The sequence below is a fragment of the Mesorhizobium sp. WSM4308 genome (assembly GCF_002294905.1).
Classification (GTDB): domain Bacteria; phylum Pseudomonadota; class Alphaproteobacteria; order Rhizobiales; family Rhizobiaceae; genus Mesorhizobium.
In genome coordinates, this window is the sequence record NZ_NSFW01000002.1 from 1 (window position 1) to 112792 (window position 112792).

Genomic DNA, 112792 nt, shown 5'->3' on the forward strand with positions numbered 1-112792 from the left:
AAGGCCATGCTGGTGGTATCCTTAAAGGGCTTCGGATTGTTTGCGGGCGTGGCGCGAGCCAGCGGCCAATCAACTCTCCAAGCGATGGCGGACAAAGACGGCAGGGACCATGATGACGTCGGGTGCTTGCCCGATCCCAGGGACGGTCGCCTGCCGCCGGGACTGCCGGCTGTGATGGGCCGCAGTCCCGGCCGCCAGACTACCTGATCCTTCTCAAACAATCCTAGGGCGAAGCAGGAGCGAAGCTCCGTCGCGGAGACCCTGGGATCCATTCCGTTACCTCTGCCGTGGAGCGCAGCTGAGCAGAATTCTGCACCGTGGCGGCGCTCAGGAGTCCCGGCATGGATCCCTTGGGCTGCGGAGCAGCTCCAGGGGTATGCGCCGCGTCGCTTCGCTCCTTGCTCCGCCCGTGGATGACGAAGTGAGGACCGTTTGCTCAGCTCGCTGCTACTCCGGCGACGACCCCGCAACACTCTGGTCGTAGTCGACCAACGACCCGGTCATGACGCCCGATTGCGGGCTGACCATGTAGCTGATCAGCCGCGCAAGCTGGTCCGGCTTGACCAACTGGCCCATTGGCTGCGCGGCCTCGGCTTTCGCCAGCCAGTCGTCCGGGGCGTCGTGCCATTTCTTCTGCACGATGTCTTCGCCCTCGGTATCCATCCAGCCGGGCAGCACGGCGTTGCAGCGGATGCGGTTGAAGCGATAGGCATTGGCGACGTTCTTGGTCAGCGTCATCAGCGCGCCCTTGCTGGTCGAATAGGGCGTCAGGAAGGACTGGCCGGTATGCGCCGACATCGACAGCACGTTGACGATCGAGCCCGGGGCCTTGCGCTCCAAGAGATGCGCGACCAGCCCCTGCATCAGGAAGAAGGGTCCGCGCACATTGGTTTCGAAGATCTGGTCGAAAAGCTCTTCCGTGGTTTCGACCAGTGAGCCGCGCGCCGAGGTGGCGGCGGCGTTGACCAGCGCGTTCAGCGTGCCGAAATGCGCGAGCGCGGTCGCCACCGCGCGCTTGCAGTCCGCCACCTTCGAAACGTCGGCGCTGATGAAGATCGCGTCGACGCCGGCCTTTTTGAAGTGGGCGACGGCCTTGTCCCCCTTCTCCTGCGACCGGCCGACGAGCGCCAATGCCCGGCAGCCTTCGTCGGCCAGCGCTTCGGCGACGGCGAAGCCGATGCCTTGCGCCCCGCCGGTAACGATGGCGCGTGTCTGTGAATTGCGATCGGCGGATGCGCTCATCGCTTTGCTCCTGTGGCTTGGGTCCGATTTCCGGTTCTTACTTGTCGAGACGAACGGTCTTGCCTGTCGTTGCCGACTTCAGCGCCGCATCCGCCAGCTTCAGCGCCACGAGGCCGTCGGCGCCGCTCGGCGCCGCCTTCTTGCCGGACGTCGCGGCGGCGATGAACGAGGCAATCTCGATGGCATAGGCGTCGAGATAGCGGGTCATGAAGAAGTCGTGCAGCGGCGGGCGCGTATAGCCCTTCTCATTGGCCAGTTCGATCGAAACCGGCCGCTGGTTTTCCGCCGCGATCATGCCTTTCGAACCATGCACCTCGATGCGCTGGTCGTAGCCATAGGTGGCGCGGCGCGAATTGGAGATCACGGCTTGCTTGCCGGAAGCCGTCTCCAGGATGACGCTGACGCTATCGAAATCCCCGGCCTCGCCAATCTTCTTGTCGACCAGCACCGAAGCGTGCGCGGAGACCGCCACCGGCTCCTCGCCGAGCAGGAAGCGCGCCATGTCGAAATCATGGATGGTCATGTCGCGGAAAATGCCGCCCGAGCGCTTGATGTAGTCGATCGGCGGCGCACCCGGATCGCGCGAGGTGATGGTGACCATCTCGACCGTGCCGATGGCGCCGTCGTCGATTGCCTTGCGCACGGCGGCGAAGTGGGGATCGAAGCGGCGGTTGAAGCCGACCATCAGCGTCGCGTTGGCCCTCTCGACCACGGCCAGGCATTTCTCGACGCGCTTGACGTTCAGGTCGATCGGCTTCTCGCAGAAGATCGCCTTGCCGGCCTTGGCGAAACGCTCGATCAGATCGGCATGGGTGTCGGTCGGCGTGCAGATGACGACGGCGTCGATATCCTTGGATTTCTCGATGGCGTCGATGGTGCGCACCTCGGCGCCATAGGCACTCGCCAGCTCTTTTGCCGCCTTCTCGAAGGCATCGGCCACCGCCACCAGTTTTGCATCGGGGTTGGAGCCGACAGCGCGGGCGTGGACCTTGCCGATGCGGCCGGCACCGAGGAGGGCGAAACGAACAGTCATGGATATTTCCTCTGAGGGATGGGTTCGAGAGAGTTGTGTCCGCACCTTCCCGTCAGGGAAAGGTGGCTGGGGTATTTTCCTGGCGCGGCAGATCGTCCCGGAAGCGGGTGACCCCTCCCGCCTAGGCCGCGAGTTCCGCCTCCCCGGTCTTGGCGCCGGTGATGTAGGACACGATGTCCTGGCCGTCCGTGTTTTCCTTGCGCAGATTGGCGACGATGCGGCCGCGCCGGAACACCACGATGCGGTCGCACAGGTCGAACACCTGGCGCATATTGTGGCTGATCAGGATCAGCGGCTCGCCATTGTCCTTCAGCGTGCGGATGATGTTTTCGACCTGCGCCGTCTCCTGCACGCCGAGTGCGGCGGTCGGCTCGTCCATGATGATCAGCTTGGAGGCGAAGGTCGCGGTCCGGGCGATCGCCACGCACTGGCGCTGGCCGCCGGACATGTGGCGGATGGTGTTGGAAAGGTTGGGGATCTTCACCGCGGTGCGCACCAGCGCCGCTTCGGTCGCCTTGCGCATGTATTTGCGGTCGAGGATCGAGAAAGGTCCGAGATTGAACAGGACCTTTTCGCGACCGAGGAAAAGGTTCGACGGCACGTCGAGATCGTCGGCCAGCGCCAGGTTCTGGAACACCGTCTCGATGCCGGCCTCGCGCGCCGCGATCGGGCCGGTGAAATTCACCTCCTTGCCGTCGAACCAGATCTGGCCGCTGGTACGTTGCTCGACAGCGGTGATCTGGCGCACGAAGGTCGATTTGCCGGCGCCGTTGTCACCCATGATGGCGACATGCTCGCCCTTGCGCAGCTCGAAGTTGGCGCCTTCCAGCGCATGCACGCCGCCATAGCGCTTGGTCAGGTTTTCGGTCTTCAGAACGATGTCTGACATGGTCAAGCCCTCAATGCCCGCAGGCGTTGGCGCCACTGGTCGAGAACGACCGCACCGACGATGATCACGCCCTTGACCATCTCTTGGTAGTAGGCGTCGAGGCGCAGGAAGGTGAAGCCGGAGATGATGACGCCGAAGATCAGCGAGCCGATCACCGTGCCGATGATCGAGCCGCGGCCGCCCGACAGCGAGACGCCGCCGATGACCGCCATGGCGATGGCGTCGAGTTCGTACATCACGCCCATGCCGGCCTGGGCGGTGAGGTTCTTGGAGCAGAGCACCACGGCGGCGAGCGAGGCGAGAATGCCGGCGATGACATAGACCAGGATCTTGTGGTTGGCGATCTTGATGCCGGACATGCGTGCGGCATCCTCATTGGAGCCAATTGCGTAACAATGCTTGCCGTAGCGCGTGTAGGTCATGATGAGCTGGAACAGCACGGCCAGCGACAGGAAGATGATGACGGGCATCAGGCCCTTGCCGATCGCCGCGAAACTGTCGGTGGGAAACGAGATCGGCTGGCCCTTCGACCACCATTTGGCGATGCCGCGCGCGGTCACCATCATGCCGAGCGTGGCGATGAACGGTGGTATGCGCGTGTAGGCGATCAAGGCACCGTTGACCAGACCGGCGAGCAGGCCGCAGCCGATCGCCACCAGCAGCGGCACGATGACGGGCAGGTCGGTCCAGCCTTGCGCCAGAAACATCGCCTTGGGGTTGGGATTGCCGTTGACCGTCGCCACCTGGGCGAAACTCATGGCGATCATCGCGGTCGCGCCGACGATCGAACCGGAAGACAGGTCGATGCCGCCGCAAATGATCACCTGCGTCACGCCGATGGCGATGATGCCGACGATCGACACCTGCAGGATGATGATCTGCAGGCGTGCCTCGTTGAAGATCCCCGAGACGTCGCTGCGGGTGTTGAACAGGAAACTGTCGCCGAGAAAGATGCGGCCGATCAGTTCGAAGATGACGACGAGAATGACGAGCGCCAGGAAGACATTGAATTCGGCCGGCCATGTGCGCTTCTTCGCATCGTAGGTGAGCCCTCCGACGCCATGAGATGTCTGTGCCAATCTTCTATCCTCCGTCAGCCACGGTCGCGCCTCGAGCGCCTTCAGGCGCCGAGGGAAGGGGGAGCGGCGCTGCCTGAGCAGCGCCGCTCTCGATATCCGCGGCTCAGTTCTTCTTCAGGAACTTGTCGATGTTCGCCGGGGTCACAAGCTGGAACGGCACATAGACCTTGTGCTCGACCTTCTCGCCCTTGGACAGTTTCAGCGCCGCATCCAGCGCGCCCGCGCCCTGGCCGGCCGCGTCCTGGAACACGGTTGCGTCGAGGTCGCCGGCCTGCATGGCGGCAAGCGCATCCTGCGTGGCGTCGACGCCGCCGACGACAACCGCCTTCATGTCGATGTTGGCGGCCTTCATCGCCTGGATGGCGCCGATGGCGCTTTCGTCATTGTTGGCGATGACGCCGTCGAACTTCTTGCCGGTCGACAGCCAGTTGGTCATCAGGTTCTGCGCTTGGTCGCGATCCCAGTTCGAGGTCTGCTTGTCGATGATCTTGATGAAGCTGCAGTCCGGCGTCGCGATCACCTCTTCAATGTCCTTGGTGCGCTGCACGGCAGCCTGGTTGGAAAGCTCGCCCATGATCACATAGACATTGGCTTCCTTCTTGCCGGCTTCCTTGAACAGACGGCAGACTTCCTTGGTCTCGAGCGTGCCGGAATCGGCTTCGTTCGAGGCGACGAAGGCCTGGTTGTCGGGCAGCGAGTTCACATTGACCGGCTCGCGGTTGACATAGACCAGCGGAATCTTGGCGGCGGCGGCAGCATCCGACATCGCCTGTGTGGCCGAGGTGTCGACCGGGTTGACGATGATCGCGTCGACGCCCGAAGCGGCGAAGTTCTTGATCTGGTCGAGCTGCTTGGCAACGTCGTTCTGTGCGTCTTCGACCTGCAACTCGACGCCGCTCATGCCCTTGGCCTGGGCGATCATCCCATTGCGCAGCACGGTGAGGAAGTTGTCGTCGAACTTGGCCATCGATACGCCGATCTTGGCGGCAAAAGCCGATGAACTCATCAGCGCCGCGAAAGCGACGCCCAAAAGCAGTTTCTTCATTGTATCTCTCCTCCACTTTTGGTGTCCGGTTGCACCGATTTATCCGGAATCCCCGATCTCCCCGGGGAATCTCTCCCTGATATCGCTTCGCTCCGTGGGCATTCTCTGCTTGGGCTGGAACCCAACCCTCTGTCTGAAACAGACGTTCCGGAACGAAAGAACCAAAATGTACAGTGGGTGAAATATTTATTCCATTCCAGCGGAACGTCAAGGGCGATTCCGCGGCCTGCCGCCGGATTTTCGGATCGCTCTGATGGATTCTATCATTCTGGCGGTTGCTCCCGCCCGGGAAAGCTCAGATATTTTCCGGCAGATAGATGTCGAAGGGCAGGAAGGTCTGGCCAGGCGCGTTGGCCGCGCCGGTTTCGATGGCATGCACCATCCGATCGACCAACTCGCGGCACAGAGCGGCCAGCGGCGTCGAGATCACCATGGTGAGGATGTTGTCGGCGAGTGCCGCGCGCGACTCGGCGTTGATCTCGTTGCAGACCACCACCGGCATATTTACGGGCCTTGCTGCCCGCAGCGCCGAGACCGCGCCTTCCATGCCGCCGCCCGCGACGTAGCAGCCGGCAAGATCCGGATAGCGCGCCAGAAGATCGATCATCGCATCATGGGTTACCTGGTTCGCTTCCAGGTTGACCAGCGTTTCCAGCACGCTGAAGTCGGGTGCATGCTCGCGAAAGAAAGAGCGGAAGCCGATCTCGCGCAATTCGTGGCCATGGAAGCGATGGCTGCCGACGAAGAGGGCGACTTTGCCGGGCTGCCGCGCTGCTTTGGCGATCATCCAGGCCGCGGTACGACCGACCTTGCGGTTGTCGAGGCCGACATAGCCCTCGCGGATACCGGCGGCAAAGTCGGACAGCAGCGAGAAGACCGGTTGTCCCCGCGCCTTCAACGCCTCGACGGCCGCCGTCAGGGTCGGGTGGTCCGGGCCGACAACGGCGATGGCCCTCGATTTCGCCGCCAGCTTGCGCATCTGGGCGGCGATCTCGTCGGGGACCAGGGAACTGGCGAAGTCGATGGTTGCGGCGCCGCGGAACCTCTGCGACTGTGACACCGCCAGTTCGAGCTCCGCTGCGAAATCGCCGTAGAAGACATCGTTGCCTCGCAAAAGCAGGAAGCCGAGCCGGTACTCCGGCAGTTCATGGCGCATCCGCTGCTTGATCAGGCCGGCCGCATGGTAGCCGATCTCGGTCGCGGTCTCATAGACGCGCCGCGCGGTCTCCTCGCGCACCGGCAGGCGATTGTTGAGTACGCGGTCCACCGTGGCGACGCTGACGCCGGAGATGCGCGCCAGATCGGATATAGTCGGCCGTTTCGCCATGATCGTCCTCGTTTGACTGCCGAGCATTGATACATCATTCTGATAGGAAATGATAGAAACTATCTTTGTGAGATTGAGTCTATCACGAGCAAACGGTATTTTCAGGCTGGAAGGTATATGGGCAACCGGCATTCGCTTGGACGAGTGCCTTGCCGAGGAGGCAATCATGACCACTGCGCCGTCCCGGCGGGACTACAGCCTGATCGGCCGCGACGCCAAACTCGCCGTGGAAAACGGACTGTCGGCGGCCGAGTGGTATCACACCGACGTGCCCCGCAAGCAGATGAAGGAACTGATGCAGCGCTCCGACGGGCCGGCGATCCGCGACACTGCGATCTGGCTCGCCGCGCTCATCGCCAGCGGCGCCGGCGGCGCCTGGTTCTGGGGCAGTTGGTGGTGCGTGCCGTTCTTCTTCGTCTATGGCGTCCTCTACGGTTCATCGACGGATTCCCGCTGGCACGAATGCGGGCACGGCACGGCGTTCCGGACGCAGTGGATGAATGATGCGATCTATCAGATCGCCTGCTTCATGATCATGCGCAATCCGGTGACCTGGCGCTGGAGCCACACGCGCCACCACACCGACACCATCATCGTCGGCCGCGACCCCGAAATCTCGGTCATGCGGCCGCCGGACCTGGTGCGCGCGCTCCTCGGCTTTGTCGGTGTCCTCGACGCCTGGCATGCGATGTCGGACATGCTGCGCAACGCCGCCGGCAACATCAGCGCCGCCGAAAAGACCTTCATTCCCGAGCAGGAACAGGGCAAGGCGATCCGCATCGCCCGCATCTGGACGGCGATCTATGCCGCAACCATCGGCTTGGCGGTCTATTCCGGCTCGTTCCTGCCTTTGATGCTGGTCGGCCTGCCCAGGCTCTATGGCGCCTGGCATCACGTCATGGTCGGTCTGCTGCAGCATGGCGGCCTGGCCGACAATGTCATCGATCACCGGCTGAACAGCCGTACCGTCTACATGAACCCGATCAGCCGCTTCATCTACTGGAACATGAACTATCATGTGGAGCATCACATGTTCCCGATGGTGCCCTACCATGCGCTGCCGAAGCTGCATGCGCTGATCAAGCACGATCTGCCGGCGCCGACACCGTCGATCCTGGCCGGCTACCGCGAGATGATCCCGGCCTTCCTGCGCCAGTTGCGCAACGAGGACTATTTCCTCAAGCGTGAACTGCCGCCGACCGCCCGGCCGTACCGCGAGGAATTCCACAGCGATGCCGTCGCCGCCGCAGCGGAATGATCACGGCGAATCCATTTTTACGGGGAGGACCGAATGAGCGACTGGGTCGAGGCCTGTGCTGCCGACGACATCGATGAAGAGGATGTGATGCGCTTCGATCATGGCGGGCGCACCTTCGCCATCTATCGCAGCCCAGACGACGAATATTTCGCCACGGACGGGCTTTGCACGCATGAGAAGGTACACCTCGCCGACGGTCTGGTGATGGACGACATCATCGAATGCCCCAAGCACAATGGCCGCTTCAATTACAAGACCGGCGCGGCCAGGGGCGCCCCGGTTTGCGTCAACCTGAAAACCTATCCGGTCAAGGTCGACGCCGGCAAAGTCCTCGTTCAGGTCGGATGATGGAGATGGCGCGGGGAATGGTCATCATCGGCGCCGGCGAATGCGGCGGCCGGGCAGCGCTCACGCTGCGCAATCTCGGTTATGAGGGGCCGGTGACGCTGGTCGGCGACGAACCGCATCTGCCCTACGAGCGCCCGCCTCTGTCCAAGGAGGCGATGGCCAGCGATGCGCCCGAAATCAAGGCGATCGCCAGCGACGCGGTGCTGGCCGAGAAGTCGATCCGGCATACCCATTCCGTCCAGGCCGTGGCGATCGATCGTGTGGCGCATAGGGTGCGCCTGTTCAACGGTTCGGTACTGCCCTACGACAAGCTCCTGCTGGCCACCGGCTCGGCCCCGCGCAAACTGCCGATGCCGGGCCTTGGCGGGCGCTGCGTGTATCTCAGAACCTTCGCCGATGCGCTGGCCATTCGCGCCCATCTCAGCGCCGGCAACCGTATCACCATTGTCGGCGGCGGCTTCATTGGCCTCGAACTCGCCGCGGCGGCCCGCAAGCTCGGCGCTGCGGTCACCGTCATCGAGGCGCAGCCGCGCATCCTGATGCGCGGCGTGCCGGCCGAGATCGCCGAAATCATCCATCAGGCGCACATCGCCGAAGGCGTCGACATACTGTGCGGCGATGGCATCGCCTCCATCGCCGACGACGGCAAGGAGGTGCGCGTGACGCTCGCCGGCGGGCGCGAAATATCAGCCGACCTCGTCATTATCGGCATCGGCGCGGTGCCGGTGACCGGGCTCGCAGCCGAAGCCGGCCTGACCATCGACAACGGCATTGCGGTCGATGCCGAACTGCGCAGCAGTGATCCCGACATCTTCGCTGCCGGCGACTGCTGTTCGTTCCCGCTTGCAGTCTACGGCGGCCGCCGTGTGCGGCTCGAAGCCTGGCGCAATGCGCAGGAGCAAGGTGCGCTGGCGGCAAGGAATATGCTCGGCGCCGGCGAGGCGCATGCGGCTGTGCCGTGGTTCTGGTCGGATCAGTATGGGCTCACCTTGCAGATCGCAGGGCTTTCGGACGAAGGCAGCGGCACGGTGCGACGCGATCTCGGTGAAGGCGCCTTCATCCTGTTCCATCTGGATGAGGACGGCAGGCTCGTGGCGGCCAGCGGCATCGGCCCAGGCAATGCGGTCGCCCGCGACATCCGGCTGGCCGAAATGCTGATCGGCAAGCGCGCCAGCCCGGCACCGGAAGCACTGGGATCACAGGCCGTCAAGCTGAAGTCGCTGCTGGCGGCGTGAAACGATCTAGAACAGCGCCTTCAGTTCCGGCAGCTTGTCGTTGACCAGCCAGCCGTAATAATTCTCCTCAGGCAGTTTTTCCGGCTCGCCTGCGGCGCGACGCCTGCCGTTTTCCGCTTTCAGCGCTTCGGCGCGCTGCTCTGGATTGCCGACATTGTAGAGTGTCGCGGTCAGACCCGGATTGCCCGAAATGTCGAAGCCGGCAATGCTCTTATAGGCATCGATCGATTTCCTGATCGTCGCGGCGACATAAGGCAGCGTCAGGTCCGGATCCATGATGGTCTTGTAGACCGAATTGGGATCGCCGACATCGAGCTTCGGCAGGCCTGACACCTTGTGCACGAGATCGCTCATCTGCAGTGCGGTCAGCGGGTTGAGCTGGCCGAGCCCAAAAGTCTGGCCGGCATAATAGGGCTGGAAGAAGGTGGCGCCGAATCGGTCGTCGGGAAAGTCCTCGCCGCCGACGTTCTTGCCGCGAAACGCATGGTTCCACACCTGCTCGCGGCATTCCCAGAGGTCGTAGCTGTCCGACATCCCTGCGCATTTCTTGAATTCCGGCCGCTGCACGAAATCGGTGATGTCCTCGCCGTCATAGGCGAAGGACAGCTTGCTGGAGAGATAGGAGATCGCCTTGACGTAATAGGTCTGCAGCCGGTCGTAGGCGTCGACATTGTAGGTGTGTTCGCCGACGATGGCGCCGACGATATGCATCGGATCGATGCCATAGGCGGCGGCAGCCTTCTTGATCTTGCCGCGCAGATCGGGGTCGTTCTGCAGCAAGGCATAGACCTTGCGGTATTTGGCCTGGAAGGTGGTGTTGGTCGCCTGCGTGCGTCGGCTCGAGGCGCCGGGAATGTCGGGCTGCTCGGCATTGCGGTTTCCCGGCGGCACGAGTGTCGCTGCTTCAGCCGCCAACAGCGTCGCCGCCAGCATCAAGCCGAGAATGATTGGGATGAATTTTTTCATGCGCCGCCGCCTAGAGGTATTGCCGCGCAAACTAGGGTAGTGCTCTGGGTCGAGTCGAGAGCCCCTTCACCCGGCAAGTCGAAAGGTGGCCAGATGGTACCATCTGGCCACACATGATTGTTCTGCCGGCTGCCTGAACCGGCGCCGGATCAACCGGTGCCGTGCTTTAAAGGATGAATCGCGACAAATCTGTGTTTCGCGACAGGTCGCCGACATGCTTTTCCACATAGGCGGCGTCGATCGTGACCGACGTGCCGTTGCGGTCTGGCGCGTCATACGAAATTTCGTCCAGCACCCGCTCCATCACCGTCTGCAGCCGCCGGGCGCCGATGTTCTCGACGCTGTCATTGAGGTCGACGGCAATGCCGGCCAGCGAATCGATGGCGTCGTCGGTGAAGGTCAGGTCGACACCCTCGGTCTTCATCAGCGCAATATATTGCTTGATCAGGCTCGCTTCCGTCTCGGTCAGGATGCGGACGAAATCTTGCTTCTCCAAGGCCCGCAGTTCTACGCGAATCGGCAGGCGGCCCTGCAATTCCGGCAACAGGTCGGATGGCTTCGAGACGTGGAACGCGCCCGAGGCGATGAACAGGATGTGATCCGTCTTCAACGGCCCGTATTTGGTCGCCACCGTGGTGCCCTCGACCAGCGGCAGCAGGTCGCGCTGCACGCCTTCGCGCGAAGGGCCGCCGGAAATGTCGGACCTGGCGGCGATTTTGTCGATTTCGTCGAGGAAGACGATCCCGTCGTTTTCGGCGGCATCGAGCGCCCGGCGCACCACCTCGTCCTGGTCGAGCAGCTTGTCGGACTCGTCGCTGACCAGGAGATCGTAGGACTCCTTTACCGTCGTCTTGCGCAGCTTGGTCTTCTTGCCGCCCATCGCCTTCGACAGCATGTCGTTGATGTTCAGTACGCCGATATTGGCGCCCGGCATGCCGGGAATCTCGAAGCCGGGCATGCCGCCATTGCCGGTGTCGGCCACTTCGATCTCGATTTCCTTGTCGTCAAGCTCGCCGTCGCGCAGCTTCTTGCGGAAAGAGTCGCGCGTCGCCGGGCTGGCGGTCTTGCCGACCAGCGCTTCCAGAACGCGTTCCTCTGCATTGATGTGGGCGCGCGCCTTGACGTCCTCGCGCATCTTTTCGCGGACGAGCCCGATGGCGATCTCGACGAGGTCACGGATGATCTGCTCGACGTCACGGCCGACATAGCCGACCTCGGTGAACTTGGTCGCCTCGACCTTGACGAAGGGCGCGCCGGCAAGGCGCGCCAGGCGGCGCGAGATCTCGGTCTTGCCGACGCCGGTCGGGCCGATCATCAGGATGTTCTTTGGCATCACCTCTTCGCGCATCTGGCCTTCCAGCTGCTGGCGGCGCCAGCGGTTGCGCAAGGCGATGGCCACGGCGCGTTTGGCGTCCTTCTGGCCGATGATGAAGCGGTCGAGTTCCGAAACGATTTCGCGGGGGGAGAATGTGCTCATATCACTAAATTCCACTTTGCCACTGCTTGATGGCCTCGAACGGATGCAGCAGCATGATCACGTTGAGTGTCAGATTGTCCCGGATAAGATAGCCGGTACCCAGTTCGAAGAGGATGGCGAGGCTGACGATCACCCATATAGGTAGCCTTCGCGCCATCACAAATCCCAGCACCATGGCCAGTGTGTCGGACACCGAATTGATGATGCTGTCGCCATAATAGTCGAGCGAGATGGTGCCGGCGCGGTAGCGGTCGATGATGAACGGGCTGTTCTCCAGCAATTCCCAGCCGCCCTCGATGAGGACGGCGAAGGCCAGCCGCAAGCCGATCGGCGAACGCGGAAAGAGGAACCTCGCCAGGGCATAGAACAGGAAGCCGTGGATGATGTGCGAGAAAGTGTACCAGTCGGAAATGTGCTGGGAATTCTCGGAGCTGTTCACCACGCCGTGCCACAGTTTGACATAGCCGCAGGTGCAGATCGGCGGGTGGCCCATCAAATAGAGCGTCACGGCCTGAACGATGATCAGGCCGGCAACGATCAGCAACCCCATCCGCCAGCTGTTTTCGTAGGCCGAGAGCTCTTTGTCCCCGACGGATGCGATCATGCCCTATTGCCCCTCTTCCGCGTCGCCGTCTCGACCATCACAAAGCCCGTCACGCCTTCAGCGGCGGTAGCCGGCGGATCACGGCCGCCGGCAAAGTGGGTTTGACGACAATCCGCCGAATACGCTGCCAGCCAGCCCCGAAAAGAATAATCAGCGCGCCGACAACGACCAGGATCAAGGCAAAAGGCGGGATACCCGTCGAATCGGAGGCTGAATTCACCAGATAATAGATACCCAGCGAGCCGAAGTAAGCCAATGTAGGAACCAGAAGCGAACGGCGGTCTATGGCGAGCGCGACATAGAGGAAGCCGAGGATCAGGACCGCCAGCATGATGGTTGCATTGGCGTCCGGCGCGATATGTCCGAATACGACGTTCTGCCCGGTTGCCATGATAAAGAGCGGATGCACCAGCATAGGCGCCGAGACGACATGCAGCCAGAAGGCGCAATCGGACCAGATCTTGCGTCGATCCCTGTCGTAAATGTCAAAAGCTACACCCGTCGCGAACACGATCAGGCCGCAGACCAGCGGCATGTAGAGTGCCGCGCGGAGCAATTCGGGAACATCCTCAAGGCGTGGCGGCGCAATCGCGCCCGTTGTCACGCTGTCATACAGGATTATCGCCGTTTGCAGGAAGGCAAGCAGTGTGAAGGCGATGGCGATAGCCCCGGCAATGATGGGGACGCGAAAGCGCCAGAAATAGATCGCCGCCGCAATTATTCCTCCGCCCAGGAACAGATATCCGGCCCGGGACGCCGTCTGGCGCAACGCCAATAGCTGCCAGATCGTCTCCGGCTTGCGTATGCCGAAGCTGGCCTCCACCCGTAGCGCCAGAGTGACCAGAATGGCGGCCATGAAAATCAGGGCAAGCACGGACGACGATAATTTCATCCGGTGCTGACGCGTGACAATTTCGGCGAGCCCCCAGGCGAAAACCGCGAGGATGCCAGCGATCCCGAATGTCTGGCCTGGAAGCAAGGTGGTGAGGACAAAGAAGAAGCCGGCGCTAAGCAGAACGGTTCCCACGGTGACGAACAGATCGTTGCCGCCGCCGACCAGCCGCAGGTTTTCCTCGTCACCCTCGTCATCGGCGCGCCCGGCCTCGGGGGCGAGAGCGCCCGCGCGTTCCATGGCCTCCAACTGATCCCGCAGGGTCTGCGAGATCAAACCTTTCGCGACTGCTTTGTCGAGTGTTTCGGCGCTGATCAATCGGGCTCCTGCGGCGCGTCGCGCGCCATCATCAACGCCGGGCCGAACTCCGATGTTCTGGTGTCAAAGGCAACAAAGCCAGCCTTTTCATAGGCCCGGATGGCCCGAGCATTGCCCGGGTCGGGGTCGATGATGACGCGCGGCACGCCTTCCTCGAACAGCTGCTCGACGAATTGCCGCACGATCGCCGAGCCGTGACCGAGGCCGACCAGTTCCGGCGGGCCGATCGACAGGTCGATGCCGAGCGTGCCGAACGGCTGGTCGGCATAGGGGTGGTCGTCTTCCAGATGCGGGTCGTAGCTCTGCAGATAGGCGATCGGTTTGCCGTCGAGTTCGACGATCAGCGGCTCGACCGAAATCGAGTCGATATGATCGCGAATCTCGGCGATTTCCGTCTCGGGGTCGTTCCACCATTCCGCGACATGCGGTTCGGCAAGCCAGCCGGCGATCATCGGCAGGTCTTTTTCCGTCACCGGCCGAAAATCGTAGAGCACGGCCTGCTCAAGCGGCATCGAGCGTTTCGACGACGAAGTTGTTGTTGGTGTAGACGCAGATGTCGGAGGCGATCTGCATCGCCTTGCGGGCGATCTCTTCGGCATCCTTGTCGGAGTCCATCAGCGCCCGCGCTGCGGCCAGCGCGTAATTGCCGCCCGAACCGATGGCCATGACGCCATGTTCGGGTTCGAGCACGTCGCCGGTGCCGGTCAGCGCCAGCGAGACCGACTTGTCGGCCACCAGCATCATCGCCTCCAGCCGGCGCAGATAGCGGTCGGTGCGCCAGTCCTTGGCGAGCTCGACGCAGGCGCGCGTCAGCTGGTCGGGATATTGTTCGAGCTTGGCTTCCAGCCGTTCCAGCAGCGTGAAGGCATCGGCGGTAGCGCCGGCGAAACCGGCGATCACATTGCCCCCCTTGCCGATGCGGCGGACCTTGCGGGCATTGCCCTTCATGATGGTCTGGCCAAGGCTGACCTGGCCGTCGCCGGCGATCACCACCTTGTTGCCCTTGCGCACCGTCACGATGGTCGTGGCGTGCATGGTCAGATTATCAGACATTTATTGGCTCCGATTCGCGCGATCCCAAAAGGCGATTGGCGCGGTACGAGTGATTTTATCGGCCATATGTATGCATGGGACCAATGATTGCAAATCGCCCCTCCGGCAAGGCCGATACCTCTGTCCGAGGCAACTGGCAATCGCCGGATCATGCTGATAGAAGGCTTTCGTTTTCAAGCCGGTGAATGTTCGAAGCTCGTCCGCGGAGCTTTGAAACCCTGAGACAAGGACAAGGTCATGGCGCCCCGTTCCGCCGAAGCCAGCCGCAAGACCAAGGAAACCGACATCTCGGTGTCGGTCCATGTCGACGGTTCGGGCAAATCCGATATCGCCACGGGCGTCGGCTTCTTCGACCATATGCTCGACCAGCTTTCGCGCCATTCGCTGATCGACATGACGGTGACGGCCAAGGGCGACCTGCACATAGACGACCACCACACGGTCGAGGACACCGGCATCGCGCTCGGCCAGGCCTTGACCAAGGCACTGGGCGAGCGGCGCGGCATCATGCGCTATGCCTCGATCGACCTTGCCATGGACGAGACGCTGACGCGCGCGGCGATCGACGTGTCCGGCCGGCCGTTCCTGGTCTGGAACGTATCTTTCTCGTCGCCCAAGATCGGCACCTTCGACACCGAGCTGGTGCGGGAATTCTTCCAGGCGCTGGCCCAGAATGCCGGCATCACGCTGCATGTCACCAACCATTACGGCGCCAACAACCACCACATCGCCGAGACCTGCTTCAAGGCGGTGGCGCGTGCGCTGCGTGCCGCACTCGAGCCCGACCCGCGCCAGCCGGACGCGGTTCCCTCCACCAAGGGATCGTTGAAGGGATAGGCCATGGCCACCTATGTTGTGATGCAACCGCCGGGCCGCAGCGAGAAGGTCGATGCAACGGCCTTGATCCGCGACGGCTTCACCTGGCTCGGCCTGCTGGTACCGCCGCTATGGCTCGCCTGGCACCGGCTGTGGATCGAGGCCGGACTTGCCTTCGTCGTCATGGGCCTGCTTTCGATGGCAGGGGAAAACCTTGGCCTTGGATTGGCAAGTTCGCTGCTGTCGCTCCTGGTTTCGTTCTATGTCGGCCTGGAAGGGCAGGGGTTGCGCATCGCGGCCCTTCGCCGGCGCGGCTGGCATGAATGGGGCGTGGTTCAGGCCGGCCGGCTCGACGATGCCGACATCCGCTATGCGCTGGAGGTCGAGGGGCACGCGGAGGAAATCACGCCGCCGCCGCGCATCGTCCCCGATGCCGCCCTGGCGCGCCCGGCGCAGCCGGGCATGGCGCTGGGCCTGACCCACATACCGGGACGGCACTGACATGCGGGTAGCAATCATCGACTACGGCTCGGGCAATCTGCGCTCGGCCACCAAGGCCTTCGAGCGTGCCGCGCGCGAAGCCGGCATATCGGCCGAGATCGACCTGACGGCAGATGCCGACCGGGTGCGCAGCGCCGACCGCATCGTCCTGCCCGGCGTCGGCGCCTATGCCGACTGCGCGGCCGGCCTGCGTGCCGTCGACGGCATGTGGGAGGCGGTCGAGGACGTCGCGATCGCCAAGGGCCGGCCCTTCCTCGGCATCTGCGTCGGCATGCAGCTGATGTCTGAGCGCGGCCTGGAAAAGACCGTCACCCATGGCTTCGGCTGGATATCGGGCGACGTCAAGGAGATCACACCCACTGATCCCGCGCTGAAGATCCCGCAGATCGGCTGGAACACGATCGAGCTCAGGCGCCAGCACCCGCTGTTTACCGGCATCCCGACCGGACCAGCCGGGCTGCACGCCTATTTCGTCCATTCCTACCATCTCGACGCGAAAAAGCCGGACGAGGTTGTGGCCGTCGCCGACTATGGTGGTCCGGTGACGGCGGCCGTCGCCCGCGACAATCTCGTTGGCACGCAGTTCCATCCCGAGAAGAGCCAGGCGCTCGGCCTGGCGCTGATCACCAATTTCCTGCGCTGGAGGCCCTAGAGCATGAGCGAGAAGGTGCCTCAATCGTGATCCTGTTTCCTGCCATCGACCTCAAGGACGGCCAATGCGTGCGCCTGAAGCACGGCGATATGGCGACCGCCACCATCTACAACGATGATCCCGCCGCGCAGGCAAAAGCCTTCGAGGACCAGGGTTTCCAATGGCTGCACGTCGTCGACCTCAACGGCGCCTTCCAGGGCCAGAGCGTCAACAGCGCGGCGGTCGGCGCCATCCTCAAGGCGACGAAGAACCCGGTGCAGCTCGGCGGCGGCATCCGCACGCTGGCCCAGATCGAGGACTGGCTCGACCGGGGGCTGGCCCGCGTCATCCTCGGCACGGTGGCGGTGCGCGATCCCGACCTGGTCAGGCAGGCCTGCAAGGCTTTCCCGGGCAAGGTCGCCGTCGGCATCGACGCGAAGGGCGGCAAGGTGGCCGTCGAGGGCTGGGCCGAGGCGTCGAGCCTCGGCGTCGTCGAACTGGCGAGGAAATTCGAGGGCGCCGGTGTGGCCGCCATCATCTACACCGACATCGATCGCGACGGCGTGCTGACCGGCATCAACTGGGACGCCACCATCGACCTCGCCGAGGCCGTGTCGATCCCGGTCATCGCTTCGGGCGGCCTCGCCTCGATCGCCGACATCGTGCGCATGACGATGCCCGATGCACAGAAGCTCGAAGGCGCAATTTCCGGCCGCGCGCTCTATGACGGCCGCATCGATCCGGCCGAGGCGCTGGCGATCCTGCAGGGCCGGCCCGCGGCGGAGGCGAAATCGTGAAAATCACCCTCATCCTGGCCTCCTATGACAGCGGCCACTATCACGGCGGCATGGGCCAGGGCCCGGACGCGCTGATCGCAGGCGGCCTGGTCGACGCCCTGACCATTGCCGGCCACGAGGTCGCGGTCGCGGATATCGGCAGGGTCGGTGACGACCAGGAACGCGAGATCGCCACCGGTTTCGCCGTCTGCAACGCCGTCTCTGGCGAGGTCCGCATTGCCATCGACAGGGGACGGTTCCCCATCGTGCTCGCTGGAAACTGCCTGACATCGGCCGGTGCGGTCGCCGGCGCGGGCGCCGATGCGATCATCTGGGCCGACCAGCATGGCGACCTCAACACGCCCGAGACCTCCGTCTACGGCTTTCTCGACGGCATGGCGCTGGCGACCGTGCTTGGCCTGTGCTGGCGCCCGATGGCATCAGCCATTCCCGGCTTCAAGCCGATCGATCCCTCGCGCTGCGTGCTCCTCAATGCCCGCGATCTCGATCCGGCCGAGGAAGGGCTCCTCAAGACCTTGCCGGTGATCCGCACCGAATGTCCAGGCGTGGGGCCGGCAACCGCGAAACTGAGGGCTGCAGGCGCCAAAAGCGTGCACATGCATCTCGACCTCGACGTGCACGACCCCAAGGAGCTGCAGGCCAACCGCTACGCAATTTCAGGCGGGCCAAGCCCGGAACAATTGCGCGACGCGGCCTGCGCCATGGCCCTTGCCATTCCGGTCGTCGGCATCACTATTTCCGCCTACGATCCGGCCTTCGACGCGCAGGGCGACGTCCCGCCGCTGGTCGGCGAGCTGCTCAACGATCTCATCGCCACAATAGAGGGCCGCTGATGCTGAAAGCCCGTGTCATCCCATGCCTCGACGTCAAGGACGGCCGCGTCGTCAAGGGCGTCAACTTCGTCGACCTCATCGATGCCGGCGACCCGGTCGAGGCGGCCAAGGCCTATGACGCCGCCGGTGCCGACGAGCTCTGCTTTCTCGACATCACCGCCTCGTCCGACAACCGTGAAACCATCTTCGATGTCATCGCCCGCACCGCCGAGCAGTGCTTCATGCCGCTGACTGTCGGCGGCGGCGTGCGCCAGGTCGCCGACATCAGGAAGCTGCTTCTGGCCGGCGCCGACAAGGTGTCGATCAATACGGCGGCGGTGAAGAACCCGGATTTCGTCGCCGAAGCCGCCGACAAGTTCGGCAACCAGTGCATCGTTGTCGCCATCGACGCCAAGAAAGTGTCCGGTATCGGCGAGGCCGACCGCTGGGAGATCTTCACCCATGGCGGGCGCGAGAAGACCGGCATCGACGCGGTCGAATTCGCGCGTCAAATGGTCGATCGAGGCGCTGGCGAGATCCTGTTGACCTCGATGGACCGCGACGGCACCAAGGCCGGCTACGACATCGCGCTGACACGTGCGATCGCTGATGCGGTGCGCGCGCCGGTCATCGCTTCGGGCGGCGTTGGCACGCTGGATCACCTGGTCGAAGGCATTCGCGACGGCCATGCCGGCGCGGTGCTGGCGGCCTCGATCTTCCATTTCGGCACCTACACGATCGCCCAGGCCAAGGCGCATATGGCCGCCGCGGGGCTGCCGATGCGGCTGGACTCCTCGGGCGATCGGCCCTAGAGGCTGTTCCGGCTAAGAAAAGGGCCCCAGGCGCCATGGCTGAATTTTCGTTCTCCGATCTGGAGACAACCATCAGGGACCGCGCCCATTCCGGCGACCCGGATTCCTGGACAGCGAAACTGTTCGCGCGCGGTATCGACAAGGCCGCCCAGAAACTCGGCGAGGAGGCGGTCGAGACGGTGATTGCCGCCGTCAAGGGCGACAGACAGGGGCTCGTTTCCGAAAGTGCCGATCTTATATATCATTGGCTCGTCGTCCTCGGCCTCTCGGGTGTTCCGCTGAGCGACGTGCTCAAGGAGCTCGAAAGCCGCACCGGGCGTTCGGGCATCGCCGAGAAGGCGTCACGGCCCAAGGGCTGACCGCGAGGGAGGGCAGGAATCTCGATGGATCAGCTCGCGCCAACCGAGAAATATTCCCCCTTTCGCTTCTTCTCGGCCGAGCAATGGTCGCAATTCCGCGCCGACACGCCACTGACGCTGAGCGAGGACGAGTTCCGCCGCCTGCGTTCGCTCAACGATCCGGTCGACCTTGAGGAGGTCAAGCGTATCTATCTGTCGTTGTCGCGGCTTCTGTCCGCCCATGTCGAGGCGAGCCAGCTCTTGTTCCGGCAGCGCCAGGCCTTCTTCAACGCCGTCGACATCGTCAAGACGCCGTTCATCATCGGCATCGCGGGCTCCGTCGCCGTCGGCAAATCGACCACCGCACGCGTGCTGAAGGAGCTTCTGGCGCGCTGGCCGTCGAGCCCCAAGGTCGATCTCATCACCACCGACGGTTTCCTGCTGCCCAATGAGGTGCTGCGCCGCGAGAACCTGATGGAACGCAAGGGCTTTCCCGACAGTTACGACGTCGGCGCGCTGCTGCGTTTCCTCTCGGGCATCAAATCGGCGCTGCCGGATGTCCGCGCGCCGGTCTATTCCCACCTCACCTATGACGTCATTCCCGGCGAGTTCGTCACCATCGACCGGCCCGACATTCTGATCTTCGAAGGCATCAATGTCCTGCAGCCGGGCAAGTTGCCTCAGGACGGCAAGATCGTGCCCTTCCTGTCCGACTTTTTCGACTTCGCCATCTATATCGATGCCGACGAGAAGCTGATCCACGAATGGTACATCTCGCGCTTCATGCGGCTGCGCGAGACCGCCTTCCGCAATCCGGACTCCTTCTTCCACCGCTACTCGCAGCTTTCGGAGGAAGCGGCGCGCGCCATCGCCGAAGGCCTGTGGTCCAACATCAATCTGAAGAATTTGCGCGAGAACATCCTGCCGACCCGCGCCCGCGCCGACCTCATCCTGCGCAAGGGCGCCGACCATCTGGTCGAGGAAGTGGCGCTGCGCAAACTTTAAAGCAGTTCCAGGAAATGTGGCGGGCCTGTCACCGACAACCCCGCCACACGGCATTCATTTCATCCGCATCGCGGCTCAGCCATTGGCGAACGGCACCGCGACATAGATCTGGCTGCCGTCGCGTTCGACCAAAAGCAGCACCGACTTGCGGCCCGATTTGCTCGCCTGCGCGATCGCCTGCGTGACCTGCCTGGCACTCTTCACCGGAGCCTGGTTGACGGCGACGATGATATCGCCGGGTTGGACGCCGGCGGCGGCCGCCGCCTTGTCGGGATTGACGCTGGCGACCACCGCGCCGCGCTCGTCGTCGGCGAGGTTCAGCTGCTGGCGAATGTCGGGCGTGATGTCCAGCAGGCCGAGGCCGATCGCGGGTGCGCGCGCGCCCTGCTCGGCGTTCGGCGCGCCGGAGTCACCGGCCGATGCCGTCTTCACATCGTCGCTGTTTTGCCCGACGTTGACGGAAATCTGCATGGCCTTGCCCTTGCGCCAGACATCAAGCGTTTCCTTGGCGCCCGGCGAGACGTCCGCGACGGCCCGCGACAGGTCCTTGGGGTCTTTCACGTCCTGGCCGGCGAAGCCGGTGATGACGTCGCCGGTTTCGATGCCGGCCTTGGCCGCCGGCGAGCCGTCATTGACCTGCGAGACCAGTGCGCCGCCTGCATGATCGAGCCCTACGGCGGCAGCCACGTCCGGGGTCACCGGCTGGATCTCGACGCCGAGATAGCCGTATTCGATGTTGCCGCCCTTCATCAGCTTGGCGACCACCTTCTGGGCCTGGTCGGACGGAATGGCGAAGCCGACGCCGACGCTGCCGCCATTGGGCGAATAGATCGCCGTGTTGATGCCGACGACGTTGCCGTTCACATCCACAAGCGGGCCACCGGAATTGCCATGGTTGATCGGCGCGTCGATCTGGATGAAATCGTCGAACGGCCCGCTGTGCAGGTCACGGCCGCGTGCCGAAACGATGCCGGCGGTCACCGTGGTGCCGATGCCGAACGGGTTGCCGATCGCCAGCACCTGGTCGCCGGTCATCAGCTTGTCGGAATCGCCCCATTTGACGGTCGGCAGCGGCTTGTCGGCCTTGATCTCGAGCACCGCAAGGTCGTTCTTGGCGTCGCGGCCGACAAGCTTGGCGGGAAGTTCGGTGCCGTCGTCGAGCGTCACCTTGATCGAAGAGGCGCCGTCGACGACGTGATTGTTGGTGACGATGGTGCCGTCTGTGCCGACGATGAAGCCGGAACCGAGGGCTTCCTGGCGCGGTGCCTGCTGCGGCGGCGTCTTGGGCATTGGGGCGCCCTGATTGCCGAAGAACTGGCGGAAATAGTCGTCGAAAGGCGAACCGCCGTCGAAAGGCGAGGTTTCGCCCATGGTTTCAGCCTGTGCCTTCATGACCGTTGTGACCGTCACTACGGCCGGCTTGGTGGTGGCCACGACCGGCGCGAACGAGCCGTTCGGCGCCTTGATCCCCACGATTGGGGTCTGGGTCGTCGCAACGGCGTTGCTCAGGCCGGCGTTGTCGCCGCTTTGGGCAAACGAGACGACGACAGGGGAGATGATCAGCGCAGCGCCCAGCAGGGCGGCGACGCGATGTCTGCGAAGAATACCAAGAGGTGACATGGTCGTTCTGTCCGGGCGAGGGTTGATCCGGCGCCGCGGGTGGCTCTTGGGAGAAGCGCCCGTCGGCGTGTCGACGGCCGGGCTTGCCTGTCTCGCCGTACATGGCGGTCGGCCGGATCGACACCGAGGTATCTAGGGTGCCGATCGGCCCGAATTAGGGTTTTTGGCCGACCTTACGAAGATTTAATTCGGGGAGCGCTTACGGATCGTCATGCCGGCGCAGATAGTCGGTCGCAATCTCGCGCATACGCTTGCCGTCGAAGCTCGGCCCGTGGCCGCCATGGCCGATGCGGATCGGCAGGTCGAGCAGGCGCTGCATGGTGCTGGCATAGGCGGCCCGATCGGAATCCGGCAGCGAGTCGATCAGCGTGTCGTCGTAGATGGCATCGCCGCTGAAGAACAGTCCGTCGGCCTCGTCGAAAAGGGCGATCGAATCCGGCGAATGCCCGGGCAGGTGCAGCACGCGGAATTGCCGGTCGCCGAGATCGACCACGTCGCCCTCGTCAAGCGTCCGCGTCAGCGGTGCCGAGGGGATCTTGTAGTCGGCGGCCTTCCAGCCTGGCGCCGGCAATTTCGACACGGCGCCTTCGAGATCATGGAACATGTAGGCATAGGTCGCCGCCTCATCCATGCTCTCGAACTGCGCGGCGCTCATCCTCGGCCCGGCCCGCCACGGAAATTCATGCAGCGAGCCGACATGGTCGAGATGGATGTGGGTGGCGACGACCAGCAGCGGCTTGCCCTGCGGCGTCTCGATCTGCGGCGCCAGCGGGCAGATACCCATGCCGGTGTCGACCAGGAGGTCGGCGTCGCGGCCTCGCAGATGCCAGATGTTGGCGCGCACATAGGCATGCACGAACGGCTCGGTCAGCATCGTCGTCCTGTCGTCGACAATGCTCTTGCTGAACCACTCCATTAAACGAAAGGCTTCCCGACCTTGTACTTTTCCGGCACCAGCCGCTTGAGATAGGCCATGCCGGCCTCGGACAACCGGTTGACGTCGGGCTTCATGAAATCGTCAGGCATGTGACGGGTCTTGCCGGCGACGTTCTTCAGCGGCACCTTCTTCAGAACGGTCTTTGCGCCGTCATATTGCAGCGCCACGGAGCCGCCGCCCTGTTCGGCGACGGACACGGCGAAGGCGCCGGCATCGAACGCCTCTTGTGCGTCGACGGCGCTGATGGCGCCGACGTAGCCGCGCGGCATATAGCCGAGCGCGTCGACGCGGGCCCGCTTGCCCGGCAGGCCTTCGGCCAATGCGCGCTCGAGGGCTGCCGGCAGGTCGCTGCCCGACAATTTGACGTTGCCATGCGCGTCGCGCTCCAGCTTGTCCGGCGGTACCAGGCTTTCGACCAGCGCCTTGCCGTCGGCGGTGCTCACCCCTTCCGACACGGCGACGATGCAGCGCTTGTGGCGGTCGAGCGTGGCACGCACATCATCGATGAAGCCCGCGGCCGAGAATGGCCGCTCCGGCACGTACACCAGATGCGGGCCGCTGTCGGGATCGAGCTGCCAGGCGGCCGCCGCTGCGGTGAGAAAACCGGCATGCCGGCCCATCACGATGCCGACATAGATGCCGGGCAAAGCGCGGAAATCGAGATCGACGGAGAGGAAGGCGCCGGCGACGAACTCGGCCGCCGAGATGAATCCCGGCGTATGGTCGTTCTCCTCCAGATCATTGTCGATGGTCTTCGGCGCATGGACGAAAGCGATCGAGCCGCCGGCGGCGTCGGTCAGGATCTGCTGTGTGCCCGACGTGTCGTTGCCGCCGATATAGATGAAGGCGTCGGCGCCGGCCTTCTTCAAGCCGTTGAGGATGACGTCGCAATAGGCCGCATCCGGTTTGTCGCGCGTCGAGCCGAGTGCCGCGCTTGGCGTTCCGGCGATCAGCCGCAGCCGATCCTCGGGGATGGCCGAAAGGTCGACATAATTGCCGTCGCGAATGCCGCGCACGCCATGGATGGAGCCCAGGACCTTGGCGCCCGGATGCCGCTTGCGGATCTCCAGCGTGGCGCCGACCACCGTCTGGTTGATGACGGCGGTCGGGCCGCCGCCTTGCGCGATGACAAAAGTTCCGGCCATTCCTGACGTCTCCCGAGCGATGGTTTTCAAGGCACCTTGGCCTGTCTTGCCGCATCACGCAACGGGAGAGTCGCGAGCATGATCCCGAAAAGTGGAAACGGGTTTTCGGCAAAAGTTCATGCTCGAACAGGAAGATGGAAGCGGCAGCGTAGGCCGCCCAAACAATCAGATGACGACGACCGGGTTTTTCTTCGAAACGCGGCTGTAGAGGTCGATGATGTCCTGGTTGATCAGGCGCACGCAGCCCGACGACATTGCCTGGCCGATGCTCCACCATTCGGGCGAGCCGTGGATGCGGTAGCCGGTGTCCCTGCCGTCCTGGTAGATGTAGAGCGCGCGCGCGCCGAGCGGATTGGTGAGGCCGCCGGGCTGGCCGCCCTGCCACTTCACCAGTTCGGGCTTGCGCTGGATCATCTCCGGCGGCGGCGTCCACGTCGGCCATTCCCGGCCATACTGGATGTTGGCGCGGCCGGACCAGCGGAAGCCGTCCTTGCCGATGCCGACGCCGTAGCGGATGGCGTCGCCGCCCGGCTGGACGAGATAGAGCATGCGCTCCTTGAGATGGACGACGATGGTTCCGGGCGCCTCGCCGGTCGTGTCGACGACAATCTGGCGGCGGAATTCCGGCTTGACCTTGAGATAAGGCACTTCAGGCACGTTGAAACCATTGTCCGTCAAAGAGGCGTACATCAGGTCGGGGCTGGTGATGTTCCTGTCGACGCTGATCGCCGGCCGCATCGGCGGTACGGAACCGGTGACCGTATTGTCGAGTTCGAGCGCCGGCATGCCACCGCCGGAAGTCGAGCAGCCGGCCGCACCGAGTAGCGCCAGCGCGCCTGCCCCGGACAGGACGGCGCGGCGGGAAAGATGACGATCGGTTTCGATTGCGTCGCCGTTTCGTGGCGGCGTCGGACCTTGCGGCAACTCACGCATATACCCAAACCCTACGCTGTCGGCGGGAAGCACGGTCCGGCCGGATAGCGGGCATTTTCCTCATTCATGGTTGATAAAGCGTGAATGCCTTGCTCTGCCTGCATTTGCGCCTGGCATGGCGGCATCGGGCCGTCCCGAATGAACTGGCAACCGGACGTTGCTACATAAAAAGACCCAGGTCGGGTCATAATCCCGGCGCCGGCCTTTCCTACGCATCAGGCGGTCAGCGAGGGGCCTGCATGTGCAAGACGCTAAAAACCGACATCACGCTTGTTGCCGCTGCCATTGTCGCGGCGGCCTTGGTTCTCGGCGCCGATGTCAGCCTGGCCGATATCGTGAGCACGCTGGGCGGCGCGAACTGACGCCGACCTGCCTTTGGCGCAATTGATAGCACGGCAATTCCAGGGAAAGTGCGTGGCGGTCTTCCGCCCGAATGTTCGTAAAAACAAAAATCAGGCCTCTTTACATTGCCCCTAGGCTGAGGATTTATCCTTCTCCTTAACCCAAGGGAGACAGACATGTCCTTCGAGAACTGGGCCGCTTTCGCCGCCGCGTCGACCATCCTGCTCATCATTCCGGGTCCGACCATCCTGCTGGTCGTGTCCTATGCGCTGGGCCAGGGCTGGCGCACCGCTTTGCCGATGGCGGTTGGTGTGGCGCTCGGCGATTTCACCGCCATGACCTTGTCGATGCTCGGCATCGGCGCGCTGCTCGCCGCTTCGGCAACCGTCTTCACCATGCTGAAGCTGATCGGCGCCGGCTATCTGATCTATCTCGGCGTGAAACTGTTCCGCGCCGGCGGCGCGCTTAAAGCCGAGCCGCGCACCGACGCGGTGTCTTCGGCCAAGATGATGGCGCATGCCTGGCTGGTCACCGCGCTCAACCCGAAAAGCATCACTTTCTTCGTCGCCTTCCTGCCGCAGTTCCTCGACCGGCACGCCGATTTCTGGACGCAGATGCTGATCTTCGAGACGACTTTCCTGGCGCTCGCCTTCGCCAATGCCTTCGGCTATGCGCTGATTGCGGCCCGCGCCCGAAACGTCGTGCGCAATCCCAAGGCGATCCGCATCTTCAACCGCACCGGCGGCACGCTGCTGGTCGGCGCCGGCATCGCCACGGTGGCGATGCGTTCGGGTAATTGATGTCCCGACGGGGACGCAGGTGAGGCCCCGAGGGCCTCACCATTTAACGCTGATACCCACATTGCCCTCGAGGATGCGGCGCTTGTCGCCGCCCAGATTGGTCGTGTAGTCGCCGGTGGCAAAGAGGCTGACCTTGTCGGTCACCTCAGCGACCACGCCGCCGCCGAACTCGAAGGAGGTCGACCGGCCCTCGGTCGAGATGTCGGTGGTGTCGAAATTGACATGGCTGGTGCCGCCGAAATCGTGCCAGATGTTGGCTTTGAGGTAGGGCTGCAGCGCCACGCCGTTGATGGTGGTCTCGCCCTGCAGCCGCGCACCCAGCCGGCCGCTGACGCTGTCGTCGGTATCGAAGGAAACCGACGAGAAGCGGTCGTTGGTGTCGTCGAGCGACAGATGCTGCCAGACCAGTTGCGCCTGCGGCTCAAGCGTCCAGCCCTGTGCCAGCGCGATTGGGTAGCCGCCTTCCAGCGAAGCGGTGACGCCTGTTCCGCCGACATCGATGCCGATGTCGCGCGACGATGTCGCGTCGCCGCCGAAGAAGGTGGCCATGAGGACGCCGTCAAGGTACCAGCCGCTTTGGCCGATCCGGGTCCAGTAACCGCCGATGCTGGTGCCGGTGACGTCGAGGCTGCCGACGGACAGATCGTTCCATCCCAGCGCCTGGCCGCGCAAATCGCCCTTCATGCTGGCATAGGCGACGAACAGGCCGGCGCGATCGATTCCGCCCGAGGCGGTGTCGCGGCCGAACACGTCGAAGCCCGCCTGGAGGCCGTACAGCGTGCCGTCGAAGGAGGGCGACACCGTTCCCGACCAGCCCATCTTGGCGTCCTGGCCATAGATGCGGCCCCAGACCGGCGATAGCTCGGGGTTCGACAGCAGGCTTTGCTCACCCCGCCGTTCGTGGAAGGTGCCGAGCGTCGTCATCGCCAGGTGTTCGGCCACCGGCGGCAAGGCCGAATAGACCGGCACCTCGATGCGGTAGAGCGGGATCACGGCTGCCTGCACCGCCGTCGCTCCGGGTGTCGGCGGCGCCGGCTGGACAGGCGGCGGGCCAGGCAGTGTCGGCACTGGAAGCGCCGGCGCTTCGGTCGGCACCACCGGCGGTGGTGGTGGCGGATCCGCCGGAGGCGCCGGTGGTGGTGGCGGCGGTGGTTCGGGTGGCGGGTCGCTGGCCTGCACGGGCGGTGTCGGGTCGACCGGCGGATTGTTGATGTCGCCCTCGCTCGGCGGCGGGGTCGGCGGCAGTTCGGAGGGCGGCGGCGGTGGCGGCTCGGCCGCCGGCGGCACCGGTTCCACCGGCGGAGGGGGCTCGACCGTCGGTGGCGCCGCGGCCGGCGTCGTCGGTGTTATCAGCGTCGAGCGCAGATACCAGTTCTCCTCGCTGCCGGCGCTGACGCCGCCCTTGAAAAGATAGTATTCGAAGGCGCCGGCGGCGACCGGCCCGTCAAGCGCGAAGGTCGAGGCGCCCGAAGTGGCGCCGTTGACCGCCTGGACGAGCATGATGCCGTCCTGTGTGGTCGCGGCACCCGCACCGCCGGCGTTGACCACGGAAATGCCGGTCGAGCCGGAAGCCGTGCCGCCCGAAAGCACCAGCCTGTCGGACGCGGAAGAATCGTCGCCGAGTTCGGTCTGGACAAGCAGCACGCCGCCGGCGCCGACATAATTGCCCGAAATCGTCAGCCGGTCGGTTGCGCCCGTGGCGCCGTTGGTCAGGTCGATGCGCCCGGCATTGGTCACTTCCGCCAACTGGCCTGCCGTGAAGGCCTGGATCGTCGAGTTGAAGCCGCCGCCATAGAGCGTGCTCGAAGCATCGACGCTGAGCGAGCCCGTGCCGGTGCCACTGTCGCCGAGCTTGAGATTGCCGTCGAGCATCAGCTGTGTGTCGTTGGTGGCGCTGATGCTTTCCCAGTTCTGGACCCGGCTGATCCCCTCCAGCTTGACGTTGTCGAAGGTCAGCGCATCGGTACCGAGGCCGCCATTCAAGGCATCCGTGCCGCCGAGATTGGCGTTGGTGAGGTTGCTGAGCTTGGCGGTATCGTTGTCGGCGCCGAGATCGACGGCGCCATAGATGATGCCGCCGCCATTCCAGACGAAACTGTCGGAGCCAAAGCTCATCAGTACATCGCCGCCGACCGTACCGCCTGATATCGTCACGCTGTCATTGCCGCCGCTGACGCTGATGTTGCCGCCGATCGTGCCGCCCGACAGGATGACGGTGTCCTGGTCAAAGCCGGTGACGAGGTTGCGGTCGATGGTGCCGCCGGACATGTTGAAATAGTTCTTGTCGAGCTTCATGTTGACCCGGCCGATGCGGCCGCCGGTCATCACGGCGTTGTCGCCATCGTCGAAGAAATCGACGATGCGCCCGCCTGTCATGGTGAATGTGTCCAGCCCGTCGCCCTGGTTGAGCGATCCGATCTGGCCGCCGCTCATGTTGAAATCGTCGATGCCGGCGCCCTGCTGGACATTGCCGGCGACGGTGCCGCCGCCGATGGTGAAGAAATCGGTGCCGTCGCCCTGGTCGACCGTGCCGGTGATGGTGCCGGACTGCATGTCGATGCGATCCATACCGGCGCCGAAGATGACGTTGCCGCTCACCTGCCCGGTGCCGCCTGCGGGAAAGGTCAGCGTGTTGTTGCCGCTGGTATCGGTAAGGCTGCCGCCGGAATCGCCGCTGTCGCAGGTGAAGGTGGTGTTTCCGGCCGACGGAACCAGAATGCAGGCCGCCAGGGCCGCGGAATTCGGCAGCAACACAAGTGCTGTAGTTGCAAATAAGCTAATAAACCATGGATGGATTTGCTGCGGCTTTCGCCACGACAAAGAATTCGACTGATCGACGTTTTCCGAACGGCCGTTCGGACGCTGTATTTCAAAATGCTGCATCGCGTCCCCCTCTCAGATCGCGATTACAAGCCCTTCGCCGCGCCGCAATGAAGCCACAATTCGTTCGCTTTTACAAAGCCTAATCTGCATTCGATGGTTGATGAACTGCAAAGGCAGCTGGCATGAACCTTGTGCAGTGCATGGATTGGCACGTCCGTGGCCCATGATTTAAGATCGCCTTGGCCTGAAGGGTCTGGGGCTTGTCCCAGGTCGATCAGAGGATGTTGCATGGCAATCAGGGACGCATTCGGCCTGACATTTTCGGGCGCCACCGAAGCGGGATTCACGCCCTACGGCCAGGCCGTGCGTGAATTGCTGTGCTTCATCGGCGATCCGGTCGCCTCCGTCGACCGTGCCATATCGGAGGATCCCGGTTTCGTCATGGCGCATGTTTTCAAGGGCTATCTCTTCGGCCTCGCCACCGAGCGCGACGCGACGGCGGTGGCCAGGGCTTGCCACGAGGCGGCGCTGCCGCTTGCCGCGACGACGCGCGAAGAGGCGCATGTCTTGGCCCTTGGCCACCTCGCCAACGGGCGCTGGCATGACGCCGCCAGGATCCTCGAGGATATCGCCATCGAGACCCCCCTCGACGCACTGGCGCTGCAGGTCGGGCACCAGATCGACTTCTTCACCGGCAATGCCCGCATGCTGCGTGACCGCATCGCCCGTGCCTTGCCGTCATGGCAGGGCGGCATGCCGGGCTACCACGCTATTCTCGGAATGCAGGCCTTCGGGCTGGAGGAAATGGGCGACTATGCCAGGGCCGAACAGCTCGGTCGCGCGGCGGTCGAGATCGAGCCGCGCGACGGCTGGGCGCAGCATGCGGTCGCGCATGTCATGGAAATGCAAAGCCGGCAAAGGGACGGGATCGCCTGGATGCGCGCCAATCCCGAAGCCTGGACAAAGGAGAGCTTCCTGCAGGTGCACAATTGGTGGCACCTGGCGCTGTTCCATTACGATCTCGGCGAGATCGACCAGGTGCTGGCGCTCTATGACGGACCGATCTATGGCGCGCCATCGGCGATGGCGCTGAACATGGTCGATGCGTCGGCAATCCTGTGGCGGCTGCATCTCGGCGGCATCGATGTCGGTGACCGCTGGACGGCGCTCGCCGCCAATTGGCCCAAGGCCGGCGCCGGCGATTATGCCTTCAACGATGCGCATGCGATGATGGCCTTCGTTGGCGCCGGGCTCGACACCCCGGCGCGGACCTTGCTCGATGCCCAGCGCGAGGCCATGCGCGGCAATGGCGACAACGCCGCTTTCACGCGCGATGTCGGCCATCCGCTGACGCTGGCAATCAAGGCGTTCGGCGAGGGCAACTACACAGAGGCCGTGCACCTGATCCGGCCGATCCGGACGATCGCCAACCGCTTCGGCGGCAGCCACGCACAGCGCGACGTCATCGACCTGACGCTGATCGAAGCGGCCTTGCGGGCCGGTGACCGCGCGCTCGCCGGGGCGCTCACGGCCGAGCGTTCGATGGCGCGGCCGGATAGCCCACTCTCCGTGCTGCTTGCGCGACGCGCGGCCGATTTGTCAGAGAATTGACCGCAAGCCGATCTTGCCTTAAAAACTGGCTCAGCCAGATTTTTTCGAGATCCGAAAAAAATAATTGGCATGGGAGGATGACATGTATCTCGGCCTCGACCTGGGCACGTCGGGCGTCAAGGCGCTGCTGATCGATGCCGGACAGACCGTCGTCGGTTCCGGCCATGGCTCGCTCGACGTCTCGCGGCCGCATCCCGGCTGGTCCGAACAGGATCCGTCCCACTGGATACGCGCCTGCGAAGATGCGATCGCCGAACTCAAGGCCTCCCATCCCAGGCAATTCGCGGCGGTGAAAGGCATCGGCCTGTCCGGTCAGATGCACGGCGCGACCTTGCTCGATTCAGCTGACAAAGTGCTGCGCCCCTGCATCCTGTGGAACGACACGCGCAGCCATGTCGAGGCGGCGGCGCTCGACGCCGATCCGCGCTTCCGCAAGCTCACCGGCAACATCGTTTTCCCCGGCTTCACCGCGCCCAAGCTCGCCTGGGTTAAGAACAACGAACCCGCCGTCTTCGCCAAAGTGGCGCAGGTGCTGCTGCCGAAGGATTTCCTGCGGCTTTGGCTGACCGGCGAGCACATTTCCGAAATGTCCGACTCCGCCGGCACGTCCTGGCTTGATGTCGGGGAGCGCCGCTGGTCGCCCGAATTGCTGGCGGCAACGTCGCTCGACGAGAAGCAGATGCCGTCGCTGGTCGAAGGCACCGAGAAGGCTGGCGGTTTGCGCGCTGAATTGGCATCGAAATGGGGCGTCGAGGCCGGCATCCCGATTGCCGGTGGCGCCGGCGACAATGCAGCCTCGGCCTGCGGCATGGGCACGGTCGGCGCTGGCCATGCCTTTGTCTCTCTCGGTACGTCGGGCGTGCTGTTTGCCGCCAACGCGTCCTATCTACCCAACCCGGCAAGTGCTGTCCACACTTTCTGCCATGCGCTGCCCAACACTTGGCACCAGATGGGCGTGATCCTGTCGGCGACCGATTCGCTCAACTGGCTGTCGGAGATCACTGGAAAGGGCGCGGGTGAACTGACCGCCGAACTCGGCGACGCGCTGAAGGCGCCGACCGGTGTATCCTTCCTGCCCTACCTCTCTGGCGAGCGCACGCCGCATAATGATTCCGCCATCCGCGGTTCCTTCACCGGGCTGGCGCATGAATCGAGCCGCGCAGTGCTGACGCAAGCGGTGCTCGAGGGCGTCGCCTTCGCCTTCCGCGATAGTCTCGAAGCCCTGAAGACGGCCGGCACCACATTGACGCGGGTGACGGCGATCGGCGGCGGCTCACGCTCGCGCTACTGGCTGAAATCGATCGCCACCGCGCTGCAGGTGCCGGTGGACATTCCCGCCGACGGCGATTTCGGCGCCGCCTTCGGTGCCGCCAGGCTCGGTCTGATCGCGGCGACGGGTGTCGCTCCGCTGGCCGTCTGCTCCGCCCCAAGGACGGATGCCACGATCGAACCGGATGCCAAGCTCGGCGGCGCCTATGCGGACGCCTATCATCGCTACCGGGCGCTCTATCCGGCAATCAGGAGTGCCACGGCGTGAACGATTTCTCGCCCACGCCGCGACTTCCGGCCTCACTGCGCCGGCACTTTGTCCAGAAAACCGGTGATGCTCTTCAGGCGGCCGTTTTCGATGACGCCGATGTCGGTGCCTTCGATCACCGAAGGGACGCCTTCAGGCCCGAGGTTCCAGGAGAAGCGGATCTTGTCGGCGAAGCCGTCCGGCGTGCCCTTCAGCGAGAAGCGGAAGCCGGCAAAGCGTTGCTGCACGCCGTCGATGAGCGCCGCGACACCGTCATGGCCGTCGCCCTGCATGACCGGATCGCGATAGCTGACGTCTTCGGTGAAGGTGGCCTTCAGCAATTCGGCGCGGCGGCCGGCATCGCTTTCGTTCCAGGCAGTGATGTAGCCCTCGGCGATCTTGTTGAGGTCGGTCATGGTCTGTCTCCTTTGTTTGATGGCTTTGACATGAGCCTTTTCGACCAGCCTGGGACCGAAACCAATTACGCCTGAGGTAATCAGGGCGAACTATTCGAGAGAGGACAGAAATCATGAGCAGCGGATTTTTCGGCGACATCCAGAAGATCAAATATGAGGGGCCGGATTCGACCAATCCGCTGGCCTACCGCTTCTACAATCCTGACGAGGTGGTGGCCGGCAAGCGGCTGGAAGACCATCTGCGCTTCGCCGTCGCCTACTGGCACTCCTTTGCCTGGCCGGGTGGCGACCCGTTCGGCGGCCAGACCTTCGACCGCCCCTGGTTCCCCAAGGCGGGCGGCATCGACACGATGGAACTGGCGAAGCTCAAGGCCGATGTCGCCTTCGAGATGTTCTCGCTGCTCGGCGCGCCCTATTTCTGCTTCCACGACGCCGATGTCCGGCCCGAGGGCAAGGACTTTTCAGAAAGTGCCGCCCGCCTCGACGAGATCGCTGACTATTTCGCCGGCAAGATGAAGCAGACCGGGGTCAAGCTGCTCTGGGGCACGGCGAACCTTTTTTCGCATCGCCGCTTCATGTCGGGCGCCGCCACCAATCCCGATCCGGATGTCTTTGCCTATGCGGCGGCGACGGTGAAAAGCTGCATCGACGTCACCAAGCGGCTGAAGGGTGAGAACTATGTGCTGTGGGGCGGGCGCGAAGGCTATGAGACGCTGCTCAACACCGACCTTGCCCGCGAGCAGGAACAGGCCGGCCGCTTCCTCAGCCTCGTCGTCGACTACAAGCACAAGATCGGCTTCAAGGGCACCATCCTGATCGAGCCGAAGCCGCAGGAGCCGACAAAGCATCAGTACGACTATGACGTCGCAACCGTTTACGGCTTCCTCAAGCGCTTCGGCCTGGAGAAGGAGGTCAAGCTCAACATCGAGCAGGGCCACGCCATCCTCGCCGGCCACTCCTTCGAGCACGAACTGGCGCTCGCCAATGCCCTCGGCGTCTTCGGTTCGATCGACATGAACCGCAACGACTACCAGTCGGGCTGGGACACCGACCAGTTCCCCAACAACGTGCCGGAAATGGCGCTGGCCTACTACCAGGTCCTGCAGGCTGGTGGCTTCAAGACCGGCGGCACCAATTTCGACGCCAAGCTGCGCCGTCAGTCGCTCGACCCGCAGGACCTGCTGATCGGCCATATCGGCGGCATGGATTCTTGTGCGCGCGGCCTCAAGGCCGCGGCCCGCATGGTCGAGGACAAGGCGCTGTCGGCGCCGCTGGCCGAGCGCTATGCCGGCTGGAACACGGCAGAGGGCAAGGCAATGCTGTCGGGCAAGCGCACGCTGGAGGACATCGCCGAGCGCGTGGTCAAGAAGAAGATCGAACCGCAGCCGCGCTCCGGCCGTCAGGAATTGCTGGAAAACATCGTCAACCGCTACGTGTGAGGTGTCTTGCGGTGCCCGATTCGCGCGCCGCAGAGCTGAAAATTGCATTCCGCGCGGGGTGGAGCCACACGAGCATGATAGAGCTCGGCGAGGCGTTGACCACCTCGCCGGCGATCGGCGCCGGGCGTGGACGCGTGGGGACGAGCCTGTCGCCGGAACACGGCGCTGAGGGTTGCGCCGGCCTTGTAGCACTGCGCCGCGTCGGGGAATTCCGCCAGTGCCGGAATGCGTGTCATCGCGTCTTCTCGAGGCATTGTCCGCCCGCGGGCCTGCGCCGGAATGTCCGAAGTCAATGTAGCGCAATACCAAAAGGTTTGCCCGCGCCGCCCCTCAATGACCTCGCTCTTGCCTTCAAACTGCCGTCACGTATCTCGTATAAAAGGGACCTGTGGCGGGTGAAAAGGAAGGAGGCGAACCGATATGCAGCACGAACGCGAAATCGACGCCCTGCTCTCATCCGGTGAGACCGGATCGATCATCGACGGGCTGATGGCGCTGCCGCGGCCGACCGACGACGTGAAAAACCAATGGGATCGCGCCGTCAGCAACCGCTTTGAAATCCGGCTGGTGCGACAGATGCGCTCGCAGATCGACGCCGGCAGCGATCGCCAGAACGCCGCCTGATTCCCCTGAACTGACTTAGCCCCGGCGCAACCTCACCGGGGCTTCGCCAAACGCTCTTGAAAACGCTCTGGAAAATGCCGCGGCGGACGAGAATCCGGTCCGCCCGGCAATATCCGCCATGGCCACGCGCGTGTCGACCACCAGCCGGCGCGCGGCCCCCAGCCGCAGCCTCAGATAATAGGCGCCCGGCGTCTCGCCGATCGACTTGCGAAAGATGCTTTCCAGGGTCCGTGCCGTCACGCCGGCGCGCTTGGCGATGGCTTCTATGGTCAGCGGCTGGTCGACATGCGCTTCCATCAGCCGGATGGCCTGCGCCAGGCGCGGATCGTAGCCATCAAGCCGGCCGAGCGAGACCAGCGGCTGCGCATCGGTCGCCACGCGCGCCTGGTCGTAGATGAACGCGCTTGCCACATCGAGCGCCACGGCCATGCCGAGCCGAGTGCGGATCAGGTGCAGCATCAGGTCCAGGGTCGGCGACGCGCCGCCCGTGGTGAAGACGGGCCCATCGATGATGTATCGGTCGGGGCGCACGTCGACGCCCGGAAATGCGGAGGAAAAATCCTCCATGTCCTCCCAATGGGTGGTGGCGCTGCGCCCTTCCAGCAAGCCGGCGCGCGCCACCAGCCAAGTGCCCGCTTCGACGCCGCCGCAGGCGCGGGCCGACCGCGCCGCGCGGCGCAACCCGGCGAGCAAGGCCGACGTCGCATAGTTCTGCGTACCGAAGCCCGCGACCACGACCAGGACATCGGTCGGTTCCGTTGCATCGAATCGGCCGCTGACCGCCACGGGCAGGCCGCATGTTGTGACCGGCGCCTCCCCGGTTACCGAAACCAGCTTGAAGTCGAACAGGGTTTCGCCGGCGATGCGGTTGGCGGCCCGCAGCGGATCGACGGCGCACGCCACGCACATGATGGATGCCCCGGAAAACACCAGCAGCGTCACCTTGAGCGGCGACTGCTCGGCGCGAAAGATTGTCGCTTTTTCGTTTTTTGTCATTCAGCCTTCGTAAAGCGCAAAGCAGCCGCCTGCAAGTCGCGCAATGTTATGCGGGTCCCTGTGCATGTCGTTGTCCCAAAGCCGGTTCCCACTTTTGGGCGACATGCATGGCTGTTCGAATTGGGAGGAGAATTCCATGCCGCTCGCGATGAACCGTGAGGTCTTCATTACCTGTGCCGTGACCGGATCCGGCGGCTCGCAGGATCGCTCTCCGCATGTGCCGCGTTCGCCCAAGCAGATCGCCGATTCGGCCATCGACGCCGCCAAGGCCGGCGCGGCCATCGTCCATTGCCATGTCCGCGACCCCGAGACCGGCAAGCCGCGCCGCGATGTGCATCTCTACCGCGAAGTGACCGAGCGTATCCGCGACGCCAACGTCGACGTCGTGCTGAACCTCACCGCCGGCATGGGCGGCGACATGGTGTTCGGGTCGCCGGAAGCGCCGCTGCCGCTCAACGAAAAAGGCACCGACATGGGCGGCGCCACCAACCGCATGGAACATGTGCGCCAGTGCCTGCCGGAAATCTGCACGCTTGACTGCGGCACCATGAACTTCGCCGAAGCCGACTATGTCATGACCAACACGCCCGGCATGCTGCGCGCCATGGGCGGCATGATGACGGCCCTCGGCGTCAAGCCCGAGATCGAGGCTTTCGACACCGGCCACCTCTGGTTCGCCAAGCAGCTGGTCGAGGAAAAGGTGCTCAACCCCGACGCGCTGGTGCAGCTCTGCATGGGCGTTCCGTGGGGCGCGCCCGATGACCTCAACACCTTCATGGCAATGGTCAACAACGTGCCGTCGACCTGGAACTGGTCAGCGTTTTCCATCGGCCGCAACCAGATGGCCTATGCCGCGGCGGCCGTGATCGCCGGCGGCAATGTCCGCGTCGGTCTTGAGGACAATCTCTGGCTCGACAAGGGCGTGCTCGCCACCAATGCGCAGCTCGTCGAGCGTGCCGCCAGCATCGTCACCAATCTCGGCGCCCGGATCCTGGGGCCGGAGGAAGTGCGCAAGAAGCTCAACCTGACCAAGCGGGCGCCGATCGCAGCCGCGGCATAGGTGGGGGCTGGCGATGGCTACTACCGTCAAATTCACCGCGATGAAGGATGGCGACAGGCAAGACTACGAGTTCCTGACCGCCCATGAGACCGACTATGCCGCCAGGACCGGCGAGCGGCTGCTCGACGCGCTGGTCCAGCTCGACGAGGGTCTGTCCGGCTACAAGATCACCCGGCTCGGCCATTCGTTGCAGGCGGCGACGCGCGCCTGGCGCGACGGCGCCGACATCGACTGGATCGCCTGTGCGCTGCTGCATGACATTGGCGACATCTACGCGCCATACAATCACGACGAATACGCCGCTTCGATCCTGAAGCCCTTCGTGCGCGAGCAATGCACCTGGGTCGTCGAGAAACACGGCGACTTCCAGCGGCTCTATTACGCCCATCATCTCGGCGGCAACCGCCATGCGCGCGACCGCTTTGCCGGCCACGCCTATTTCGACGATTGCGACCAGTTCTGCGAGCGCTGGGACCAGTCGAGCTTCGATCCCGATTATGAGACGCTGCCGATCGACTTCTTCCGGCCCTTCGTGCTCGAGGTTTTCGCCCGCAAGGCCTACGACGCATCCGTGATCCGCGCCGGCGAGCGCGTGCCTCTCATTGATCCCGAAACAGCCAGGACAAGAACCGGAGCTTGCGCATGAGCATCATCAACAAGGCGGCCGCCATTGGCGGCGGTGTCATCGGCGCCGGCTGGGTGGCGCGGCTGCTGCTCAACGGCATCGACGTGTCGATCTTCGATCCAGATCCGGAAGCCTCGCGCAAGGTCTCGGAAGTGATGAAGGGCGCGCGCCGCGCCTACAAGCAGATGGTGCCCGGCGGCTTGCCGAAAGAGGGCAAGCTCACCTTCGCCAAGACCATCGCCGAGGCGGTCGCGGACGCCGATTTCATCCAGGAAAGCGTGCCGGAGCGGCTCGACCTCAAACACAAGGTGCTGGCCGAGATCGACGCCCATGCGCCGGCCAACGCCATTGTCGGCTCCTCGACCTCCGGCATCAAGCCGACCGACATGCAGGTGGCGATGAAGAAGCACCCGGAGCGGCTGGTCGTCGGCCATCCGTTCAACCCTGTCTATCTCCTGCCGCTGGTCGAAATCGTCGGCGGCGAGCAGACCTTCCCCGAGGCGATCGAGGTCGCCAAGGAGATCTATGCCTCGATCGGCATGAAGCCTGTCGTCATCCGCAAGGAGATCGAGGCCTTCGTCGGCGACCGCCTGCTCGAAGCCGCCTGGCGCGAGGCGCTGTGGCTGATCAAGGACGGCATCTGCACGGTCGAGGAACTCGACGACATCATGCGCTACGGCTTCGGCCTGCGCTGGGCGCAGATGGGCATGTTCCAGGTCTATCGCGTCGCCGGCGGCGAGGCCGGCATGCGCCACTTCATGGCGCAGTTCGGGCCATGCCTGAAATGGCCGTGGACCAAGCTGATGGACGTGCCGGAATTCAACGACGAACTGGTCGACCTGATCGCCACCCAGTCGGACGACCAGGCGCATGGCCTGTCGATCCGCGAACTGGAAAAGATCCGCGACGACAATCTGGTCGCGATCATGGATGCGTTGTCGAAGCAGAACAAGGGCAAGGGCTGGGGCGCCGGCGCCTTGCACAAGGATTACACCAGGCAGTTGGCCAAGCTGGCGGCAAAGAAGCCGGCTGCTTCCAAGGCCGCCGAAAAAGCCAAGGCCTCCAAGCCGGTGAAGAAGGCGGAAAAGCCGAAGAAAAAGAAGAAGGGCTGAGACGATGGATTTCGGTCTTTCGGAGGAACAAAAACTGATCGTCGAGACGACGCGCGCCTTCGTCGAGAATGAGCTCTACCCGCATGAGCGAGAGGTCGAGCGCACCGGTGTGCTGCGCCGCGAGCTGATCGAGGAACTCAAGGCCAAGGCGATCGCGGCCGGGCTCTATGCCGCCAACATGCCGGCCGATGTCGGCGGCGCGGGGCTCGATACGGTGACCTGGCTGCTCTACGAAAAGGAACTCGGCCGCGCCAATTACGCGCTGCACTGGACCTGCGTGGCGCGGCCTTCCAACATCCTCCTGGCCGGCACGCCCGAGCAGCGCGAAAAATATCTGTTTCCTTGCATCCGCGGCGAGAAATGGGACTGCCTGGCGATGACCGAGCCGGGTGCCGGCTCCGACCTGCGCGGCATGAAGGCGTCAGCCGTGCAGGACGGCGACGACTGGGTGCTCAACGGCACCAAGCATTTCATCAGCCACGCCGATCTCGCTGATTTCGCCATCGTCTTCATGGCGTCCGGCGAAGAGGATTCACCGCGTGGCAAGCGCAAGAAGATCACCGCCTTCTTCGTCGACAAGGGCACCAAGGGTTTCACGGTGCGCGATGGCTACCGCAACGTCTCGCATCGCGGCTACACCAACGCCATCCTCGAATTCGACGATTGCCGGCTGCCGGCCAGCCAGGTTCTCGGCGAAGTGCACAAGGGCTTCGACGTCGCCAATTCCTGGCTTGGCGCCACCCGCCTGCAGGTCGGCGCCACCTGCCTCGGACGCGCCGAGCGGGCGCTTGGCCATGCGGTGGAATATGCCGCCCAGCGCCAGCAATTCGGCCAGCAGATCGGCAAGTTCCAGGGCGTGTCGTTCAAGCTCGCCGACATGGCGACCGAGTTGAAGGCCGCCGACCTCATGGTCTTCGAAGCCGGCTGGAAGTACGATCAGGGCACCGTCACCGACCAGGACATGGCCATGGCCAAGCTGAAGGCCACCGAAATGCTGGCATACGTTGCCGACGAGGCCATCCAGATCCATGGCGGCATGGGGCTGATGGACGACCTGCCGCTGGAACGCATCTGGCGCGACGCCCGCGTCGAACGCATCTGGGAGGGCACGTCCGAGATTCAGCGACATATTATTTCGCGGGCGCTGCTGCGTCCGTTCGGTGCTTAGAGCATGATCGCCCAAAGCCGAGATTCGGTTTTGTCGGGCAAACGAGATCGTTTGTCCTGAGATGCTCAAACGAAAAGATGACCATGCATAAACTCGAACGTCTCCTGCGCCCGAAATCGATCGCCGTCTTCGGTGGCGTGCAGGCCGCCGCCGTCGTCGCGCAATCGATCAAGATGGGTTTTGCCGGCGAAATCTGGCCGGTGCACCCGACCAAGGACGAGGTTGCCGGACGCAAGGCCTATCGGTCGGTCGCCGATCTGCCCGGCGCGCCGGATGCCGCCTTTGTCGGCGTCAACCGGCATCTGACCATCGAGGTCGTCAAGGCGCTGGCCGAACGCGGCGCCGGCGGCGCCGTCTGCTTTGCCGCCGGCTTCCTCGAGACCGAAGCCTATGACGATGACGGCGAGCGGCTGCAGGCCGAATTGGTCGCGGCCGCCGGCGAGATGCCGATCATCGGGCCGAATTGCTACGGCCTGATCAACTATGCCGATGGCGCGCTTTTGTGGCCCGACCAGCATGGCGGCATCCGGCTGGAGGAGGGCGGCAAGGGCGTCGCCATCATCACCCAATCCTCCAACATCGCCATCAACATGACGATGCAGAAGCGCGGCCTGCCTATCGCCTTCCTGATGACCGCCGGCAACCAGGCGCAGACCGGCCTCTCCGAAATGGCGCTCGGCCTGATCGAGGATGAGCGGGTGACATCGCTCGGCCTGCATATCGAGGCCTTCGATTCGGTAGCCGGCTTCGAACGGTTGGCTGCGCGGGCACGCGAACTGAAGAAGCCGATCATCGCCATGAAGGTCGGTCGCTCCGAACAGGCGCGGCAGGCCACTGTCTCGCACACCGCGTCACTGGCCGGCTCGGACGCGGCCTCCGGCGCTTTCCTGAGGCGGCTGGGCATTGCGCGCGTCGATTCCATTCCGGCCTTCATCGAGGCGCTGAAGCTGCTGCACATCACTGGTCCGCTCCCGGGCTATCGCCTGTCGTCTATGAGCTGTTCTGGCGGCGAGGCTTCTGTCATGGCCGACAGCGCCGAAGGTCGCTGGGTCAATTTCCCGGTTTTGACGGAAAAACACCGCGCCCATGTCAAGTCGACGCTCGGGCCGCTGGTCGCGGTCGCCAACCCGCTCGACTACCACACCTTCATCTGGAACAATGAGCCGGCGATGACCGCCACCTTCACCGCCATGGTGTCGGGCGGCTTTGACTTGAACATGCTGGTGCTCGACTTTCCGCGCCCGGACCGTTGCTCGGTCACCGACTGGTGGGCGACGCTGCGCGCCTTCGAATCGGCGCTGAAGACCAACAAGGCGCATGGCGCGATCGTCTCCTCGCTGCCGGAGAACCTGCCGGAGGAATACACCGCGGAGCTGATGGCGCGCGGCATGGTGCCGCTGTTCGGCATTTCCGAGGCCATGGATGCCGCAGGCGCAGCGGCCTTCATCGGCTGGGCATGGGCCGAACCGCAGGCGCAGCCGGTCGACACCTCCGCTGCTGGCGCCGCCGGCGGCGCGCATGTCACGCCCGACGAAGCCGAAGCCAAGGCGCGGCTGATCAAGGCCGGGCTTCCCGTGCCCAAGGGCGAGCGCGCCGGCAATGCGGTCGAGGCGGTGATTTCCTCGATGGCGCTCGGCTTTCCCGTCGCCCTGAAGGCGCTGGGCGTCACCCATAAATCCGAGGTCGGCGCCGTCAGGCTCAACCTCAAGGACGCCGAATCCGTCAGCACGGCGGCGCATGATCTGCTGCCGCTCGGCACCGGCCTCTATGTCGAGCGCATGGTGCGCGACGGCGTCGCCGAACTGATCGTCGGCTTCACCAGGGATCCGATGTTCGGCGCTGTCATGACGCTGGGCACTGGCGGCGTGCTGGTCGAACTGCTGCGCGACAGCGTCACCTTGATGTTGCCGGCGACCCGCGACGACATCGAGGCGGCTTTGCGCGGCCTGAAGCTGTTCCCGCTGCTCGAAGGCTATCGCGGCCGGCCGAAGGCCGACGTCGCGGCCGCCATCGACGCCATCGCGGGCATTGCCGACTTCGTGCAGAAGAATGCCGGCGAGATCGAGGAACTCGACATCAACCCGTTGATCGTCTGCGTCGAAGGCAAGGGCGCCTGGATCGCAGACGCGCTGCTGGTGCTGGGAGAGAACAAGAATGTCTGACGTCATTTCCACCCGCCGCGAAGGCTCGATCCTCGAGGTCACCCTCGACCGGCCCAAGGCCAACGCCATCGACCTGAAAACCTCGCGGCTGATGGGGCAAACCTTCAAGGCGTTCCGCGACGATCCGGAATTGCGCGTCGCCATCGTCAAGACATCCGGCGACAAGTTCTTCTGCGCCGGCTGGGACCTGAAGGCGGCCGCCGGCGGCGACGCGGTCGACGGCGACTATGGCGTCGGCGGCTTCGCCGGCCTGCAGGAATTGCGTGACTTGAACAAGCCGGTCATCGCTTGCGTCAACGGTATGGCGGTGGGTGGCGGCTTCGAACTCGCGCTGTCCTGCGATCTCATCTACGCCTCCGACCACTCCTCCTTCGCGCTGCCCGAAATCCGCGCCGGCACGTTGGCCGACGCGGCGACGATCAAGCTGCCGAAGCGCATTCCCTATCATGTCGCCATGGACCTTCTGTTCACCGGCCGTTGGATGGATGTCGCGGAAGCGCATCGCTGGGGCCTGGTCAACGAAGTGCTGCCCAAGGAAAAGCTCGAGGACCGCGTCTGGGAGATCGCGCGCCTGCTCGCCAGCGGCCCGCCACTGGTGTTTGCGGCGATCAAGGAGACCGCGCGGGTGGCCGAAGCGCTGACCTTCCAGGACGCCATGAACAAGGTGACGCGCCGGCAGTTGGCGACGGTCGACGCGCTCTATGGGTCGGAAGACAATATGGAAGGGTTCCGCGCCTTCGCCGAAAAGCGCGATCCGGTGTGGAAGGGGAAGTGATTTACCCTTCCCTTGATGGAGAGGGTCGGACCGAGGGTCCGGGGTGGGGTGAAGCGCGCCGCCCGCCGCTCCGCGGCGCTCTCCCGCATCAAGGGGGAGGTAAAGGAGCTCCATGACCGACTACACAAAACTCATCGACGCCGAGACCTGGGCCTTCATCGAGCGGACCAATTCGTATTATCCGCCCGATACGATCGACTACACGATCGCGCAGCAGCGCGAGATATATGACCGCATGTGCCGGGAGTTCTTTGCCGGCTATCCCCAGGGTGTGACGGTCGAAACCTCGGCCATTGCTACGCCCGCGCACGACATCCCGATCCGCATCTACCGAAGCGCCCCGCAACCGGCGGCGACTGTGCTCTACATCCACGGCGGCGGCTTCATTCTTGGCGGGCTGGACAGCCATGACGACGTTTGCGCCGAGCTCTGCGCCCGCACCACCTACGAAATTGTCTCCGTCGATTACCGGCTGGCACCGGAGCATCTGCATCCGGCCGCCTTTGACGACGCGATGAGCGCCTTTGCATGGGCCGCTTCCACGCGCGACCGACCCATCCTGCTTTGCGGCGACAGCGCCGGCGGCAATCTCTGCGCCGCCGTCGGCCACGCCACGCGCGGCCATGCGAAACGGCCGGCGGGCCAGTTGCTGATCTATCCCGGCCTTGGCGGCGACCGCTCGAAGGGCTCCTATGTTACGCATGCCGAAGCGCCGATGCTGACCATGCGCGATCTCGAATTCTACAAGCACATCCGCACCGGCGGGCAGGATCGCGGCGGCGATGCGACGCTGGCGCCGCTTGCCGATACCGACTTCGCCAAACTGCCGCCGACCGTGCTGATCACCGCACAGTGTGACCCGCTGTCTTCGGACGGCGAGGCCTATCGTGACCGCATCATCGAGTCGGGCGGGCGAGCCACCTGGTTCGAGGAACCGGGTCTGGTGCACGGCTATCTCAGGGCCCGCCACACGGTCGGTCGCGCCCGCGAAAGTTTCACGCGGATTGTCGACGCGGTGGCCGCTCTTGGACGGGGCGCTTGGCACTGGTGAGCGGTTTCCCGTCTCACGACGGGCCCCGGTGACGTCGTTTCACGCCACCGAGCGTCCCGCCGCCCGGCCGGCGCTGCGGCCGGAGAAGATGCAGCCGCCGAGGAACGTACCTTCCAGCGCGGCATAGCCGTGCACGCCGCCGCCGCCGAAGCCGGCGGCTTCGCCCACCGCATAGAGCCCGGCGACCGGCTGGCCATCCGCATCCAGCACGCGGCTGTCGAGATCGGTCTGCAGGCCGCCCAGCGTCTTGCGGGTCAGGATGTTGAGACGCACCGCGATTAGTGGGCCGTTTGCCGGATCGAGCATCTTGTGCGGCTTGGCCGTGCGGATGAGCTTGTCGCCGAGATAGGCGCGGGCGCCGCGCAGCGCGGTGACCTGCATGTCCTTGGAGAATGGATTGTCGAGTTGGCGATCGCGGGCGCGGATCTCACGTTCCACCTGCGCGAGCTCGAGCAGCGGCTCGCCGCCGGCCAGCGCGTTCATGCGCGCCACCAGCTTCGAAAGGTCGGCCTCGACGATGAAATCCTCGCCCTTCTCCATGAAGGCCTTCACCGGACCCGGAATGCCTGACGTCGCGCGGCCGAGCACCTGGCGCCAGCTCTTGCCGGTGAGGTCCGGGTTCTGTTCGGAACCCGACAGCGCGAACTCCTTCTGGATGATCTTCCTGGTCAGGATGAACCAGGAATAGTCGAAGCCGGTGCTCATGATGTGGCTTAGCGTGCCCAGTGTGTCGAAGCCGGGATAGAGCGGTACCGGCAGGCGCTTGCCCCTGGCATCGAGCCAGAGCGACGACGGGCCGGGCAGGATGCGGATCGCGTGTTCGGTCCAGATCGGCGCCCAGTTCCTGATGCCCTCGACATAGTGCCACATGCGGTCACGGTTGATGATCGAGCCGCCGGCCCGTTCCGTGATCGCCAGCATGCGGCCGTCGACATGGTCGGGCACGCCGGTGATCATGCGCTTGGGCGCCGTGCCCAGGCGCTTGGGCCAGTTTTCCCGCACCAGCTGGTGATTGCCGCCGATTCCGCCGGAGGCGACGATCACCGCTTGCGCATGCAGCTCGAAATCGCCCGATATGTCGCGCGAGCTCTTGTGGCCGCGCTCGACGGTGCTGGGTTCGAGGATATCGCCGCGCACACCGGTCACCACAGCGCCCGTCCGCGTCAGTTCGTTGACCCGGTGGCGGAACTTGAAGCTGACCAATCCACGCTTTTGCGCCTCGCGCACGCGCTGCACGAACGGCTCGAGCACACCGGGGCCGGTGCCCCAGGTGATGTGGAAGCGCGGCACCGAATTGCCATGGCCGATGGCATTGCCGCCGCCGCGCTCGGCCCAGCCGACCACGGGAAAGAATTTCAGGCCGCGCTGCAGCAGCCAGGAGCGTTTCTCGCCGGCGGCGAAACCGACATAGGCTTCCGCCCATCTGCGCGGCCAGAAATCCTCCGGCCGGTCGAAAGCGGCGGTGCCCATCCAGTCCTCGAGCGCCAGATCATGCGAATCGCGGATGCGCATGCGCCGCTGCTCGGGGGAATCGACGAGGAAAAGCCCGCCGAACGACCAGAATGCCTGGCCACCCAGCGACTGCTCGGGCTCCTGGTCGACGATGATGATCCTCTTGCCGGCCTCGGCAAGCTCGGCGGCGGCGACCAGCCCGGCAAGGCCGGCGCCGACAATGATCACGTCCGCGTCGTCAGCCATTTTTCCTCCCAGAATTAGCCGGCTACTTTATTGCAAAGACCTAGACAGCCTCCCAGCCGTCCTTGCCGCCGGCGCGGAAGATGGCGTCGATGACCTTCTGGTTGAGCACGGATTCCTCCAGCGTGAAGACACGCTCCTTGCCGCCCTGTGCCGCGCGCGCGAAAGTCTCGACCTCCAGCCGGTACTGCTGCGTGCCGGGAAAGCGGAACACCTGCGCCTCGGTGTGGTTCTGGTTGTGCAGTTCAACGCGGTGATGATCGTAGAGCCCGGCATTGAAGGGCGAAAAGACCTCGATGAAACCCTTCTCGCCGTGGAACACCATCACCTGACGCGCAGCCATCTGCGTCGACAAATAGAAGGACAGTTCGAAATCGCCGAAATCGGCGCGGATCGAGGAGTAGATGTCGGTGCCGAATTTCTTGTCGCGCTCGATCGTCGCCTGCACGCGGCTGGGCTCCTTGCCGGTCGAGAAGCGCGTCGACACGGTCGGGTAGACGCCGATGTCGGGCAATGCGCCGCCGCCGAGGTCGAGCTGGTTGCGCATGTTGTTGGGGTCGACATTGTAGTAGGAGAACGCGCCCTGCACATGGCGCAGCCGGCCGATGGCGCCGCTGGCGATGAGATCGCGCACCTTGATCCATTGCGGATGGTAGATGACCATGAAGGCTTCGCAGACCAGCACCTTCTTGGCATCGCGCAGCTTGATCAGGGGGAGAATATCCTTGGCGTCAAGCGCGAGCGGCTTCTCGACCAGCACATGTTTTCCCGCCTCGATCGCCTTCGCCGTCCATTCGACATGCTGCGAGGTCGGCAACGGGATGTAGACGCCGTCAATATCCTTGGAGGCCAGCAGTTCCTCGTACGATCCGAACGCATGGCGCGCGCCGAACCGCTCGGCCAGGGCCTTGGCTTTCGACAGGTCTCGGCTGGCGATCGCCGACAGCACGCCGTTCTCCGCCTCGACGATTGCCGGCAACAACTGCTCGCGGCCGATCTTGGCCGTCGACAACACACCCCATCGGAACATCACGCTTCTCCATGTCGGTTACATCAGGCGAGGTTTGCCCGAAATCGACGGAAAAGCCAATGACCGGGGCTGACCCTAGCTCAGCCCCGCTTCCCCATCAGCGTCATGTCGAAGTTGACGACGTTGGAATAGAGCGGTGTGCCGACATCCATGCCGTAGCGCGACCGCAGCACCTTGCCGGTGACATGGAATTTGATTGTGCCGCCCTTCAAGCCGTCGAGTTCGGCGGTGAACTTTTCCGCAAACGTCTTGCCGCGCGCTGTCAGCCTGCCGGTGACAAGCGCTGACGTATCGCCGGTGCGGGTCACGCTGGTCGAGCGGAACTGGATCTCCGGGCTGTTTGCCGCATCGAACACCGCGTCGGAGCGCAGGAAGGCATCGATGCGGCTCTGGCCGGTACCGACGCTTTCGGGATAGATGGTAAGGTCGACCTTCGAGCGCCCGACATCGCCATTGTCGATGCGGATCGTGCCCTTGAAGCGGGCGAAGGCGCCGTCGAAGCCGCCGCCGCCGGCCTTGCCTATGGTGAAACGGATGCTGGAGCCTGCCGGGCTGACCGTGTAGCTGCCAGCGGCGTCGCTCAACGCCACCGCCGCGGCTGCGGGCACGGCAAGGCATGCGGCAAAAGCCGCGAATCCAAGGATGCGCGCATGCATGGGATTGTTCCTTTCCTGGAGGCAACGCGTTTGGCGTCCTCACCTCACAAACGCGGGAGGTCCCCGCTCTATTCCCCTTCTGACGAAGGCGTGATCATGCGCGTGAGCACGCTGTCGTGAAGCAGGAAGTGGTGGCGCAGGGCGGCCGCGATATGCAGCGCGACCAGTGCGATGCCCACATAGGCGAGATACCAGTGTGCGGCCGCCCAGAAGCTTTCGGCGGCATCGGATTCGGCGAGCGGCAGATTGGGCATCACGAACAGGTTGAACGGCATGGTCGGGATTTCCAGCGTCGAGACCGAAACCAGCGCCCAGCCGGACAGGGGCAAGGCGATCTGGAAGGCATAGAGCGCCAGATGCGCCAGCGGTGCCGTTCGCCGCTCCAGCGCGCCGACCGAAGCCGGCAGCGGCGGCGTCGCATGGCCGAGCCGCCAGGCGATGCGCAGGATGATGAGGCCAAGCAGCAAAAAGCCCAGGGATTTGTGCAGCTGAATCAGCTCGAAAGCGGTGCGCTGGCTGGTCAGCCGCACCATGACGAAGCCAAGGGCGAATTGCCCGATGAAGATGATGCCGATCAGCCAGTGGAGGAGAATGGTTGCCCAGCCGTAGCGGGTTGGCGTGTTTGTGATTGAAGTCTGCATGGCGTGTGAACGAATGCCGGGTCGGCTTTCTTCCGGCGCCCTCACCCTCCCCCGTGTGGGGAAGGTCGATCCGCAAAGCGGATCGGGGTCGGGGTCCTCGTAGGGCGCTACCCCCCACCCCGGCGCGCAATCTCCGCTTCGCTGCGACTGCGAGCCGACCCTCCCCACAACCGGGAGGGTGAGGGACGTTGCCTAACCGCTCACCTTGAAGAAATCCACAAATGCCCTGAGCGCCGGGCGCATCTGCCGGCGGCTGGGGTAATAGACGAAGAACCCGTCGAAGGGCGGGCACCAGTCCTCGAGCACGCGGATCAGCCTGCCGTCGGCCAGCGGCGCGCGGACATAGTCTTCGAAGACGAAGGCGAGGCCGGTGCCGTCGATTGCTGCTTGCGCGATCAGATGATCCTCGTCGAGGATCAGCGGCCCTTGCGCGGCGATCTCGATTTCCTCGCCGCCCTTCGCGAATTCCCAGCGATAGAGAACGCCGCTGGAGAAGCGGAAGCGGATGCAGCGATGATCGGCAAGGTCGCGCGGATGATGCGGTCTCGGCATGGCCGCGAAATAGGATGGCGCGCCGACCACAGCGCCGCGAATGTCCGGCCCGATACGCACCGCGATCATGTCGCGCTGCAGGCTCTCGCCAAGCCGCACGCCGGCGTCGAAACCGCCTTCCACCACATCGGTGAAACGATCCTCGATGAGGATCTCCAGCACGATGTCGGGATAGGCCTTGGCAAAGGCGCCGAGCCGTGGCGTCAGCACCAGATGCGCCGCCGTGCGCGGCACGCTGAGCCGGAGATTCCCGGCCGGCCGGTCGCGCGCCTCGAGTGCCGTCTCCAGCGCCAGGTCGATTTCGGAAAGGGCAGGACGTAACCGCTCCAGCAATTGCGCACCCTCTTCCGTCGGCGCGACGCTGCGGGTGCTGCGCGCCAGCAGCCGCACGCCGAGCCGTGCCTCCAGGCTGGACACCGCATGGCTGACCGCCGACGGCGCGATGGCCAATTCCCTGGCCGCGCCGCGAAAACTGCCGCATTGGGCAACGGTTGCCAGCACGGCAAGTTGGGAAAGATGTGCTCGGTTCATTGATCTATTTCTTGGAACAGCCCGTACAAATGAGAGCCGATTATCGAACAGACTGCAAGGCGCTATTTCTGCTGCATCACAACAAGGAGACGCGTGATGCAAGCCCGCAAGCTAGGAACTGAATTGAACGTCTATCCCGTCGGCCTCGGCTGCATGGGCATGAGCTTCGCCTATGGCGGCCAGCCGGAGGCAGAGGCGATCGCCACGCTGCACCGCGCCGTCGAGATCGGCGTCGACTTCTTCGACACGGCGGAAGTCTATGGTCCTTACGAGAACGAGATCCTGCTCGGCAAGGCGCTGAAGTCGGTGCGGAACAAAGTGACGATCGCCACCAAATTCGGCTTCAAGATTCTGGAGGAAGGCACCGGCCTCGACCGCATGGCCGGCGTCGACAGCCGCCCCGAGCACGTCAAGGCGGTGGCCGAGGCCTCGCTGAAGCGGTTGGGCACCGATGTCATCGACCTCTATTACCAGCACCGTGTCGATCCCAACGTGCCGATCGAGGATACGGTCGGCGCCATGGCAGAGCTGGTGCGCGAGGGCAAGGTGCGCGCGCTCGGCCTGTCGGAGGCAAGTGCGGCGACCATCCGCCGGGCGCATGCCGTGCATCCGATCGCTGCCGTGCAGAGCGAATACTCGCTGTGGACCCGCGACCCGGAAGAGGAGGTCTTCGCCGTTTGCCGTGAACTCGGCATCGGCTTCGTTCCCTACAGCCCGCTCGGCCGTGGTCTTTTGACGGGCAAGATCGCCAGGCCCGAAACGCTCGACGATGGCGACTGGCGCCGGACCTTGCCGCGCTTCCAGGCCGAGGCCATGCAAGCCAATGCCAAGGTCATCGCCACGCTGGAAGGGATGGCGGCGGAAAAGGGCGTGACCTCGGCGCAGCTGGCGCTGGCCTGGGTGCTGCACCAGGGCGATTTCATCGTACCGATCCCGGGTGCGCGAAAAATCCGCCACCTGGAGCAGAACACGGCGGCGGCCGGGATTGAACTGAGCGCGGCCGAAGTGGCGGCGATCGGCGATGCGCTGTCGCCGGAAAAGGTGGTCGGCAAACGCTACACCGAGGAGCTGCTGGCTCTGGTGAATGGGTGAATTGCAATTCAGAATTCGGAAAGGGGCGCTTCGGCGCCTCTTTTTGCAGCGTTGAAGGAGGGAGACGTCCGCGCGAGGCGCCCCCCTCTGTCCTGCCGGACATCTCCCCCACGAGGGGGGAGATTGGGTGCCGTCCCGGCTTTCGCTAATCGCTGACGTTGGAGAATGGGCGGGGCGCCGAAGCTGCTGATCTCCCCCAAGTGGGGGAGATGTCCGGCAGGACAGAGGGGGGCGCCTCGCGCCGACATTTCTATGTCTGCACCCTACCAAGGCACCACACTAATCTCAGGCCAGTTTTCCTTTGCCCGCTTGCCCTTCGCCTCATGCGTTCGCTGGTTGTCCGTCACCCGGTTCGGCGTGATGCGAAACGAGAAGACGTCATCAAGCCCGAACGGCGCCACCAGCTCCATCTGCCCGCCGGCATCGTAGCGCACCCCGACCCCATGCGTCTTCGAGGCAAAATAGCTGATGGGTTCGCTGGAACTCGTATAGCGCGGGCAGGGCTGCCCGAATTTCTGCGGATACCACAGATGCACCCGCGCCTGGTTGCGCACCTCGACCGGCAGCGCCAGCCCCTCGAAATGCCGCGCCGCCCGGCGGATGACAGCATCCTCGGCCTCATAGGACAGGTCGCTGTCGTCGAAATAAAACAGGTCGACATCCTTGATGCCGTAACCCGACGGCTTGCCGGTCAGATGGTTCCAGACTGTATTGTAGAGCGCCCCAGAAACCACCAGCCAGTCCGGCAGCTCAAGCGTGCGGGCCCGCGCCAGCGCCTCATGGACGAGCGGGTCCCCCAAGATGATGTCGAGGAACGCCGCGCGCTGTGCTTCGAACGGCAGCCCGGAATAGCGCAGATGGTCCATCGCCCTTTGGAGGACGATTCGCCATCTGCCCGCAAGCCGTGGTTTCTGCGCGATTCCGGACGGAAAACCGCCAAGCACTTTTCCTGGAATTGCTTCAGCCGCGCAGCACGCCACCCGTCTGCTTGCCGACATTCTCGACGATGCGCTTGGCCAGCGCCTCGAAATCCTCGTCGGTCAGCGTCTTCTCGACCGGCTGGATCGACACTTCGATGGCGATCGATTTTTTGTCGGCGCCGAGCGACGCTCCTTCGAAAATGTCGAAGACCGTGACGGCTGTGATCAGCTTCTTGTCGGCGGCAAGTGCTGCGCGCACCAGCGCGCCCGCCTCGATCGCTTTGTCGACGACGAAGGCGAAGTCGCGCTTCACCGCCTGAAAGGCGGAGAGTTCCAGCTTCGGCTTGGTCTTCGTCGGCTTGGCCTTCGGCTCCGGCACGGCGTCGACGAACACTTCGAAGCCGCAGAGCGGGCCGGAAACGTCGAGCCCTTCCATCGTCTTGGGATGGAATTCGCCGAACGTGCCGAGCACGGTCTTCGGCCCGAGCTTGATCGTTCCGGACCGGCCGGGATGGTACCAGGCTGGACCGCCCGCCTCGATCTGCAGCCGCTCGACCGGCGCGCCGCAGGCTTCGAGCGCCGCGATCGCATCGGCCTTGGCGTCGAACACGCCGACGGGGCCGGAATTGCCGGCCCAGCTGCGGCCCGAGCCGTCGAGCTTGGCGGTGCCGCGGCGCACGCCGGCGGCGACGCGCCGCTGCTGGTCGGCGCCGTCGCCCTCATAGGTGCCCGAGACCTCGAACAGCGCGACATCGCCAATGCCCTTGTCGGCATTGCGCTGCGCGGCGGCGATCAGCCCCGGCAGCAGCGACGGCCGCATGTCGGACATGTCGGCGGCGATCGGGTTGGCAAGCTTCAGCGCCTTCTGGCCGCCGCCGAACAGCTCGGCATGCTTGGCCGGGATGAACGACCAGGTGACGGCCTCCATCATGCCGCGCACGGCAAGCGCGCGCTTGGCGGTGCGGGTGCGGACCTGCAGCGTGGTCAGGATCTTCGAATTGACCGCGTCATGCGCGCCGAGCGGCTGCGGCGCGATGTTGTCGACGCCGTGGATGCGCATCACCTCCTCGACCAGGTCGGCCTTGCCGTCGACATCGGGACGCCAGGACGGCACCGCCACATCGACGACATCGCCCGAACCCTGCGGCTTGAAGCCGAGGCGCGACAGGATGTCGAGGCTTTCCGCCTCAGGCACCTCGATGCCGGTCAGCCGCGTCACTTCCGACAGCGGGAAGGAGACGATCTTGGGCTTGTGGCCGGCATAACCGACGACTTCGGTCTCGGCCGGCTCACCGCCGCAGAGATCGAGCACCAGCCTCGTCGCCAGCTCGATGCCGGGGACCATGAATTCAGGGTCGACGCCGCGCTCGAAACGGTAGCGCGCATCGGTGATGATGCCGAGCGTGCGGCCGGTGCGGGCGGTGGTGATCGGATCCCAAAGCGCCGATTCGATCAGCACGTCCGTCGTGTTCTCGTCGCAGCCGGAATGCTCGCCGCCCATCGCGCCGGCGATGGATTCGACGCCATTGTCATCCGTGATGGCGCACATGTCGGGCGTCAGCGTGTATTCGCGACCGTCCAGCGCCATCACCTTCTCGCCGTCCCTGGCGCGGCGCACGACGAGATTGCCGGCGACCTTCCTGGCGTCGAACACATGCAGCGGGCGGCCGCGATCGAAGGTGACGTAGTTGGTAATGTCGACCAGCGCGCTGATCGGCCTGAGACCAATGGCGATCAGCCTTTGCTGCAGCCATTTCGGCGAGGGGCCGTTCTTGACGCCGCGCACCAGCCGCAAGGCGAAGCCCGGGCAAAGCTCCGGCGCCTCGATCACCACTTTGACCGGCGTCTGGCCCTTGCCGGCAATCTTTTCGACCGCAGCGCTTTTCAGCGTGCCGAGCCCGCTTGCCGCCAGATCCCTGGCAATGCCGTAAACGCTGGTGGCATCCGGCCGGTTCGGCGTCAGGTTGATCTCGATGACCGGATCGTCGAGATGGGCGTAGGACGCGAAGCTGGCGCCGACCGGCGCGTTCTCGGGCAGGTCGATGATGCCGTTGTGCTCATCGGACAGTTCCAGCTCGCGCTCGGAACACATCATGCCATGGCTCTCGACGCCGCGGATCTTGCCGACCGTCAGCGTGACGTCGATGCCGGGCACATAGGTGCCGGGCGCGGCGAAAGCACCGATCAGGCCGGCGCGGGCATTCGGCGCGCCGCAGACGACCTGGACGGGGGGCTTGCCGTCGCCGGTATCGACGGTCAGCACCCGCAGGCGGTCGGCATCGGGGTGCTGCACCGCCGTCAGCACCTTGGCGATGACGAAGGGTTTCAGGCTCGACTTGTCGTCGACATGCTCGACTTCGAGGCCGATCGACGTCAGCCGCTCAACGATCACGTTGAGCGTGGCGTCGGTCTCGAGATGATCCTTGAGCCAGGAGAGGGTGAATTTCATGGGGCTGTTCCGTCTGGTCTTTTGACGCTTGATTTCAGATGTCTCGGCAGATCGTCGGACATATGCAGGAAGGGAAGCTGCTCGCTGACATAGGCATGCAGCGTCGGCTTGAAATCGGCCGGCGCGTCCATGGCGCCGAGCATGAAATAGATGTCGTCTGTCAGCCGCTCGTCGACATAGGTGATGGGCGAGCCGCAGACGCCGCAAAACGAGCGCGTCACCGGGCCGTTCTCGTACATCATCAGCGCCTTGCCGGTGAACGCCACTTTATCGGCCAGGAAGCCGACAAAGGCCGAGACCGGCGCGCCGCTGGCCCGCCGGCAATCGCCGCAATGGCAATAGCCGACGTGATGCGGCTCGGCCGAGGCCTCGAACCGCACGGCGCCGCAGCGGCAGCCGCCGATGTGGAGCGCTGTCATGCGCTCAAGCCGCCGAACAGCGTCGGCATGTCGAGTGGCCGGAAACCGTAATGCGACAGCCAGCGCACGTCCGCGTCGAAGAAGGCGCGGAGGTCCGGCATGCCGTATTTGAGCATGGCGATGCGGTCGATGCCCATACCCCAGGCAAAGCCCTGATACTCGTCGGGATCGAGCCCGCCGGCGCGCAGCACATTGGGGTGCACCATGCCGCAGCCGAGGATCTCCATCCAGTCGGAGCCTTCGCCGAAGCGCACTTCGCCGGGCCGCGAGCGGTCGCACTGGATGTCGACCTCGAGGCTTGGCTCGGTGAACGGGAAGAAGGACGGCCGGAAGCGCATCTTGACTGACGGCACCTCGAAGAACGCCTTGCAGAATTCCTCCAGCACCCACTTCATATTGGCGACATTGGCCGTCTTGTCGATCACCAGACCCTCGACCTGATGGAACATCGGCGAGTGCGTGGCGTCGGAATCCTGGCGGTAGGTCTTGCCCGGAATGACGATGCGGATCGGCGGCTTCTGCTTCTCCATGGTGCGGATCTGCACGGGCGAGGTGTGCGTGCGCAACAGCTTGCGCTCACCCTTCTCGTCCGGCTGGAAGAAGAAGGTGTCGTGCATCTCGCGCGCCGGATGTCCTTCCGGGAAATTCAGCGCGGTGAAATTGTAGTAGTCGGTCTCGACATCGGGACCTTCGGCGATGGCGAAGCCGAGATCGCCGAAGATTGCGGCGATCTCGTCGATGACCTGGCTGATCGGATGGATGCGGCCGCGCTCGGCCGGCGACTGCCGCACCGGCAGCGTCACGTCGACCTTCTCGGCGGCGAGACGTGCTGCGATCGCCACATCCCTGAGTTCGGCCTTGCGGGCCGTCAGCGCCTCGGTGACGCGGTTCTTGAGGCCGTTGATGACGGGGCCCTTGAGCTGGCGCTCCTCGGCGGTCATGGCGCCAAGCGTTTTCAGCATCTCGGACACGGTGCCCTTCTTGCCGAAGGCGGCGATACGCACGGCCTCGATGGCCGGCTCATCGGCGGCAGATGCGATATCGGCCAGCAGTGAATCTTCCAGGGCTTCAAGATTTCCAGCGGTGGCGTTCACAGTGAAGCTCTCTCGATAGGGTGACCGACACCATTTTGGTTCGTCGTCACCATTTTGGTTACATCAGGGTCAAAAAAGAACCCGCGCCAGCCGTGCCAGCGCGGGTTCCCCATAATCAGAATTGCGAATGCTTGGGAAGCGCTGGTCTTAGGCGACAGCGCTTTCAAAAGCGTTCGGCGTGGTGTTCTTCAGATATTCGAGCGCGACCTTGGCCTTGGCCACGAGCGCGGCGAAAGCCTGCGGCTCATGGATGGCCATGTCGGACAGGATCTTGCGATCGATCTCGATGCCGGCCTTGTTGAGGCCGTCGATGAAGCGGCCATAGGTCAGGCCATGCTCGTGGGTCGCGGCGTTGATGCGCTGGATCCACAGCGCGCGGAACGAGCGCTTGCGGTTCTTGCGGTCGCGGTAGGCGTACTGCAGCGACTTTTCCACCGCCTGCTTGGCGATGCGGATGGTGTTCTTGCGACGGCCGTAGAAGCCCTTGGCGGCTTTCAGGACCTTCTTGTGCTTGGCGTGCGAGGTGACGCCTCTTTTTACGCGTGCCATGTCATGATCTCCTTAAAAGCAATTCCTGGAAAAGTGTCTTGCGGTTTTCCGTTCGGAATTGCGTAAAACTAATGCGTGTCCAGACCGAATGCTCAGAGGCCGTTCGGCAGAAAATTCTTGATGACCTTCTTGCCATCCGGTTCAGCCAGAACCATCGTGCCGCGGGCATTTCGAATGAACTTGTTGGAACGCTTGATCATGCCGTGACGCTTGCCGGCCGCAGCCGACAGGACTTTACCCGTACCTGTGATCTTGAACCGCTTCTTGGCGGCCGACTTGGTCTTCATCTTGGGCATTTTGCTACTCCGTCTTGTTGGCGCACTATCGCGCTTCTTGTTCGCTCCGGGCCGACCAAAGCCCGAAAAGCAAATGAAACCGCCACGGCATGCCCTGCCGGGCGGTTTTCTTGAACGGCGGTCCTATACGTCAAAGACGGCCTGTACGCAACACCTGAAGCCGTGCGGCGCTCTGTCCCGATCAGGGCAGCGTAAACCACACAGGCAGCACGCCCGACTGCTGCGCGCCGTCGATCAGTTCGAAGGCCGGCAGCGCGATCAGGAACACCAGGCCGTCGAGCAGCGTGGTCAGCAGCAGGCGCGGCTTGAAGCTGCCGGTGTCGCCCTCCTGATAGAGGGAAAGTTTCGGAAAGAAGCGCGGCACCTTCTCCAGATAGGCCTGATAGGGCGCCCCAAGTGCCTCCTTGAGGAATTTCTCTTCGCGCAGGATGACGATGTGGAAAGCCCCCGCGCATAGCAGTGCGAACAGGATAATGCCCGAGAACGAACCAATCTGCGCGCCGACGCCGGCCGCGGCCACGGTCGAGAACACATAAAGCGGGTTGCGGGTGATCGAGTACGGCCCGCCCGTCACCACCTCGGAGGACTTGCGCCCGCCAATATAGAGCGTGGCCCAAAGGCGGCCGACGATGCCGAGGAAAATCAGCAGCACGCCGAACATCTCGACTGTTTCATGCACAGGCGTGTCGGGTGGGAAGGTCGATTGACCGAACAGCAGGGCCAGAAACAGCACCGCCACGAGCACGGCAAGCACCAGCCGACGCATCTGCTGGTAATTGCCCAGCCCGTATTTGAGTTCGTTGTCCAAGGGGATATCCGATCGTCGAGGAGCTATTGCATGTCGCCCAAAAGTGGGTCCGGTTTTGGGAGGACGACATGCATAAAAACAAAGCCGGCGATCGCAGCTTTAGCCGAGAAACAGGCGTCCCGCCGATCGCCGGGACGCTCTGCAAGACAATTCAGGCGGATTTGGAGCGCTGGTTGCGCCTGACTTTATCGTGATCTCAGGTGTTGATATTCAGCACACCTTAGCGCGGCGCCAGCACCATCATCATCTGGCGGCCTTCGAGCTTCGGCTCCGCCTCGACCTTGGCGATGGTCGCCACTTCCTCGCGCACCTTGTTCAGAAGCTGCATGCCGAGTTCCATATGCGCCATCTCGCGGCCACGGAAGCGCAGCGTCAGCTTGACCTTGTCGCCTTCCTCGAAGAAGCGGCGCACCGCCTTCATCTTGGTCTCGTAGTCATGGCTGTCGATGTTCGGGCGCATCTTGATCTCCTTGATCTCGATGACCTTCTGATTCTTGCGCGCCTCGGCCGCCTTCTTCTGGTTGGCGTACTTCAACTTGCCGAGATCGAGGATCTTTACGACGGGCGGCACCGCATTGGGCGATATCTCAACGAGATCGAGCCCGGCCTCTTCGGCGAGCAGCAATGCGTCGTTGATGGAAACATCGCCGCGGTTCTGGCCTTCGGCGTCGATAAGCTGGACCCGGGGAACCCGGATGTCACGGTTGGAGCGCGGCCCATCCTTGGTCGGCGCCGCTGCTTTGAAAGGTCTGCGAATGGTCGTGGTCTCCTTGGCCGTTTCGTTCAGGATTTGTCAGTCTTGATGCGTGGACGCGCCAATGTGGTGAGCGCGCGGGCGGAGTCAATAGCACAGCGTTGACAGAAAATCACCCTGATCACCGCCTGCACCAAACAAAGAAGCAGCGCGAGCACTTTTCGCCACGCCATTGGCTGTGCCACAAGAGCCCGAGCCAGAAGAGGGGCCTGAGGAAAAAGCCATGACCGTCACGCCCCCAACCTTTCTCCCCCCGACCTTTCTCAACGTCGATGGATCGCGCATAGCGGTGCGCCATACGACAGGCGCCGTGCCCGGCATCGTCTGGCTCGGCGGCTACAAGTCGGACATGCTGGGCACGAAAGCGCAGACGCTGTCTGACTGGGCGGCGAAAGAGGGCCGCGCCTTCCTGCGCCATGACTATTCCGGCCACGGCGAATCCGGCGGCGCCTTTGCCGACGGTACGATTTCGAAATGGCTTTCGCAGAGCCTTGTTGTGTTCCGGAAGTTTGCCAAGGGCAATCAGATCCTGGTCGGCTCGTCGATGGGCGCCTGGATCGCGCTGCGCATGGTGCAGGAATTGCGCAAGGTGGGCGACGCAAGCGTCGTCGGTCTGGTGCTGCTGGCGCCGGCGCCGGACTTCACCGCTGAACTGGTCGAGCCGGCGCTGACCAAGGCGCAGAAACGCGCCCTCGCCGAAAGAGGCTTCTTCGAGGAGCCGTCGGACTATTCCGCCGAGCCTTACGTCTACACCCGCGCGCTGATCGAGGACGGCCGCAACAACCTGACAATGACCGGTCCGATTGACACGCATTGCCCGGTCCACATCCTGCAGGGACTGGCCGATCCGGACGTGCCGTCGAGCCACGCGCTAAAGCTGGTCAGCCTGCTGCCGGCCGACGATGTCACCTTGTCGCTCATTCCGGACGGCGATCACCGCCTGTCGCGGCCGCAGGATCTCGACATGCTGGTGCGGGCGGTCGGCGACATGGCCGGGCGGGGCAAGTGACGATGCGCCTTTCCATTCCGGTCTCGGCCTTCGTCGCGGCAATCGTCGGCTTCGGCGGCACGCTGGCCATCGTCATCGCCGCAGCCCACGCGGTCGGCGCGTCGCAAATTCAGACGGCAAGCTGGGTGACGGCCATTTGCCTGGCCATGGCGATCGAGAGCCTGTGGCTGTCGTGGCGCACGAAAATGCCTGTCATCACCGCCTGGTCGACGCCAGGCCTGGCGCTGATGGCGGCGTCGACCGGCTTTTCGATCGGCGAGGCCGTCGCCGCCTTCATCGCCACCGCCATCCTGCTGATCGCCACCGGCCTGTTCCGGCCCCTGACGCAATTGATCTCCAGGATACCGCCCTCGGTCGCTTCCGGCATGCTGGCCGGCATCGTCGTCACCTTCGCCCTCAATGCGGTCAAGACCGTTCCCGTCGACCCCTGGCTGATCCTGCCGCTGATCGCGGCCTTCTTCTTGATCCGCGTGTTCCACCCGGCGCTGTCGGTGCTGTCGGTGCTGGTCGGCGGCGGTCTCGCCGCCTTCCTGACCGGCCGTGTCGGTGGCCTGCCGACACCGGAACTGTCGACGCTGACGCTGATCGCGCCGGATTTCACCGCCAAGTCGATGATCGGCCTGGCGCTGCCGCTCTATCTCGTCACCATGGCCTCGCAGAACCTGTCGGGGCTGGCCGTGCTGCGCGCCGCCGGCTACCACCCGGAGCCCGGCCCGCTGATCGGCGTCACCGGACTGTTTTCCCTGTTGTCGGCGCCATTCGGTGGCTCGACGACCAATCTGGCGGCGATTTCGGCGGCGATCTGCACCGGGCCGGACGTCCATCCCGACCCCGGCGAGCGCTGGAAGACCGGCCCCTTCTATGCGCTCGCCTATCTGATCTTCGCGATTTTCGGCGCCTCGCTGGTGGCGATATTCGCCGTCCTGCCGCAAAGCCTGATCGTGCTGGTGGCGGGTCTGGCGCTGATGGCCTCGCTCGCCAATGCGCTGGCGATCGCACTGAAGCACGAGGGCGATCGCATGGCCGCCACCGTCACCTTCGTCGTCACCGCTTCGGGACTGACCCTGTTCGGCGTCGGCGCCGCATTTTGGGGGCTCATCGCCGGGTTGGTCGTGCTTTTCCTCGACAGGTTCAAAAAGCGATAATCATTTCAGACCCTTGTCCGGTTTTGGCGGATATTGTCTTGAATCGCTGTTTTTGCCTTCCCATTTCGATTCCACGCAGCCGGTCTTGGCTGTCTCCAACCGAAGGAATGGGAGAAAATGAACACATCTGCATTGATCCGCCCGGCCTGGACGCCGGCAACCATCGCGTTGATGGTGATCGGCTTCATGGTGTTCTGGCCGCTCGGCTTCGCCATGCTCGCCTACATCATCTGGGGCGACCGGCTCGACGGCTTCAAGCGTGACGTCAACCGTGCGACCGACGGCATCTTCGCCGGCTGCCGCCGCGGTTCCGACAAGGCCGCGCGCTGGGGCAATGGCTCCGCCCGCACCGGCAACGTCGCTTTCGACGACTGGCGCGAAAAGGAGCTTGAGCGCCTCGCTGAGGAACGCCGCAAGCTCGATGACATGCTGACCGAGTTCGACGACTATGCCCGCGAACTGCGTCGCGCCAAGGATCAGGACGAGTTCGACCGCTTCATGGCGAAGCGCAACAAGTCGACCGCTCCGGCGAAGACCGATCCGAGCACCGGCACGACCCCCACCAAGCGTGGCAAGGGCTCGAACCTGCTTGACGACTGAGGCCGAGCGCATGGCCCCGAAAACCGGAACCGGTTTTCGGAAAAGGTCATGCGCCAACTTGAAGTGCTACAGCGTCCTCTGCGCGTCCCGGAGGACGCGCGGCGCTGTAGGGCAGGCCCGATCGTGAAAAAACGGCGTCGCGCGAGCGGCGCCGTTTCTTTTTTGTTCTAGTCGTTTTTCTCGAATCGCGTATCGTCCCGCCATGACCATCGGATTCTTCCGCAATCTGACGAAGCCCAAGGCCACGCCAGTCGTGGAGCGCGAATATTGCGTCGCCGGTCGCACGCTGCCGCTCAAGATCGTCGAGAGCGCCCGCGCTCGGCGCCTGACGCTGCGCATCGATTCCGGCGGCCAGGGACTGCGCATCACCGTGCCGCCCGGCCTGCGCCGCGGCGAGGTGGACAGGTTCCTCGACCGCCATCAGGACTGGCTGGAGCAGCGGCTGGCCAAGGTGCCGACGCGCCCGCAAGTGCGGCCGGGCATCAAGATCCCGATCCGGGGCGTGCCGCACCGTATCGTCCATGAACCGTCGAAGCGCGGCACCGTGACGGTATCGCGTGACGAGCGCGGCCCGCTGCTGATCGTTCATGGTGACCGTGTGCATCTGCCGCGCCGTATCGCCGACTTCTTGAAGCGTGAGGCCAAGAAGGAGATCGAGAAGCTGGTGATCAAACACACCGAGGCGCTCGGCAAGCGGGCCAAGGCGATCCGCTACAAGGACACGTCCAGCCGCTGGGGCTCGTGCACCTCGGAGGGCAATCTCTCCTTCTCCTGGCGCATCATGATGGCGCCGCAGCCTGTGATAAACTACCTCGTGGCGCACGAGGTGGCGCATCTCAAGGAGATGAACCACGGCCCGAAATTCTGGAAATTGTGCGAAAAACTTTGCCCCGACACCGACCGCTGCAAGGACTGGCTGAAGCGCAATGGCGGCGCGCTGCAGGCGATCATGTTCGAGTAGGCGCGGATGTTGGCAGTGCGAAGAAGGCCGCCGCCGCTGGTGTAGGCGCGGGAGACTGGCCGGGCACTACGCCGCTTCGCCCCAGGATGACGGAAATCAGGGGCGCTCTACTCAATCGTCATTGGCTGCATTCAACTCCTCCGGCCGCAGCCCTTCATCGCCATGATGCGGCCAGGGCAGGAAATTCCGGTCGAATTCATCGCCGCCGAAATAATCGAGCGCCCGATGCGCCTCGGCGCCGTTGAAGGCGGCCTTGTCCATCAGATGGGCGATAACTTCGCGCGCCTGCGCGATCTTCTGCTTCAGTTCGGCAACCGTTCTGTCGGCCATGATCGTTCTCCCGCCCTGCATCCTGCCAATTAATCCCGTCCATCAATAGGTAGCGCCTTTGGGCTTGCCGGCAAACGGTATGCTTTTTCTCGACTCTGCCTCGATTTCATGCCAATTCCCGCACCATGGCGCTCGACATCAAAATCTGCGGCTTGAAGACCGACCAGGCAATGGCCGCGGCGCTCGGCGGCGGTGCCAGCCATGTCGGTTTTATCTTCTTCGCGAAGAGCCCGCGTTATGTCGAGCCGGCGGAAGCCGGGCGGCTGCGCGAAGCGGCGCGCGGCAAGGCCTTGGCGGTTGCTGTCACGGTCGACGCCAGCGACGCCTTCCTGGACGCGATCGTCACGGCGATGCAGCCCGACATGTTGCAGCTGCACGGCTCGGAAACCCCCGAACGGGTGGCGGAACTGAAAGCCCGTTCTGGCTTGCCGGTGATGAAGGCGTTGCCGCTCAGCGAGGCAGCCGATCTCGACCGGATCAAGCCGTTCATCGGCATCGCCGACCGCTTCCTGTTCGATGCCAAGCCGCCGAAAGGCTCCGAACTGCCGGGCGGCAATGGCGTCGCCTTCGACTGGCGCATCCTTGCCGGCCTTGACGCCGGCGTCGATTACATGCTTTCCGGTGGGCTCAACGCCGCCAATATCGGCGATGCCCTTCGGCTTGCGAACCCGCCCGGAATAGACATTTCCTCCGGTGTGGAAAGCGCGCCGGGCGTCAAGGATCCGGCGTTGATCGAACAATTTTTCCGGGCCGTCCGGGCAGCACGCGACAACCGCGCCGCCTGAGCGTGGTTCCAATCAGAGCATGTCCCGGAAAAGTGGAATCCGGTTTTCCGATAAGGACATGCTCAAAACATAAGATTTAGGAGATCGGCGATGGATCAGCCGGCGACACCCAATTCCTTCCGCACCGGACCCGACGAACAGGGCATGTTCGGCATTTTCGGCGGTCGTTTCGTCGCCGAAACGCTGATGCCGCTGATCCTCGACCTCGAGCGGCACTGGAACGAGGTCAAGAACGATCCGGACTTCAGGGCTGAGCTGACCGATCTTTCGACCCATTATGCCGGACGGCCGTCGAAGCTGTATTTCGCCGAGGGTCTCACGAAGCATCTCGGTGGTGCAAAAGTCTATTTCAAGCGCGAGGACCTGAACCATACCGGCTCGCACAAGATCAACAACTGCCTCGGCCAGATCCTGCTGGCCAAGCGCATGGGCAAGAAGCGCATCATCGCCGAGACCGGCGCCGGCCAGCATGGCGTGGCATCCGCCACCGTCGCCGCGCGCTTCGGCTACCCTTGCGTCGTCTATATGGGCGCCACCGACGTTGCCCGGCAGAGCCCGAACGTGTTCCGCATGAAGCTGCTCGGCGCCGAAGTGCGGCCGGTCACCGCCGGCCACGGCACGCTGAAGGACGCTATGAACGAAGCCCTTCGCGATTGGGTCACCAATGTCGAGGACACCTATTACCTGATCGGCACCGCCGCCGGCCCTCACCCCTATCCGGAGCTGGTGCGCGACTTCCAGTCGGTGATCGGCACCGAGGCACGCGCGCAAATCCTCGAACAGGAAGGCCGGCTGCCCGACACCATCATCGCCGCTGTCGGCGGCGGCTCGAACGCCATCGGCCTGTTCCATCCCTTCCTCGACGACAAGGATGTGCGCATCATCGGCATCGAGGCGGGCGGGCGCGGTCTCGACGGCATCGAACACTGCGCCTCGATGAATGCCGGTTCGCCAGGCGTGCTGCACGGCAACCGCACCTATCTCCTGCAGAACGCCGACGGCCAGATCATGGACGGCCATTCGATCTCGGCCGGCCTCGACTATCCCGGCGTCGGCCCGGAGCATTCCTGGCTGCGCGACTCCGGCCGCGTCGAATATGTGCCGATCCTCGACGACGAGGCGCTCGAAGCGTTCAAGCTGACGACGCGCGTCGAAGGCATCATCCCGGCACTGGAATCCGCGCACGCCATCGCCCACGCGGTGAAGATCGTGCCCGCCATGGACAAGGATCAGATCGTCATCGTCAACCTGTCCGGCCGTGGCGACAAGGACGTGCACACGGTGGCCTCGATGCTGGGCATGGAGATCTAGGCCCTTTGGACAGTTTCGATTTGGGAGTTGACTATGAGCAAAATTCGTCCAAAGGGCCAGTCATGACGACCCGCATCGACCGCCGCATGGCAAAACTCAAGACCGAAGGCCGCCCGGCTCTCGTCACCTATTTCATGGGCGGCGACCCCGACTACGACACCTCGCTGTCGATCATGAAGGCGCTTCCCGGCGCCGGCTCCGACATCATCGAACTCGGCATGCCGTTTTCCGATCCGATGGCCGACGGCCCGGCGATCCAGGCGGCGGGCCTGCGGGCGCTGAAAGGCGGCCAGACGCTGGTCAAGACGCTGAAGATGGCGTCCGAGTTCCGCGCCGGCGACAATGAAACGCCGATCGTGCTGATGGGCTACTACAACCCGATCTATATCTACGGCGTCGACCGCTTCCTGAAAGACGCGCTGGCCAGCGGCATCGACGGGCTGATCGTCGTCGACCTGCCGCCGGAAATGGACGAGGAACTCTGCATTCCGGCGCTGAAGGCCGGCATCAACTTCATCCGCCTGGCGACGCCGACCACCGACGACAAGCGCCTGCCCAAGGTGCTGCAGAACACGTCGGGCTTCGTCTACTATGTCTCGATGACCGGCATCACCGGCTCGGCGCTGGCCGACACCGGCAAGGTGGCCGCCGCCGTCAACCGGATCAAGGGCCATACCGATTTGCCGGTCTGCGTCGGCTTCGGCGTCAAGACCGCCGAGCAGGCGCGTGTCATCGGCGCCAATGCCGATGGCGTCGTCGTCGGCACGGCAATCGTCAATGCGGTGGCCAATGTGCTGGGACCGAAGGGCGAAAAGACCGCCGACCCGGCCGAGGCCGTCGCCACGCTGGTCAGCGGCCTGGCGCAAGGCGTGCGTTCGGCCCGCCTTGCTGCCGCCGAATAGTTTTCCTACCTCTGGTCTTGTGCATGTCGTTATCGCCCGGTCCCCTTATGGACGGCATGCACTAACTCTTCTTCGTCAGGACAGGAGCCGAAGCGATGAACTGGATCACCAATTACGTTCGCCCGAAGATCAATTCGATGCTCGGCCGGCGCACCGACATGCCCGAGAATCTCTGGATCAAGGATCCCGAGACCGGCGAAATGGTGTTCCATAAGGATCTGGAATCCAATCAGTTCGTCATCCCGTCTTCCGGCCATCACATGAAGATTTCGGCCAAGGAGCGGCTGAAATACTTCCTCGACGACGGCAGGTACGAGCAGCTCGAAAACCCCAAGGTCGTGCTGGATCCGCTGAAGTTCCGCGACGAGAAGCGCTATACCGACCGGCTGAAGGACGCCAAGGCCAAGACCGGCCTGGAAGACGCCATCGTCAACGCGCTGGGAACCGTCGAAGGCCTGCCGGTGGTGGTGACGGTGCAGGACTTCGCCTTCATGGGCGGCTCGCTAGGCATGGCGGCGGGCGATGCCATCGTGCACGCTTTCGAGGTTGCCCTGCAGCGCAAGCGGCCGCTGATCCTGTTCGCCGCTTCCGGCGGCGCCCGCATGCAGGAAGGTATTTTGTCCCTGATGCAGCTGCCGCGTACCACGGTCGGTGTCGACCGGCTGAAGGAAGCCGGCCTTCCCTATATCGTTGTGCTGACCAACCCGACCACTGGCGGCGTCACCGCCTCCTACGCCATGCTGGGCGACGTGCACATCGCCGAACCCGGCGCGCTGATCGGCTTTGCCGGGCCGCGCGTCATTGAACAGACCATCCGCGAGAAACTGCCGGACGGCTTCCAGCGCTCCGAATACCTGATGGAGCACGGCATGGTCGACATGGTGGTGTCGCGGCTGGAGATGCGCCAAACGATCGCGCGGCTGCTGAAGATGCTGCTCAAGATGCCGGGCGAGCAAAAGCCGCTGGAGCCGGAAATCCTGCCGCCCGCGGTCGTTGCCGCCGAAACCAGGCCGCAAGCCTGACGCACACTGTGCATGTCGCCCAAAAATGACCTCGGTTTTGGGAAAACGACATGCATAACGCGGCGTTGGCCGCCGCGAACAGCGATTGCGCCATGTCCATGGCGCGCTGTAGCCTTTTGATTGCCATGGCCATTCCGGGATTGATTCTGGTGCTCGGGCCATGCGCCGGGATTCTGCGATGACAACGCTTGCCGCCGACCGCGAAATCGAAGCCCTGATGGCGCTTCATCCGAAAGGTTTCGACCTTTCGCTCGACCGCATCACGCGGCTCCTGGAGCGGCTTGGCAATCCGCAGGATCTGCTGCCGCCGGTCATCCACATCGCCGGCACCAACGGCAAGGGTTCCTGCGCCGCCTTTTCGCGTGCGCTGCTCGAAGCCGCTGGCCACCTTGTCCATGTCCACACGTCGCCGCATCTGGTGAACTGGGCCGAGCGCTACCGGCTGGCCGCCGAAGGCGGCGGCAGGCTGGTCGATGACGATGTCTTCGCCGAAGCCATTGCCCGCGTCGCCAAGGCCAATGACGGTCAGAAAATCACCGTCTTCGAGATACTCACCGCTGTCACCTTCATCCTATTTTCCGAACATCCGGCCGAAGCCGCCATCATCGAGGTCGGCCTTGGTGGCCGCTTCGACGCCACCAATATCGTCGCCAGGCCCGCCGTCTCGGTGATCATGCCGGTGTCGATGGACCACGAAGCCTATCTTGGCGACCGTGTCGAACTGATCGCCGCCGAAAAGGCCGGCATCATGAAGCGCGGCTGCCCGGTGGTGATCGGCGCGCAGGAAAGCGAGACAGCGCTGCAGGTGCTGATCGAGACCGCCGAGCGGCTGGAGTGCCCGACCTTCGTCTATGGCCAGGATTTCCTCGCCTTCGAGGAAAACGGCCGCATGGTCTATCAGGACGAGGATGGCCTGATGGATTTGCCGCCGCCGCGTCTGCCCGGGCGCCACCAGTTCGCCAATGCCGCCGCCGCGATCGCCGCGGTCAAGGCAGCCGGCTTCGAGATCAGCCACCGCGCCGCCGAAAAGGCGATGACTCACGTCGCCTGGCCCGGTCGCATGCAGAAACTGATGCAGGGCCGGCTGACGGATCTGGCGCCGAAGGGCGCCGACATCTGGCTCGACGGCGGCCACAATCCGGGCGCCGGCGTGGTCGTCGCCGAGGCGCTGGCCGAGCAGGAGGAAAAGAACCCGCGCCCGCTCTTCCTCATTTCGGGCATGATCAACACCAAGGACCAGAGCGGCTATTTCCGCGCCTTCAAGGGTCTCGTCCGGCATGTCTACACGGTGCCGGTGAGCCTGAGCGATGCGGGCGTGCCGAACGACGAACTGGCCGTCCGCGCAACGGAAGCCGGGCTGACGGCCGAGCCGGTGAGTTCCGTCGCCAACGCGCTGATGCTGCTGCGCGACACCTGGGACGGCCCGCCGCCCCGCATCCTGATCGGCGGGTCGCTTTATCTGGCCGGCGCGGTGCTGGCCGAGAATGGCACGCCGCCGACGTGAGCGCGCGATGACCGGCGCAGGGAGCCTGTGATGATCAAGGTAAAGCAGCTCGCCCATGTCTGCATTCTCGCCCATGACCTGGAAGCGACGCGCAGTTTCTACCGCGACGTGCTCGGGCTGGACACGCGGTTCAATTTCCTGCGCGATGGCGAGATTTTCGGCTTCTACCTCGATTGCGGCAGCCGCAGCCACGTCGAGGTGTTCCAGAAGGATGCCGCCACCTACAGCGAACTCAACCAGATCAACCATTTCTGCCTGGAAGTCGAAGACATCGACGCTGCGATCGCCCATATCAAGTCGAAGGGCATCGACGTGACCGCGAAGAAGCACGCCTGCGACGACACCTTTCAGGCCTGGATCCGCGATCCCAACGGCGTGAAGATCGAGCTGTTCGAATACACCGACAAAAGCGCGCAGTTCATCGGCGGCGACCGCATCGCCGACTGGTGACAGACATGCTCTAGAAATCCCAAGGCGAGACCAGCTCAAGCTTGGCCGGAGCGAAGTCGTTGAGATTGCGCGTTGCCAGCCGGCCTCCATTCACGCGCGCTATCGCCGCGATCATGCCGTCGGGAGCCGACATGCCGCGACCTTGGCGCGTCGCGGCCCCCATGATCTCGCCGTAAGCCAGGGCAGCCTCTTCCGTCAGTCCAAAAATCCGGTCGGCAAATCGATGCCGCCATCGGGAAAGTCCCTGTTCCAGCCGATCCGCACGCTCGTCAGGTCGTATCTTTTGAATACCGAAGGCGATTTCAGCAATCGTCACCGTGGGAAGGGCCAGTTCGGCGTCATTGCGGACAAGCCACGCCAGCACGGCTGGATCCGGCGTCTTCTTCAGAGACTCCGAAATCACGTTGGTATCGACGAAAATCAAAGCTCAATCCCGGAATGAGGCTCGCGACCCCCGCGAATAACTTTCTCCAGATCGATGTCAACGCCACTGCTTGCGGTCAGGCTCGCATAGAAGGTGGAGGCGGGTTCGCGGCCAGCTTCACGAATCTCGTAGGATTCAAGCGCGCGTTCGACCACGTCGGCTATCGAGCGGTTCTCGCGACGAGCAAGCCTATGAGCCAGGTCACGTGCTTTCGCGCTGCGGACTGAGAGCTGTGGTTCGGCCATTTCAAAACTCCCTTTGGAAGAGAAATATAAGCCGACTCGCCTCTGCCATCAAGATGGCACTTGATGGCATGCCATCTCATGCGCGGTGAGCCCTTTCACTTCAGCTCGATCTCGATAAAGGCATATTCGCCGTCGTTGGCGCTGATGACGTCGTGTTCCACACCCTCCTTGCGGAAATAGGGCGCGCCTTTCTTCATCTCGGCGAAGGTCTCGCCGTCCTTGGTCACCAACTTCAGCTTGCCGTCCATCAGCGGCACCACGACATAGTCGTGGCCATGGCGATGCCAGCCGGTGTTGTCGCCGGGCTGGAAGCGGTATTCGGTGACGATGACGCGCTCATTGTCGATGAAGACGGTGGCCTTGGCGGATCCGGTCATGTCGCTCTCCTGTTTCTGCTGCCAGCAGAAGACATGGCGTGCCCCGATGTGAGGGCCAGAGCGGACTAGCCGATGGCGCCAACAAAAAAGCCCGGCGCGATGGCCGGGCTTTTGATATCGGGAAATTCAGTCGGATCAGAGGCTGCCATTGATCCAGTGCGACAGCGCGGTCTTCGGCGCGGCGCCAACCTTCATGTCGGCCACTTCACCGCCCTTGAAGATCATCAGCGTCGGGATCGAGCGCACGCCGAACTGCGCGGCCAACTCGGGATTCTCGTCGATGTTGAGCTTGGCGATCTTGATCTTGCTGCCGAGTTCGAGAGCGATGTCCTCAAGCGACGGCGCGATCTGCTTGCAGGGGCCGCACCATTCCGCCCAGAAATCGACCACCACCGGTACGTTGGCGTTGAGCACGTCAGCCTGAAAATTGTTCTTGTCGACCTTGACGGTTGCACCCATGCGGAAAATCCTTTCGAGAGTTCTTTGTCGCACCAAATGTGGTGGTTATCTAGCCCTTCTTCAAGCAGGTCTTGTGTCACGCTCCTGTGAGTCGGGCAAGGGCGACATCCATGGCCCGGGCCGGCAGTTCGATCAGCCTTGGCGTTTCGGTAAACAGAAGGGCGGCTTTCACCTCGCGCCCGGGATAAAGCGGCTGCAGCAGCGCGCGATAGAGCGCCAACTGCAAAAGATAGGCCGGGGGAACCTCGGCAAGAGAGGCGGGCGCCGGCCGGTTGGTCTTGTAGTCGACGATCGAAATCGTGTCCGCTGTCACCGCCAGCCGGTCGATCTTGCCGGAAATCGAGCGCGTTTTGCCCCTCACCTCCAGGCTGCCCATGATCGCCACCTCGGCGCGCGAGGAGGGCGCGAACAATTGGCCGAGGCTCGGGTCGTCGAGGATGGCGATGACCGATGCCAGGGCCTTTTCCCGCTCCGACGGCGGCCATGCGGCACCCGTTCGCGCGAGATAACGCTCGGCGGCACCTTGGCGTTCACCCTCGGCAATGCCGGGCAGCATCTGCAGCAGCTTGTGCAAAGCCAGCCCACGCAGCACGGCAAAGCTCGGTTCGGCGTCGGCGTCCAGCACCGGTGACGCCTTGTCGATGACCGCTTCCTTGCCTTCATCGATCAGCGCCGAGGCGCCGGATGGCGACAGCGGCCGCGGCAGGTCCTCGAAGGGCGGCAAGGGGCGGAACAGCGACCCCGGCAGCGGACCGAAAGCATCGGCCCGCCGCGCCTGTTCATCGGCGCTCGCCGCGACGGGCGGCAGCCTGGTAACGTGGAAACGGTGCACCGGCTCGCCGCCGGCGGGATGCGCGCGCTGTTCGCTTTCCGGCGCGCCGGTGAGCGCGCGACTGACGATCGAATGCCAGGTGCCGGTGCTTGGTGCCCGCTTGCCGTGATAGCCGCAGACGATCAGCCGGTCCTCGGCGCGGGTCATGCCGACATAGAGCAGCCGGCGGTATTCGTCGTCGGCGAGTTCGCGGGCGCGGGCGGCTGCCGCCTTCGAGAAGCCGTTGGCGACATCGCTGGCCGAACGCCAGAGATAGCCCTTGCCGTCCCAGAAGGTGCCCGAGCCGTCGAACGGCATCAGCCGCGGCAGATGCTGGTCGCTGAACGGGGCGGAGCCGCCATCGACCAGGAACACCACCGGCGCCTCCAGGCCCTTGGCGGCGTGCACGGTCATGACGCGGACCTCGTCGCGGGTCTGGTCCATCTCGCGCTTGATCTCGGGTCCGGCATTTTCCAGCGTCGACAGGAAGGCTTCCAGTCCGGGGAGGCCGGTCCGTTCCTCGGCAAGACAGAAGCTCAGGAATTCATCGAGAATATCGCCGGCTTCGGGCCCAAGCCGGGCGATCATTTTTCGGCGCACGCCGTCGCGCGCCAGCAGGCCGGCATAGAACTCGAACACCGGCTTGAAGGCGGCCTCGCCAGCCCAGACGTCGAGTTGCGCGACAATCTTCGCCAGGCGCTGGTTTTCTTCGGCATGCTGGCGCAGCGACGTGGCCACAGACAGGCCCGGCGGCCTCTGCGCGGCGAGCGTGAACAGCGTCTCCTCCGGCAGGTCGAAGATCGGGCTGCGCAGCACGGCCGCGAGCGACAGATCGTCCTGCGGCTGGAGCAGGAGATGGCCGAGCGCGATCAGGTCCTTGACCGCGATGTGGCCCGGCAGGCTCAGCCGGTCGGCACCGGCGACCGGAATGTCGCGGCGTTTCAAGGCGCGGGTCAGCGCGTGAACAAAACTGTCGCGCTTGCGCACCAGCACCAGCACGTCGCCCGGCCGCAGCCGCTTGCCACGGCCTTCGATGACCTCGCTTTTGCTGATCCAGCCGGCAATGGTCGCCGCGACGTTCTCGGCGACGCGCACCGCCGGCGCATGGGCATGGTCGATGGCCTGCGTCCAGTCGTCGGGTTCGTCGACGACGTCGGCGCCGATCGATGGCCAGACCTCGACATAGCCCGGCGCATCGGTGCGGATCGCCTTGTGGCTCAGCGGATCGGGATCATGGCTGATGCCGCGCCGCACGAGGGGATCGGCAAAGACGCGGTCGACGGCGGCCAGGACGTCGTCGGTCGAGCGGAACGACCAGGTCAGCTTGAGGTCGGCGAAGGACGCTTCGGCGTCGCGCACCCGGCCGGCGAACAGCAGCCGGCTGTCGGCGAAGGAGTCGGGCGCAGCCCCCTGGAAGGAATAGATCGACTGCTTCTCGTCACCGACGGCGAAGACCGTGCGGTGGACCCGGTCGCGCGCGCTGAAGCCGGCGAAAAATTCCTCCGCCAGCCGCTTCACCACCTCCCATTGATCCGGGCTGGTGTCCTGTGCCTCGTCGAGCAGGATGTGGTCGATGCCCTGGTCGAGCTTGTATTGCACCCAGGGGCCGGCATCGGGCCGCGCCAGGAGGTTGACCGTGCGGGTGATCAAATCGTTGAAGTCGAGGAAGCCGCGGCTGCGCTTCAGCACGTCGTAGCGGGCGATCAGCCAGTCGGCGATGGTCAGTGCCGCGCGTGTGCCTTCCAGCATGCGGAACAGCGCCAGCCGGTCGACGGTTTCGATGATAGCGCTTGCCGTTGAGACATAGCGCTCGGCCAGGTCCGGCAGCCGGTCGGTCAGGGCTTTCTTGAAGGCCTTTGCCGGGTCGTAGGGATCGCCATCGGTCTTGAGGAAGGCTCTGGCCAGCAATTGCAGGCGGCGAATGGGATCGCTCTCGGCGAAAGCCTGGCGCGCATAGGGCAGTATGTTGTTCAGCACCGATCTGGCATCGGTGGATTCGGCGGCCTGGGCGAAGCCGGCGAAATAGTCGGGCAGGAAGCCGGGCAGCGGCCAGGCCGATGCTGCAATCCCTTCGGTGGTCTGGCCAGGGCGGAAATGGAATTCATCGAACAAAGGCTGGAAGCCGTCACGCCCGACCGCGTCGAGGAACTGCCGCAATCCGTCGCGCTTGCGCACAATCTCGCCGAGCAAGGCATCGAGACCGGCCTCGCCGCCGCGTTCCAGCACGGTGGCGAAGGCGTCGGCCAGGTCCGGGTTGCCGGCAGCCGTGCCGGAGATCATCTCGCGCCGCGCGGCGGCGAAAAGCGATGCCTCCATCTGGCCGTCGAGCATCTCGAAATGGGCCGGAATATTGGCTTCCAGCGGGAACTGGTGGAGCACCGATTCGCAGAAGGCGTGGATGGTCTGGATCTTCAGTCCGCCCGGCGTCTCCAGCGCCTCGGCGAACAGGCGCCGGGCCCGGCGCATGGTGTCGCGGTCGGGCCGCCGCCCTTCAAGCGCCTCGATCTTCGCGGCCAGCTCGGCATCGCCGAGCACCGTCCAGTCCGACAGCGTGGAAAAGACCCGGTTCGACATGTTGGCGGCGGCGGCGCGCGTATAGGTCAGGCACAGGATCTTCGACGGGTCGGTGCCGTTGAGCAGCAGCCGGATGACGCGCTGGGCCAGCACATGGGTCTTGCCGGAGCCGGCATTCGCCGACACCCAGGCCGAATTCTGCGGATCGGCGGCGCGGGCCTGGCTGTTGGCGGTATCGCTCGGGATGGGATAGGCCTTCTTCATGCCTCCCCTCCCTCGTCGCCGGCATCGCCACCGGCCGACCATTCGAGCACACGGGCGAGATGGTCGTAATCGCCATCTGTCTCGCCCTCGCGAAACGGCAGCGCGCGCGACAGATAGCCGGTCTGCGGGTCGGCATAGTGGATCAGCAGCTTTTCCAGCCGCGCCCAAGCCTCTTCGGCAAGATCTGCGGCGGTCCGTGGCTGGCGGTTGTGCTCGAGAATGGACTCCTCGAACACCTCGCCATTCGGCTTCAGCCTGATGAAGGCCAGCTGCGACGGCTCGCGCGCGCCCAGATCCTTGAACGCGCCGCGCCGCAGCAGCGCGCCTTCCAGCGCCAGCTGCGGCGCCAGCAGCGTGTGCGCCTGCGCCTTGGAGGGCGAGGAGCCCGTCTTGTAGTCCAGAATATCGGCCATGCCGCCGGCCAGCAGATCGACGCGGTCGGCATAGCCGGACAGCGTCACGCCGGACTGGCCGACGAGGGTCTTGCCGGCACGCTCCTCGGCATGGCGCCGGACCACCGCATCGGCACGCGTGCGCTCCCATTCGACGATGTTGGCGGCGAGCTTTTCGAAGCGCGGCCACCACACCGCCTCGACATCGGCCGGAAGGGCGGCTTCGGCAAAGCAGGCGCGGCCGGCGGCAATGAGACCGGCCAGCGCGTCGGGTGCGCGCGGATCGGCAACGCGCGACGAGAACAAATGCAGGATGGCGTGGAACAGCGTACCGCGCTCGGCCGCGCCGGGATCACGGATGAGCGCATCGAGCGGCATCAGGCCGAGGATACGTCTGGCATAGACGGCATAGGGATCCCGGCGCAACGTCTCGATCTCGGTGACCGAGAAATGCGTTGGGCGCACCGCCAATGGCGGCTTCGGTTGCGGCCGCGGCGCGAAATCCTGCTTTGGGCCGGTGTCGAGTGCGCGTGCCCAGGCGAGCAGTTCGTCGCCACGCCGGCGCAGGGTTGCCGCCTGGTCGTTGCCGGTGAAGGTAAGTAACCGCTGCAGCCAGCGCGACGGCACGGCGGGCGCGTCGCCGGAACGCGCCGAGCGGGCCAGAACGACGTGCATCGCGCCCATCGCCATCTGGAAATCATGCGCGGCAAGGCCGATGCGCCGCTCCGGCGGTTCGAGATCGATGCCGGTCTTCATCAGCCGCGACATGAAGCGGTCGCTCTCCGGCTTGCGCGGCCACACGCCTTCGTTGAGCCCGCCAATGACCAGCGTGTCGACATCCTGCAAGCGCGCTTCCAGCGCCCCCCAGATGGCGATGTTCCTGTCGGTGCCTTGCGCCGGCTTGACCGTCTCGGGCGCGATCAGCGCGTTCATCACATCGGGCCACTCGCAGGTAGCGAACGACAGCGATGCCGAAGCGGCGACCAACCCGCGCAGCAGCTCGGCGAGCTTTTCACCGGCATCGCCGGCATAGAGGTCGCCCAGGCCGCCATCGGCGGCGCGCCCGAGGCTTTCCAGGGCCACCACGCTGGCTTTGACCAGCGCGGCAAGATCGGCTTCCGCTTGGTCGCGAAACGCCGAAAGCGGAGCCAGCGCTTCCGTCAGTCGTACGAGGAGGGTTCGAGCATCCTCGATGGAGCGCACGGTGAGACGGGAAAACCAGAAGGGCGGCCGGCTGTCATCGCCGAGGCTCGTCAGTCGGGCCTCGAACAAGTCCGGCAGCGAAACGATGTCGGGGCGACCGGTGCCGCCGCGCAGCGCCACCAGTTCGACCAGTTCCGCCGCGTGGCGCACATCGGCGCGTTCGAGGCCGAGGCCGAGCAGCGGATGCTTGAGCAGCGACAAAAGGCCGACCGGATCGCCCGGCCGGAACACTGCTTCGAGCGCAAGCCGGAGCAGGCTGGCCGCCGGGCTGTTGGCGAGCGGCGTGCCGCCGGAATCGTCGGCGACCACGCCGAAGCGCCTGAGTTCCACCGCGACGCGCCGCGCCAGCGCGCGGTCGCCGGTGACGAGCGCGGCCCGCTGGCCGGGCTGTTCGACGGCCTGCCTCAGCGCGACGGCGATGGCGACGGCTTCGTCGCGCTCGCTGGCAGCTTCCAGCAGCGTCACCTCGGCAAAGGCGCCGGCAATATCGGACGCCGAAAACCCGCTGCGTGTTTCGGCCCACAATTCGGTGGTCTCGGCCGGCCGCAGCGCCTCGCCGACAAGCGCGGCGCGAAGCGCCAGCCGCGGTTCGGCCGTGCCGAGTTCTTCGACATCGGCGCGCAGCACGCCGATCTTGCCGATCAGCCTGGCCAGGCCATATTGCGGGTGGCCAAGCACGGCCGGTCGCGCGCCGGGGGCGACAAGCGCCTGGAAGGACGCTTCGTCCAGCGTCCGGTCGAGCCCGGGCAGCACGATGGCGCCGCCGGGCAGGCGGGCGATCGCTGCAAGCAGCTCCGCCGTCGCCGGGATGGAGCCAGTCGACCCCGCGGCGATGACCGGCCCGGCCGGCGGATTGCGCCGCAGCCGCGCCGCCTCGGAGCGGATCACCGCGCTGCGATGCGCGGCCGGATTGGAGCGGTCGCTTTCCCTGAGGAATTTCGGCCAAGCATCGGTGACTATGCCAAGGAATTCGAGCGTCACCTGCCACCAGCCGGCAAGGTTGCCGGTCACCAGATCTGCGAGCTTGGTCCAGTCTGTGCCTTCGGTCTCGATCTCGTCCATCAACCCTGCGAGATCGCGCGCCAGCCAGATTGCGTCGGCGGTGGAGGCCGGGATGACGATTTCCTCGGCGAAAAGCTTGGCCACATGCTCCGGCAACCGGCGTTTCCAGGCACGCACCAGCGGCGTCAGCAGCAACAGGCGTTCGGTCGCCGAGATCGGCGGCGCGAGATCGATCGCCGCCGCTGGCTCGGCCTCGAACAGGGCTTCGTCCTCGTCGAATTCGCCGAGCGGGCGGATGATCGGCAGGATCGCCGAACCGCCGCCGCCGCGTGCCCTCAAGCTGTCGACGAAGACACCGCGCAAGGCGCGCGCGGCACGACGCGTCGGCACATAGATGGTGACATCGGCCAGAGCGAGCGGATCGCCGTCGAAACGAAATCCCTGGACTAGGCGACCGGCAAGCAGCGCCTCGGCCAGCGTCGGCAGGAACGGCGCTCCGGGGGGAATAGAGAAAACGCGGCTTGAGCCGCTCATTGCATCTCGGCTAGCGCGCCGGCGACGGCTTCTTCCGCTTGCGGGATGGCATCGGGCGTGCCGACGGTAATCCAGTGGCCGTGCATCGGCATGCCGAACAGCCGGCCGGCGGCGATGGCTTTGTCGAAATAGGCGTTGAGCGAATGCGGTTCGGCCGTTGCATCCTTGAACAGGCGTGGATGAACGATCGCGGCACCGGCATAAATCAGGCCGGCCGGATCGCCTTTCGAGCGCCGCAAGGCTCCGTCCGGCGCCACCAGGAAATCGGTGCTGCCACAGTGACCTGTCGCCTGATGGAGATCCGCCAGCATCAGCAGAATATCCATTTTCGCGGCGTCCCACGCAAGGGCAAGCCGGCCGAGATTGAGCGGACCGTGGTCGATCCAGAACGTGTCGGCATTGAGGATGTAGAAGGGTTGTTGGCCGAGTTCCGGTAGCGCCTTGACGATGCCGCCGGCCGAATCGAGCAACCGGTCGCTCTCATCGGAAATGATGATCTGCGGAGCGCTACGCGCCGCGACATGGGCGACGATCTGCTCGGGAAGATAGTGGACGTTGACCACCGCCTTGGCGACGCCGGCGGCGGCGAGGCTGTCGAGCCCCCAGTCGAGCAAGGTCTTGCCGGCGATCCTGACCAGCGGCTTGGGGACCGTATCGGTGATCGGCCGCATGCGCTTGCCGAGCCCGGCGGCAAGGACGATGGCAGTGTTCGGTCTCGTCACAGCGTTCGTTCCTCGAGCAGCCCGTGCGTATTGTAGAATTCCCGCAGGCTGGCAAGTGCCGGGTGGGACAGCGCCCGGCGCAGATAGTCGCGGATGCGCGGCAGGTGCTTCAAATAATAAGGTTTGCCGTCGCGCTTTTCGAGACGCACGAAAATGCCGAGGATCTTGGAATTGCGCTGCGCGGCCATGATTGCATAGGCTTGCAGGAAGCTTACGTCGTCGAAGGCGCCTGTCGCATGGCGCGCCGCGACATAGGCATCGAGCGTTTTCTTCTCGATCTCAGGTGAGATGGTGACACGGGCGTCCATGGCCAGCGAGGCGACGTCATAGGCTGAAGGCCCGATCAGCGCATCCTGGAAGTCGACGACGCCCAGCCGGTCGTGGCCGGCGCGGTCGTCGCGCCAGATGATGTTGGGCGAATGGAAGTCGCGCAGCATCAGCGCGTATTCGCTGCCTTGCAGCCGGTCGAAAAGCGCGTTCCATTCCCTGGCGTAGCCCGAGCGCAGGTCGTCGCTTGGCGGGCCGCCCGATATCGCCGGCACATACCAGTCGACCAGCAGATCGGCTTCGATCATCATCGCGTCGCGGTCGAAGGGCGGCACCTCATGGAAGCTGCCGGGTCCGGCTTGCAGGCGCTGCGGCCAGCTCCTGCCATGCATCATGGCCAACAGCTCGGCCGCCGCCGTATAGCGCTCGGCCACCGGCTCGCCGTCCTTGCCGAGAAACCCCTCGGAACCGAGATGTTCGAGCAGCAAAAAGCCCTGGTCCTGGTCCTCGGCATGGATTTGCGGAACGCTGACGCCACCGGCCTTCAAGGCGCGGTCGATGGCGACGAAGGCGGTGACCGACTGGGCGGTGTGGGCGATCACGGCATAGGGTTTGCCGTCGCGCACGGGCGGGCCGAGCACCAGCCGCGGCGAGTTCATCAGCACGCGCGGCTCCTGCCCGGCGAGCGTCACGATCTCGTAGGAGCGGGCGGAGGCATCGCCGATGAAATGGCGCCGCCGCGCTTCTCCCCAGCCGGCATTTTCGAGAAAACCGCGCATGGCCAGCGACCGCGCCGCGCGGTCGAAGGCAGCGCCTTGCCCCGACAGCCGCGCCAGCCGGCCCTCGCCATGCTGGACGAGTTCAATCAAGAGCGTCGTCTTCGGCAGATAGTCCTCCGCCCGCTCAGGCCATTCGACCAGGGCAGCCCCTTGCGTCAGCGCCTCGTCGAAGCCGAGTTCGTCGAGCTCGGCTGCCGAGGCCAGGCGGTAAAGGTCGAAATGGTGCACCGGAATGCGCGTGTCGTAGCTCTGCACCAGGGTGAAGGTCGGGCTCGGCACGTCGAGGCTGGCATCATCGGCCAGCGCCCTGATCAGTGCCCGCGCCAATGTCGATTTGCCGGCACCGAGATCGCCCTTGAGCGCTAGCACGTCGCCGGCGCGCAGGGACAGCGCCAGATCCTCGCCCAGCCGCGCTGTCTGTGTCTCATCCGCGAGCAAACGCTCCAGCACAGGTCCCGTCATCGAGCGCGCTACTCGGCCGCGGCGCGGATGCCCGGCATGTCGGGGAAGGTGCAGATGACGGTGGTGCCCTTGTCCTTGCCGGTTTCGATGCGAACATTGCCGCCATGCAGTTCGACAAAGCTCTTGACGATCGACAGGCCGAGGCCGGCGCCCCGCCGGCGGCCGCCATTGGTGCGCGGTTCGAAGCGGCGGAACACCGAGTCCAGAACGTCCGGCGGCATGCCGGGTCCATCGTCGTGAACGGAAAATTCCACCCCGTCCGCCAGATGGCGGCAGGCAAGCCGGATGGTGCTGGCTTCCGGCGCGTAGTTGGCGGCGTTGCTGAGCAGATTGTAGAGGATCTGGCGGATGCGGGTCTCGTCGCCGTGGAACGTCTTCGGCGCGGCAGCGGCATCGACCTCGAGCCGGATCGAATGCTCCTGCAGCCGGTCGGCGACCAGTTCCGCGGCCGCCGCGATGGTGCGGTCGACATGCACCTCGGAAATGTCGAGCTGCATGATGCCGGCATCGACGGTCGCAAGGTCGAGTATGTCGTTGACGATGGTCAGCAGCACCGAGGAGGACGAACTGACATGCTCGACATATTCGCGCTGCTTTTGGTTCAGCGGCCCGGTCGTCGGCAGTGAAAGCAGTTCGGTGAAGCCGATGATGTTGGTCAGCGGCGAACGCAGTTCGTAGGACACGTGCTGGACGAAGTCGTTCTTGAGCTGGTCCGACTTCTCCAACGCCTCGTTCTTGTCCTTCAGCGCACGTTCGACATGCACGCTGTCGGTGACGTCGACGAAGGTCATCATCACTTGCCCGTTGGGCAGCGGGATCACGGCGTAGCGCAGCACCGTGCCGTTGTTGAGCTCGCTCTGGCCGTGCCGGTCGCGGCGTTCGTCGTCGAAACCGGTGATGGCGGCGACGAAGCCCGGCCAGGGGCTGTCGAACGCCTGGCGGTCGCAAAGGTCGCGTATGGTAGAGACGTGCACATTGGGCTTGGCGGCTTCGCCGCTCAATCCCCAGAGCGTCGCAAAGGCCGGGTTCGACAGGCGCAGCCGCCCATCGGGGCCGAACACCGCCACGCCTTCGGCGAGATTGTCGAGCGTTTCGCCCTGGACGCGCACCGCGGTGCGGTAGCGGCTTTCCAGGTCCATCTTTTCGGTCAGGTTCTCGAACACCCAGGTGACCCCGCCCTTGGGCTGCGGGTTGGCGACGACGCGGATGGTTTTGCCGTCGGGCAGATGCCACCAATGTTCCTGCGATTCGACCGCGCGATAGGCGCCGAGCAGGCCTTCCTTCCAGCGGCGCCATTCGGGCTGCTCGGCAATCTTGCCTTCGCTGCGCAGCCGGTCGAGCAAAAGCGCATTGTCGGGCGCGCTGTGCAGGAAGCCGCTGTCCAGGCCCCACAGTTTCTGGAACGCCTGGTTGAAGAAGCGCAGCTTCTCGTCAGTGTCGAAGATGGCGACGGCGGTGTTGAGCTGGTCGAGCGTGTCGGCGTGGCTGCGCACCGTCCGCTCATATTCGCCGCGAATGGTCTCGATGGCGCTGGTGTCGGCGGCAAGGCCGGCCGAACCGTCGGCGCCGGCGAAGTCGGTCACCGCGAAGACGCGCCGGTCGCCTTCGATCACGGTGGAGAGCGACTGCTCGAAGACCGGATGCGTCTTGTGCTGGGCGTCGATTGCCTCGCGTGCCTGGCCCCCGAGGAATTCCTTGGCGTCACGGACGGCGGCTTCCGCGCTTTCGGCTTCGACCGCGTCGGCATAGGCCCGGTTGACCCATTTCAGGCGTCCATGCTCGTCGCGCAGCCATGCCGGCATCTTCAGCGCTTCGAGCAGGCCGATCATGGTGTCGTGGTCGGCGGCCAGCCGCTGGTTGTCGATCTTCAGCCGGGCCTGGCTGCGCTGGGTCTCGGAAAGCGACACAAACCGCACCAGTATGTGCGCGGCGCTCTTGCGGCCATGCACTTCGAGCGGGGCGCCGGCCTGCGATTCGATGACCAGGTCGAAGGGCCTGGCCTTTTCGCGCAAGCCCGCGATGGCGTGCTCGAGCGCCGCCGCCGAGCGCGGCATCAGCCAGCGGCCAAAGGCGAGGAAAGCCGCCCGCTCCTCCGGCGCGCCGCTTTCGACCGGCAATGTGCCGATGAGTTCGGGTTTCTTGTTCTCCGAGGCCCAGACCACCACGCGCTGGTCGCGCAGATTGAGCAGCGCTTCCGAACGGCGCAGTGCCGCATTGATGTCGGCGACACGGCTTCTCAGTTCGACATTCTCCGCCGAGGTGCGGGCCCGTTCGCGGATGAGAACGATGGCCGACAGGAATGCCGCGCCGGTCACGCCGACGAACACGGCAAGCTGCATGACTTCGACCGTGTTGATCGACAGGCCGGCGGTGGCCACGGCGGCGCTCTCGGCATGCGCCACCGCGCTGGCCAGGGGGCCGGCCAGCGCGGAACTGGTCAGGAACAGCCCGGCGCGGACACGCCATGAAAGGCGCCCGCCCTGAATGGTCGAGCCTGTGGTCCCCGAATCGTCATGGCCGCCGGAAACGGCCGATCCCGCTCCGTGCGGGTTTTGCCCCGGCATGTCTTGGTCCTCTCCGCCGCCTGAATGCAAGACCGCCCTGATACGCGCTTCTCTTGATCCTCTCGGGCCGGAAGCGTCGCGAATCACCCGACAATAAACCCTCGCCGAATCGGCGTGAAGGCTGATCGCGCGCAAAAATAAAGCCGGGCGAAAAGTCAATCGCCCGGCCTCAATATATGGTAGCAAATTTAGCTTTGGTTAATAGCGGTAGTGTTCCGGCTTGAACGGGCCCTGCGGCGTGACGCCGATATAGGCGGCCTGCTCACCCGACAGTTCGGTCAGGCGTGCGCCGAGCTTGTCGAGGTGCAGGCGCGCGACCTTCTCGTCGAGATGCTTGGGCAGGACATAGACCTGGTTCTGGTACTGTTCGCCCTTGGTGAACAGCTCGATCTGGGCCAGCACCTGGTTGGTGAAAGACGCCGACATGACGAAGCTCGGATGGCCGGTGGCGTTGCCGAGATTGAGCAGGCGGCCTTCCGACAGAAGGATCATCCGCTTGCCGTCCGGGAAGGTGATCATGTCGACCTGCGGCTTGACGTTGGTCCATTTCAGGTTGCGCAGCGAGGCGACCTGGATCTCGTTGTCGAAGTGGCCGATATTGCCGACGATCACCATGTCCTTCATCGACCGCATATGGTCGAGGGTGACGACATCCTTGTTGCCGGTGGTGGTGATGACGATGTCGGCGGTCGGAGCCGCGTCTTCCAGCGTCACCACTTCAAAGCCGTCCATCGCCGCCTGCAGCGCGCAGATCGGATCGACCTCGGTGACCTTGACGCGGGCGCCGGCGCCCTTGAGCGAGGCCGACGAGCCCTTGCCGACGTCGCCATAGCCGCAGACGACCGCGACCTTGCCGGCCATCATCGTGTCGGTGCCGCGACGGATGCCGTCGACCAGCGATTCCTTGCAGCCATACTTGTTGTCGAACTTCGACTTGGTGACGGAATCGTTGACGTTGATGGCGGGGAAGGGCAGCAGGCCCTTCTTCTGCAGCTGGTAGAGCCGGTTGACGCCGGTGGTCGTCTCTTCGGTGACGCCGCGGATCGCAGCCTTCTGCTTGGTGAAGAAGCCGGGCGAAGCCTTCAGGCGCTTTTTGACCTGGGCGTAGAAATATTCCTCTTCCTCGCTCTGCGGGTTGGACAGCACGTCCTCGCCGGCCTCGGCGCGGGCGCCGATCAGGATGTACATGGTGGCGTCGCCGCCATCGTCGAGGATCATGTTGGAGAGGCCGCCGTCGGCCCACTGGAAGATCCGGTCGGTGTAGTCCCAGTACTGTTCGAGGCTCTCTCCCTTGACGGCGAAGACCGGAATGCCGGCCTCGGCGATGGCCGCGGCGGCGTGGTCCTGGGTCGAGAAGATGTTGCAGGAGGCCCAGCGGATGTCGGCACCGAGCGCCTTCAGCGTCTCGATCAGCACCGCGGTCTGGATGGTCATGTGCAGCGAGCCGGTGATGCGCGCGCCCTTCAGCGGCTTCTTGGCGCCGAATTCCTCGCGGCAGGCCATCAGGCCCGGCATTTCGGTTTCGGCGATATCGAGTTCCTTGCGGCCCCAGCCGGCAAGCGAGATGTCGGCGACCACATAATCCTTGCTACCCGTCATGGTAGTACTCCCTGCGAATTGTTGTGCTGCGAATTGGTTGCGGGTGCGCCCGCGCCCGGTCGGCGCGTCGAAGGACGCGAATTGCCGGCCTGACTAGCAGATCAGGCTCAAGTCGACAATGGGATATAAAGAAATCTTTATCCCTGCATGTCCTGCGAGCATGCTTGGGCAGCGTCCGGGATCAGCATTCCTCGCCGAAGCGGGAGGCGACAAGCTGTTCAAGCGCGTCCATGACCTCGAGCGCTTCCGGCCCGCTGGCGGTGACGCGGATCGAGTAGCCTGGGCTGGCGGCCAGCATCATCAGGCCCATGATCGACGTGCCGCCGACCTTGACGCCGTCCTTCTCGACATGGACCGCTGCGTCGAAACCGCTGGCGAGCTGGACGAATTTCGCCGAGGCGCGCGCATGCAGGCCGCGTTGGTTGACGATCGGAAACTCCCGGACGATGTGGTCCTTTTCCGGGGATATCGCGTTCATTTGCTGCTCAGAAGCTGGCTGGCGACATTGATGTATTTGCGCCCGGCGGCCTGCGCCTCGTCGAGCGCGGCGGCCATATTGTCGCCCTTGCGGATCGAGGACAGCTTGATCAGCATCGGCAGGTTCATGCCGGCGATCACCTCGGTGCGGCCGGACTCCATCACCGAAATGGCGAGGTTCGACGGCGTGCCGCCGAACATGTCGGTCAGCACGATAACACCAGCCCCGGTATCGACACGGGCCACGGCGTCGACGATGTCGCGGCGACGCTGTTCCATATCGTCGTCGGCACCGATCGCCACGGTTTCGAAATTGTCTTGTGGCCCGACGACATGTTCGACGGCATGTCGGAACTCGGTGGCCAGTTGACCGTGCGTTACAAGCACGAGTCCGATCATTCTTTGGTGGCTCCCGTCATCGCCGCTTCACAGGCGCATTTTATGTTCGCCAGCCATTCCAGGCGGCGGGAGCGCTATCTTGTCGACGCGCGGCCCGTTGACAAGCCCAAAATTGCGCCGGCCCATGCCATTTTGACGCATTGCAGCAAAAAACCCAGGGCGGATCATAGAAAAGGCATGATGGACAGCCGCGCCATCACGGCGGGCAGGGCCGTGGCGGCGTTACGCTCGGCAAGGTCGATACGCGGTACCGGGCAGCCTGCGACCGGCTCGCTGATTTCCTCCTGGAAACGGGCCATCTCTGCCTTTGGCACCAGCCTCACATGCAGGTCGATCACTCCGCCCGGTTCGAACGGCAGCGGGCGCGGCATGAACCCAGGGACTTCGGCGAGACCGGCGATAGTCGGCGGCACGCGACAGACCAGCCGCCCGGCGCGGGCCGCGGCAAGCAGCCTGTCGTCGCCGATCAGCCGTGAGAACAGGCCTCGCGCGCGGCAATGGTCCAGGAGTGTCAGCGCCAGCGTCGTCTTGCCGGCGCCGGACGGCCCGGTGATAAGGACGCCGCGGTCGCCGATCAGGATCGCGGTTCCGTGAATGTTTTCAGGCTGCGCGGCGGGTTCGGGCATGGTTATGTTCGAGCTAGAGGTCAGCCTTCGGCCGGCAGCGTCACGACGAAGCGCGCGCCCTTGATCTCGCCGGGCTTGGTGCCGGGAATGTTCTCGGCGGTCAGCGTGCCGCCATGGGCTTCGACGATCTGCCTGGAGATCGACAGGCCAAGGCCCGAATTCTGGCCGAACGCCTCGCCCGCCGGCCGGTCGGTGTAGAAGCGTTCGAAGATGCGGTCGATATTGTCGGCGCGGATGCCGGGACCATTGTCGTCGACGGTCAGGATGTTGAACTTGCCGGCGCGCGCCAGCGACAGGCTGATGTGGCCATGGGCCTCGGGAACGAAGGAGCGCGCATTCTCGATCAGATTGGTGACGACCTGGCCGATGCGCAGGTCGTGGCCGGCGACGAAATAGCCTTTCACGCCCTGCGGCAGCTTGGCGACCTTGAGTTCGATCTCGACCGCCTTCTTGTTGCGCGTGGTCTCGCGCGACACGGCGACGAGGTCGGTGATGAATTTCTTCAGGTCGACCGTTCCCGCATCTTCTCGCGCCAGTTCGGCATCGAGACGGGAAGCGTCGGAAATGTCGGTGATCAGTCGGTCCAGCCGGCGCACGTCATGCTGGATGATGTCCATCAGCCGGCTGCGCGAATTGTCGTTCTTGGCCAGGGGCAAGGTTTCCACGGCGCTGCGCAGCGAGGTCAGCGGGTTCTTCAATTCGTGCGACACATCGGCGGCGAAGCTTTCGATCGCCTCGATGCGAGCATAGAGCGCGTTGGTCATGTCGCGCACGGCGACCGAAAGATTGCCGATCTCGTCCTGCCGGTCGGAAAAGTCGGGGATTTCCTCACGGCTCTTGACGCCGCGCCGGACCCGCACCGCCGCGGCAGACAGCCGGCGCAGCGGATTGGCGATGGTCGAGGCCAAAAGCATCGACAGGATGGCGGTGACCAGTGCCGCGATGCCGAAGACGCGCAGGATCGCCTTGCGCTCTGCCGCGACGATCTTGTCGATGTCGCCGCCTTCGGTCGACAGCATCAGCACGCCGAGGACGGCGCGGAAGCGCTGGATTGGTACCGCCACCGAAACGATCTGCTCGCCCTGCTCGGAGACGCGCACGATGGTCGACGGGCTGCCGGTCAGCGCCTTGACCACTTCCGGGAAGGCGGCGCCATTGCCGCCCGGCTGCTCGCGATAGACCGGCAGGTCGGTGTTGCGGAAGAAGTCGAAGATGAACTTCTGGACGCGTTCGACAAGGTCGGGCTCTTCCTCCTCGACCGGCGGCAGATCGTAGCGCAGGATCTGGCCGCGCGAATAGAGGTGGCGCGAATCGAGCAGCAGATTGGCGTCGCGGTCATAGATGCGGGCCCGCGTGCGGGTCGGCGAGATCAGCCGCCGCAGCACTGGCGCGACACGCTCGGGATTGATCGGAAAGTCGAGATTGTCGAGTTGATCCGAGCCCGGCCCCAGGCTTTCGCCGGCCTGCAGCTCAAGCAGCTTTTCCGGGTCGATGCTGATCGAATCGGTTTCGACCGTCGCCGACGCCGCGATCGCGCCGGCGATGATCTCGCCCTGCGTCATCAGGCTTTCGACGCGGGCATCGATCAGCCCGTCGCGGAAGGTGTTGAGGTAGAGGATGCCGGTGACCAGGACAGCCAGGCCGGCAAGGTTGAGAAACAGGATGCGCCGGGTCAGGCTGGAAAAGATGTGGTGGCCGAGGAAGCGGCGCATCGGCACCGTGATCTTCGAGACGAAGGACGGCATGATGCGCGACGGCCGCCTGGCGGCGCCCGTCGGTCTTGTTCGCTGTGCTTCCACTGCCATCGAATAGCAGGCCCTGCCTAATTAGTGAGTAGCGAGTAGGCAGTAGGGAATAGAGAAGTGGCTGAGATCGCGGTAATGTGGCCGCTCGCACCATTCAAAACGGACTACTGACTATTCCCTACTGCCTACTGCCTATTTCACGCTTCGCGGAACCGGTATCCGACTCCGTAAAGGGTTTCGATCATCTCGAAGTCGTCGTCGACAGCCTTGAACTTCTTGCGCAGCCGCTTGATGTGGCTGTCGATCGTACGGTCGTCGACATAGACCTGCTCATCATAGGCCGAATCCATCAGCGCATCACGGCTTTTTACGACACCGGGGCGCTGCGCCAGCGAATGCAGTATCAGGAATTCGGTGACGGTGAGCGTCACCGGTTCGCCCTTCCAGGTGCAGGTGTGGCGCTCCTGGTCCATGACGAGCTGGCCGCGCTCGAGCGAGCGGGCCTGCTGGCTGGGCGCCTTTGCCGCAGCCTCGCGGGCGCTGGCACGGCGCAGCACGGCGCGCACCCGCTCGACCAGCAGGCGCTGCGAGAACGGTTTGCGGATGAAATCGTCGGCGCCCATCTTGAGGCCGAACAATTCATCGATCTCGTCGTCCTTGGAGGTCAGGAAGATCACCGGCAGATCGGACTTCTGGCGCATCCGGCGCAAGAGCTCCATGCCGTCCATGCGCGGCATCTTGATGTCGAGGATGGCAAGATTCGGCGGACGTGCCGCCAGGCCTTCCAGCGCGGACGCACCATCCGTGTAGGTCTCGACGCGATATCCCTCGGATTCGAGGGCGATCGACACCGACGTCAGAATGTTGCGGTCGTCATCGACAAGCGCGATTGTTGCCATTTCAAGCGGCTCCCTCATGAGCTGTCCCTTCTTTCGTAGAGAAGGGGCTTTTGCAGGACAAATTAGGTACAAAATGTGGCATAGGCCTTGTCCGCTGTCACGCGCGGGGTGCCGCAGGCCACAATCCTACCTCGACATGGATTGGACGAACGAACATCGCCAATCCTTTGGGCAACCGTGAAACTTTTCGCATATATAAACGATTTAAACAACTTTCAAAATTTTTAAATCGATTAATGATTTGATATCATTTGGCTTTTCTGGTTTTGACCATCTCAGCCCGCTCGGCGGGCGTGCCGGAAATGCGCCGGCAAAGATGCGGCAAATCGTAGAAGGGACACCAATGTCGGAAGTCGGCAAACGCAATCCTGCTTGCCCGATCGATCGTATCGGCCTGAAAACCACCGGTATGGTGCGCTATAATTTTGGCGCGGCCGCCCTTTACGAGGAGGCGATCCGGCGCGGCGAGGCCCGGCTGACCGCGCATGGCGCGCTGGTCGCCGAGACCGGACAGCACACAGGCCGTTCGCCAAAGGACAAGTTCGTCGTCCGCGACGCCAACACCGAGGCGCATGTCTGGTGGGACAACAACAAGGCGATCTCGCCGGCCCAGTTCGAAACGCTGTTCGCCGATTTCCTTGCTCACGCCGCGGACAAGGATCTCTATGTTCAGGACCTCGTCGGCGGCGCCGATGCCGAGCTGAAACTGCCGACGCGCGTCATCACCGAGTTTGCCTGGCACTCGCTGTTCATCCGCAATCTTCTCATCCGTCCGGACAAGGCCGAGCTCGAACAGTTCGTGTCGGAGATGACGATCATCGACCTGCCGTCCTTCCGCGCCGACCCCCCCCGCCACGGCAGCCGCGCGGAAACGGTGATTGCCGTCGACCTTACCCGCAAGATCGTGCTGATCGGCGGCACCTCCTATGCCGGCGAGATGAAGAAGTCGGTGTTCACCATGCTCAACTATCTGCTGCCGCAGAAGGGCGTGATGCCGATGCATTGTTCGGCCAATGAGGGGCCGGCCGGCGAAGCGGCCGTCTTCTTCGGGCTTTCCGGCACCGGCAAGACGACACTGTCGGCCGATCCGTCGCGCACGCTGATAGGCGACGACGAGCATGGCTGGGGCCCGCACGGCATCTTCAATTTCGAAGGCGGCTGCTACGCCAAGACGATCAAGCTGTCGGCTGAAGCCGAGCCGGAGATATTCGCCACCACGCAGCGCTTCGGCACGGTGCTGGAAAATGTCGTGCTCGACGCCGACGGCGTGCCGGACTTCAACGATGGCCGCCTTACCGAAAACACACGCTGCGCCTATCCGCTCGACTTCATCCCTAACGCCTCGAAGACCGGGCGCGCCAGTCATCCCAAAAACATCATCATGCTGACCGCCGACGCCTTCGGCGTGATGCCGCCGATCGCGCGGCTGACCCCGGCGCAGGCGATGTATCATTTCCTCTCCGGCTATACGGCCAAGGTGGCCGGAACCGAAAAGGGCGTCACCGAACCCGAAGCGACGTTTTCGACCTGTTTCGGCGCTCCGTTCATGCCGCGCCACCCCTCGGAATACGGCAATCTGCTGCGCGAGCTCATCGCCAGCCACGGCGCCGATTGCTGGCTGGTCAACACCGGCTGGACCGGCGGCGCCTACGGCACCGGCAAGCGCATGCCGATCAAGGCGACACGCGCTCTGCTGGCCGCCGCGCTCGACGGCTCGCTGAAGACAGCCGAATTCCGCACCGATGCCAATTTCGGCTTCGAGGTGCCGGTGGCGGTGCCTGGCGTCGATAGCGCCATTCTCGATCCGCGCTCGACCTGGGCCGACAAGCCCGCCTATGACCGCCAGGCGGCAAGACTGGTCGGCATGTTCGCCGTCAACTTCGAGAAATTCGAGCCGCATGTCGATGCAACCGTCATGGGTGCGGCGCCACGCATGCAGGAAGCGGCGGAGTAATCGTCACGTCGCTCAGCACCATTGAAGGCCCGATTTCGATCGGGCCTTTTCTTTTGTCCGCCGCCGCGCCATGACTGCGGCATGCCGATCGACGACGACATCATCATATCGGGCGAAGCCGTGATCCATCCCGGTGACCTGCACGAGGATTTCATCCGCTCGTCGGGGCCGGGTGGCCAGAACGTCAACAAGGTGGCAACCGCCGTGCAACTGCGCTTCGACGCGGCCGGCGCGGCCGGCCTGTCGGAACGCGTGCGTGCCCGCACGATCAAGCTTGCCGGCCAGCGCGCCACCAAGGACGGCGTCATCGTCATCGAGGCCGGGCGCTTCCGCACCCAGGAGCAGAACCGGGCGGACGCCCGGGCGAGGCTCACGGCGCTTGTCGCCAAGGCAGCCGAACCGCCGCCGCCACCCCGCAAGAAGACGCGCCCTTCGAAAGGCGCGGTGGAGCGGCGGCTGAAGAGCAAGGCTGGACGCGGCACGATCAAGAAGCTGCGCGGCCGCGTCGGCGACGACTGATCCGTCTGCCAGAACGTTTTCGGGTCGTTGTCAGCGCCTCCGTGTGGCATTCTTCAAGGTCAAAGCAGCAACCGGATTATCACCGACCTCATGCTCGTTTTGCCCAAAGGCGTCCGTCACATGCCGGCCCATCTCTCCCGCGCTGTTCAGGAGGCGCTGGTCGAAGAGGTGAGAGGCATCGTCCAGCAGGCCCCGCTGTTCGTCCCTGCCATGCCGCGCACCGGCAAGGAGATGAGCGTGCGCATGACCAATTGCGGCCTGCTCGGCTGGGTCACCGACAAGGAGCGCGGCTATCGCTACCAGCCGACGCATCCGCTGACCGGAGAGCCATGGCCGCCGATCCCAGAGGGCCTGCTCGATCTTTGGCGGCAGGTGTCGGGCTATCCGAATCCGCCGGAGGCCTGTCTTATCAATTTCTACACGGCCGACGCGAAGATGGGCCTGCACCAGGACCGCGACGAGGCCGATTTCTCGGCGCCTGTCGTCTCTGTCTCGCTGGGCGACGATTGCCTGTTCAGGGTCGGCCAGACGACGCGCGACGGCGCCACCAAATCGTTCAGGCTGAAGAGCGGCGACGTCGTCGTGCTCGGCGGCGAGGGCCGTCTCGCCTTCCACGGCGTCGACCGCATCTATCCCTCGACCTCGGCGCTGCTCAAGAACGGCGGCAGGATCAATCTGACGCTGCGGCGGGTGACGAAGCCGAACGAGAACGCCTTATAAGCCGATCCTGACGCGCGCCCTACCGAGGTCGCCAGGGTCTTGGAAACAGCCGCAACTGCTTGGCAAGGCTGCCGCGCCGGGGCCGCCCGACGCTGTCACGCCTCGATTTCGAGAGCCGAAAGCGGCTTCGAGCAGCAGGCGAGGATGAAGCCGTCATCTATCTCGTGATCGAGGATGCCGCCATTGTGGCTCATCTCGACGGCGCCGGAGACTTTCTTCACCTTGCAGGTTCCGCACAGGCCGAATTCGCAGGCCGCGGGGATCCGCACACCCGAGGAACGCGCCGTCTGCAGCACGGTCTGGCCGGCGATGCACTCGGCATCGACATCCGAAAGCGCGAAGCGGATCGGGGTTGCCTCGATAGGAACGGCAACGTCTTCCCCAGGCGATGCGAACGGCGCCGGGACTTCCTCAACCGCGGGGGCGGCAAAGCTCTCCTGATGGTATTTCGTCATGTCGAAGCCGGCGGCTTCAAGCATGCCGCGCACGGCGCGCATGAAAGGATCCGGACCGCAGCAGAAGATCTCGCGTTCGCGGAAATCGGGCGCCAGCAGCGGCAGCCGGATCGCGTCGATGCGGCCCATATGGCCATACCAGCCCTCGCGGCTCGACCGCTCCTCGATCATGAAGCCGAGCGACAGGCCCGGCATATGGCCGCCGAGCAGTTCGAGTTCCTTGCGGAAGATGATCTCTTCGGCGCGCCGCGCGCAGTTGACGAAGCCGACATCGGTCCATGGCGCGCAATCGTTCAGCCAACGCAGCATCGACATCATCGGCGTCACGCCGGAACCGGCCGAGATGAACAGATATTTGGCCGCCGGGTGGCTGTGCAGCGAAAAGTCGCCGCTCGGCCCATAGGCCTTGACGTGCGATCCGGGCACAAGGTGTTCGAACATCCAGCGTGTGCCGATGCTGCCGGCCTGCGCCTTCACCGTCACCGCGATCGAGAACGGCCGTGACGGCGACGACGACAGCGTATAGGTGCGCATCAGCGGTCCGTCCGACGTCGGCAGTTCCAGCGTCACGAACTGGCCCGGCTTGTAGCGGAACCAGGTCTGGTTGTCGGAGCGGAAGGTGAAGGTCTTGACGTCAGGCGCCTCGTCGCTGACGCCGATCACTTCCAGCACCTGCAGCCTGTCGTTCCAGGGCGCCATCTGATCGAGATGGCGATAGAGGCCAAGATCCGTCATCGCGTTCATCCCCAAACCTCTCAGGCGACACTGCGCAAAGCCGGCCGGCCGTCTTCGGCAAGCCGTGGGCCGATGAAGGACGCGTACCATTCGACAAACTGGATCACGCCGCCCTCGTGCAGCTCCGAATAGGGGCCGGGCTCATAGGCCGGCGACAGAATGCCGAAGGCGTTTTCCTCGACGATGCGGCGATCCTGGTCGTTGGTCTCGGTCCAGACATGGGTGAGTTCGGCAAGATCGTAGTCGACGCCCTCGACTGCGTCCTTGTGCACCAGCCATTTGGTCGTCACCGCGGTTTCCGTGGCGCTGATCGGCACCACGCGGAAGGTGACGGCATGGTCGCCGAGGATGTGGTTCCACGTCGTCGGATAGTGATAGAGCAGCAAGGAGCCGATGCGGTCGGCCGAGACGCTGTCGGACAGGTTCTTCTTCACCGCCCGCTTGCCCGTCATCGTGTAGCTGACCGCATCGCGCAGCAGCGGCGCGCGGGTGGCGCGGTATTGCCCGGCCGGATCGATGCGGAACTTGCTCGGCAGCCCGGCCGCCTCGCATTTGGCCCAGTGTGCCAGCATTTCCGGATCTCTGTCGGCGCCTTGCACGCCGGTCACCGTCGGGGCTTCCGGGAAGGTCTTGCACAGTTCCGGGTGATTGCCGGCGCAATGATAGCACTCGCGGTTGTTTTCCCAGACGAGCTTCCAGTTGCCCTTCTCGACGATCGTGCTCTCGAAGGCGATCTTTGCTTCGCTGAGCCGGTGCGGCTTGAGATAGGGTTCGATCATCGCCCGCATCGGCGCGAAGTCGGCGGGTTCCTTGGCCAGGCAGATGAAGATATAGCCGGCCACGCTTTCGCAGGCGACCGGCTTCAGGCCGAACTGGCTTTTGTCGAAGCCGTCTGCCATCTGGCGGGCAAACAGCAGCCTTCCGTCCAACTCATAGGTCCATTGGTGATAGGGGCAGACCAGCTTGGCGGCCATGCCCTTGTCGGTGTTGCAGACGCGGCTGCCGCGGTGGCGGCAGGAATTATGGAAGGCGTTGATCTTGCCCTGCTGATCGCGCACCAGCACGACAGGGTAGTCGCCGATCTGTACGGTGATGAAGCTGCCGGGCTTGGGCAGTTCGCAATCATGGCCGACGAACAGCCAGTCGCGATACCAGATCAGCTCCATGTCGAGCTTGAAGAAATCGGGATCGGTATAGAAGGGCTGCTCGAGCGAGAAGCCCTCTCTGCGGCCATTCAACAGCCTCAGCATATCGTTGCGCGCATCCATGTCCTGTCCTCATACTTCAAGGACTGAACTGGTGGTGATTGAGGAAGGATGAGACGCAGCTCGGCGAAAGCCGGGCACGCGCGATCCGCCTCTTGACCGCCCACCGCGATCAGTCGAGTTCAAAAATCTCGGGCTGGTTTCCGGGCTCTGGAGTGTCCTTGCGGACGGTCGCGACACCTTCCCAGGCTTTTGCCCAGTGGTCTCCCGTTGCGACTTGAACTCCACCACCGTTGCGGGGGCAGCGCCGGATTTTGACCGGCTTCCCAATTCTCCGCCCCGTCGTCACGAAGCGGCACCTGAGATGACATGATCTAATCACGACAGCGTTTGCGACATCGGCATGAAAGCGACATCGTATCCATGCGGCGCGACACGCATGCGCAACGATCAGGTCACGGGCAGCGGTCACGAAAATCGCCTCCGCCGATAGCTGTGCCGGCTGTCAAAATCGACCCGGAACTGGGGCAAAAGAGGTTAACGGTTTCGAAAAGTGACTATTAGCAGACTCTAAAATCGAACCGAACGGTTCGTTTCTGTTGACGGTGCGTGCAGGACGGTGTGAACGATGGACCTCCGATACAGTCTGTGACCTTGCGGCTGGCGTTTACTAAGTGGTTGATATCAACAAGAAAAATGCATGGCTCGGAAGCCCTGGCACAATTTCAAGTGGTGGATTCTTGGTCCACACGGAACAACTTCGTGATTGGAAACGGCGAACTGGCTTTCCCACATCGGGCCTGTCCGAACGACGCGATTTCAATCCCAAGACACGCCGCTAGACGGACGGAAAAAATACTGGAGTACCAAAAATGAAAAAGATTGTTCTCACTGCCGCCGCCCTTCTGGCTATTTCCGGCAGCGCCTTTGCTGGTAGCGACCACTATGGTTCGAATGCCGCCGCAGCCACGGCTGTCGACAGCTCGTACACCGCTTCGACCAACAAGTCGGAGCCGGCTGCTCAGACGCCTGCCCAGGGCGCCGATCGCAACCTCTTCGGCAACAACTAACAACAGATCCCGGCCGACAGCGGGCTTTTCGCCCGCCGCTCTGGCCGACCTTGAGAAATTCAGGAGACTAACATGAGCAAGATCATCCTTGCTGCCGCCGCCGTCCTGGCCATTTCCGGCAGCGCCTTCGCTGGCAGCGACAACTACGGTTCCAACGGTGCCAACCAGTCGGCCGCTGCGGCCGACCATTCCTACACGGCTTCGGTCGACAAGTCGGCTCCGGCCACCCAGCTGCCTGCTCAGCAGGGCGCTGACCGCAACCTCTTCGGCAAGTAATGCCGGTTTACGGGAATGGCGGCGATGCCGGCCATTCCCGTGAAATCCAGAAATTCAGGAGACTAACATGAACAAGATCATCCTTGCTGCCGCCGCCGTTCTGGCCATCTCCGGCAGCGCTTTCGCGGGCAGCGACAATTTTGGTTCCAATGGCGCCAACCAGCCCGCCGTGACTTCGCCCGCCGCAACTTCGATTGACAACTCGCGTACGGCTTCGATCCGCGAGAGCGGCTCGCCTGTCTACAAGCTGCTCAATTCGTCGGGCGACGCGCAGAAGTCCGCTCCTCAGGGCAGCGACCGCAACCTCTTCGGCCGTTAACAGCCGTAGCTGATTTCCAAAAAAGAGCGGCGGGCCTGGCCCGCCGCCCTTTTTTGTTGCCTTGACCCAGCAGGACCGGCGGCCTCAAGCCGCTTTTGCTTCCGGCTTTTGCAGCGCGAAGGAATGTCCGTCCGCATCGAAGATATGCAGGTCCTCGGCATTGGCGCTCAGCCGCAATGTCGAACCGCGCTTGACCTCGACATTGCCCGGCAGTTTGGTCACCAGCGGCAGGTCGGCGCGGCCGATATCGACATAGACCAGCTGGACCTCGCCGAGCTGCTCGACATAGTCGACCGTTCCCTCGAACAGATAGTCCGCGCCGCTGGCGATCATCAGGTCTTCCGGCCGCACGCCGAAACTGACCGCCGCGCCCTTGGCCGAGGCCGGCGTGGTGATCGGCACCGCCGCCTTGCGGCCGCCGACATGGCTGACGACGGTCGGGTTGCCGGTCTTGTCGATGGTTGCCGGCAGGATGTTCATGGCCGGTGAGCCGATGAACTGGGCGACGAACAGATTGCCGGGTTTCTTGTAAAGGTCCATCGGCGTGCCGACCTGTTCGACATGGCCGTCCTTCAGCACCACGATGCGGTCGGCCAGCGTCATCGCCTCGACCTGGTCGTGGGTGACATAGATCATCGTCGTGTTGGGCATCGATTCCTTGAGCTTGGCGATCTCGATGCGCGTGGCGACGCGTAGCGCGGCGTCAAGGTTCGACAGCGGCTCGTCGAACAGGAACACTTTCGGATTGCGCACGATGGCGCGGCCGATGGCGACACGCTGGCGCTGGCCGCCCGACATAGCCTTGGGCAGCCGGTCGAGATACTTGGTCAATTGCAGGATTTCCGCCGCCTGGCGCACGCGGCGGTCGATCTCGGCCTTGTTCTCCTTGCCGATCCTCATCGAGAACGCCATGTTGTCATAGACCGTCATATGCGGATAGAGCGCGTAGGACTGGAACACCATGGCGATGCCGCGCTTGGACGGCGGCACGTCGTTGACAACGTCGCCATCGATCTTGAGTTCGCCCGACGTGATTTCCTCGAGCCCGGCGATCGAGCGCAGCAAGGTCGACTTGCCGCAGCCCGATGGACCGACGAAGACGATGAACTCGCCCGATTTGATATCGAGGTCGATGCCGTGGAGAATGTTGAGATTGCCGTAGGACTTCTTCACTTGTCTCAGATTGACATCGGCCATTGGTGTCCTCCCAGTGATTTCCTCAAAGATTTCAGTCTATGCGCCCGAACCAGGCGCCGTAGCCGCCAAGCTCGATCGAACCGGTGCTCGCCTGCCCGGAAAACCCGTGTCCCGGCAAAGGTTGCAGTGATCGGCTGCCAAGGTCAACCTTGGCCGGCTTGGCGCCCAGGTTGAAGACGCAGACAACCTGCTCGTTGCCGGCGCGGCGCGTGAAGGCGACGGTGTCGCCCTCGCTTTCGATGAAGGTGATGTCGCCCTTGGCCAGAGCCGGATGGGCGCGGCGGAAGGTCAGGAAGCGCCGATAGTGCTCGAGCAGCGAAGCCTGGTCGCCTTGCTGGACATTGACCGCCTGCGCCAGATGCTTGGCCGGCACCGGCAGCCAGGGCTTGGCCTGGGAAAAGCCGCCATTCCTGGCGCCGCCATCCCACACCATGGGCGTACGGCAGCCGTCGCGGCCCTTGAACTCGGGCCAGAAGCGGATGCCATAGGGGTCCTGCAGGTCCTCGAAGCGCAGTTCGGCCTCGCCCAGCCCGAGTTCCTCGCCCTGGTAGATGCAGACCGAGCCGCGCAGCGACATCAGCAATGCCGAGATGACCTTGAGATAGGCGACAGGGTCGGCTTCGCCGGCGGCCCAGCGCGAGGCCGGGCGCATCACGTCATGGTTGGAAAACGCCCAGCACGACCAGCCGTCGCTGGCGACCTTGCCAAAGGCTTCCAGCACCGAGCGCACCTTGGCGGCGCTGATCTTTTCCGGCGCCAGGAAGTCGAAGGAATAGCACATGTGCACGCGCTTGCCGCCGGCCGTGTAGGCGGCCACGACTTCCAGCCCGCGCTGCGAATCGCCGACCTCGCCGACGGCGGCGGTTGCCGGATATTCGTCGAGCAAAGCGCGGAAGCGTTCGAGGAAGCCGAGATTTTCCGGGCGGCTCTTGTCGTAGAGATGGTCCTGGTAGTTGTAGGGATTGACCGCCGGCGCGGTCTGGTCGTTGCGTTCTTCCGGCGGCAGCGGCGGATTGTTTTCCAGGCCCTGACTGTGGAAGTAGAAATTGATCGTGTCGAGGCGAAAGCCGTCGACGCCGCGTTCCAGCCAAAAGCGGGTGACGTCGAGCAGCGCATCCTGGACTTCGCGGTTGTGGAAATTGAGGTCGGGCTGCTCGGCCAGGAAATTGTGCAGGTAATATTGCTGGCGGCTGGTGTCCCACTGCCAGGCCGACCCCCCGAAGATCGACAGCCAGTTGTTGGGCGGCGTCCCGTCGGGCCTGGCGTCCGCCCAGACATACCAGTCGGCCTTGGAATTGCTACGGCTCGACCGGCTTTCCTTGAACCAGGGATGGATGTCGGCCGTATGCGACAGCACTTCGTCGATCATCACCTTGAGACCCAGCCGGTGCGCCTCCGCCGTCAGCGCGTCGAAATCGGCCAGCGTGCCGAACATCGGGTCGACGTCGCAATAGTCCGAGACGTCATAGCCGAAATCCTTCATCGGCGATTTGAAGAAGGGCGAGATCCAGATGGCGTCCGCGCCGAGCGCGGCGATGTAGGGCAGCCGTCCGATGATGCCCTTGAGGTCGCCGATGCCGTCGCCGTTCGAATCCTGGTAGCTGCGCGGATAGATCTGGTAGATCACCGCGCCTCGCCACCAGTCGCGATCGATGGCGAGGTCGGGGTTCGAACTGGCTTTCAAAGCGGATTGCATGGTTTCAGCCTCCTTTCACCGAGCCGGCGAGCAGCCCGCGGACGAAATAGCGCTGCAGTGAGAAAAAGACGATTAGCGGCACGATGATGGTGATGAAGGCCGATGTCGTCAGGATCTCCCAGTTGCCGCCGCGAGAGCCGAGCAGCGCGTTGAGCTTGGCCGTCAACACGATCTGGTCGGGTGCCGTACCAAGGAAAACCATCGCCACCAGGAGATCGTTCCATACCCACAGGAATTGGAAGATGGCGAAGGAGGCCAGTACCGGGAAGGACAGCGGCAGCACGATCTTGACGAAGATCTCGAAATCGCTGGCGCCGTCGATGCGGGCCGATTCCATGATCTCGCGCGGCAGGCCGGCGATATAGCTCCTCAGCAGGTAGATTGCGAAGGGCAGGCCGAAGCCGGTATGCGCCAGCCAGATGCCGAGATAGGTCTTCGACGGCACGCCGAAGAAAGTACCGACGCCGTTATAGAGCTTGAGCAGCGGGATCAGCGACATCTGCAGCGGCACTACCAGCAGGCCGATGATGACCGCGATCAGCAGCGCACGGCCGGGAAACCGCATCCAGGCCAGCGCATAGGCGGCAAAGGCGGCGATCAGGATCGGGATGACCGTCGCCGGTATGGTGACGGTCAGCGAATTCATGAACGAGCGGCCGATGCCTTCCGAGAACAGCACCGTCTGGTAGTTGTCGGGGGTGAATTTCGGCGGCGCCGACGAAGCATAGTAGAGACGCTGGCCGCGGTCGCCTTCGAACGCCTTGGGCGAGGTCATGACGAAGCTGCCGTCGGCATTGACCTGCAGGGTGACGCCTTCACCCAGGTCGGCCGATGAGCCGGCCGGATATTGCGTCGGAGCGGCCGCCTTGACGCCGAAGGCGCTGATGTTGCGCTTGGCGCCATCGCCGAAAATGTTGCCCTCGAGAACGTACTTGCCGTCCTTCTGGGTCTGCGCCGTGGCGGGCGGCAGCCGCCCGGCCTCGGTCTGGCTGGAGCTGGCGAATGAATTCCACCAGCCCGAGGCGACTATCTGGTCCTTGTCGCGCAGCGACGAGACCAGGATGCCGAGTGTCGGAATGGTCCAGATGGCAACGAAGACCAGCACCGCTATGTGGACGCCGAAACGGCTGGCGAAGGATTTTCCGGTCGCGACGGCCATCTCAATGTCCTCCCGTCTCTTTGTTCGCCTGGCGGATGTTCCAGACCATGATCGGGATGACCGCTATCATGATGATGATGGCAATCGTTGCGCCGCGGCCGAAATCGCCGCCGCCTCGGAACATCCAGTCGAACATCAGATTGGCCAGCACCTGGCTGTTCCACTGGCCGTTGGTCATGGTCAGCACGATGTCGAAAACTTTGAGCACCAGGATGGTGATGGTGGTCCAGACAACGGCGATGGTGCCCCAGATCTGCGGCACCATGATCTTCCAGAAGATCTGGAACGGGTTGGCGCCGTCGATGACCGCGGCCTCCAGCGTCTCTTCCGGAATGCCGCGCAACGCCGAGGACAGGATGACCATGGCAAAGCCGGTCTGGATCCAGATCAGGATGATCATCAGGAAGAAATTGTTCCAGAACGGCAGCGATATCCACACCTGCGGCTGGCCGCCGAAATGCTGGATGATGGCGTTGAGCAGGCCGATCTGCACCTGGCCCTCGCCGCGATATTCGTAAATGAACTTCCAGATCACGCTGGCGCCGACAAAGGAGATGGCCAGCGGCAGGAAGATCAGGCTCTTGGCGATCGTGCCCCACCAGATCTTGTCGGTGAGCACGGCGATGATCAGGCCGAGGAAGGTGCAGGCCGCCGGCACCACGGCCAGCCACAGCAGGTTGTTCAGGATCGAGCGCCGGAGGTCTGGATCGCGCAAAGCCCACTCATAGTTGGCGAGCCCGACGAAACTGCTGCCGCCGCGGTCGAGGAAGGAGAGCCATAGCGTCGCGATCACCGGGTAGATCAGGTAGATGGTGAGAATGATCAGCGCCGGGCCGACGAACAGCCATGGCCGCACAAGGCCCTGCCGGCGCAGATTGTTGACGGCAGCCGTGCCGGTGACCCCGCGCGAAGGGAAGGTCAGGTCCAGCAGTTTGTTGGCGCCCCAGAAGTAGGCGACACAGCCGCCGACGCCGATGATGATGACGAAAATGGCCGAGAAAATCTGAGCCGCCATGGGTCCCTCTCCCTGCGCATGACCAGCCAGGCAAGCTGGCGGTCGGATGCACCGACTTTGTGAGTCATTCGGAACAATCGAAACGCGAAGGCTTCCGGCGTATGCCGCCGGTCGGACCCGGGCCGTGGCCCGGATCCTGCAGGAGGATCAGTAAGGTTCCAGCTTGCCTGTTGCGATCTACTTGATTGCGTCCCAGCTCTTCTGGATGTCGGCGGCCACGTCCTGGGCGGACTTGCCGCCGACCAGATCGATCATGCCGGTCCAGAATGAGCCGGCACCGATCTTGCCGGGCATCAGGTCGGAGCCGTCGAAACGGACTGTCGTCGCTCCGACCAGGATCTCGCCCTGCTTCTTCAGCGCATCGCTGCCATAGGCATCCTTGTTGGCGCTCTTGAAGGGGGTGACGAAGCTCTTCTGTGCCATCCACAATTCATGCGCGAGCGGCATTTCGAGGAACTTGATGAACTCGCGCGATGCCTTGGAATCCTTGGTGATCATCACCAGCGTTCCGGCGACCTCCAGCGGCGTTCCGAGTTCCGGCTTGGAGGCGTAGGGCGGGTAGGGGAAGAAGTCTGCGTCCTGGCCGAGCTTCACGCCCTCCGGGAAGAAGGACGGGATGAACGATGCCTGATGGTGCATGTAGCACTTCGGCGGCACGGTGAAGAGCCCCTTCGGGCTGTCGCGGAAATCGGTCGCCGCCACTGCCTTGGCGCCGCCATCCACCATCTTGTCGTCCGTGGCGATCTTGCCGAAAATGTCGATGGCGCTGACCACCGCCGGGTCGGTGAACGGGATCTCGTTCTTGACCCACTTGTCGTAGACTTCCGGCGGCTGCGTCCTGAGCATGATGTCCTCGACCCAGTCGGTCGCCGGCCATCCTGTCGCACCGCCGGAACCAAGCCCGATGCACCAGGGCTTGCCGCCATCGGCGATGATCTTCTTTTCGAGCTCGGCCAGTTCCTCTTGCGTCTTCGGCACCTTGTAGCCGGCTTCCTCGAAATTGTCGGGCGAGTACCAGACCAGCCCTTTCACGTCGATCTTGTAGGGAAAGGCATAGAAGGCCGACTTGCCGTCCTTGCCGGTATAGGTGCCGAGTTTGGCCCAGGAGTCGCCGGCGGCGTAGTTTTCCTTGATCCAGGCGGCGACGTCGTCGCCCAGCGGAGTCAGCACGCCCTTGGAAGCGAGGTCCTGGATCAGGCCCGGCTGCGGCAGGACGGCTATGTTCGGCGGGCTGCCGGCCTGGGTATCGATGACGATCTGCTGCTCGTAGTTTTCGGACGAGGAGTATTTCACCTCCGCGCCGGTCGCCTCGGAGAAATAGTCGAGCACCGAACGGACAAGCGTCTCATCCTCGCCGCGCCACGGCCCGAAGATGGTCAGCGTCTCGCCCTTGAGGTCGACCTTCTTGAGGTCTTCAAAGTTTGCCCAGTTGAAGCGCTTGTCCTCGCCTGGCTTGAACTTCAGTTCGGCATGCGCGGGCGTATTCAGGGCGAGCGCACCAAACGCAACACCCAGCAAAAGCATTTTCTTCATCGGTATTCCTCCCAGTGGGTCACACACACCGGACGGAACCTCCATTCCGCCCGCCGACGCCGCAGGACTGTGACTCAGTCGCAAGGGAACCGCAACCTTTCGAAGAGCCTTCCAAAGCGCTTTGGCTTTTTGGATCACGCCATTGAATCATCTGAAAGTCAAGAGGCTCGGTAGCTAATCGATTTAATTTTGCAGATTATGCCGCCGAAAAGTGCACCGCAGCATGCTTTTTTGGCAGCGCAACAGCAATTTTCGTTTCAAACTGACTCCAACCCCGACTATGGTCATCTCGATACCGTCGCGCCTTTGTGGCGATTGGGTCGATTCAATTTAAAAGCGCTTTGAGGGAATGGAGGCCGTTGTGAACCTCAAGCAGCTCGCGCATATGCTGGCGCTTTCGCAGACCACGGTAAGCCGGGCACTGAATGGCTATCCGGAGGTCAACGAGGAGACGCGCAGGCGCGTCATGGACGCCGCCAAGCGCCATGGTTATCGCCCCAATCCGAGCGCGCGGCGGCTGGCGACCGGCAAATCCGGCATGATCGGCTATGTCCTGCCGACGGGTGCGGCCGTCGACATCGATCCGCATTTTGTCGAGTTTCTGTCCGGCCTCGGCGACTATGCCCGCTCGCACGAGCTCGACCTCGTGCTGTCCCCGGCCGACGCCGACGACCAGGAGACGACCTATCGGCGCATCGTCGCCAACCGGCAGGTCGATGCCGTCTATATCTCTTCGCCGCGGCCGCAGGACAGTCGGGTGGCGCTGGTCAGCACGCTCGGCATTCCCTTCCTCGTCCATGGCCGCAGCGAGGGCTTCGATTTCGACTATCCCTATCTCGACATCGATAATGAGGGCGCCTTCCACGAAGCGGCGCGGCTGCTGGTCCAGCTCGGCCACCGGCGGCTTGCGCTGATCAATGGCGACGACCGCGAGACCTTCGCCATCCATCGCGAGCGCGGCGTGCGCCGGGCGCTCGCGGCAAGCGGGCTAAGCCTGGGCGAACGCCATGTCTGCTCCGTGGTCATGACCGAAGAGAACGGCTATCGCGCCACCAGGCGCCTGCTCGAGGAGGGCGACGCGCCGACGGCGATCGCCTGCTCCAGCCTGATCATGGCGCTGGGCGTCGTGCGCGCGGTGCGCGACCTCGGCCTCACCATTCCCGGCGATGTCTCGCTGATCGCCCATGACGACGTCTTCCCCTGGTTAAAGCCGGAGAATTTTTCGGTGCCGCTGTCGACGACGCGCTCATCCATCCGCCTTGCCGGCGCCCGCGTCGCCGAACGGCTGGCGGCGCGGATTTCGGGGCTGGAAGAAGGCGCCCGCGGTGAAGTCTGGCCGGTCGACCTTGTGGTCAGGGGATCGGTTGCGGGAGCGCCGGGTTAGGGGTCGAAACTCATTCACTCCGAGCGACGGGGTTCGACCCCGGTAATCGTGCGGAACGGTAGGCCGCCTCCCACGTTAGCGCATGACGGGCGACATGACGGGCTGAGAGGAGGCAAATATGGTTTCGTGGAAAGGCACTTGGCGCAATCAATACGGCTCGGTTGTGATTATCGAAGATGATAGTGGTGGCATGATCCGGGGTGTCTTCAGGACAGCGTTGCCGGACAGCAGCTTCTCCGGGATGGTGGTGCCATTCTATGGCGCCGCTCATGGAGATGTGATTGGCTTCACGTCTGCGGCGTCGGGAAAGGCGGGGCCCGCGGCTGTCAGCTACACCGGCATTGTTCGAGACGGCAAGATCGAGATGTTGTGGCACACGGTGGCCGGACAGGTGCTCTCAGCCGAGGCGGAAGGTGAGCCCGCAAAGCTGACCACGGTTGGAGCATGGCGCGCCTTCGGGACGAGCCTAGACACCTTTGAGCGCATTGACTGAGCGATCTCACTGGTTCGCAGCCACGTTAAACTCCAAGCTAACCTTAGTCGCTTGCCGCCCCGGCGGCCTTGATGTCCAACAAGCCGTAGCCGAAATCATTGTCTCTGCCCTTGGGGCCGAGATCCTTGGCGGTGGCTGCCAGCGCTTTCTCGATGTCGTCGGCCGAGCGGTCGGGCGAAGCATGGAGGAGATTGGCGATGGCGCCGCTGACGATCGCCGCGGCGAAAGAGGTGCCGGTGACGACGTCCGAGCCGGCGCCGCTCGGCGCCACCATCTCGACGCCGGGCGCCGAGATGAAGATATAGGCGCCGCGATTGGCCTGCGGCATCAGTCCGTCCTCGGCGTCGGTCGCGGTCACCGCGATGACGCCGTCGAAGGCGGCCGGATAGCCATAGGGCGCCTTCGGCCCGTTGTTGCCGGCGGCGGCGACCAGCACCATGCCGAGCGCGCGGGCATTGCGGCAGGCGGCGCCGAGCAGGTCGTTCTTCGGCCCGACGAAGCTCATATTGATGATACTGACATTCTGCTCGGCCGCCCAGTCGAGCGCCGACAGGATGACGTCCATGGTCGACTTGCCGCCTTCGAAGGCGCGGGCGTGGTAAATCCTGGCGCCCGGCGCCATGCCTTCCAGCGCGCCGACGCCGGCGATCAGCCCGTCGATCGAGGTGCCATGGTCGCGCTTTTCGACCGGTACGTCGGGCATGGCGTCGAACTGCGCGGCGATGACACCGGCCAGTGCCGGATTGGTGTCGTCGATGCCGGTATCGATGACGGCGACGCGGACGTTTTGACCGCTCGCCTGTTTGGCATCGAGCGCGATACGGTCAAAGGCATAGTTGACGATGCCGGCGGCCTGCTGCAGCGAGTAGATGTGGTTGGGCTCGCGCCGCTGCGTCCGGCCGTCGGCGGCAAGCTGCGCCAGCACGACGCCGACGGGGCGACCATCGGGAATGCCGAAGCGTACCAAAGTGGTGCCAAGCAGCCTCGACTGGCGCTGCGAGCGCACCTGGAGGCCGAAGGAGGCGGCGATCTGCTGCACGGCGCCGGCATCGCCGTCGACCGTCACCAGCACCTCGTCGGGCACAAATTCGCCGGCCACGGCGCGCGGAGGCTGGACGGCGACGAGATCGGTCGGCGAGACGATCGGCCCGCCGGCCGGAGGGCCGGCCTGATTGTTGCCGGGCGGCGTGACCGGTTCCGGCGGCGGCGTCGGCACCGGTGCCGGAGGCGCGACCGGATTGGGAAACAGGTCGACGATCAAGGCGGGAAGAAAGACGGCCGCCGCCTGGGCAGGGCCCGCACCGCCGGCATTGCCGCTGGCGCTGCCGTCCTTGGCGCAATCTGCGCCGGCCGCGTTGGTGCCGTTTCGGCAGTCGATTTTCGTCTGGTCGCTCTTGGCGGCATTGGTCTGTGCCGACGCAGGCACGGCGGTGATTGTCATCGCCGCCGCCACGATTGCCGCAAATCGAAGGGCCGCCTCAGCCGCCATCAACCGGTTTCCTTCCCTCGATCACAGTGTCGGCGAATGGCTGGGCTGCAATAAGGCCAAGCTGCTTGGCATAGTCGGCTGCGTTGGCGGCGGGAATGCCGATCCGGAACACGCTGTCTGCGGTCGGTCCACCGATGACCTTCAGCCCGTTGCTGCCGAGGAATGCCGAAATGTCCGACATCTTCGCATCCGGTTTGAACTTGACCAGGGCGAACGGCATTTCTGCCAGATCGTCTTGCGCGCCGGCAATCTCGAAATCCTTGCCCTTGCCGCCGGGCTGCACCAGGGACTGCATCGCGATCAGCGCCAGCAGGACCGCGGCCGTCGCCCAGGCGACGCCGACCGGCACAGCCATGAAGCGGCTCCAGGCCTGCGCCAGCCAGGACGAGCCAGCCGGCTTGCGTGCAGGGCCGGCCTCGGCATCGAGCGCCTTGGCGAAGCGGCTGAGCGCATCGGCTGGCGGGCGGATTGCTTCATTGGCGGCCGATGTGCCGGAGAATTCGGCCTCGGCCTCGCCAAGGGCTGCCATCGCCGCCGGATCGGTCGCCAGCCACTCCTCTACGGCTTCGAGGTCGGAGCCTTCCAGCGAGCCGTTCAGATAGAACGGCAGCAGCGTTTCCATTTCGTCGCGACGCGACATTTTTTCAGCGGCGCTCATGGCCACCCCCTGTCGTAACCGGCGGCCTTGAGGGCCTCGCCGAGTTTCTTGCGGGCGTAGAACATCCGGGTCTTGACCGTCGCGACCGGGATGGCGAGCACCTCGCCGATCTCTGTCACCGACTGCCCGTGATAATAGGCAAGATCGATCACCGTGCGGTGTTCTTCGGGCAAGGCGTCGATGAAGCGGCGTAAGGCGGCGGCCTTGTCCTCTTTCATGGTGACGACCTCCGGCGTGTCGGCGCTGTCCGGCACCGCGGCGGCCGCCTCGTCGTCGATCCAGTCTTCCTTCTTCTTGCGCAGCAGCGACAGCGCCTTGAACCGGGCGATGCCCAGCAGCCAGGTCGAGACTTCGGAGCGCCCTTCGAAGCCCGGCGCCTGGCGCCACAGCTCGAGGAACACCTCGTTCGCGATATCGTCAGCCATCATTTCCGATCCCGTCTGGCGCGCCACGAAGCGGTAGACGCGCGCGTGGTGACGCATGAACAGGAGCCGCACGGCGGCACGGTCGCTCTTCGCGACCCGGTCGACAAGCGCGCGATCGGTCTCCGTCGCCGCCGTCATGGCCGGTCGAGCCGCCTGGCTCCTGCCTGCTCTGTCGCCGATCGGTCCAAAAAGGTTCATCCTCCGCCAAGGAATTTGCGGAGGCTAACCGAAGAGCGGGGCGGTTGCCAGTAGGGACGCCTTCCTTCCCCCCTTGTGGGGGAAGGTGGATCGGCGCGCAGCGCCGAGACGGATGAGGGGTGGTCCAGCGGAGTGAGACGTTGGCGTTCCCTGGAACACCCCTCATCCGTCGCCTCATCCGTCGCCTTCGGCGACACCTTCTCCCACAAGGGGAGAAGGGAAAGCCGCCCTCACCCCAAGAAAGGCTTCGCCTTCATCGCCGCGGGCACCGGCACGCCGAGCCGGCTCAGCACCGTCGGCGCCAGCTGCAATTGGTCGAGCAGCGTATCGGCCTCAGGCCCTTGGCCTTGTCCGAAATAGTACAGCGCGAAATCCTGCATCTCGTCATCATGGCCGCCATGGTGGCCGCGGTCGGTCTGGCCGTGATCGGCGGTGACCATGACCTCGTAGCCGGCCGCGATCCAGCCCGGCAGGAAGGCGGCCAGCATGCCATCCATCGCATAGACCGCATGGTCCATCTCGTGGCAGTCATGGCCGAAGCGATGGCCCATCGAGTCCAGTGTGCAGGTGTGCAGGATGCCGTAGTCGATCCCGTGGCGTTTGGTCAGCATGGTCAGCGTCGCGAACAGATCGACATCGCTCGGCGTCATCTGGTTGCGGGCGTTGTAGCCGGTCATGGTGTGGAAGCGGCCATGCGTGATCGGCCCGCCCGGCTCGTCATATTCCATGTCCTCGACCAGGTCGAACGGGTAGGAGCGGAAGAATTCCGACCAGTAGGAATGGGTGACCGCCCCGGTCTTGCCTCCGGCCTTGCTGACTTCCGAGAAGATGTCGGGCTGCGCGACGCGGAACCGGTTCTCGTTGGAAAGAATGCCATGCACCTGCGGCGACACGCCGGTGTGGATGGAGGCATAGCAGCAGGCCGAGGTCGACGGCAGCACCGAGCGCATCTTCCAGACCCGCGCCTCGCCCGATTGCACCCAGCCTTCGAGATTGCCCATCAGCCGGCGCCAGTTGCGATAGGGAACGCCGTCGAGGATGATCAGCAGAAGCTTGGATTTGAGCGCCATGGGCTGCTCCATGCAGTCTTGTCATAGAGGGCAGGGATGGGGTCCCGGGCCCGACCAGCAGGTCGTTAGTTCCCCGCGCTGGCCATGCGCCGCCCCTTGATCGCCTTTTCCAGCCAGCCGATCTCCATCTCAGGGACCGACGACAGGAGAAGGTCGGTATAGGCGTCGAAGGGCGGCGTCAGAACCTTGCTCTTCGAACCGTAGCGGACCACTTCGCCGCGATACATCACCGCGATCGAATCGGCGATCGACTTCACTGTCGCCAGATCGTGGGTGATGAAGAGATAGGCGACCTTCTCGTGCTGCTGCAGGTCGAGCAGCAGCTTGAGGATGCCGTTGGCCACCAGCGGATCGAGCGCCGAGGTCACCTCGTCGCAGATGATCAGCTTCGGTTTGGCGGCGAGCGAGCGGGCGATGCAGACGCGCTGCTTCTGGCCGCCTGAAAGTTCCGCCGGATAGCGGTCGACAAAGCCCTTACCCATTTCGATCTCGTCGAGCAGTTCGGCGACGCGCTTGTCGCGTTCCCTGCCGCGCATGCCGAAATAGAATTCGAGCGGCCGGCCGATGATGGTGCCGACGGTCTGGCGCGGGTTCATCGCGACGTCGGCCATCTGGTAGATCATCTGCAGCTGGCGCAGATCTTCCTTCGGCCGGTCGGCGAGCCGGTTGGCGAGCGGCCGCCCATCGAAGGTGACAGTGCCTTGCTCGGGCGGCAAAAGGCCGGTGATGGCGCGCGCCAGCGTCGACTTGCCGGAGCCGGATTCGCCCACCACTGCCAGCGTCTGGCCGGGGTAGATGTCGACCGACACGTTCTTCAGCACCTTGACGTGGCCGCCGCCATAAGCGGCGGTGACGTTCTTCACCGACAGGAACGGCGTGGCGCCGGGGTTCTGCTCCTGGTGCTCGATCTCATGCACCGAGACCAGCGCGTTGGTGTATTCCTGGCGCGGCTCCTTGATGATCTGGCGGGTACCGCCCCATTCGACCAGCCTGCCATGGCGCAGCACCATGATCTCGTCGGAGACCTGGGCGACGACGGCAAGGTCGTGGGTGATGTAGAGCGCCGCCACATGGGTGTCGCGGATGGCGTCCTTGATCGCCGCCAGCACGTCGATCTGCGTCGTCACGTCGAGCGCCGTTGTCGGCTCGTCGAAGACGATCAGGTCGGGTTCCGAGCACAGCGCCATTGCCGTCATCACGCGCTGCAACTGGCCGCCCGAGACCTGGTGCGGAAAGCGTTCACCGATGGTTTCCGGGTTCGGCAGGCTGAGCTTCCTGAACAGCGCGACGGCGCGCTTTTCGGCCTCGGCGCGTGTCGCCGTGCCATGCAGCAGCGTGGCTTCCACCACCTGGTCCATCAGCCGGTGCGCCGGGTTGAAGGCGGCCGCCGCCGACTGCGCGACATAGCAGACCTCGCGGCCGCGCAGTTTGCGGAAACCTTCCTTGCCGCCCTTCAGGATATCGCGGCCGTTGAGGATCACTTCGCCGCCGGTGATGCGCACGCCGCCACGGCCATAGCCCATCGACGACAGGCCGATGGTCGACTTGCCGGCGCCGGATTCGCCGATCAGGCCCAGCACCTTGCCCTTTTCCAGTGTCAGCGAGACATCGTGCACCAGCACGATGTTCTTTGGCGCTTCGCCGGGCGGATAGACCGTGGCCTCGATGCGCAGATTCCTGATATCGAGCAGCACGCCTGGCTTGGGTTGTCCGGGCTTCGCGTTGCTATCAGCCATCACCCGCGTCCTCCCTTCAGGCTTGTCGTGCGGTTGAGGATCCAGTCGGCGACAAGGTTGACCGAGATGGCGAGCGCGGCGATCGCCCCCGCCGGAATGAGTGCCGCGGCAATGCCGAAGACGATGCCGTCCTTGTTCTCCTTGACCATGCCGCCCCAGTCGGCGTCCGGCGGTTGCACGCCAAGGCCGAGGAAGGACAGCGTCGACAGGAACAGCACCGCATAGATGAAGCGCAGGCCGAGTTCGGAGACCAGCGGCGACAGCGCGTTGGGCAGGATCTCGCGGAAGATGATCCAGGCGCTGCCTTCGCCGCGCAGCTTGGCCGCTTCGACATAGTCCATGACGTTGATGTCGACGGCGACCGCGCGCGAAAGGCGGTAGACGCGGGTCGAGTCGAGAATGCCCATGACCAGGATCAGCGTCACCAGGTTCGTCGGCAGCACGGAGAGCACGACCAGGCCCATGATCAGGGTCGGGATCGACATCAAGAGGTCGACGAGGCGTGACAGGATCGTGTCGAACCAGCCGCCAAACACCGCTGCCGAGAAACCGAGTATGGCGCCGAGCGAGAAGGACAGAGCGGTGGCCAGCACGGCGATGAACAGGGTGATGCGGGCGCCGTAGATCATGCGCGACAACAGATCGCGGCCGAGATTGTCGGTGCCCAGCCAATGCGCGGCCGACATTGGTTCCCAGACGTCGCCGACGATCTCGGCATTGTCTTGCGGCGAGATCCACGGCGCGAAGATCGCCGCCAGCACGAACAGGGCGGTCAGCACCAGGCCGATCAGGGCAGGGATGGGGATGCGTCTTATATCGAGCATGCCCGCCCCCTCACTTTGGATGTCTGAGACGCGGATTGGCGACGATTGCCGCAATGTCCGCGATGATGTTGAGGCTGATATAGACGGCGGCAAAGATCAGGCCGACCGCCTGCACCACCGGCACATCGCGCTTGGTGACGTGGTCGACGAGATACTGCCCCATGCCGGGATAGACGAAGATCACCTCGACGACGACAACGCCGACGATGAGATAGGCGAGGTTGAGCATGACGACGTTGATGATCGGCGCGATGGCGTTCGGGAAGGCATGCTTGCGGATGACGGCGAAGGCCGAGAGCCCCTTGAGCTCCGCCGTCTCGACATAGGCCGACTGCATGACGTTGAGGATCGCCGCGCGCGTCATGCGCATCATGTGGGCCAGCACCACCAGCGTCAGCGCCGTCGCCGGCAAGGCGATGGCCTGCATCCGCTCGCCGAAGGGCATGCCGTCATAGACGGTCGAGATGGCGGGGAACCATTGGTGCTGAACCGCGAAGTAGAAGACGAGCAAGTAGCCGATGAAGAATTCCGGGAAGGAGGTCGAGGCGAGCGCCAGCCCGGAGATCAGCTTGTCGACCCAGCCATTGCGGAAACGCACCGCTATCAGGCCGAGCGTTATGGCCAGCGGGATGGCGACGATCGCCGCCCAGAAGGCGAGGAACAGCGTGTTCCATAGCCGGCCCTTGATCGAGGTGGCGATATCCTGGCCGCTCGACATGGCGGTGCCGAGGTCGCCGGTCAGCACGCCGCCGAGCCAGTGGAAATACCTGACATAGGCCGGATCGTTCAGCCCGAGCTGTTCGCGCAGATTGGCGAGCGACTCCGGCGTCGCCGATTGTCCCAGAATGGCTTGCGCGACGTCGCCGGGCAGGATTTGCGTGCCGGCGAAGATCAGGACCGAAATGGCCAGCAGAAGGAGGATGCCCAGCGCGATGCGCTGGGCAATTAGCTTCAGGATGGGTGAGGACATCTCCGCAAAGCCGGACTCAGGCCTGCAGCCAGCACTTCGCCAGGGCGTAGCCGTTCATCAGTTCCTGGTGCGGATCGTCCACCCAGCCATCGACCTTGGCGCCGGTGGCGTCGATGAACTGGTTGAACATCGGCAGGATCAGGCCGCCTTCGTCACGCACCATGACGGCCATGTCGTGGTACATCTGCTTGCGCTTGGCCTCGTCGAGCTCGGCGCGCGCCGCCAGCACCATCTTGTCGAAGTCCGGGCGCTTGAAACGCGTGTCGTTCCAGTCGGCGGTCGACAGGTAGGCGGTCGAGTACATCTGGTCCTGCGTCGATCGCCCGCCCCAATAGGAAGCGCAGAAGGGCTGCTTGTTCCAGACCTCGTTCCAGTAACCGTCGCCGGGCTCGCGCTTGAGCTCGATCTTGATGCCGGCCTTGGCCGCGCTCTGCTGGAAGAGCTGCGAGGCATCGACCGCGCCGGGGAAGGCGACGTCCGAGGTCCTCAGCAGAACGGTGCCGTCATGACCGGACTTCTTGTAGTGGAACTTGGCCTTGTCGGGATCGTACTTGCGCTGCTCGATTTCGGTGAACAGCGGATAGGACGCGTTGATCGGGAAGTCGTTGCCGAGCGAGCCATAGCCGCGCAGCACCTTGGTCAGCATCTCTTCGCGGTCGATGGCGAGCTTCAGCGCCATGCGCAGGTCGTTGTTGTCGAAGGGCGCCGTGTTGCAATGCATGATGAAGACATAGTGGCCCGGACCCGCATGGTTGCGGATGGTCACGCCCGGCACGCGCTTGATCAGGTCGACGATCTTCGGCTCGACGCGGTTGATCATGTTGACCTGGCCGCCCTGCAGGGCCGCCGTGCGCGCCGTCGCGTCATTGATGACGATGACTTCGATCTGGTCGGCATGGCCCATCTTGTCGCCCTGCCAGTAATTGGCAAACCGTTCGGCGCCATGGCGCACGCCGGGCTCGTTGGTCTTGACCACATACGGGCCGGCCGAGATGCCGGCATCGGGCTTGTCCTTGCCGCCATTGGGCTGGACGATCAGGTGATAGTCGCTGAGCAGGTAGGGAAGGTCGGCATTGGCCTCCTTCAGCGTCAGCACCACTTCCTTGCCGCTGGCCTTGATGGTGTCGATGCCCTTCATGTAGCCGAGCGCGCCGGACTTCGATTTCTCGTCGGAATGGCGCTCGAGCGTGGCGGCCACGTCCTCGGCGGTCACGGTCTTGCCGTTGTGGAATTCGACCCCGTCGCGGATTTTCAGAGTCCAGGTCTTCGCGTCGTCGGATGAGCCGATCTCTTCGGCGATGCGGTTCTCGAGCTTGCCGTCCGGCGACAGCTCGACGATCATTTCGCCCCAGCACTTGCCGAAGGCGAACGGCACCTGCGTCATGAACAGCGCCGGATCGAGACTGTTGGTGGATTCGCCGCCGACCAGGCCGGCCTTCAGCGTGCCGCCCTTGACCGGGCCTGCCGCGCGCGCCGCGCTTGAAAGCAGCGAATTGGCGAAGGGCGCGGCGATGCCGAGCGCTGCCGCGCGACCGAGAAAATCACGACGGCTCAGCTTGCCTGCTGCGACACGCCGGCTAAGGAATTCCAGTTCGTTCGACATATTGAGTTCCTCACTCTGTTGGTTCGACTCTACGGTCGATTTTTGTTGTTAATTCTCCCTGAATAATGAGGGTAAGCTAACGCCGTAAGCAAGACCGAATGCGACATGCCGTGGCGTAAATCGTACGTCGCATTTGGACCAAGGGCGTCAGCGCTCAGACAAGCGCACGTGGAATTTTCTCCTCGAAATTGCGCTCGAAGACGATTTGTTCGCCCTCATAGGCCTCGATTCTGGCGCTGACGATGAAGTTTTGTGCGTCCGATCGCATCTCTGCCCATGTCTCGGTTCGCACCGACCATCCATTTCGCGACAATGTCTGCGTCCAGTGTGTTTTCCCAGAGGCCGACAATGGATTGTCAGGATGGATCGTCCATGTTTCGCGGGCGATGCTGCCATTGACCAGGCAGTGGTCGAGATCGCGCACCTCGCCGAAATCATCCGCAATGGAAAGCGTGACGATTCCGGTCTTTTCGTCGCGATCGACATGGCGTTCGGAATTCGCTGCACGGGTCGTCTCGGTGGCCCAGGGCGCAGCACCTTCCGGCTCGGCGAACGTCGCTTCGCCGCCTTTCGCCAGCGGCCGCAGCGGCAAGGCAAGTGTCGCCGCCGACAAGCTTAACTGCACCGGCTCCGGCGACGGCCAGATCATGGGCCAATAGGCGTTCGACACGGCGACGCGCAGGCGGTGGCCGGCCGGCACGCGGTAGGCGCATTGATCGAGCACGACGCGCGCCGACACGGTCTCGCCCGGCGCCAGTGCCTGCGGGAATTCGTGCGAGTCGCGATGTGTCAAATTGAGCACACCATAGGAGATCAGTTCGGAAGCGCCGTCGGGATGGACGTCGCAGAGCCGCACCGCGATGTTGGCCTGCGGGCGATCGGAAGCGAACGTGACCTCGACTTCCGGCGCGCCGACAATGTCGATGGTCTCGGCGAGTTCCGGTTGGTCGAAACACACCGACAGTGCATCGTCGGGACGCTGGTCGCCCGGCAATTCCGGACCGAAGGTGAACGGAAAATATTCGCCGCCGGCGAGCCCACAATTCTGCGGCGAGGCGACAATGGTTGGTTGGCTCCCCTTGGGCAGCAGTTCGATGGCCTGGGTCTTGATCGCGGGTGACGGCCATTGTTGCTCGGCCACCCAACGGCCGGGCCGCTCGGGGTGCCAGCGCGCCGGACGCACGCTGTCCATCACATAGGCGCGGTAGGCGGGATCGCCCTCGACGCCGGTCTCGGTGCCCTTCAGCCAATGGTCCCACCAGCGCAGCGCCTCCTGCAGGAAGCCGATGGCCGGCTGGGGGCCGGCATAGTGCGGGTATTTGTGGATCCAGGGGCCGACAATGCCCCTGACCGGCGCCTCGATGTTGGTGACCAGGTGCGAGATCGTGTTGCGGTAGCCGTCATGCCAGCCGCCGATCGACAGAACGGCGGCCTTGACGGCCGAAAAATCCTCGCAGATCGAGCCGCGCTTCCAATAGGCGTCGCGATGCTGGTGGCTGAGCCACAGCGGCAAAAGGAAGGGCTGGTTCTCCAGTCGGGTCAGCCACAGATCGCGCCATCTGTTGTCGCCGGCGATCAGCGGGTCCGGCGGCCGCGACGAGTAGGAGAGCATGGTCGAGGCCCAGCCGAAATTCTCGATCAGCAGGCAGCCGCCCTTGTAGTGGATGTCGTCGGCGTAGCGGTCGACGGTCGAGCACAGGCTGATCACCGCCTTCAGCGCCGGCGGCTGCTTGGCCGCAACCTGCAGGCAGTTGAAGCCGCCCCAGGAGATGCCCATCATGCCGACATTGCCGTTGCACCAGGGCTGAGCCGCCGCCCAGGCGATGACGTCGCAGGCGTCCTGCAATTCCTGCTCGGAATATTCGTCGTCCATCAGCCCTTCGGAATCGCCATTGCCGCGCATGTCGACGCGGATCGAGGCGTAGCCGTGGCCGGCGAAATAGGGATGCGTCAGCTGATCGCGAAAAATGGTGCCGTCACGCTTGCGGTAGGGCAGGTGCTCGAGGATGACAGGCACCGGATCGTCGCCGGCATCCTCCGGCATCCACACCCGCGCGGACAGCCGGCAGCCATCCGGCATGACGATGCCCATATCGGGGAATTCGACGACCTTGCGGGGAAATTCGGTGATGGTTTTCATGGGTGCGCATAACGCCCCGCGGCACGGCAAGTTTCAATCGCCATTCG

Annotated in this window: 109 protein-coding genes and 1 riboswitch; of the genes, 45 read left to right on the forward strand and 64 right to left on the reverse strand. The window is 64.1% G+C overall.

All coding sequences use genetic code 11. From position 1 onward, the window contains the following. Positions 1–207, forward strand: a 207-nt coding sequence (locus CK227_RS37025) for a hypothetical protein (protein ID WP_210421428.1), incomplete at its 5' end; no start/stop codon positions are given. Positions 208–447: 240 nt separating this feature from the next. On the opposite strand, the gene CK227_RS02890 is transcribed toward CK227_RS37025, so the two are convergent. The 6 genes from CK227_RS02890 to CK227_RS02915 form a co-directional block, all read right to left on the reverse strand. Next, entirely contained in the window at positions 448–1242 is a 795-nt protein-coding gene (locus CK227_RS02890; protein WP_095771478.1) for an SDR family oxidoreductase, read from the reverse strand. A 37-nt stretch (positions 1243–1279) separates the two neighbouring features. Beyond that, complete coding sequence (gene iolG, locus CK227_RS02895) at positions 1280–2275, reverse strand: inositol 2-dehydrogenase (RefSeq protein ID WP_095771479.1); 996 nt, start codon at positions 2273–2275, stop codon at positions 1280–1282. 121 nt (positions 2276–2396) lie between these two features. Next, complete coding sequence (locus tag CK227_RS02900) at positions 2397–3164, reverse strand: ATP-binding cassette domain-containing protein (RefSeq protein ID WP_095771480.1); 768 nt, start codon at positions 3162–3164, stop codon at positions 2397–2399. A gap of 2 nt (positions 3165–3166) precedes the next feature. Continuing rightward, a complete protein-coding gene (locus CK227_RS02905; protein ID WP_095771481.1) occupies positions 3167–4243 on the reverse strand; it encodes an ABC transporter permease in 1077 nt (358 codons plus the stop codon). Between the two features lie 103 nt (positions 4244–4346). Then, entirely contained in the window at positions 4347–5288 is a 942-nt protein-coding gene (locus CK227_RS02910; protein WP_095771482.1) for a sugar ABC transporter substrate-binding protein, read from the reverse strand. Between the two features lie 295 nt (positions 5289–5583). Continuing rightward, positions 5584–6615 carry a LacI family DNA-binding transcriptional regulator gene (locus CK227_RS02915; RefSeq protein ID WP_095771914.1) on the reverse strand — a complete coding sequence of 344 codons (1032 nt, stop codon included), beginning with the start codon at positions 6613–6615 and terminating at the stop codon, positions 5584–5586. 166 nt (positions 6616–6781) lie between these two features. Here CK227_RS02915 and CK227_RS02920 point away from each other — a divergent pair, with 166 nt between their 5' ends. Genes CK227_RS02920 through CK227_RS02930 form a run of 3 tightly spaced genes read left to right on the forward strand, consistent with a single transcriptional unit; the run spans position 6782 to position 9456 of the window. Beyond that, positions 6782–7873: a fatty acid desaturase family protein gene (locus CK227_RS02920; protein ID WP_095771915.1), complete on the forward strand. Its 1092-nt coding sequence runs from the start codon at positions 6782–6784 to the stop codon at positions 7871–7873. 33 nt (positions 7874–7906) lie between these two features. Further along, positions 7907–8221, forward strand: a complete 315-nt coding sequence (locus CK227_RS02925) for a MocE family 2Fe-2S type ferredoxin (protein ID WP_095771483.1) — start codon at positions 7907–7909, stop codon at positions 8219–8221. Continuing rightward, complete coding sequence (locus tag CK227_RS02930; RefSeq protein ID WP_179296372.1) at positions 8218–9456, forward strand: FAD-dependent oxidoreductase; 1239 nt, start codon at positions 8218–8220, stop codon at positions 9454–9456. The genes CK227_RS02925 and CK227_RS02930 overlap by 4 nt, the downstream gene beginning before the upstream one ends. A 6-nt stretch (positions 9457–9462) precedes the next feature. Here the strand turns inward: CK227_RS02930 and CK227_RS02935 are convergent, their stop codons facing one another. From CK227_RS02935 to hslV, 6 genes are all read right to left on the reverse strand, one after another. After that, a complete protein-coding gene (locus tag CK227_RS02935; protein WP_095771484.1) occupies positions 9463–10422 on the reverse strand; it encodes a DUF1402 family protein in 960 nt (319 codons plus the stop codon). A gap of 166 nt (positions 10423–10588) precedes the next feature. Then, positions 10589–11899 carry an ATP-dependent protease ATPase subunit HslU gene (hslU, locus tag CK227_RS02940; RefSeq protein ID WP_095771485.1) on the reverse strand — a complete coding sequence of 437 codons (1311 nt, stop codon included), beginning with the start codon at positions 11897–11899 and terminating at the stop codon, positions 10589–10591. A 4-nt stretch (positions 11900–11903) separates the two neighbouring features. Then, complete coding sequence (locus tag CK227_RS02945; RefSeq protein WP_095771486.1) at positions 11904–12503, reverse strand: DUF2585 domain-containing protein; 600 nt, start codon at positions 12501–12503, stop codon at positions 11904–11906. 49 nt (positions 12504–12552) lie between these two features. Continuing rightward, the gene (locus tag CK227_RS02950; RefSeq protein WP_179296373.1) at positions 12553–13713 is read right to left on the reverse strand and encodes a hypothetical protein; all 1161 of its coding nucleotides are present in this window, start codon (positions 13711–13713) and stop codon (positions 12553–12555) included. Beyond that, positions 13710–14225, reverse strand: a complete 516-nt coding sequence (locus tag CK227_RS02955) for a GNAT family N-acetyltransferase (RefSeq protein ID WP_095771487.1) — start codon at positions 14223–14225, stop codon at positions 13710–13712. The genes CK227_RS02950 and CK227_RS02955 overlap by 4 nt, the downstream gene beginning before the upstream one ends. After that, entirely contained in the window at positions 14215–14766 is a 552-nt protein-coding gene (gene hslV, locus CK227_RS02960) for an ATP-dependent protease subunit HslV (protein ID WP_095771488.1), read from the reverse strand. Before hslV ends, CK227_RS02955 begins: the two co-directional genes overlap by 11 nt. A gap of 237 nt (positions 14767–15003) precedes the next feature. On the opposite strand from hslV, the gene hisB reads away from it, so the two are divergent. Genes hisB through coaA form a run of 8 tightly spaced genes read left to right on the forward strand, consistent with a single transcriptional unit; the run spans position 15004 to position 20478 of the window. Then, on the forward strand, positions 15004–15603 hold the full coding sequence (gene hisB, locus CK227_RS02965) for an imidazoleglycerol-phosphate dehydratase HisB (protein ID WP_095771489.1): 600 nt from the start codon (positions 15004–15006) through the stop codon (positions 15601–15603). Positions 15604–15606: 3 nt separating this feature from the next. Beyond that, entirely contained in the window at positions 15607–16083 is a 477-nt protein-coding gene (locus CK227_RS02970; protein WP_095771490.1) for a DUF2628 domain-containing protein, read from the forward strand. A 1-nt stretch (position 16084) separates the two neighbouring features. Next, on the forward strand, positions 16085–16735 hold the full coding sequence (gene hisH / locus CK227_RS02975) for an imidazole glycerol phosphate synthase subunit HisH (protein ID WP_095771491.1): 651 nt from the start codon (positions 16085–16087) through the stop codon (positions 16733–16735). Between the two features lie 26 nt (positions 16736–16761). Further along, positions 16762–17511 carry a 1-(5-phosphoribosyl)-5-[(5-phosphoribosylamino)methylideneamino]imidazole-4-carboxamide isomerase gene (gene hisA, locus CK227_RS02980; protein ID WP_095771492.1) on the forward strand — a complete coding sequence of 250 codons (750 nt, stop codon included), beginning with the start codon at positions 16762–16764 and terminating at the stop codon, positions 17509–17511. Continuing rightward, on the forward strand, positions 17508–18344 hold the full coding sequence (locus CK227_RS02985) for an arginase family protein (protein WP_095771493.1): 837 nt from the start codon (positions 17508–17510) through the stop codon (positions 18342–18344). The genes hisA and CK227_RS02985 overlap by 4 nt, the downstream gene beginning before the upstream one ends. After that, a complete protein-coding gene (gene hisF / locus CK227_RS02990) occupies positions 18341–19135 on the forward strand; it encodes an imidazole glycerol phosphate synthase subunit HisF (RefSeq protein ID WP_179296026.1) in 795 nt (264 codons plus the stop codon). The genes CK227_RS02985 and hisF overlap by 4 nt, the downstream gene beginning before the upstream one ends. A gap of 35 nt (positions 19136–19170) precedes the next feature. Then, positions 19171–19494 (forward strand): phosphoribosyl-ATP diphosphatase, encoded by a 324-nt coding sequence (locus CK227_RS02995; RefSeq protein ID WP_095771495.1) that lies wholly within the window; start codon positions 19171–19173, stop codon positions 19492–19494. Between the two features lie 24 nt (positions 19495–19518). Then, the gene (coaA, locus tag CK227_RS03000; protein WP_095771496.1) at positions 19519–20478 is read left to right on the forward strand and encodes a type I pantothenate kinase; all 960 of its coding nucleotides are present in this window, start codon (positions 19519–19521) and stop codon (positions 20476–20478) included. 75 nt (positions 20479–20553) lie between these two features. Here coaA and CK227_RS03005 read toward each other — a convergent pair whose 3' ends face one another. The 4 genes from CK227_RS03005 to CK227_RS03020 form a co-directional block, all read right to left on the reverse strand. Then, complete coding sequence (locus tag CK227_RS03005) at positions 20554–22098, reverse strand: DegQ family serine endoprotease (RefSeq protein WP_095771497.1); 1545 nt, start codon at positions 22096–22098, stop codon at positions 20554–20556. Positions 22099–22297: 199 nt separating this feature from the next. Next, positions 22298–23014 carry an MBL fold metallo-hydrolase gene (locus CK227_RS03010; protein ID WP_095771498.1) on the reverse strand — a complete coding sequence of 239 codons (717 nt, stop codon included), beginning with the start codon at positions 23012–23014 and terminating at the stop codon, positions 22298–22300. Beyond that, on the reverse strand, positions 23014–24180 hold the full coding sequence (locus tag CK227_RS03015) for a diphosphate--fructose-6-phosphate 1-phosphotransferase (protein ID WP_095771499.1): 1167 nt from the start codon (positions 24178–24180) through the stop codon (positions 23014–23016). Before CK227_RS03015 ends, CK227_RS03010 begins: the two co-directional genes overlap by 1 nt. A gap of 165 nt (positions 24181–24345) precedes the next feature. Then, positions 24346–25113, reverse strand: coding sequence for a L,D-transpeptidase (locus CK227_RS03020; protein ID WP_095771500.1), 768 nt, complete (start codon positions 25111–25113; stop codon positions 24346–24348). A 239-nt stretch (positions 25114–25352) separates the two neighbouring features. Between CK227_RS03020 and CK227_RS37785 the strand changes: the two genes are divergently transcribed. Together CK227_RS37785 and CK227_RS03030 are read left to right on the forward strand one after the other, a co-directional pair. Next, complete coding sequence (locus CK227_RS37785; protein ID WP_095771501.1) at positions 25353–25475, forward strand: hypothetical protein; 123 nt, start codon at positions 25353–25355, stop codon at positions 25473–25475. Positions 25476–25631: 156 nt separating this feature from the next. Continuing rightward, positions 25632–26255: a LysE family translocator gene (locus CK227_RS03030; RefSeq protein ID WP_095771502.1), complete on the forward strand. Its 624-nt coding sequence runs from the start codon at positions 25632–25634 to the stop codon at positions 26253–26255. 36 nt (positions 26256–26291) lie between these two features. Here CK227_RS03030 and CK227_RS03035 read toward each other — a convergent pair whose 3' ends face one another. Continuing rightward, positions 26292–29138 (reverse strand): autotransporter outer membrane beta-barrel domain-containing protein, encoded by a 2847-nt coding sequence (locus CK227_RS03035; RefSeq protein WP_095771503.1) that lies wholly within the window; start codon positions 29136–29138, stop codon positions 26292–26294. 228 nt (positions 29139–29366) lie between these two features. Here CK227_RS03035 and CK227_RS03040 point away from each other — a divergent pair, with 228 nt between their 5' ends. Together CK227_RS03040 and xylB are read left to right on the forward strand one after the other, a co-directional pair. After that, positions 29367–30689: a tetratricopeptide repeat protein gene (locus CK227_RS03040; protein ID WP_095771504.1), complete on the forward strand. Its 1323-nt coding sequence runs from the start codon at positions 29367–29369 to the stop codon at positions 30687–30689. 82 nt (positions 30690–30771) lie between these two features. Further along, entirely contained in the window at positions 30772–32226 is a 1455-nt protein-coding gene (xylB, locus tag CK227_RS03045) for a xylulokinase (protein ID WP_095771505.1), read from the forward strand. A gap of 32 nt (positions 32227–32258) precedes the next feature. Here the strand turns inward: xylB and CK227_RS03050 are convergent, their stop codons facing one another. Further along, on the reverse strand, positions 32259–32621 hold the full coding sequence (locus CK227_RS03050) for a nuclear transport factor 2 family protein (RefSeq protein WP_095771506.1): 363 nt from the start codon (positions 32619–32621) through the stop codon (positions 32259–32261). Positions 32622–32734: 113 nt separating this feature from the next. Here CK227_RS03050 and xylA point away from each other — a divergent pair, with 113 nt between their 5' ends. Then, complete coding sequence (gene xylA, locus CK227_RS03055) at positions 32735–34060, forward strand: xylose isomerase (protein ID WP_038651459.1); 1326 nt, start codon at positions 32735–32737, stop codon at positions 34058–34060. A gap of 420 nt (positions 34061–34480) precedes the next feature. Then, positions 34481–34684, forward strand: a complete 204-nt coding sequence (locus CK227_RS03060; RefSeq protein ID WP_095771507.1) for a hypothetical protein — start codon at positions 34481–34483, stop codon at positions 34682–34684. A 15-nt stretch (positions 34685–34699) separates the two neighbouring features. Here CK227_RS03060 and CK227_RS03065 read toward each other — a convergent pair whose 3' ends face one another. Beyond that, the gene (locus CK227_RS03065) at positions 34700–35680 is read right to left on the reverse strand and encodes a GlxA family transcriptional regulator (protein ID WP_095771508.1); all 981 of its coding nucleotides are present in this window, start codon (positions 35678–35680) and stop codon (positions 34700–34702) included. Positions 35681–35816: 136 nt separating this feature from the next. Between CK227_RS03065 and CK227_RS03070 the strand changes: the two genes are divergently transcribed. From CK227_RS03070 to CK227_RS03100, 7 genes are all read left to right on the forward strand, one after another. After that, complete coding sequence (locus CK227_RS03070; RefSeq protein ID WP_095771917.1) at positions 35817–36740, forward strand: 3-keto-5-aminohexanoate cleavage protein; 924 nt, start codon at positions 35817–35819, stop codon at positions 36738–36740. A gap of 13 nt (positions 36741–36753) precedes the next feature. Next, positions 36754–37386, forward strand: a complete 633-nt coding sequence (locus CK227_RS03075; RefSeq protein WP_095771509.1) for an HD domain-containing protein — start codon at positions 36754–36756, stop codon at positions 37384–37386. After that, a complete protein-coding gene (locus CK227_RS03080) occupies positions 37383–38477 on the forward strand; it encodes a carnitine 3-dehydrogenase (RefSeq protein WP_095771510.1) in 1095 nt (364 codons plus the stop codon). The genes CK227_RS03075 and CK227_RS03080 overlap by 4 nt, the downstream gene beginning before the upstream one ends. 4 nt (positions 38478–38481) lie before the next feature. Continuing rightward, the gene (locus tag CK227_RS03085) at positions 38482–39645 is read left to right on the forward strand and encodes an acyl-CoA dehydrogenase (protein ID WP_095771511.1); all 1164 of its coding nucleotides are present in this window, start codon (positions 38482–38484) and stop codon (positions 39643–39645) included. A gap of 83 nt (positions 39646–39728) precedes the next feature. Next, complete coding sequence (locus tag CK227_RS03090; RefSeq protein ID WP_095771918.1) at positions 39729–41807, forward strand: acetate--CoA ligase family protein; 2079 nt, start codon at positions 39729–39731, stop codon at positions 41805–41807. Next, positions 41800–42582, forward strand: coding sequence for a carnitinyl-CoA dehydratase (locus CK227_RS03095; protein ID WP_095771512.1), 783 nt, complete (start codon positions 41800–41802; stop codon positions 42580–42582). Before CK227_RS03090 ends, CK227_RS03095 begins: the two co-directional genes overlap by 8 nt. Positions 42583–42694: 112 nt before the next feature. Beyond that, positions 42695–43633 (forward strand): alpha/beta hydrolase, encoded by a 939-nt coding sequence (locus CK227_RS03100; protein WP_095771513.1) that lies wholly within the window; start codon positions 42695–42697, stop codon positions 43631–43633. 39 nt (positions 43634–43672) lie between these two features. On the opposite strand, the gene CK227_RS03105 is transcribed toward CK227_RS03100, so the two are convergent. From CK227_RS03105 to CK227_RS03125, 5 genes are all read right to left on the reverse strand, one after another. Then, positions 43673–45331 carry an FAD-binding dehydrogenase gene (locus CK227_RS03105; RefSeq protein WP_095771514.1) on the reverse strand — a complete coding sequence of 553 codons (1659 nt, stop codon included), beginning with the start codon at positions 45329–45331 and terminating at the stop codon, positions 43673–43675. A gap of 40 nt (positions 45332–45371) precedes the next feature. Then, the gene (locus CK227_RS03110; protein ID WP_095771515.1) at positions 45372–46358 is read right to left on the reverse strand and encodes a Gfo/Idh/MocA family oxidoreductase; all 987 of its coding nucleotides are present in this window, start codon (positions 46356–46358) and stop codon (positions 45372–45374) included. Positions 46359–46438: 80 nt separating this feature from the next. Continuing rightward, positions 46439–47014: a YceI family protein gene (locus tag CK227_RS03115; RefSeq protein WP_095771516.1), complete on the reverse strand. Its 576-nt coding sequence runs from the start codon at positions 47012–47014 to the stop codon at positions 46439–46441. A gap of 68 nt (positions 47015–47082) precedes the next feature. Then, complete coding sequence (locus CK227_RS03120; RefSeq protein ID WP_095771517.1) at positions 47083–47655, reverse strand: cytochrome b; 573 nt, start codon at positions 47653–47655, stop codon at positions 47083–47085. 192 nt (positions 47656–47847) lie between these two features. After that, complete coding sequence (locus tag CK227_RS03125) at positions 47848–48738, reverse strand: LysR family transcriptional regulator (RefSeq protein WP_095771518.1); 891 nt, start codon at positions 48736–48738, stop codon at positions 47848–47850. A gap of 96 nt (positions 48739–48834) precedes the next feature. Between CK227_RS03125 and CK227_RS03130 the strand changes: the two genes are divergently transcribed. Beyond that, positions 48835–49830 (forward strand): aldo/keto reductase, encoded by a 996-nt coding sequence (locus CK227_RS03130; protein WP_095771519.1) that lies wholly within the window; start codon positions 48835–48837, stop codon positions 49828–49830. A 263-nt stretch (positions 49831–50093) separates the two neighbouring features. Here the strand turns inward: CK227_RS03130 and CK227_RS03135 are convergent, their stop codons facing one another. The 7 genes from CK227_RS03135 to CK227_RS03165 all read right to left on the reverse strand — a co-directional run bounded on the left by CK227_RS03135 (position 50094) and on the right by CK227_RS03165 (position 56365). Beyond that, entirely contained in the window at positions 50094–50696 is a 603-nt protein-coding gene (locus tag CK227_RS03135; RefSeq protein WP_095771520.1) for a nucleotidyltransferase family protein, read from the reverse strand. A 94-nt stretch (positions 50697–50790) separates the two neighbouring features. Then, positions 50791–53199 (reverse strand): phenylalanine--tRNA ligase subunit beta, encoded by a 2409-nt coding sequence (gene pheT / locus CK227_RS03140; protein WP_095771521.1) that lies wholly within the window; start codon positions 53197–53199, stop codon positions 50791–50793. Continuing rightward, positions 53196–53618: a GFA family protein gene (locus tag CK227_RS03145; protein ID WP_095771522.1), complete on the reverse strand. Its 423-nt coding sequence runs from the start codon at positions 53616–53618 to the stop codon at positions 53196–53198. The genes pheT and CK227_RS03145 overlap by 4 nt, the downstream gene beginning before the upstream one ends. After that, positions 53615–54712: a phenylalanine--tRNA ligase subunit alpha gene (gene pheS / locus CK227_RS03150; protein WP_095771523.1), complete on the reverse strand. Its 1098-nt coding sequence runs from the start codon at positions 54710–54712 to the stop codon at positions 53615–53617. The genes CK227_RS03145 and pheS overlap by 4 nt, the downstream gene beginning before the upstream one ends. 147 nt (positions 54713–54859) lie before the next feature. Further along, complete coding sequence (gene rplT / locus CK227_RS03155; RefSeq protein ID WP_006201247.1) at positions 54860–55261, reverse strand: 50S ribosomal protein L20; 402 nt, start codon at positions 55259–55261, stop codon at positions 54860–54862. Between the two features lie 92 nt (positions 55262–55353). Continuing rightward, positions 55354–55557 carry a 50S ribosomal protein L35 gene (gene rpmI, locus CK227_RS03160; protein ID WP_006201248.1) on the reverse strand — a complete coding sequence of 68 codons (204 nt, stop codon included), beginning with the start codon at positions 55555–55557 and terminating at the stop codon, positions 55354–55356. Positions 55558–55738: 181 nt separating this feature from the next. Beyond that, positions 55739–56365 (reverse strand): isoprenylcysteine carboxylmethyltransferase family protein, encoded by a 627-nt coding sequence (locus CK227_RS03165; protein WP_095792089.1) that lies wholly within the window; start codon positions 56363–56365, stop codon positions 55739–55741. Positions 56366–56433: 68 nt separating this feature from the next. Between CK227_RS03165 and CK227_RS37790 the strand changes: the two genes are divergently transcribed. After that, positions 56434–56559, forward strand: coding sequence for a hypothetical protein (locus CK227_RS37790; protein ID WP_280951221.1), 126 nt, complete (start codon positions 56434–56436; stop codon positions 56557–56559). 26 nt (positions 56560–56585) lie between these two features. Here CK227_RS37790 and infC read toward each other — a convergent pair whose 3' ends face one another. Further along, positions 56586–57122 carry a translation initiation factor IF-3 gene (infC, locus tag CK227_RS03170; RefSeq protein WP_010912915.1) on the reverse strand — a complete coding sequence of 179 codons (537 nt, stop codon included), beginning with the start codon at positions 57120–57122 and terminating at the stop codon, positions 56586–56588. A gap of 220 nt (positions 57123–57342) precedes the next feature. On the opposite strand from infC, the gene CK227_RS03175 reads away from it, so the two are divergent. The 4 genes from CK227_RS03175 to CK227_RS03190 all read left to right on the forward strand — a co-directional run bounded on the left by CK227_RS03175 (position 57343) and on the right by CK227_RS03190 (position 60834). After that, positions 57343–58128, forward strand: a complete 786-nt coding sequence (locus CK227_RS03175; RefSeq protein ID WP_095771524.1) for an alpha/beta hydrolase — start codon at positions 57343–57345, stop codon at positions 58126–58128. Between the two features lie 2 nt (positions 58129–58130). Next, the gene (locus CK227_RS03180; RefSeq protein WP_095771525.1) at positions 58131–59273 is read left to right on the forward strand and encodes a benzoate/H(+) symporter BenE family transporter; all 1143 of its coding nucleotides are present in this window, start codon (positions 58131–58133) and stop codon (positions 59271–59273) included. A 117-nt stretch (positions 59274–59390) separates the two neighbouring features. Further along, positions 59391–59873, forward strand: coding sequence for a DUF2852 domain-containing protein (locus CK227_RS03185; protein ID WP_027047647.1), 483 nt, complete (start codon positions 59391–59393; stop codon positions 59871–59873). Between the two features lie 202 nt (positions 59874–60075). Next, complete coding sequence (locus CK227_RS03190; RefSeq protein ID WP_095771526.1) at positions 60076–60834, forward strand: M48 family metallopeptidase; 759 nt, start codon at positions 60076–60078, stop codon at positions 60832–60834. Between the two features lie 111 nt (positions 60835–60945). On the opposite strand, the gene CK227_RS03195 is transcribed toward CK227_RS03190, so the two are convergent. Further along, complete coding sequence (locus CK227_RS03195) at positions 60946–61164, reverse strand: hypothetical protein (protein ID WP_095771527.1); 219 nt, start codon at positions 61162–61164, stop codon at positions 60946–60948. Between the two features lie 125 nt (positions 61165–61289). Here CK227_RS03195 and CK227_RS03200 point away from each other — a divergent pair, with 125 nt between their 5' ends. The 6 genes from CK227_RS03200 (at position 61290) to CK227_RS03225 (ending at position 67138) form a co-directional block, all read left to right on the forward strand. Further along, positions 61290–61949, forward strand: a complete 660-nt coding sequence (locus CK227_RS03200) for a phosphoribosylanthranilate isomerase (protein ID WP_095771528.1) — start codon at positions 61290–61292, stop codon at positions 61947–61949. A gap of 90 nt (positions 61950–62039) precedes the next feature. Then, positions 62040–63260, forward strand: coding sequence for a tryptophan synthase subunit beta (gene trpB, locus CK227_RS03205; protein ID WP_095771529.1), 1221 nt, complete (start codon positions 62040–62042; stop codon positions 63258–63260). A 62-nt stretch (positions 63261–63322) separates the two neighbouring features. Then, positions 63323–64162, forward strand: a complete 840-nt coding sequence (gene trpA / locus CK227_RS03210) for a tryptophan synthase subunit alpha (RefSeq protein ID WP_010912924.1) — start codon at positions 63323–63325, stop codon at positions 64160–64162. 95 nt (positions 64163–64257) lie between these two features. Next, positions 64258–65184, forward strand: coding sequence for an acetyl-CoA carboxylase, carboxyltransferase subunit beta (gene accD / locus CK227_RS03215; RefSeq protein WP_095771530.1), 927 nt, complete (start codon positions 64258–64260; stop codon positions 65182–65184). A 178-nt stretch (positions 65185–65362) separates the two neighbouring features. Beyond that, positions 65363–66688: a folylpolyglutamate synthase/dihydrofolate synthase family protein gene (locus CK227_RS03220; RefSeq protein WP_095771531.1), complete on the forward strand. Its 1326-nt coding sequence runs from the start codon at positions 65363–65365 to the stop codon at positions 66686–66688. A 30-nt stretch (positions 66689–66718) separates the two neighbouring features. Beyond that, the gene (locus CK227_RS03225) at positions 66719–67138 is read left to right on the forward strand and encodes a VOC family protein (RefSeq protein WP_095771532.1); all 420 of its coding nucleotides are present in this window, start codon (positions 66719–66721) and stop codon (positions 67136–67138) included. Between the two features lie 10 nt (positions 67139–67148). Here CK227_RS03225 and CK227_RS03230 read toward each other — a convergent pair whose 3' ends face one another. From CK227_RS03230 to CK227_RS03300, 15 genes are all read right to left on the reverse strand, one after another. Beyond that, on the reverse strand, positions 67149–67562 hold the full coding sequence (locus CK227_RS03230; protein ID WP_095771533.1) for a type II toxin-antitoxin system VapC family toxin: 414 nt from the start codon (positions 67560–67562) through the stop codon (positions 67149–67151). Further along, complete coding sequence (locus tag CK227_RS03235; RefSeq protein ID WP_095771534.1) at positions 67559–67807, reverse strand: type II toxin-antitoxin system VapB family antitoxin; 249 nt, start codon at positions 67805–67807, stop codon at positions 67559–67561. Before CK227_RS03235 ends, CK227_RS03230 begins: the two co-directional genes overlap by 4 nt. A gap of 95 nt (positions 67808–67902) precedes the next feature. Then, positions 67903–68184 carry a cupin domain-containing protein gene (locus CK227_RS03240; protein WP_019862676.1) on the reverse strand — a complete coding sequence of 94 codons (282 nt, stop codon included), beginning with the start codon at positions 68182–68184 and terminating at the stop codon, positions 67903–67905. 135 nt (positions 68185–68319) lie between these two features. Beyond that, positions 68320–68643, reverse strand: a complete 324-nt coding sequence (gene trxA, locus CK227_RS03245; protein ID WP_095771535.1) for a thioredoxin — start codon at positions 68641–68643, stop codon at positions 68320–68322. A 76-nt stretch (positions 68644–68719) separates the two neighbouring features. After that, complete coding sequence (gene addA / locus CK227_RS03250; RefSeq protein ID WP_095771536.1) at positions 68720–72232, reverse strand: double-strand break repair helicase AddA; 3513 nt, start codon at positions 72230–72232, stop codon at positions 68720–68722. Then, complete coding sequence (gene addB / locus CK227_RS03255) at positions 72229–75363, reverse strand: double-strand break repair protein AddB (RefSeq protein WP_095771537.1); 3135 nt, start codon at positions 75361–75363, stop codon at positions 72229–72231. Before addB ends, addA begins: the two co-directional genes overlap by 4 nt. Then, positions 75360–76085: a nucleotidyltransferase family protein gene (locus CK227_RS03260; RefSeq protein WP_280951222.1), complete on the reverse strand. Its 726-nt coding sequence runs from the start codon at positions 76083–76085 to the stop codon at positions 75360–75362. The genes addB and CK227_RS03260 overlap by 4 nt, the downstream gene beginning before the upstream one ends. Continuing rightward, a complete protein-coding gene (gene tsaE / locus CK227_RS03265; protein WP_095771538.1) occupies positions 76082–77593 on the reverse strand; it encodes a tRNA (adenosine(37)-N6)-threonylcarbamoyltransferase complex ATPase subunit type 1 TsaE in 1512 nt (503 codons plus the stop codon). The genes CK227_RS03260 and tsaE overlap by 4 nt, the downstream gene beginning before the upstream one ends. An 8-nt stretch (positions 77594–77601) precedes the next feature. After that, on the reverse strand, positions 77602–80157 hold the full coding sequence (locus CK227_RS03270; protein WP_095771539.1) for a PAS domain-containing sensor histidine kinase: 2556 nt from the start codon (positions 80155–80157) through the stop codon (positions 77602–77604). A gap of 198 nt (positions 80158–80355) precedes the next feature. Beyond that, positions 80356–81756: an adenosylhomocysteinase gene (gene ahcY / locus CK227_RS03275; RefSeq protein WP_010912937.1), complete on the reverse strand. Its 1401-nt coding sequence runs from the start codon at positions 81754–81756 to the stop codon at positions 80356–80358. 181 nt (positions 81757–81937) lie between these two features. Continuing rightward, positions 81938–82234, reverse strand: coding sequence for an HPr family phosphocarrier protein (locus CK227_RS03280; RefSeq protein WP_095771540.1), 297 nt, complete (start codon positions 82232–82234; stop codon positions 81938–81940). Continuing rightward, positions 82231–82632, reverse strand: coding sequence for a PTS sugar transporter subunit IIA (locus CK227_RS03285; protein ID WP_010912939.1), 402 nt, complete (start codon positions 82630–82632; stop codon positions 82231–82233). The genes CK227_RS03280 and CK227_RS03285 overlap by 4 nt, the downstream gene beginning before the upstream one ends. 164 nt (positions 82633–82796) lie before the next feature. Then, positions 82797–83258, reverse strand: coding sequence for a serine kinase (locus CK227_RS03290; RefSeq protein WP_095771541.1), 462 nt, complete (start codon positions 83256–83258; stop codon positions 82797–82799). A 20-nt stretch (positions 83259–83278) separates the two neighbouring features. Then, on the reverse strand, positions 83279–85063 hold the full coding sequence (locus CK227_RS03295; RefSeq protein WP_095771542.1) for a sensor histidine kinase: 1785 nt from the start codon (positions 85061–85063) through the stop codon (positions 83279–83281). Between the two features lie 137 nt (positions 85064–85200). Further along, complete coding sequence (locus tag CK227_RS03300; RefSeq protein WP_010912942.1) at positions 85201–85902, reverse strand: response regulator transcription factor; 702 nt, start codon at positions 85900–85902, stop codon at positions 85201–85203. A gap of 343 nt (positions 85903–86245) precedes the next feature. Between CK227_RS03300 and CK227_RS03305 the strand changes: the two genes are divergently transcribed. From CK227_RS03305 to CK227_RS03315, 3 genes are all read left to right on the forward strand, one after another. Continuing rightward, positions 86246–87856 (forward strand): phosphoenolpyruvate carboxykinase, encoded by a 1611-nt coding sequence (locus CK227_RS03305; RefSeq protein ID WP_095771543.1) that lies wholly within the window; start codon positions 86246–86248, stop codon positions 87854–87856. A gap of 81 nt (positions 87857–87937) precedes the next feature. Continuing rightward, positions 87938–88375 carry an alternative ribosome rescue aminoacyl-tRNA hydrolase ArfB gene (gene arfB, locus CK227_RS03310; protein ID WP_095771544.1) on the forward strand — a complete coding sequence of 146 codons (438 nt, stop codon included), beginning with the start codon at positions 87938–87940 and terminating at the stop codon, positions 88373–88375. Between the two features lie 90 nt (positions 88376–88465). Next, positions 88466–89095, forward strand: a complete 630-nt coding sequence (locus CK227_RS03315; RefSeq protein ID WP_095771545.1) for an alpha-ketoglutarate-dependent dioxygenase AlkB — start codon at positions 88466–88468, stop codon at positions 89093–89095. Between the two features lie 95 nt (positions 89096–89190). On the opposite strand, the gene CK227_RS03320 is transcribed toward CK227_RS03315, so the two are convergent. Both CK227_RS03320 and CK227_RS03325 read right to left on the reverse strand, forming a co-directional pair. Continuing rightward, positions 89191–90285 carry a hybrid-cluster NAD(P)-dependent oxidoreductase gene (locus CK227_RS03320; protein WP_095771921.1) on the reverse strand — a complete coding sequence of 365 codons (1095 nt, stop codon included), beginning with the start codon at positions 90283–90285 and terminating at the stop codon, positions 89191–89193. A 20-nt stretch (positions 90286–90305) separates the two neighbouring features. Next, positions 90306–91553: an aromatic ring-hydroxylating dioxygenase subunit alpha gene (locus tag CK227_RS03325; RefSeq protein WP_095771546.1), complete on the reverse strand. Its 1248-nt coding sequence runs from the start codon at positions 91551–91553 to the stop codon at positions 90306–90308. Between the two features lie 113 nt (positions 91554–91666). Further along, positions 91667–91868: riboswitch (cobalamin riboswitch) on the reverse strand. A 494-nt stretch (positions 91869–92362) separates the two neighbouring features. Here CK227_RS03325 and CK227_RS03330 point away from each other — a divergent pair. The 3 genes from CK227_RS03330 to CK227_RS03340 all read left to right on the forward strand — a co-directional run bounded on the left by CK227_RS03330 (position 92363) and on the right by CK227_RS03340 (position 93155). Further along, complete coding sequence (locus CK227_RS03330; protein WP_095771547.1) at positions 92363–92560, forward strand: DUF680 domain-containing protein; 198 nt, start codon at positions 92363–92365, stop codon at positions 92558–92560. A 72-nt stretch (positions 92561–92632) separates the two neighbouring features. After that, positions 92633–92836: a DUF680 domain-containing protein gene (locus CK227_RS03335; RefSeq protein WP_095771548.1), complete on the forward strand. Its 204-nt coding sequence runs from the start codon at positions 92633–92635 to the stop codon at positions 92834–92836. 67 nt (positions 92837–92903) lie between these two features. Continuing rightward, entirely contained in the window at positions 92904–93155 is a 252-nt protein-coding gene (locus CK227_RS03340; protein ID WP_095771549.1) for a DUF680 domain-containing protein, read from the forward strand. An 84-nt stretch (positions 93156–93239) separates the two neighbouring features. Here the strand turns inward: CK227_RS03340 and ugpC are convergent, their stop codons facing one another. The 5 genes from ugpC to CK227_RS03365 all read right to left on the reverse strand — a co-directional run bounded on the left by ugpC (position 93240) and on the right by CK227_RS03365 (position 99755). Then, positions 93240–94352, reverse strand: coding sequence for a sn-glycerol-3-phosphate ABC transporter ATP-binding protein UgpC (gene ugpC / locus CK227_RS03345; protein WP_095771550.1), 1113 nt, complete (start codon positions 94350–94352; stop codon positions 93240–93242). A 31-nt stretch (positions 94353–94383) separates the two neighbouring features. Beyond that, positions 94384–96048 carry an alpha-glucosidase family protein gene (locus CK227_RS03350; RefSeq protein ID WP_095771551.1) on the reverse strand — a complete coding sequence of 555 codons (1665 nt, stop codon included), beginning with the start codon at positions 96046–96048 and terminating at the stop codon, positions 94384–94386. A 4-nt stretch (positions 96049–96052) separates the two neighbouring features. Further along, the gene (locus CK227_RS03355; RefSeq protein WP_095771552.1) at positions 96053–97207 is read right to left on the reverse strand and encodes a carbohydrate ABC transporter permease; all 1155 of its coding nucleotides are present in this window, start codon (positions 97205–97207) and stop codon (positions 96053–96055) included. A gap of 1 nt (position 97208) precedes the next feature. Beyond that, positions 97209–98222: a sugar ABC transporter permease gene (locus tag CK227_RS03360; protein WP_095771553.1), complete on the reverse strand. Its 1014-nt coding sequence runs from the start codon at positions 98220–98222 to the stop codon at positions 97209–97211. Positions 98223–98399: 177 nt separating this feature from the next. Beyond that, positions 98400–99755 carry an ABC transporter substrate-binding protein gene (locus CK227_RS03365; RefSeq protein ID WP_095771554.1) on the reverse strand — a complete coding sequence of 452 codons (1356 nt, stop codon included), beginning with the start codon at positions 99753–99755 and terminating at the stop codon, positions 98400–98402. 361 nt (positions 99756–100116) lie between these two features. On the opposite strand from CK227_RS03365, the gene CK227_RS03370 reads away from it, so the two are divergent. Beyond that, positions 100117–101139, forward strand: a complete 1023-nt coding sequence (locus tag CK227_RS03370) for a substrate-binding domain-containing protein (protein ID WP_095771922.1) — start codon at positions 100117–100119, stop codon at positions 101137–101139. 118 nt (positions 101140–101257) lie between these two features. Then, positions 101258–101632 (forward strand): avidin/streptavidin family protein, encoded by a 375-nt coding sequence (locus CK227_RS03375; protein ID WP_095771555.1) that lies wholly within the window; start codon positions 101258–101260, stop codon positions 101630–101632. A gap of 43 nt (positions 101633–101675) precedes the next feature. Here CK227_RS03375 and CK227_RS03380 read toward each other — a convergent pair whose 3' ends face one another. The 9 genes from CK227_RS03380 to CK227_RS03420 form a co-directional block, all read right to left on the reverse strand. After that, positions 101676–103121, reverse strand: a complete 1446-nt coding sequence (locus CK227_RS03380; RefSeq protein WP_095771556.1) for a S8 family serine peptidase — start codon at positions 103119–103121, stop codon at positions 101676–101678. Continuing rightward, entirely contained in the window at positions 103111–103779 is a 669-nt protein-coding gene (locus tag CK227_RS03385) for an anti-sigma factor (RefSeq protein ID WP_095771924.1), read from the reverse strand. The genes CK227_RS03380 and CK227_RS03385 overlap by 11 nt, the downstream gene beginning before the upstream one ends. Next, positions 103776–104342, reverse strand: coding sequence for a sigma-70 family RNA polymerase sigma factor (locus CK227_RS03390; protein ID WP_095771923.1), 567 nt, complete (start codon positions 104340–104342; stop codon positions 103776–103778). Before CK227_RS03390 ends, CK227_RS03385 begins: the two co-directional genes overlap by 4 nt. A 290-nt stretch (positions 104343–104632) precedes the next feature. Next, on the reverse strand, positions 104633–105472 hold the full coding sequence (locus CK227_RS03395; RefSeq protein WP_095771925.1) for an alkaline phosphatase family protein: 840 nt from the start codon (positions 105470–105472) through the stop codon (positions 104633–104635). 65 nt (positions 105473–105537) lie between these two features. Further along, positions 105538–107208 (reverse strand): ABC transporter ATP-binding protein, encoded by a 1671-nt coding sequence (locus tag CK227_RS03400; RefSeq protein WP_095771926.1) that lies wholly within the window; start codon positions 107206–107208, stop codon positions 105538–105540. Continuing rightward, positions 107208–108032, reverse strand: coding sequence for an ABC transporter permease (locus CK227_RS03405; protein ID WP_095771557.1), 825 nt, complete (start codon positions 108030–108032; stop codon positions 107208–107210). Before CK227_RS03405 ends, CK227_RS03400 begins: the two co-directional genes overlap by 1 nt. Positions 108033–108042: 10 nt before the next feature. Then, a complete protein-coding gene (locus CK227_RS03410; protein WP_095771558.1) occupies positions 108043–109002 on the reverse strand; it encodes an ABC transporter permease in 960 nt (319 codons plus the stop codon). 16 nt (positions 109003–109018) lie between these two features. Then, a complete protein-coding gene (locus tag CK227_RS03415) occupies positions 109019–110605 on the reverse strand; it encodes an ABC transporter substrate-binding protein (protein ID WP_095771559.1) in 1587 nt (528 codons plus the stop codon). 154 nt (positions 110606–110759) lie between these two features. Beyond that, a complete protein-coding gene (locus tag CK227_RS03420) occupies positions 110760–112745 on the reverse strand; it encodes a CocE/NonD family hydrolase (RefSeq protein ID WP_095771560.1) in 1986 nt (661 codons plus the stop codon). Positions 112746–112792: the final 47 nt, after the last annotated feature.

Excerpts from the sequence above, each read along its gene's own strand:
- CK227_RS02890 (WP_095771478.1), bottom strand. The coding sequence starts at position 1,242 with ATGAGCGCATCCGCCGATCGCAATTCACAGACACGCGCCATCGTTACC.
- iolG (WP_095771479.1), bottom strand. The coding sequence starts at position 2,275 with ATGACTGTTCGTTTCGCCCTCCTCGGTGCCGGCCGCATCGGCAAGGTC.
- CK227_RS02900 (WP_095771480.1), bottom strand. The coding sequence starts at position 3,164 with ATGTCAGACATCGTTCTGAAGACCGAAAACCTGACCAAGCGCTATGGC.
- CK227_RS02910 (WP_095771482.1), bottom strand. The coding sequence starts at position 5,288 with ATGAAGAAACTGCTTTTGGGCGTCGCTTTCGCGGCGCTGATGAGTTCA.
- CK227_RS02915 (WP_095771914.1), bottom strand. The coding sequence starts at position 6,615 with ATGGCGAAACGGCCGACTATATCCGATCTGGCGCGCATCTCCGGCGTC.
- CK227_RS02920 (WP_095771915.1), top strand. The coding sequence starts at position 6,782 with ATGACCACTGCGCCGTCCCGGCGGGACTACAGCCTGATCGGCCGCGAC.
- CK227_RS02925 (WP_095771483.1), top strand. The coding sequence starts at position 7,907 with ATGAGCGACTGGGTCGAGGCCTGTGCTGCCGACGACATCGATGAAGAG.
- CK227_RS02930 (WP_179296372.1), top strand. The coding sequence starts at position 8,218 with ATGATGGAGATGGCGCGGGGAATGGTCATCATCGGCGCCGGCGAATGC.
- CK227_RS02935 (WP_095771484.1), bottom strand. The coding sequence starts at position 10,422 with ATGAAAAAATTCATCCCAATCATTCTCGGCTTGATGCTGGCGGCGACG.
- hslU (WP_095771485.1), bottom strand. The coding sequence starts at position 11,899 with ATGAGCACATTCTCCCCCCGCGAAATCGTTTCGGAACTCGACCGCTTC.
- CK227_RS02945 (WP_095771486.1), bottom strand. The coding sequence starts at position 12,503 with ATGATCGCATCCGTCGGGGACAAAGAGCTCTCGGCCTACGAAAACAGC.
- CK227_RS02955 (WP_095771487.1), bottom strand. The coding sequence starts at position 14,225 with ATGCCGCTTGAGCAGGCCGTGCTCTACGATTTTCGGCCGGTGACGGAA.
- hslV (WP_095771488.1), bottom strand. The coding sequence starts at position 14,766 with ATGTCTGATAATCTGACCATGCACGCCACGACCATCGTGACGGTGCGC.
- hisB (WP_095771489.1), top strand. The coding sequence starts at position 15,004 with ATGGCGCCCCGTTCCGCCGAAGCCAGCCGCAAGACCAAGGAAACCGAC.
- CK227_RS02970 (WP_095771490.1), top strand. The coding sequence starts at position 15,607 with ATGGCCACCTATGTTGTGATGCAACCGCCGGGCCGCAGCGAGAAGGTC.
- hisH (WP_095771491.1), top strand. The coding sequence starts at position 16,085 with ATGCGGGTAGCAATCATCGACTACGGCTCGGGCAATCTGCGCTCGGCC.
- CK227_RS02995 (WP_095771495.1), top strand. The coding sequence starts at position 19,171 with ATGGCTGAATTTTCGTTCTCCGATCTGGAGACAACCATCAGGGACCGC.
- coaA (WP_095771496.1), top strand. The coding sequence starts at position 19,519 with ATGGATCAGCTCGCGCCAACCGAGAAATATTCCCCCTTTCGCTTCTTC.
- CK227_RS03005 (WP_095771497.1), bottom strand. The coding sequence starts at position 22,098 with ATGTCACCTCTTGGTATTCTTCGCAGACATCGCGTCGCCGCCCTGCTG.
- CK227_RS03010 (WP_095771498.1), bottom strand. The coding sequence starts at position 23,014 with ATGGAGTGGTTCAGCAAGAGCATTGTCGACGACAGGACGACGATGCTG.
- CK227_RS03015 (WP_095771499.1), bottom strand. The coding sequence starts at position 24,180 with ATGGCCGGAACTTTTGTCATCGCGCAAGGCGGCGGCCCGACCGCCGTC.
- CK227_RS03020 (WP_095771500.1), bottom strand. The coding sequence starts at position 25,113 with ATGCGTGAGTTGCCGCAAGGTCCGACGCCGCCACGAAACGGCGACGCA.
- CK227_RS37785 (WP_095771501.1), top strand. The coding sequence starts at position 25,353 with ATGTGCAAGACGCTAAAAACCGACATCACGCTTGTTGCCGCTGCCATT.
- CK227_RS03030 (WP_095771502.1), top strand. The coding sequence starts at position 25,632 with ATGTCCTTCGAGAACTGGGCCGCTTTCGCCGCCGCGTCGACCATCCTG.
- CK227_RS03035 (WP_095771503.1), bottom strand. The coding sequence starts at position 29,138 with ATGCAGCATTTTGAAATACAGCGTCCGAACGGCCGTTCGGAAAACGTC.
- CK227_RS03040 (WP_095771504.1), top strand. The coding sequence starts at position 29,367 with ATGGCAATCAGGGACGCATTCGGCCTGACATTTTCGGGCGCCACCGAA.
- xylB (WP_095771505.1), top strand. The coding sequence starts at position 30,772 with ATGTATCTCGGCCTCGACCTGGGCACGTCGGGCGTCAAGGCGCTGCTG.
- CK227_RS03050 (WP_095771506.1), bottom strand. The coding sequence starts at position 32,621 with ATGACCGACCTCAACAAGATCGCCGAGGGCTACATCACTGCCTGGAAC.
- xylA (WP_038651459.1), top strand. The coding sequence starts at position 32,735 with ATGAGCAGCGGATTTTTCGGCGACATCCAGAAGATCAAATATGAGGGG.
- CK227_RS03060 (WP_095771507.1), top strand. The coding sequence starts at position 34,481 with ATGCAGCACGAACGCGAAATCGACGCCCTGCTCTCATCCGGTGAGACC.
- CK227_RS03065 (WP_095771508.1), bottom strand. The coding sequence starts at position 35,680 with ATGACAAAAAACGAAAAAGCGACAATCTTTCGCGCCGAGCAGTCGCCG.
- CK227_RS03070 (WP_095771917.1), top strand. The coding sequence starts at position 35,817 with ATGCCGCTCGCGATGAACCGTGAGGTCTTCATTACCTGTGCCGTGACC.
- CK227_RS03075 (WP_095771509.1), top strand. The coding sequence starts at position 36,754 with ATGGCTACTACCGTCAAATTCACCGCGATGAAGGATGGCGACAGGCAA.
- CK227_RS03080 (WP_095771510.1), top strand. The coding sequence starts at position 37,383 with ATGAGCATCATCAACAAGGCGGCCGCCATTGGCGGCGGTGTCATCGGC.
- CK227_RS03085 (WP_095771511.1), top strand. The coding sequence starts at position 38,482 with ATGGATTTCGGTCTTTCGGAGGAACAAAAACTGATCGTCGAGACGACG.
- CK227_RS03090 (WP_095771918.1), top strand. The coding sequence starts at position 39,729 with ATGCATAAACTCGAACGTCTCCTGCGCCCGAAATCGATCGCCGTCTTC.
- CK227_RS03095 (WP_095771512.1), top strand. The coding sequence starts at position 41,800 with ATGTCTGACGTCATTTCCACCCGCCGCGAAGGCTCGATCCTCGAGGTC.
- CK227_RS03100 (WP_095771513.1), top strand. The coding sequence starts at position 42,695 with ATGACCGACTACACAAAACTCATCGACGCCGAGACCTGGGCCTTCATC.
- CK227_RS03105 (WP_095771514.1), bottom strand. The coding sequence starts at position 45,331 with ATGGCTGACGACGCGGACGTGATCATTGTCGGCGCCGGCCTTGCCGGG.
- CK227_RS03110 (WP_095771515.1), bottom strand. The coding sequence starts at position 46,358 with ATGTTCCGATGGGGTGTGTTGTCGACGGCCAAGATCGGCCGCGAGCAG.
- CK227_RS03115 (WP_095771516.1), bottom strand. The coding sequence starts at position 47,014 with ATGCATGCGCGCATCCTTGGATTCGCGGCTTTTGCCGCATGCCTTGCC.
- CK227_RS03120 (WP_095771517.1), bottom strand. The coding sequence starts at position 47,655 with ATGCAGACTTCAATCACAAACACGCCAACCCGCTACGGCTGGGCAACC.
- CK227_RS03125 (WP_095771518.1), bottom strand. The coding sequence starts at position 48,738 with ATGAACCGAGCACATCTTTCCCAACTTGCCGTGCTGGCAACCGTTGCC.
- CK227_RS03130 (WP_095771519.1), top strand. The coding sequence starts at position 48,835 with ATGCAAGCCCGCAAGCTAGGAACTGAATTGAACGTCTATCCCGTCGGC.
- CK227_RS03135 (WP_095771520.1), bottom strand. The coding sequence starts at position 50,696 with ATGGACCATCTGCGCTATTCCGGGCTGCCGTTCGAAGCACAGCGCGCG.
- pheT (WP_095771521.1), bottom strand. The coding sequence starts at position 53,199 with ATGAAATTCACCCTCTCCTGGCTCAAGGATCATCTCGAGACCGACGCC.
- CK227_RS03145 (WP_095771522.1), bottom strand. The coding sequence starts at position 53,618 with ATGACAGCGCTCCACATCGGCGGCTGCCGCTGCGGCGCCGTGCGGTTC.
- rplT (WP_006201247.1), bottom strand. The coding sequence starts at position 55,261 with ATGGCACGCGTAAAAAGAGGCGTCACCTCGCACGCCAAGCACAAGAAG.
- rpmI (WP_006201248.1), bottom strand. The coding sequence starts at position 55,557 with ATGCCCAAGATGAAGACCAAGTCGGCCGCCAAGAAGCGGTTCAAGATC.
- CK227_RS37790 (WP_280951221.1), top strand. The coding sequence starts at position 56,434 with ATGCATAAAAACAAAGCCGGCGATCGCAGCTTTAGCCGAGAAACAGGC.
- CK227_RS03175 (WP_095771524.1), top strand. The coding sequence starts at position 57,343 with ATGACCGTCACGCCCCCAACCTTTCTCCCCCCGACCTTTCTCAACGTC.
- CK227_RS03180 (WP_095771525.1), top strand. The coding sequence starts at position 58,131 with ATGCGCCTTTCCATTCCGGTCTCGGCCTTCGTCGCGGCAATCGTCGGC.
- CK227_RS03185 (WP_027047647.1), top strand. The coding sequence starts at position 59,391 with ATGAACACATCTGCATTGATCCGCCCGGCCTGGACGCCGGCAACCATC.
- CK227_RS03190 (WP_095771526.1), top strand. The coding sequence starts at position 60,076 with ATGACCATCGGATTCTTCCGCAATCTGACGAAGCCCAAGGCCACGCCA.
- CK227_RS03195 (WP_095771527.1), bottom strand. The coding sequence starts at position 61,164 with ATGGCCGACAGAACGGTTGCCGAACTGAAGCAGAAGATCGCGCAGGCG.
- CK227_RS03200 (WP_095771528.1), top strand. The coding sequence starts at position 61,290 with ATGGCGCTCGACATCAAAATCTGCGGCTTGAAGACCGACCAGGCAATG.
- trpB (WP_095771529.1), top strand. The coding sequence starts at position 62,040 with ATGGATCAGCCGGCGACACCCAATTCCTTCCGCACCGGACCCGACGAA.
- trpA (WP_010912924.1), top strand. The coding sequence starts at position 63,323 with ATGACGACCCGCATCGACCGCCGCATGGCAAAACTCAAGACCGAAGGC.
- accD (WP_095771530.1), top strand. The coding sequence starts at position 64,258 with ATGAACTGGATCACCAATTACGTTCGCCCGAAGATCAATTCGATGCTC.
- CK227_RS03220 (WP_095771531.1), top strand. The coding sequence starts at position 65,363 with ATGACAACGCTTGCCGCCGACCGCGAAATCGAAGCCCTGATGGCGCTT.
- CK227_RS03225 (WP_095771532.1), top strand. The coding sequence starts at position 66,719 with ATGATCAAGGTAAAGCAGCTCGCCCATGTCTGCATTCTCGCCCATGAC.
- CK227_RS03235 (WP_095771534.1), bottom strand. The coding sequence starts at position 67,807 with ATGGCCGAACCACAGCTCTCAGTCCGCAGCGCGAAAGCACGTGACCTG.
- CK227_RS03240 (WP_019862676.1), bottom strand. The coding sequence starts at position 68,184 with ATGACCGGATCCGCCAAGGCCACCGTCTTCATCGACAATGAGCGCGTC.
- trxA (WP_095771535.1), bottom strand. The coding sequence starts at position 68,643 with ATGGGTGCAACCGTCAAGGTCGACAAGAACAATTTTCAGGCTGACGTG.
- addA (WP_095771536.1), bottom strand. The coding sequence starts at position 72,232 with ATGAAGAAGGCCTATCCCATCCCGAGCGATACCGCCAACAGCCAGGCC.
- addB (WP_095771537.1), bottom strand. The coding sequence starts at position 75,363 with ATGAGCGGCTCAAGCCGCGTTTTCTCTATTCCCCCCGGAGCGCCGTTC.
- tsaE (WP_095771538.1), bottom strand. The coding sequence starts at position 77,593 with ATGACGGGACCTGTGCTGGAGCGTTTGCTCGCGGATGAGACACAGACA.
- CK227_RS03270 (WP_095771539.1), bottom strand. The coding sequence starts at position 80,157 with ATGCCGGGGCAAAACCCGCACGGAGCGGGATCGGCCGTTTCCGGCGGC.
- ahcY (WP_010912937.1), bottom strand. The coding sequence starts at position 81,756 with ATGACGGGTAGCAAGGATTATGTGGTCGCCGACATCTCGCTTGCCGGC.
- CK227_RS03280 (WP_095771540.1), bottom strand. The coding sequence starts at position 82,234 with ATGAACGCGATATCCCCGGAAAAGGACCACATCGTCCGGGAGTTTCCG.
- CK227_RS03285 (WP_010912939.1), bottom strand. The coding sequence starts at position 82,632 with ATGATCGGACTCGTGCTTGTAACGCACGGTCAACTGGCCACCGAGTTC.
- CK227_RS03290 (WP_095771541.1), bottom strand. The coding sequence starts at position 83,258 with ATGCCCGAACCCGCCGCGCAGCCTGAAAACATTCACGGAACCGCGATC.
- CK227_RS03295 (WP_095771542.1), bottom strand. The coding sequence starts at position 85,063 with ATGGCAGTGGAAGCACAGCGAACAAGACCGACGGGCGCCGCCAGGCGG.
- CK227_RS03300 (WP_010912942.1), bottom strand. The coding sequence starts at position 85,902 with ATGGCAACAATCGCGCTTGTCGATGACGACCGCAACATTCTGACGTCG.
- CK227_RS03305 (WP_095771543.1), top strand. The coding sequence starts at position 86,246 with ATGTCGGAAGTCGGCAAACGCAATCCTGCTTGCCCGATCGATCGTATC.
- arfB (WP_095771544.1), top strand. The coding sequence starts at position 87,938 with ATGCCGATCGACGACGACATCATCATATCGGGCGAAGCCGTGATCCAT.
- CK227_RS03315 (WP_095771545.1), top strand. The coding sequence starts at position 88,466 with ATGCTCGTTTTGCCCAAAGGCGTCCGTCACATGCCGGCCCATCTCTCC.
- CK227_RS03320 (WP_095771921.1), bottom strand. The coding sequence starts at position 90,285 with ATGACGGATCTTGGCCTCTATCGCCATCTCGATCAGATGGCGCCCTGG.
- CK227_RS03325 (WP_095771546.1), bottom strand. The coding sequence starts at position 91,553 with ATGGATGCGCGCAACGATATGCTGAGGCTGTTGAATGGCCGCAGAGAG.
- CK227_RS03330 (WP_095771547.1), top strand. The coding sequence starts at position 92,363 with ATGAAAAAGATTGTTCTCACTGCCGCCGCCCTTCTGGCTATTTCCGGC.
- CK227_RS03335 (WP_095771548.1), top strand. The coding sequence starts at position 92,633 with ATGAGCAAGATCATCCTTGCTGCCGCCGCCGTCCTGGCCATTTCCGGC.
- CK227_RS03340 (WP_095771549.1), top strand. The coding sequence starts at position 92,904 with ATGAACAAGATCATCCTTGCTGCCGCCGCCGTTCTGGCCATCTCCGGC.
- ugpC (WP_095771550.1), bottom strand. The coding sequence starts at position 94,352 with ATGGCCGATGTCAATCTGAGACAAGTGAAGAAGTCCTACGGCAATCTC.
- CK227_RS03350 (WP_095771551.1), bottom strand. The coding sequence starts at position 96,048 with ATGCAATCCGCTTTGAAAGCCAGTTCGAACCCCGACCTCGCCATCGAT.
- CK227_RS03355 (WP_095771552.1), bottom strand. The coding sequence starts at position 97,207 with ATGGCCGTCGCGACCGGAAAATCCTTCGCCAGCCGTTTCGGCGTCCAC.
- CK227_RS03360 (WP_095771553.1), bottom strand. The coding sequence starts at position 98,222 with ATGGCGGCTCAGATTTTCTCGGCCATTTTCGTCATCATCATCGGCGTC.
- CK227_RS03365 (WP_095771554.1), bottom strand. The coding sequence starts at position 99,755 with ATGAAGAAAATGCTTTTGCTGGGTGTTGCGTTTGGTGCGCTCGCCCTG.
- CK227_RS03375 (WP_095771555.1), top strand. The coding sequence starts at position 101,258 with ATGGTTTCGTGGAAAGGCACTTGGCGCAATCAATACGGCTCGGTTGTG.
- CK227_RS03380 (WP_095771556.1), bottom strand. The coding sequence starts at position 103,121 with ATGGCGGCTGAGGCGGCCCTTCGATTTGCGGCAATCGTGGCGGCGGCG.
- CK227_RS03385 (WP_095771924.1), bottom strand. The coding sequence starts at position 103,779 with ATGAGCGCCGCTGAAAAAATGTCGCGTCGCGACGAAATGGAAACGCTG.
- CK227_RS03390 (WP_095771923.1), bottom strand. The coding sequence starts at position 104,342 with ATGACGGCGGCGACGGAGACCGATCGCGCGCTTGTCGACCGGGTCGCG.
- CK227_RS03395 (WP_095771925.1), bottom strand. The coding sequence starts at position 105,472 with ATGGCGCTCAAATCCAAGCTTCTGCTGATCATCCTCGACGGCGTTCCC.
- CK227_RS03400 (WP_095771926.1), bottom strand. The coding sequence starts at position 107,208 with ATGGCTGATAGCAACGCGAAGCCCGGACAACCCAAGCCAGGCGTGCTG.
- CK227_RS03405 (WP_095771557.1), bottom strand. The coding sequence starts at position 108,032 with ATGCTCGATATAAGACGCATCCCCATCCCTGCCCTGATCGGCCTGGTG.
- CK227_RS03410 (WP_095771558.1), bottom strand. The coding sequence starts at position 109,002 with ATGTCCTCACCCATCCTGAAGCTAATTGCCCAGCGCATCGCGCTGGGC.
- CK227_RS03415 (WP_095771559.1), bottom strand. The coding sequence starts at position 110,605 with ATGTCGAACGAACTGGAATTCCTTAGCCGGCGTGTCGCAGCAGGCAAG.
- CK227_RS03420 (WP_095771560.1), bottom strand. The coding sequence starts at position 112,745 with ATGAAAACCATCACCGAATTTCCCCGCAAGGTCGTCGAATTCCCCGAT.